Genomic DNA, 115,343 nt, shown 5'->3' with positions numbered 1-115,343 from the left:
TACAGCAGTTTTCCAGCACCGATAAATGGGGGAACAGGTTGAAGTGCTGGAACACCATGCCGACGCTGCGGCGAATCTGTTCAATACGCTTAACGTCTTGAGTCAGTGCGACACCGCCGACGGTGATATCCCCTTTCTGGTGCTCTTCAAGGTGGTTGATACAGCGAATGAGCGTCGATTTACCCGAGCCCGAGGGGCCGCACACTACGATACGCTCGCCCCGTTTAACTTCCAGGTAAATGTCCCGCAGCACGTGAAAATCGCCGAACCATTTATTGACATTATGCATCTCGACCATCAGGTCGGAATCGTTGGTGGCTGCTTGTGTCATGTTGATATCCTACTCAAAATCATAAAGAAAGCGGCATGAAGCGTTGTCGACGACCTACTGCTTATGACCGGTATTTAGCCTGCGTTCCAGGTACTGGCTGTAGCGCGACATGCTGAAACAGAAAATCCAGAACACGAACGCGGCAAACACATAGCCTTCTAGCGAGAAACCCAGCCAACGCGAGTCGGAAAGTGCCGCTTGCACAATACCCAACAGATCAAACAGCCCAATGATCATCACCAGGGTGGTGTCCTTGAACAGCGAGATAAAGGTGTTGACGATACCGGGAATCATCATCTTCAGCGCCTGGGGCATGATGATCAGCCCCATGCGTTTCCAGTAGGTCATCCCCAGCGCTGCCGCTGCTTCATCCTGGCCTTTGGGGATCGCCTGCAGCCCCCCGCGAATCACCTCCGCCATATAGGCACTCTGGAACAAGGTCAAGCCGATCAGCGCGCGGATAAGGCGGTCAACACTCAACTCTGTGGGCAAAAACAAGGGCAGCATGACTGACGCCATGAACAGGATGGTGATGAGCGGAACGCCGCGCCAGAACTCGATGAAAATGACACAGAACGTTCTGACAATCGGCATTTGGGAACGCCGCCCAAGGGCGAGCACAATGCCGATAGGCAGCGCGCCAATCATCCCCACACTGGCCAGTAGCAGTGTCAGCATCAAGCCACCCCAGCGGTGGGTGGAAACGCGCGGCATATCGAAATAGCCGCCGTGCAGCAGCACATAGGCGATGACCGGGAAGGCCAGCAAGGCAAACACGGCCACCCAGCGCTTGAGCGGCAGGCGGGGGATCACCAGCCAGGCGATAATGCCGGCGAACATGGCAAACACGATATTGGCGCGCCAGTACTCCTCGCTGGGATAGAGCCCATAAATAAACTGGGAAAAGCGTGCGTTGACGAATACCCAGCAAGCGCCGGCCCGTGTGCAGTCTTCGCGGCTATCGCCCACCCAGTTGGCATCGATAAACGCCCACTGGATCGTGGGCACCACGAGCAGGTACAGGACATACAGGCCCAACAGCGTGAACAGGCTATTAATGGGGCCGTTGAACAGGTTGCCGCGTAGCCAGGCAATGGGGCCGATGGTGCCTTTCGGAGCAGGCTGCTCGGGTATCATGTCTTTGTTGTGAATCATAAAGGTCGTCTCCGGCCTAGCGTTCGACCAGCGCAACGCGAGCGTTGAACCAGTTCATGAACATGGACACCAGCAAGCTGATGATCAGATAAACCGCCATGGTCATGGCAATCACCTCGATGGCCTGACCGGTCTGGTTGAGCGTGGTGCCAGCAAACACCGAGACCAGATCGGGATAACCGATGGCGGTGGCCAGGGAAGAGTTCTTTATCAGGTTGAGGTATTGGCTGGTGAGCGGCGGAATAATGACCCGCATGGCTTGTGGAATGATCACCAGACGCAGGACGAGTTTGCGCGGCAAGCTGAGTGCCTGGGCGGCTTCCGTTTGCCCATGAGGGATCGCCTGAATACCCGAACGCACAATTTCGGCAATGAACGACGCGGTGTAGATGGACAGCGCCAGCCACAGGGCTAGAAACTCGGGAATGATGGTGATGCCACCGCCAAAGTTGAAGCCGCGCAGTACCGGCATTTCCCAGGTCACCGGTACACCCGTGACGACGAGCACCAGTAGTGGAAGACCAAAAATAATCACCAGGGACATCCAGAAAACCGGCAGGCGTTTGCCGGTGGCTTCATGGCGACGTTTATTCCAGACAATCAGCGCGATACTGGCAACGATCGCCACCACAAAGGTGGCAGGAATCAGTCCGAAGCCTGACTCGAACAGCGGTTGGGGCAGATATAGCCCACGCACATTGAGAAAGATGGCTTCGCCAAACGCCATGCTCTCCCGGGCGCTGGGTAGAGCCCGCAGTACCGCGAAGTACCAGAAGAAAATCTGCAACAGCAGCGGAATATTACGGAAGGTTTCGATGTAGGCGTTGGCTAACCTAGCGATCAGCCAATTGGGCGAAAGCCGCGCAATACCGACAATAAAACCGATAATCGAGGCGGCCAACACACCCAATCCACCGACCAGCAGCGTGTTAAGCAGGCCGATCACGAAAGTACGGCCGTAGCTACTCTGGGAGGAGTACTCGATCAAGGTCTGGCCAATACCGAAGCCGGCGGTGTTGCTTAAAAAGCCAAAGCCAGTGGTGATGCCTCGAGCCTCAAGGTTGGCTTGGGTGTTGCCGATTATATAGATAAGAAAAGCCACCACAGCGGTGACTAAGAGGATTTGGAAAATAAGCGCGCGCTTCGCGCGGTCTCGCCAGAACGGCGGCTTTTGGCCGACGGGGCGAGCATTGGGTCGTACAGACATGGGTGGCGTCTCCGCGATACGGAAAGTCAATCAGATGGCCCGCCTATACCCTGGCAACAGGGCATGGCGGGCCAGGGGTCAAGCGAGACGCTTAGCGAATCGGCGGAGCATACTGGAAGCCACCGTCAGTCCACAGGGCGTTGACACCGCGTTCAATTTCAAGCGGTGAGCCCATGCCCACGTTGCGGTCGAAGCTTTCAGCGTAGTTGCCGACTTGGCTGATGATGTTGTAGGCCCAGTCAGCCTCCAGTCCCATGCCTTCGCCGTAGTTGCCATCCTGGCCGAGCAGTCGTGCAACATTGGGGTCTTCAGACGATGTCATCTCGTCGACATTTTCGCTGGTAACACCGTATTCTTCAGCGTTGATCATGGCGAACAGCGACCATTTCACGATGTTGAACCAGGTATCATCGCCCTGGCGTACCACGGGGCCCAGCGGTTCTTTGGAGATCACGTCCGAAAGAATCATTGAGCCTTCAGGGTTATCTAGCTGGATACGCAGGGCGGCCAACTGAGAAGTGTCGGATGTCAGTACGTCACAGCGTCCTGCCTGGTAGCCGCCCACGGTTTGTTCGGAGGTATCAAATACGATGGGGTTGAATTCCATGTCATTAGCACGGAAGTAGTCGGCGAGGTTTAGCTCGGTGGTGGTACCTGACTGAATGCAGATGGACGCACCGTTTAACTCATCTGCGCCCGTAATCCCCAGATCCCGTGACACCATGAAGCCTTGGCCGTCATAGAACGTTACGCCGGTGAAATTGAGACCCAACGTGGTGTCGCGCGTCGTGGTCCAGGTGGTGTTGCGTGACAGTACATCCACTTCGCCAGACTGCAGGGCCGTGAAGCGCTCTACGGCATTGAGGGAAATGTAGTCAACCGCGTCGGCATCACCGAGTACGGCGGCGGCGACGGCGCGGCAGACGTCAACGTCAAGCCCTTGCCAATTGCCATCGTCATCCGGTGCCGAGAAGCCGGGTAAGCCATCGCTGACGCCGCAACGAACGGCGCCGTTATCCCGGGTATCTTCCAGCGTGTCGGCCTGAGCGGTGGTCATACCCGCAAGGGTAATCGAACCAGCAGATACCAGCAGCGCCAAGTGTTTTTTATTCAACATGTAGGTTCCCTCGAATTGTTTGAAATCGTTATCCATGCCGTAGCATGTGACTAAACCTAGCAAGGAAGATGCCAAAAGGGGTACAGGCGCTGATTCAGCGCTTTTCAACGATAAATCGAACGTTTGATACGAACGTCTAGGTGCAAAAAATAAAAATGCCCACCCTCCCTGCACCTTTGTGGGGCGGGGAGGCAGTGGGCAATGATGAAAAGCGGTCTTCTGGCGGGATTATTTGGCGGCGATGGCCCTGCGCATGAACGGTGGTAACGCCAGTGCGCCGCGATGGGCTTCCAGCGTGTAGTACTCAAGCGGCAGGTCGTGGTTGGCAACTGCTTGCTCGCGAAAGGTGTTCACGTCGGTGTTTTTGCCTGCCAGTGTCACGCTCCACCAGCCGGACGGATACACTGGCTGCGGGAAGGGCAGCGTGGCGACGCTGTCAAACCCGGCTTCCTGCATGTCGTTGCGCAGTTCACGAATGATGGTGCCGCTATGGTAAAGCGGCGATTCGCTCTGCTGTACCATGACGCCGCCGTCTTTAAGGATGCGATGGCAGCGCCTTAAGAAATCGGTTTTAAACAGGCCCTCGGCTGGGCCAACCGGGTCGGTGGAGTCGATAATCAGTACATCGATGCTCTCGTCGGGGGTATCGTCCACCCACTTGACGCCATCGGCGAACAGCAGCTCGGCGCGGGGATCATTGTTCGATTCCACCAGCGCTGGAAAGAAGCGCTCGGAGGCTTTGGTGACTTCCTCGTCGATATCTATCTGGGTGACGTGTTCAACGCCAGGGTGACGCAATACTTCTTTGAGTGTCCCGCAGTCGCCGCCGCCAATGATCACCACCCGCTTGGGGGCCTGATGGGTGAACAACGCCGGATGGGCAATCATCTCGTGGTAGAGAAAGTTATCGCGGTCGGTGAGCATCACGCAGCCGTCCAGCACCAGCAGGTTGCCATAGGTCTCGGTGGCATAGACTTCCAGGTGCTGATAGGCGCTTTGCACATCCAGCAGTTTATCAGTGACTTTCAGCGAGAAAGCACTGCCGTGGCTATCGAAGACTTCGGTAAACCACTGGTCGTCACGTAATTTGCTCATGGCTGGGCTCCCGGATGTGCATCGTTCGATTGGGTCGCGATGCTCTGATGATATTGCGGGCTAAGGTCGTGCAGCGCTTCCATGAAGGCGGTGACATGATCCGGGTTGGTGAACTGGCTGATGCCGTGGCCCAGGTTAAAGATATGCCCGGGACCATGGCCGTAGCTTTCCAGCACGCGGGCAACTTCGGCGCGGATCGCGGAAGGCCGCGCGAACAGCACGTTGGGGTCCAGGTTGCCCTGTAGCGCGACCTTGTGGCCGACCCGGGCGCGGGCATCGGAAAGCTCTGTGGACCAGTCGATGCCCACGGCATCGGACCCGGCACAAGCGATGTGTTCCAGCCACTGGCCGCCATTCTTGGTGAACAGAATCACTGGCACCCGGCGCCCGTCATGCTCGCGGATCAGCCCGGCGACAATCTGCTCCATATAGCGCAGCGAAAACTCGAGGTACGCCGGGGTGGTCAGCGCGCCGCCCCAGGTATCGAAAATCTGTACCGCCTGGGCGCCCGCACGAATCTGCGCGTTAAGGTAGTCGGTCACCGCGTGGGCCAGGGTGTCCAGCAACTGGTGCATGGTATCCGGCGTGTCATAGAGCATGGTTTTCAGGTGGCGAAAATCTTTGCTCGAGCTGCCCTCGACCATATAGGTAGCCAGTGTCCAGGGGCTGCCGGAGAAGCCAATCAACGGCATGCGGCCGTTCAGCTCACGGCGAATCGTGGACACCGCACGCATCACGTAATCCAGGTCGCGCTCGGCATCGGGAACGCGGAGCGCGGCGACCTCATCAGCGGTACGCACGGTCTTTTTGAACTTGGGGCCCTCACCGGTTTCGAAATACAGCCCCAAGCCCATGGCGTCGGGAATCGTCAGGATATCCGAAAACAGGATGGCGGCATCCAGCGGGAAACGCTCAAGAGGCTGCAGCGTTACCTCGCAAGCCAGGTCATGGTTTTGGCAAAGGTCCATGAAACTACCTGCATCGGCGCGTTTAGCGCGGTATTCCGGAAGATAGCGCCCTGCCTGGCGCATCATCCACACGGGCGTGCGGTCAACGGGCTCGCGCGCCAAGGCGCGAAGAAAACGATCGTTTTGCAAAGGTGTGGGGTTCATAGACACTTGCTCTTGAGAAGTTTGCCCGCATTGTAGGGAGCTATTGTACTGGAAGATAGACCGCAAGGCGGCGCGACCCATGGCAAAAATTGTCGCACCACGCCGATTTTTCTCGACGTTTTTCCGTCACGCTAATCGTGAGCCGACCGCCGCTTCCTGCTAAACTACACGACCATTTTGCCAACACTGGTGTGGTTAACTGGTTTGGTTAATCAGCGAGGTAACCTGTGACCATTCGCTTCATCGCCGCTTCACACCTGCCCACGCCCTGGGCCACGTTTACCATGCATGGTTTCGAAGACGAAGCCACAGGCAAGGATCATATCGCCTTGACGCTGGGTGATGTGACCGGCGATGAACCGGTGTTGGGGCGTGTCCACTCGGAGTGCCTGACCGGTGACGCCCTGTTTTCGATGCGCTGTGACTGCGGCTATCAGCTACAGGAAGCGCTCAAGCGGATTGCCGAGGAAGGCCGTGGCGTGCTGCTATACTTGCGTCAGGAAGGCCGTGGTATCGGCCTTTTGAACAAAATTCGTGCCTATCACCTGCAAGACCAGGGGGCCGATACCGTCGAGGCGAACGAGCAATTGGGCTTTGGCGCCGATATGCGCCGTTATGACCTGTGCGTGCCGATGCTCGACCACCTGGATATTACGTCGTTGCGGTTAATGACCAACAACCCGCGTAAGGTCGATGCCCTGACCCGTGATGGTGTTAATGTGGTCGAGCGCTTATCCATTACCACGGGATTGAACCCGCACAACGAACAGTACCTCACTACCAAGGCGGGCAAGCTGGGGCACATGATGGCGCTGGATGATTTTACCCAGGCAAGCGACGTGGATATTGAGCGCAAGGGGTGATGGGTCGCTCAGGAGCATCCAGAATGGCAACCTTTGGTAACGAACAGCATGAAAAACCGTTGGCTGGTCAGGATAAATTCAGCGTTATCGAAGAGCGCCTGAATAGCATCTCCCACGGGCTGGGAGCGGTACTCAGTCTGGTCGGTATGGTCGTGTTGTTGGTGTTGGCGAGCTTGGCGGCCCATGTTGACCCTTGGAAGATCGTCAGCCTGAGTCTATATGGTACGACGCTGATTCTGCTGTATACCGCCTCTACCCTTTACCACGGCATCCCCCATCGGCGGTGGAAGCAGCGCTTTCAGCTGCTTGATCACTGTGCGATTTACCTGCTGATTGCCGGTACGTATACGCCCTTTCTGCTGGTTAACATGCGCGGCCCTACGGGCTGGGGACTGTTTACCGCCGTATGGTCGCTGGCACTGGTGGGAATTGTCTGCAAACTTCTTTGGCCCAATCGCCTGGCGGTGCTTCGCGTGGTGATTTACCTGCTCATGGGGTGGATGATCGTACTGGCTTCAGAGGAAATGGCGGCGAACCTGTCGTCGACTGGCATTGTGCTGCTGGCCAGTGGAGGCGTCGTTTACACCCTGGGCGTTATCTTCTACGCCGTGAACACCATCCCCTTCAACCATGCCATTTGGCATCTGTTTGTCATCGCGGGCAGTGCCTGCCACTACGCGGCTATCTTCAGCACCGTTCTGCCTCACGCTACCAACGCTTAACTTTCAGCCGCCGCCTTTTCACGGGCAATGGCACGTGCCATTTGCGGGCGCTTGGCATGGCGTCCGTGGTAGGCAATCAACGGATCAGGCAGGCGATGCTTCATACTGGCGGCCCAGCTTAGCGTGTGGGTGAGAAACAGGTCTGCCAGTGTAAAGGTGTCCCCCACCAATGTTTCCTGGCCCTGATAACGCCGTTCCAGCGCTTTCAAGGCGCGCTGAAACTCCCAGGCACAGGTGGGTAATATGGCGGGGATACGTTTATCCGCGGGCAAGGCAAACTGATGCTTGGCCTGATTCCACAGGGGCTGTTCCAGTTCGGTGACGATAAAGCTCAGCCATTGATCGACCTGCGCCCGTTGTATGGCGCTATCGGGGATCAAATGTCCATTGCCATGCTGTTCGGATAAATAACGGCAAATCGGCAGCGACTCAAACAGAATGACCTCGCCGTTGTCGAGCACCGGTACTTTACCATCGGGGTGACGCGCCAGATGCTCTGGCGTCTGGCCCTCGCCTTTATCCAGCGCGACATGCTGGCAACGGTACTCGAGGCCCAGCTCCTCGAGCGTCCAGGTGGCTCTCAGCGAGCGAGAATTAGGAAAGCTGTAGAGGGTAATCATGGGGCATCGCTGATCGTGCCGTAACCGGCCACTTCATCGTTTTTGATCCACTCAATATTGCCTTCACTGTTGCGGCGGACACCATAGCAGTCAATTTCATCACCGCCGTAATCGAAACACATGGTGTCATCAACAATGGTAGCCTCTCCAGAATAGCCGTCGCCCACAATTTCGCCATCGGGAAGGTAGACTTCGCTGTAGGCTTCACCACCAGCCATCTCGCCTTGTACCTGATTTCCCCATACCAGCTCACGAATTTCTTGGCCGGAAAGTCGTTCGCCATTGGTATCGGCCTCTGCGAAAGCGCTTACCGATAGTGTGCTGAGTGCTGCTGCCAGGCAGATCCCGGTAATGCTAGAGACTTGTACATGCATGATATAGGGCCTTTATTCTAGAATAGTGTGTACAAGATTAGCCGAGATAAGCGGCAATTGCGAATAGGCAACGCTACTGGTCCCTTGCCTCGCGGATACGTTCATAGGCGTTGCTGATCTCGCTGGTGCGCGCCTGGGCGACGTCGCGCATGCTTTCGGGCAGCCCTTTACCGGCCAGTTTGTCCGGGTGGTTCTGGCTCATCAGGCGGCGGTAGGCCTTCTTGACCTCGGCGTCGCTGGCATCCTCTGACACGCCCAGCACCCGGTAAGCGTCTTTGAGGGCTTCTTCGCTGGCGCCCTGAGAATTGGCAGCGGCGCCGTGCAACATGGCTTCGATCTGCTGGACTTCGGTCTCGCTGCAGCCCACGCCGCGGGCGACGCGCAGAATCATCTCGTGTTCGGCGTCATGCAGAACGCCGTCGGCAGCGATGGCCGACAGCTGAACCTGGAGAAACACCTGACGCATGACGGGCTGATGACGGGTGAGACGGTTGACGCTGGCAAGCTCGGCGTCCAGATCGAAGTCGTCGCTGCGGCCGCGCTCAAAGGCGGCGCGTGCCCGGGTGCGTTGTTCACCCTGCAGGCGCATCTGGTCGAAGAGTTTCTCGGCGACGTCCAGTTCGCCGTCGGTGACCTTACCGTCGGCTTGGCACAGGCAACCCATGACCGAAAAGATCGAGTCCAGAAAGCCTTCCTGGATGCGCATCCGCGCCTCATTCAGACGCCGCTTGATACGTCGCCCCAGCCACCAGCCCAGGCCGCCACCCACCAGCAGACCAACGGGGCCGCCGAAAGCGAGGCCGATAAGCGCAAAAATAACAATCAGAAATAACATGGCAGTCTCTAACGTTGATAAATAAAAAGATTACGGCAGTCGGGCACGAATCGCGCGTTCGATGCCGTCGGCATCCAGGCCGCAGTCATGCAGCAGCTCGGCAGGCGTGCCGTGTTCCACAAAGGCGTCCGGCAAGCCGAGGTTGAGCACTTCTACTTGAACGCCTTCGGCATGCAGGAGCTCATTGACGGCGCTTCCGGCACCACCAGCGATGACGTTTTCTTCCAGCGTGACCAGCAATTCATGTTCGTCGGCCGCGTGGAGCACGGCTTCGCGGTCCAACGGTTTGATAGAGCGCATATTGATGAGCGTGGCATCGAGGCTTTCAGCCACCTCGGCGGCGGCAGTGTTAACGCTGCCAAAGGCGAGTAACGCAATGCTGGCGCCACTGCCTGAAGACTTGCGGCGCACCTCGGCGCGGCCAATGGGTAGCGCTTCCAGGTGCTCGGGAATCGCTACGCCCGGGCCGGTGCCGCGCGGATAGCGCACGGCGGCAGGGCCCGGATGATGGTAGGCCGCACTAAGCATGGCGCGACACTCGGCTTCATCCGCGGGCGCCAGAATCACCATGCCGGGCACACAGCGCAGAAAGGACAAGTCCATGCTGCCATGGTGGGTGGGCCCGTCTTCGCCGACCAGACCCGCGCGATCAATGGCAAAGGTGACGTCGAGGGATTGCACTGCCACGTCATGAATCAGTTGGTCGTAGCCGCGCTGCAGAAACGTAGAGTAAATGGCCACCACCGGTTTCATGCCTTCGCAGGCCATGCCCGCCGCGAGCGTGACGGCGTGTTGTTCAGCAATCGCCACATCAAAGTAGCGCTCGGGGTATTCCTTGGAGAAACGAATCAGGTCCGAGCCTTCGCGCATTGCCGGGGTAATCCCCATCAGGCGATCATCCGCGGCGGCCATGTCGCACAGCCAGTCGCCGAATACGTTGCAGTATTTTTTCTTGGCAGGTTTTTTGGGCGCCACAGGCGCGGCGGTTGGCGTTTGATGAGCGGGCTCGCTGGGCTTTTCCAGTTTGGTAATCGCATGGTAGCCAATCTGGTCGGCTTCGGCGGGTAAGAAGCCTTTACCCTTGACGGTCTTGATATGCAAAAACTGCGGGCCGTCCAGGTCGCGCAAAGTGTCCAGCGTCTCGGTGAGTGTTTCGAGGTCATGACCATCGATGGGGCCGACATAGTTGAAGCCCATTTCTTCAAACAGCGTGGCGGGGCTGACCATGCCTTTCATGTGCTCTTCGGTGCGGCGGGCAAGCTCCAACGCGCCGGGAAGGTGGGAAAGCACCTTTTTACCTTCTTCACGCATCTTAAGATACGGCTTGCTGGAAAGCACGCGGGCCAGGTAAGTCGCCATGCCGCCGACGTTTTCGGAGATCGACATCTCATTATCATTGAGAATAACCAACATGTTGGCATCCACGTGCCCCGCATGGGTGAGGGCTTCAAACGCCATGCCGGCACTCAGCGCGCCGTCGCCGATAATCGCGCAGACGCGGCGTGGCTTGTTCTGGGCCTGGGTGGCCAATGCCATGCCAAGCGCGGCAGAAATTGAGGTGCTGGAGTGGCCGACGCCAAAGGTATCGTAGCCGGACTCGGCGCGGCGCGGAAACGCCGCGAGGCCACCGTGCTGGCGAATGCTGAGCATGGCGTCACGCCGCCCTGTGAGTATCTTGTGCGGGTAGGCCTGATGACCCACGTCCCATACCAGTCGGTCGTCGGGTGTGTTGAACGCGTGGTGTAGCGCCACGCTCAGCTCCACCACCCCGAGACCCGCGCCAAAGTGGCCGCCGGACACGCCAACGCTGTAAAGCAGATAGGCACGCAGTTCGTCTGCCAACTGGGCAAGCTGCCTGGCGTTCATGGCCCGCAGGGCGGCGGGGTGGTCAAAGGAGTCGAGCAACGGCGTTGCCGGGCGCTCGCGGGGTATTTCGTCGAACAGCTTCATGGGCATTGTCTAGTGGTCGCGCTCGATCATGTAGTGGGCAAGGTCGGCCAATGGCTGTGCGTTCTTGCCCAGTGGGGCAAGCGCGGCAATGGCCTCGTCAATGAGTGTCTGGGCTTTGTGCTGTGCGCCTTCAAGCCCCAGTAAACCGGGGTACGTCGGCTTGGCGCGGGCAGCATCGGCGCCGGATGTTTTACCCAGTGTGGCGGTGTCACCCGTCACGTCCAGCACATCGTCGTGAATCTGGAAGGCTAGTCCAATGGCACGCGCGTAGCGAATCAGCGCCTGTAGACGGGAGTCGTGTTCGTCAACGGCGATCAGCCCGCCCAGACGAACCGCGGCGACGATCAGTGCGCCGGTCTTGTGGGCGTGCATATGCTCCAAAGCCTCGACATTGGGGTGGCCACCAACGGCAGCGAGGTCCAGTGCCTGGCCAGCGACCATACCATCACGGCCAGCGGCGCTGGCAAGGGTGGTCACCAGGCTGCCAAGCCGTGGGTGCCCTGTGCGGGCCAGCACTTCAAAAGCCAGTGCCTGAAGGGCATCGCCTGCCAGGATAGCGGTGGCTTCATCAAAGGCCTTGTGGACCGTTGGCTGTCCGCGGCGCAGGTCGTCGTCGTCCATGGCGGGCAGGTCGTCGTGGATCAGCGAATAAGCATGGATCAGTTCGATGGCGGCGGCAGCTGCGTCAAGCTCGTCGTCGCGGGCCCCCAGCGCCCGGCCGGCCAGATACACCAGTAACGGGCGTAGCCGCTTGCCACCCACCAGCAAGCCATGGCGCATGGCGGCTTCCAGGCGCGGCTCGGTGGCCCGTTGCGTATCAAATAGCGCGGCCAGGGTGGCGTCAACGCGATTATTGCTTGTGTCACGCAACATAGTCAGCCCAGCGGCGGCGGGCGCTACCATGGTGGCGTCTCCTTGTTGCTGTCATCCGTGCCATCAGAATCTTCCGTGGGCGCGTCGGGGCCATCAAAGGGTGTAACGTTCAAGCGGCCTTCACTGTCTTCACTGAGCGCGCGCACCTTTAATTCCGCGCTATCCAGGCGTTGCTGTGCGTCACGGGTGAGGCGAACGCCTTGCTCAAAGGCGGTCAGCGCATCCTCCAATGAGAGTTCGCCAGACTCCAGGCGTTCCACGAGCGTCTCTAGTTGCTCAACCGTGGCGGCAAAATCTTGTGGGGGTGTGGTGTCACTCATTGGGCCATGCCTACCGTTTTCCTGACGCCCTGACGTGGGCGGCGCGTGTGTCTGCAGAGAACAAGGCCAACAGTATACACCGAGGGCGGGGGGTGGCGTCTGCCCTCAAGGCCCTGCCGAAGGTGCGACTTGTGTCGCGTTCATCTTGACAACGCACACTTTTCATCACGCGAGCCCAGCGAGAGCGTGGGCGAATGTGCTACCATACGGGCCTTCCGCGAACCGTTAAGCGGCGCATGCCGCCGATCATAGAGGTTGATTCAGCCATGGCCAAAACGTCCCTGGACAAGAGCAAGATCAAGATCCTGCTGCTCGAGGGCGTCCACCAAAGCGCGGTGGACAATTTTCAAAACGCAGGTTACGAAAATATCGAGCATCTGCCTACATCGCTGGATGAAGAGGCGCTGATCGAGAAGATTCGTGACGTTCACTTCATCGGTATTCGTTCCCGTACTCAACTGAATGAGCGCGTGTTCGCGGCGGCGGAAAAGCTGGTGGGCGTTGGCTGTTTCTGCATCGGCACCAATCAGGTCGACCTTGACGCAGCGCTCAAGCGCGGGATTGCGGTATTCAACGCACCGTATTCCAACACCCGCTCAGTCGCTGAGTTGGTACTCGCCGAAGCCATCATGCTGCTGCGCGGTATTCCGGAGAAAAATGCCCGGGCTCATCAGGGCGGCTGGCTGAAATCGGCGAAAAACTCCCACGAAGCCCGCGGAAAAACGCTGGGTATCGTAGGTTATGGCAGCATTGGCGCGCAGCTTTCCGTGCTCGCCGAGTCGCTGGGCTTTAACGTCATTTATTACGATGTGATCACCAAGCTGGGCATGGGTAACGCCAACCAGGTGGCGAGCCTTGAAGAGTTGTTGGGGCGCGCCGATGTGGTCAGCCTGCACGTGCCTGACCTGGCGTCCACCCGCTGGATGGTAGGCGAAAAAGAAATTGCTGCCATGAAGCCCGGTGCCATCTTGATCAACGCCTCGCGGGGCAGCGTGGTGGAAATTGAACCGCTGGCTCAGGCGATCAAGGCGGGCAGGCTGAACGGGGCGGCGATTGATGTCTTCCCCGTCGAGCCGAAGGGCAATGCCGAGGAGTTTGAAAGCCCGCTACGCGGCCTGGAAAACGTTATCCTCACGCCGCATATCGGCGGCTCGACCCTGGAAGCCCAGGAAAATATCGGCATCGAGGTGTCGGAAAAACTGATCACCTATTCCGATAACGGCACCACGGTGACCTCGGTCAACTTCCCCGAAGTGGCGCTGCCCGCGCACCCGGACAAGCATCGCTTGCTACATATTCACGACAACGTGCCCGGTGTGCTGTCGCAGATCAACCGTGTGCTATCTGAGAACGGCATCAATATCTCGGGCCAGTACCTGCAAACCAACGACAAGGTTGGCTACGTGGTCATCGATGTGGACAAAGCCTACGGCCCCCAGGCGCTGGAAGCGTTGAAGCAGGTCGACCATACGCTGAAGATTCGCGTGCTCTACTCGGCGCAGAATAGTTAAGCAACCTTACCGTTGTACTAAACGGTTGCACTAACGCCAAAACGGCCCCGATCGGGGCCGTTTTGAGTTCAAACCTCTGGCTCAAGCCAAATCAAACAGCAACACTTCCCCCGCCTTCTTGCCGGTCAGCGTAAATGTTTCGTCCGGTTGAAACGACGCGGCGTCGCCCGCGCTTAGCGTTTCGCCGTTGACCTCCATTTCGCCGTTCACCACGTGCAGCCACGCATAACGGGTACTCGGTGTATCTGCCTGTTCGCCTTCATTAAACAAGGCGCTATACAGATTAACGTCCTGATTAACGCTCACCGAGCCATCCTGGCCGTCAGGTGATACCACCAGCCGCCACTGGCCCTGCCGCTCAGCGTGCGGAAAGGCTTTCTGTTCGTAGCTGGGCGCAATGCCGCGTTTGGCGGTCTCGATCCAGATTTGCAGGAAGTGCAGGCCGTTTTCCTTGGAATGGTTGAACTCGCTGTGCAGCACGCCGGTGCCTGCTGACATACGCTGCACGTCCCCCGGGCGCATCACTTCACCATTGCCCATGTTGTCCTGATGGGCCATTTCGCCATCGAGCACATAGGAGATGATCTCCATATCCCGATGGGGGTGAGCGCCGAAGCCGTGTCCAGGGGACACGCGATCTTCATTGATCACCCGCAGCGCACGGAAGCCCATGTGGTCAGAATCCATGTAATTGGCAAACGAGAACGTATGGTAGGAACGCAGCCAGCCGTGGTCGGCGTAGCCTCGCTCGTTTGAACGGCGGATCTTCATCATCAACTCCAGAGTGTTGGGAGAATGACAATTAATATACGCCTGCTGACTGAGGGCGTGGGGTGAAGGTTTCTCAATGATCAGATCGAATAAATCGACGTATCGGGTTGGGCGCTTTACGTCAGACTTTTTGCTAAAATGCGCTCGTTAATTCACCTGGTCCGCCTTTTACGGGGGCGACTACCTGGAGTTCGTCATGTCAGTACCTATGTCATCAACTACGTCATCACCGCGTATTGTGGTCGCGGCGTTATATAAGTTTGTCACCCTGAACGACTTTGAAGCGCTGCGTGAACCGCTGCGCCAGACCATGCTGGATAACGGCGTGAAGGGCACGCTGCTGCTTGCCAAAGAGGGCATCAACGGCACGGTTGCCGGTACCCGCGAGGGCATCGATGCGCTGCTCGCCTGGTTGACCGCCGACCCACGGCTAAGTGATATCGACCATAAAGAATCGTTTTGTGACGAGCCGCCGTTCTATCGTACCAAGGTGAAACTGAAAAAAGAGATCGTCACCCTGGGTGTTCCGGACGTCGACCCTAACGACACCGTAGGCACTTACGTCGAGCCGGAGCAATGGAACGACATTATTGCCGATCCGGAAGTGCTGGTTATCGATACCCGCAACGACTATGAAGTGGAGATCGGCAGCTTTGAAGGCGCCGTCGATCCAAAGACCACGACCTTCCGTGAATTCCCTGAATACGTGCGCGAACACTATGACCCCGAGAAGCATAAAAAAGTCGCCATGTTCTGTACCGGCGGTATCCGCTGCGAAAAAGCTTCCAGCTTCATGCTCAAGGAAGGTTTTGACGAGGTCTATCACCTCAAGGGTGGCGTGCTGAATTACCTGGAAAAAGTCCCCGAAGAGCAGTCTCTGTGGCGCGGTGAGTGCTTCGTTTTTGATAACCGGGTGACCGTTCGCCATGACTTGAGCGAAGGCGAGTTTGAACAGTGCCATGCCTGTCGTCGGCCGATCTCCGCAGAAGATATGCAGTCGTCCGCTTATGAGCCTGGTATCAGCTGCCCCCACTGCATCGACTCGCTACCCGAGAAGACCCGTGCGGCGGCGCGCGAGCGTCAGCGCCAGATTGACCTCGCCAAAGCCCGTGGTGAGCCGCATCCATTGGGCCGTGATATGCGTAAAGCGTCGTCTATTTAGTTGCTTACCGGCAGTCAGGTGGTGGTGGAATTCGTTTCCGTAAGCGCGACAGCGGCCGCACAGGCACGTTATCCTTACGCTCTTTGCGCCTACCTATAAGTAGAGGTGCCTTCAGGAGAGCTTTTCAGGAGAGAGCCAGGTGAGTGACGTAAAGCGCAGGACCGTTGGCCGCCCGGCCAATTCGGCCAAAGCAGGCGGTGGGCACAGCCAGTCGTTGGTGCGTGGGTTAAATCTGTTGGAGTACCTGGCCAGCAGTCCCGAGGGTTTGGCGCTTTCCGCCCTGGCGGAAATGGCCGATCTCGCGCCTTCGACAACCCACCGATTGCTTCAGGCGCTGCAGAGTCAGGGCTTCGTCACTCAGGAGAATGAACAGGGCCTGTGGCGTATTGATGTCAAGACGTTCCGCATCGGCAACAGCTTTCTCGAAGCGCGGGACGTGGTCGCCACCAGTCGTCCGTTTTTACGTCGCCTGACAGCCGAGACCGGCGAAACCGCCAACCTGGGCATCCGCGATGCTGATACGGCGGTGTTTCTTGCCCAGCACGAGTCGCCGCAGATGATGCGCATGATTACCCGGCTAGGCTCGCGGGCGCCCTTGCACGCCTCCGGTGTCGGCAAGGCCCTGCTTGCCTGGATGCCCGACGACGAACGCGCCCAACTGCTCGCTAAAGGTGAACTGCCCCGGGTGACCGAAAACACCCTTTACCAGCCCGACACCCTGCTCGACGAGATGCATTGCATTCGTGACCAGGGTTTTGCCTGTGACCGTGAAGAGCATGCGATTGGCTTGCACTGTGTAGCAGCATGCGTCAATGACGAGCACGGCATGCCGTTGGCGGCCATTTCGGTGTCAGGCCCCGTGGCGCGTATCCCTGAGGCTCGGCTACTGGAGCTGGGCGCGCTGGTGCGCCGCGTGGCGGATGAGATTACGCTGCAGTTGGGTGGTCAACTTCCCGCGTCCTGATGCTGAGCCTTTTTTGGATAGCGCTGCTCAGCGCTACGTTATTGCCTGGCGGGTCGGAAGTCTGGCTCGCGCGACAATGGTGTCAGGGCCAGCCGGTCCTGGCATTATGGTGCGTCGCCACCGCTGGCAATACGCTGGGCAGCCTGGTCAATGTAGCCTTGGGCCGTTACGCACGGCGCTTTCAGGACCGTCGTTGGTTTCCGGCTTCCCCCGCGCAGCTGGCCCGTGCCGAACGTTGGTACCAGCGTGTTGGTGAAGCGAGCCTGCTGTTGTCTTGGCTGCCGATCATTGGTGATCCGTTGACCGTCGTGGCCGGCATATTACGCTTGCCCTGGTGGCGCGCGCTGGCATGGATACTGGTCGCAAAAGGTGCCCGCTATGCACTGATACTCGGTTTGGCAGCGTCCTGGCTCGAGCCTTTGTGCAGGTAATCATGTTAAGCTCAATATCCTATACAATGCTTATATGTTCCTTGGCATGTATGATTAGTCGAAACAATTAGCTCAGCCGTCAGGTTGATGCAACGACTCACCATCAAAGGGAGGTTACGGTGTGACGCCACTACGTTTATTACCCTGTCTCAGCGTCTGGCTGCTAGCGCTGATGACGCTGTTTGCTGCGCCCGTGTTTGCGCAAAGCAGTACACCAAGTGAAGGTGGCAGCGACGGGGCAGAGACCACTGAACCACAGTCCTATGAATCCCTGGCGAACTTACTCGAAGACGAGCAGGCTCGCCAGGAACTCATCGACTTGCTACGCAGCCAGGCGTCCGAGGTGGCCGAGTCATCGGAGCTACCCGGGGGCGCTGCCCAGGGCAGTGATATCGCCCCCGAGGATGTGTCGCTGCCGCGCCAACTGGCTCAACTGACCAGCAATGTTGTCGGCGAAGTCGGCGGCCAGTTCGAACAACTAGTGCTGCTGGTGCGTGGCCTCTTTGTCGGTGGTGGCGAGAGCGTCTTCGACATGGCGGTATTCATGTCCGCGGCGATCAATCTTGGTATCGTGATTGCCGCCACCTTCGCCATGTTTATGGTGTTTCGACGCGTGGCGAAGCCGTTGTTCACTAAAATCAGTGGCTGGTCCCAGCAGGGCGCCGGGCTGACGCCCGTCCTGCGTTTGATTGTTTGCGTGGCGATTGCCGCCGTGATTGATGTGCTGCTGGTGGCGCTTGCCTATGTCGGCGGTAATCTTGTTGCCACCTTTGCGGTCGGTGAAGTTGGCGACCTCTCCACTCGGGCATCCCTGTTTCTCAACGCCTTTTTAATCATTGAGCTCTTGAAAGCCGCGGTGCGGATGCTGTTTTCCTCGCGCTACGAAGGGTTGCGACTGTTGCCGATTTCAGCGCAGGAAGCCTCCTACTGGAACCGTTGGTTAGCCCGCCTGATTGGCATGGTGGGATACGGCCTGATGGTCGTGGTCCCGCTGGTCAATTTCTATGTGTCGGCAGCCATTGGTCAGGCGGTCGGTACCTTGATCATGCTGCTGGCGTTCATTTATGCCGTGGCGGTGGTGCTGAAAAACCGCGTGCGCCTGCGCGACAACCTGAATACCGTCGGTGCACGCTCGACACTAGCCGCCAGCCGTGTGTCTCTTCAGCTGTTCGCCCGCACTTGGCACCTGTTCGCGCTGCTCTACTTCCTGATGGTGTTGGTGCTGACGCTGGTTCGTCCAGGCGATGCCTTGCCGTTTGTGCTGTTTGCGACACTGAAAACGCTGGCAGCGGTCGTCGCGGGCCTCTTGGTGTCGTCGTTCCTGACGCAAACCATTGGCCGCCGCATTCAGCTCTCGCCTGACATGCGCCGCAAGCTGCCGCTGTTGGAAAAGCGTCTTAATCGCTACGTGCCCAATGCGCTGCGTATTCTGCGCACGGTGATTGTGGTAACGGTCATCATGGTGGTGCTGGATGCCTGGGGCGCGTTCGATCTGGCCGCCTGGTATGCCTCTGAAGCCGGAGCTGGCCTGGTTAGCAAGTTAATCAGCGTGGCCATTATACTTATCGTTGCGATCGGCGCGTGGCTGGGGCTTGCCAGTCTGATCGAACACAAGCTCAATCCGGATACCGGAGTAGGCGAGCCCACCGCACGGGCAAAAACGCTGCTCAGCCTGTTCCGCAACGCACTGGCCATTGCCATGGTGACCATCACCGGCATGATCGTGCTGTCGGAGATCGGCATCAATATCGGCCCGCTGATTGCGGGTGCCGGTGTGCTTGGCCTGGCAATTGGTTTCGGTGCGCAAAAACTGGTTCAGGATGTCATCACCGGCGTCTTCATCCAAGTGGAAAACGCCATGAATACCGGCGATGTGGTCACCGTTGGCGGCATTACCGGCACGGCGGAAAAACTCAGTATCCGCTCGGTGGGTATCCGTGATCTTAGCGGCACCTTCCATATCGTGCCGTTCTCCAGCGTCGATACGGTCTCCAACTACATGCGCGAGTTCGGTAACCACGTCGGCGAGTACGGCATTGCCTATCGCGAAAGTATTGACGATGCGATCGAGCAACTAAAAGTCGCGTTCGAGGACCTCAAGGCCAGCGAAGAGCATGGCCACAAGCTGCTCGAAGACATGACCGTTGCCGGGGTCATCGCGCTGGCGGATAGCTCGGTCAATATCCGTGTGGTGATCAAGACCACGCCGGGCGACCAGTGGGCGGTTGGGCGTGCGTATAACCGTTTCGTCAAGCTGCGCTTTGATGAAGCCGGTATCGAAATACCCTTCCCGCATACCACGCTGTACTTCGGCGAAAACAAGGACGGTAGCGCACCGCCCGCGAACGTCCGGGTTATCGACTCCACCGCCGAGGAAACAGACGGCAAGCAGGCTCCCCGTCAGGACGCTGGAGAACAACAACCGGCCTCTCATCAGGATGTGCAGCAAGCGTCGGACTCGGATCACATCAAGCCCGACCACGACGACGTTGATACGCCTGACGGGCGCTAAACGCCGCATCGTAATACGCAAAGGGGCTGCCATCGGGCAGCCCCTTTGCTTTGCGGGTTACCCCGGATAGTTTTCCGAGTGACGCCCTTCCACATTGATGGATTCGCCGCCGTCGACAAATAGAATCTGCCCGGCGACAAAGTCGTTGTTGAGCAGGTAATGCAACGCCTGCACGAGATGGTCGGGTTCGCCTTGTTGCTTGACGGGGATCCCGTCGATGCGCCAGTCGATGTAGTCGCTGGTACGCTGGGAGGCGGGTAGCACGACGCCCGGCGCGATGCCGTTCACCCGGATGCGGGGGGCAAACTCCAGCGCCGCCATGCGTGTCATCTCCGCCAGACTCTTTTTGGACAGCAAATAGGCGGCGTAGGGGTACTGGTGGTAGGCCACCTTGTTGTCGATGATATTGATCACCTGGCCCGTGTCGACAGCGCTTGCAAAGTGCCGGGTTAACAATAGTGGGGTAAACAGATTCACCCGGAACTGGGTTTCCAGCATCTCAAGGTCGGTCTCGGCAAGGGGCGCGGGCGTGTAGGCGGATGCGCTGTTGAGCAGGACGCTCAGCTTTGGGAATCGCTGTGTTACCTGCTCGATCAGTCGGCCCACATCGTCGTGCAAGAAATCGCAGCTGAATAGCTCGCAATCCCGACCTTTTGCGCGGATGCCTTCGGCGACTTCCTCTGCCTCATCGCGGGAGCGGTTTACGTGCAGCGCGATGTCATAGCCCGCGTCAGCCAGTGATTCGGCAAAATGACGTCCCAGGCGCGTTGCCCCGCCGGTAACCAATGCGGCCGGTGTACTCATTGAACAATCCTCGTCGTGATAGGGTGCTTGATCGGTGTAGGATGACATGACTGTCTGCGTGAGGGCAGCGTTTGTCAATAAATTGTACAGTACTTGCACAAACGGTGCAGAACGTTAGGCTTGGGTTTTATCGGCGCTTCGCTCAAGGATGGATAACATGTCTCAATCACGTTTATATGCCCAACCCGATACCTCGCTTCACGAATGCGTCATTTCGCTGGGCTCCAATATAGAGCCCGAGCGGCACGCGGCCGAGGCACTGGATATCCTTTGCCAAGAGTGTGAAATGGTCGGCCGCTCCCGTGAAATCGTTACCACGCCGGTCGGCTACCAGCAGCAGCCCAACTTTCTCAACGCGGCCTTACTGGTGCGCACGCGCTTATCGATGAGTGACTTTCGTGCCTACCTGAAAGGTGTGGAAGATCGCCTCGGCCGGGTTCGTGGCCCGATCAAGTCGGGGCCGAGGACCATGGATCTGGACATTGTTGCCTGGGATGGCGAGCTGGTGGATGAGGGCTATCTTGAGCACGATTATGTGCGGGTCCCCGTTGATGAGTTGCTGTCGGCAGTGGAGCGCAAATAAATCCTTCCTTGGGGCTAACGCCGGGTACTAAACGGCCGATAAGTAATATTCCTGGCTGTTTCCTTTAAGCGCTGTGCCGCTTGGGAGAAATCGGTGGTAAGCCTCAAAACCAATATCAGTTCCTTGCTTACTCTTCAGCACCTGCGGAGTAGCCAGCAGTCGATGCAAACCGCCATGCAGCGGCTTTCGTCCGGCCTGCGCATCAATAGTGCCAAGGATGATCCTGCTGGCCAGGCGATTGCCAACCGCATGACAGCACAAATCAAGGGCATGACCCAGGCGATTCGCAACACCAACGATGGCATATCAATGGTGCAGACAGCGGAAGGCTCGCTAAATCAGGTTAACGACAACCTGCAACGCATCCGTGAGCTGAGCGTGCAAGCAGCGAACGGCACCAACTCTTCCGACGACCTGGTTTCTATCCAAGACGAAATCGATCAGCGTTTAGAAGAGATTGATCGCATTGCCGGGCAGAGTAATTTCAACGGCATAGGGCTGATTGACGAGCCAAAGTCGTTAAACATCCAGGTGGGTGCTAACGATGGCAGTAGCATCGCAGTACGTTTTGAAGGGATGGGGTTGCAGGCCCTGGGCCTGGAAGGCTTTAGTATTCTTGATGACGGTAGTGCCACCGAAGAGCCGCTAGCGACCCTGGATGACGCTATCAAGCGCGTAGACCGTCAGCGCAGCTATATGGGGGCCGTGCAGAATCGCTTTGAAAGCGTGATCGACGGGCTTAATACCAATATTATCAACACGTCCGCCGCCCGGTCGCGCATTCAGGATGCTGATTACGCCAAGGAAGTTTCAAATCTGGTGCGCGCTCAGATCCTTCAGCAGGTAGGCATCGCTATTTTGGCCCAGGCCAACCAGCAGCCGCAGATGATTCTGCGACTGCTGGAAGGACTCTAGTGGCTACTTAATAATGCCCTGCTCACGCGCCATGGCATACGCAGCCTTGGGGCCGTGCCATAAAGTGGGCAACAGGATCAGCGACACGGGAATGGCGGTGATCACGATAAACTGCTGTAGCGCACTGATTTGCCCGGCGCCCATGTTCAGCAATATCGCCGCCATCAGGGCCATGGCGATCCCCCAGAAGGCGCGGATGTAAGGGTTGGGGTCATCGTGACCAGCGCCCACGACGGCGATGGCGTAGCTCATCGAGTCACCGGTGGTCGCCACGAAAATGGTCGTTAACAGCAAGATCGCCAACGCCATCCAGGTGCCGCCGGGCAGTGCTTGCGCGACGGTCAGCGTGGCCACGTCAAACTGGAAGTTGTTCAGCGCTTTGGTCAGCTCGATGGCACCGCTGAGCTGATAGTAGATGCCCGAGCCGCCAAGCAGGGTAAACCACACGCTGGTGGCAATCGGCGCGATAACAGCGACGGCGACAATCATCTGGCGAATGGTGCGGCCACGGGAAATGCGCGCCACGAAAATGGCCATCAGCGGTGCATAGCCGATGAACCAGGCAAAGAAGAACACCGTCCACCACTGCATCCACCAGTCGGGCGCGGTGTCCGCCGTCGTGGTTGCCATGGTGAAGAACTCGCTCACATAGGTGCCCAGCCCTGCCACATAGCTGTTGGTCAGGAACAGGGTCGGGCCGAAGATAAAGATGACCGCACCAATCGTGAGCGCCAGCAGCACGTTGAACCGACTGAGTAGCTGAATGCCTTTATGGACACCGCTCATTGAGGACAGCACATAAATGCTGCCCAGCGCCGCAAGAATGATCAACTGGCCGGTATAGCCTTCCGGCAGACCAAATAGCTCGTGCAAACCAAAACTGACCTGGGTCGCCAGGAAACCGATCGGCCCCACGGTGCCTGCCACCAGGGCAATCACGCAGCAGGCATCGATAATGCCGCCGAGCGGCCCACGTAGCAGGCGCTCGCCAAATACCGGATACAGTAGGGTGCGCGGTTGAAGCGGTTGGCCTTTCACATAGTGGGCATGCGCCAGCACCACCGCCGAAAGCGACCCGAGGACTGCCCACGCCAGGAAGCCCCAGTGGTTAAATGACTGGGCGAGGGCGTTCGCCACGGCTTCTGGTGTGCCCGCCTCGCTGTCAAAGGCGGGAGGGGTGACCACAAAGTGGTAGATCGGCTCGCCTGCCGCGAAAAATACCCCACCCCCGGCCAGCAAGGTGCACAGAATGATCGATAGCCACTTGAAAGTACTCATTTCCGGCGCATCGAGGTTGCCGATTTTGGCGTTGGCGGCGGGGGTAAAGGCCAGGCCAATGGCAATCAAGAAGGTGGCGATCAGCAGCAGTTGAAAGTAGGTTCCAAATACCCGCGCTGTCCAGGCGAAGCCGGTACTGATGCTGTTGGCAACGAGGTCGACATCGTAAAGTGATAGACCAATAAAGGCCACGATAAAGCCGATGCTGAGCAGCAGCACCAGAGGATCACCGAGGGCGCGTAGACCACTTCGTGGCATCGCGTCTTGAGTTGATTGTGTCGTCATGAGAGTCCGTTTGGGAATTGGGCAAGATGGTCGTCAAACTTAACAGCTTGCCGCGTTGAAAAGTGGGAAAAAAAAAGCGCCATTCATGGAATGGCGCTAGGACAGGAAACTGAGCACATTGTAACGTCTTTATAGACCAACGTCTAACACGGCTTGCTGCATTATGGTGCGCTACCAGTGGAAAAGCAGCGACGCGCTGGTGGTGGTGTCGCTGCGTTTGTCGGCATCGTCAGGGGGCTCTGAATTGTGTTTGATCTCGTAGGAGAGGCGGAGCGAAAGCTTTGAGTTCAGCCGTGTCGTCAGGGCGGTGAGCGAGCGCGAGGTGACATTCTGGCGCGTGTATTCCAGCGACGCTTCCTGACGGATATCGGCGTAGTCGGCAAATTCCCAGCGATAATCGATGGCCGAATAGGCAACGCCCAGGCGCTCATTACCGTGCTCGCGGAGCCGGTCGTGGCGGTAGCCCGGGCCGGCTTCCAGCGACAGCGTATGACGCTCGTTGTCGAGGATCTGCCGCCCGTAGCCGCCAATCGCGCTGAGCTGCTGATCGTAACCGGCAAAGCGATCTTTTTCCCAACGGGCAAAGCCAAACAGGTAATGGGGCCCGTTGAAGTCGTAGCGTTCGCGGGCCGCCAGCAGGTACTGTTCGGCGGCAGTGTCGTCTTCCTTGCTGACGTGGCGCACTTCGCCGCGCAGCGAGTGGGTCAAATCGCCCGTCAACCATTGCAAGCGGGTTTTGCCGATGAGCGTTTCACTGTTGGTATTGCCCGTGAGGCGGTTGTAGCCCAATTCAGAGTCGCCGCTGAAAACGGGGGTATCGTCGGACGGAGGGTCAGGGGCGTAAAAGGGGCTTGCAATGGCTGACGCGCTCCAGAGAACACCCAGTAAAATGGCCACTCCCTTTCCCCAATCCTTCGCTAGCATACCGCTCTCCCTGATCTGGCAGTGCAAGGCCTGTTACCTGTCCAGTTGACCAAAGCAGCGAAGTTTAACGCCCTCTGCATGCGCATGCCATAATGAGGCCGTTACCGCTTGTGAGTGCCGTCATGCCATCCTCCCGCCCGAACAAAACATTAGCTGAGTTGCAACGCTGGCGTCGAACGCGCTCCAGGCGGCGCTGGTACAAACGCAGCTTTCGCCTTCAGGTCATGCTGCTTGTCGGTCTTTTGCTGGCGGGCATGCTGTTGGCACAAGGCACCTATCTGAATCACCGTAAAGCCGAGATCATCAGCACGCAAATGGGGGAGCGGGCCTTGGCGGTAGCCAAGACGGTGGCCTCAATGCCCGCACTTATCGATGCCTTTGACGATGACAATCCCGCAAGCGTGATACAGCCGCTGGCCGAACGCGTGCGTCGTGAAACCGGCGCGCGGTACGTGGTGGTCGGTAATAACCAAAGCGTGCGCTATTCGCATCCGGTGCCCGAGCGTATCGGCTTGACCATGGTAGGCGGCGATAACGCGCGGGCGCTTGAAGGAGGCGAGTCCTATGTATCGGAAGCGACCGGTACATTGGGGTCCGCCATGCGCGGTAAAACGCCGGTGCGCGATGAAGCGGGGAATATCATCGGCATTGTCTCGGTCGGCTTCATGCTTGATCGCGTCGCAATGGATATCGCTCGCTATAACAGCCTGGGCTGGTCATTGGTGGCGCTGATGATCGTGCTGGGGTTTGCCGGTGCCTATTGGCTCTCCCAGCATCTAAAGCGTGTCATTCTGGGGTTGGAGCCCTACGAAATTGCCCGTCTGGCGATGGAGAAAGAGGCCATCCTGCAATCGATACACGAGGGTATCCTGGCGGTGAACCGCGAAGGCCAGATTACGCTGGTGAACCAACAGGCTCGGTGGTTCCTGGGGTTGGCCGACGAGCATATTCTCCTCGGCCAGCCGATCCGCGAGGTGGTTCCCAATTCGCGGCTCCAGGAAGTGCTTAAGTACGGTCAGCAGGAGTTCGACCAGCAAATGTGGCTGGGGGATCATCCGGTGGTGGTTAACCGCGTGCCGATTGTCCACGAGGGCGAGATCGAGGGAGCGGTGGCGACATTTCGCAGCCGTCGGGAGATTGTCGATCTATCCCAGGCGCTGACCCAGGCTAGCCGCGATGTCGACATGCTGCGCGCCCAGGCGCACGAGTTTTCCAATAAGCTCTACACCATTTCCGGCTTGCTGCAGCTCGAGCGCATTGATGAGGCGCTGACGTTGATCCACCAGGAAACCAAGCGCGCTCAGGCGCAGATGAGCTTCTTGATGCGTAACGTCGTCGATACCGTTTTGAGCGGTACCCTGATGGGCAAACTGACCCGTGCCAGGGAACTGGGCGTAACGCTGGATATTGATGAACAAAGCTCACTTAGCCGCCCGCTAACGCCGACCGGGCAGGAAGTGATGATGAGTGTGGTGGGTAACCTGCTGGATAACGCCTGCTACGCAGCCTTGCATGGGCCGAATGACCCGCCACGGGTACGCTTGTTTTTCACCGACCTGGGCGAGCAATTGCTCATTGAAGTGGAGGATAACGGGCCTGGTGTTGTCCCTGAGCATGTCGAGTCGATTTTTAGCGAAGGCTTCTCGACCAAAACCGGTCAGCATCAGGGACTAGGCCTGGCGCTGGTGGCGCGACTGTGCCGCCAGCATGGTGGCACGGTCACCCTGGAGGACAGCGAACTCGGCGGTGCCTGCTTTATCGCGGTGCTGGACCGCTCACTATGTGCCGACGGTGACGCGTCATCGTCCGTGATAAGCTAACCGGCGCAGATTCTTACAATGACAACTAATGGCCTGTAATTCGGTTAAAGGAAGCCTTATGTCGGCGCACGAGTACGGTATTTTGGTGGTAGAAGATGACTTTCGCATTGCCGATATCCACCGCGCTTTTATCGAGCAAAGCGAGGGTTTTCATGTTGTCGGCATGGCCCGCAACGCCGCTGAAACCAATGCCCTGATGGCCGAGCAAGGGCAGCACGTGCAGTTGATCTTGCTGGATGCTTATCTGCCCGATGTGGAAGGGCTGGAGCTGCTATGGGCGCTGCGTCGTGATTACGTACAGGTGGATATTGTCATGGTCACCGCCGCCCGTGAGGTGGATACCATCAGCGAGGCGCTGCGCGGCGGTGTTTTTGATTACCTTATCAAACCCATTGAAGCCGGTCGTATGCAGCAGATGCTGGCGCGCTTTCGCCGAGAGCGCGAGGCATTGGCCAGCCGCGCGGAGATGAATCAAGCCGAGCTTGACCAGGTGCTGGCCCGCGCAACGCCTGTTGAACCCAACGTCCCCAGTGGGCGAAGCCTGCCAAAAGGTATCGACCGCCTGACGTTACGTTCGGTGGTTGAGGCGCTCAGGCAAGCGCATCAGCCGTTGGCTGCTACCCAGGTGGCACGGGGGATGGGAGCAAGCCGTTCCACGGCACGCCGCTACTTAGAGTTTTTGGTCTCAGTGCAAGTGGTAGACGCCGAATTGGGCTATGGTGATGTAGGTAGACCCGAACGCCGTTACCGTTTGCGGGCCGGTGCCAATGGTTGGCTTGAGGGCCTTTAATCAGGAACAAAAACGAAGCGGTTTAAACGTCCTGACAGCACCGTGAGCAAAATGAACACAATGCGCAGAATGCTTTTTTTGTGCTTAATGTTCACAAGCTTGTCGCCCGGGTCTGCTTTCTTCTAACGTTCACAGCGTGAAGTGCTATGCATCACGACAACACGCTCACTACAACAACAGTTTGAAACGTGGAGAACGCTATGACTCTCAAGTCTTCCTTGAAGTACGTAACGCTGCTGGCTCTGCCGCTGGCCGCAATGACGACTTTTTCCAGCACTGCCGCTGCCTTCGAACCGGAAGGTAAAGTCGAGTGTATCGCCCCCTCTGACCCGGGCGGCGGTTGGGACTTTACCTGCCGTAGTGTCGGCAACGTGCTCCAGGAGCTCGACCTGGTGTCGGGTAACGTTCAGACCATCAATATGGCCGGTGCCGGTGGCGGTGTGGCTTACGGTCATACCATCAGCAAGCGGGCTGGCGATGAGGAGCTTCTCGTCGCGGCGTCTACGGCCACTACGACTCGCCTTGCCCAGGGTCAGTTCCCTGACATGACCGCGGACATGGTCAACTGGATTGGGGCGCTGGGCGCTGACTACGGCATCATCGCCGTCTCCGCCGATTCCGAATACGATGATCTCAATGAGCTGATGGATGCCCTTAAAGAGGATCCACGCAGCGTGAAGTTTGCTGGCGGGAGCGCCAAGGGCGGCTGGGATCACCTCAAGGTATTGATCGCGGCTCAGGCGGCCGAGGTCGAGAACCTGCCACGCATCGCTTACCTGTCTTACAACAATGGCGGCGAAGCACTGACCCAGGTGATCGGCGGCCACGTTGAAGCGTTCACCGGCGATATCACCGAGGCTCAAGGCTTCATGGAATCGGGTGATCTCAAGGTGTTAGCGGTACTGTCTGAAGAGCGCCTACCCGGTGACCTGTCTGATATTCCCACCGCACGCGAACAGGGCATTGATGCGCTGGGCCCCAACTGGCGCGGCTTCTATATGCCAGCGGATATCTCTGACGAAGCCAAGCAGTACTGGGTCGATGCCATGGATACCATTTATGCGAGCGATGAATGGAAGAACGTCATGCAGCAAAATGGCCTGATGCCTTTCCACATGAGCGCCGGTGAGTTCGAGACCTTCGTTAAAGACCAGATCAAAGATATCGAACAGCTGTCCACGGATATCGGGCTGATTCAGTGATGGTTTTCAATGATCGTATCTTTGGAATACTGATGATCGTCCTGGCCGTCGCGTACGGCTGGGGCGCCACTCAGTTTCCCGAACCGTTTGGCGGGTCCGAGGCGGTCGGCCCCGAGACATTTCCTCTGTTATTAGCCGTCGTACTGGGGCTGTCCAGCCTGTACATGGTCGTACGGCCGGATCCGGATAATGCCTGGCCATGGAGCCGTACCGGTATCGAACTGATCGTTGCGGTCGTGGTGCTGGTTCTGTATGCCATGCTGCTGCAACCGCTAGGCTTCATCATCAGCACCGCACTGGCTGTGGGGACTCTCTGCTGGCGCATGGGTTCACGCCCGGTCAAGGCTTATATCACTGGAGCGGTTTCCGGTGTGGTGGTGTACCTGGTATTCAGTTTTGCCCTCGATCTGGCGCTACCGCTAGGCATATTGTCGTTCTTGGAGGTGGGCTAATGGAAACGCTTGGCTTCTTGATGGACGGGTTTGGCGTCGCGCTGCAGCCCCATAACCTGATGTTTGCGCTGATCGGTGCCTTTTTGGGCACTTTGATCGGTGCCTTGCCAGGCCTTGGCCCGGCCAACGGGGTGGCGATCCTGATCCCGCTGGCCTTTACCCTCGGTCTGGCACCGGAAACCGCCCTCATCATGCTGACGTCGGTGTATGCCGGGGCGATGTATGGCGGGCGCATTTCCTCGATACTGCTCAATATTCCCGGTGACGAACCGGCGATGATGACCTGTCTTGATGGCTACCCGATGGCACAACAGGGCAAGGCGTCCGAGGCGTTGGCGATCTCTGCCGTTGCGTCCTTTATCGGTAGCCTGGTGGCCACCATAGGGCTGATTATATTGGCACCTCTGTTGGCAAAGTTCGCCTTGACCTTCGGGCCTGCCGAGTATTTCGCGCTCTTCCTGCTGGCGTTCGCAACCTTGGGCGGTATCACTGGCAAGAATCCAATGAAGACCGTTGTAGCAGCCGCCATCGGTTTGATGATCGCCACGGTGGGTATCGATTCCACCGGGGTGCAGCGCTTTACGTTTGGAACGCTGGAACTCTACGAGGGCGTTGATTTCATCATTGCGATTGTGGGGCTGTTCGCCATTTCCGAGCTGTTGTTCTTCATCGAAGAGAAGGCCGGTGGTGGCAAGGAAAAAATGGCAGTCAACAAGCTCTCGCTCAAGTGGAAGGATATCCGAGAGATCCTGCCTTCCAGCTTTCGTGGTGGGGTGCTGGGCTTCATCGCTGGCGTGCTGCCAGGTGCCGGTGCGTCGCTGGGTAGCTTTATTGGTTATACCCTGGAAAAAAAGGTCGTGGGCAAGAAAGGCTACTTCGGCAAGGGGGATCCACGCGGTGTCGCAGGTCCCGAGGCCGGTAACAACGGTGCTTCAAGCGGCGCGCTGGTGCCCATGCTGACATTGGGTGTGCCGGGTAGCGGCACGACGGCGGTGCTGCTGGCGCTGCTGATTTCGCTGAACATCACGCCGGGCCCGCTGATGTTTACCCAGAATGCCGACATTGTCTGGGGCGTGATTGCCGCTCTCCTGGTGGGTAACTTCCTGCTGCTGATCCTGAACATTCCGATGGTGGGGATCTTCGTCAAGCTGCTGTCGGTACCGCCCATGTACCTGCTGCCGATCGTTACCATGATTGCCTTTGTCGGCATCTACTCGATCAGCAATACCGTCTTCGATCTCTACTTCATGGTGATCTTTGGCGTTGCCGGCTATCTGCTGCGTAAGCTTGAGATTCCCCTGGTGCCGATCATTCTCGGTCTGTTATTGGGGCCGGAGATGGAAAAGAACCTGCGCCACGCCATGGATATATCCGACGGTGACTGGACCATACTATGGAACAGCGGCCTGGCCATTGGCCTTTGGGTATTTGCCGGTCTGGGCTTGATCCTGCCCTATATTATTGGGCCCATCCTGCGCCGCCGGATGCGCAATCCCATCGAAGAGGGAGCGTCTGGCAGCGATTAATCCTGGAACGGATTCATCAACCCTGAAAAACGGGGCGTCGACGAGAGTCGGCGCCCCGTTTTTGCACGGTCACAGTGCATTGAGCGTTACTGGTGCATGATCAGCGTGCGCTCGCCGACAGCTGCTGCGCTATCTTGGTGCTCCTAGTCGTATTCTGGTTTTTTAGACTTATCTTAAGTTGCTGATTGTGCGTCCATAAGTTGCTTATGTGCCAATCTGGCGCAGCCCTTGCAAATTGTTTGTTGCTAGTGGACGTATACCAAGCTTTGTTGCTTGGCATACGACGCCAATAAACGAGCCCCCAGCATAAGGGGTGCAAGGAGATTCAAGTGACCACTTTCCTACGCAAGACACACCCGAAGACGTCTAGAGTGTTCTCAACTGCACTGCTGACCGCTGCTGTGATGGGGGCCAGTACCCAGGCCGTCGCACAAGACGACGACCCGATCAAAGTCGGTATCCTGCACTCGCTGTCCGGCACCATGGCCATCAGCGAAACCGTTCTTAAAGACACCGTCGAGATGCTGGTTGAGCAGCAGAATGAAGCCGGCGGCCTGCTCGGCCGTGAAATTGAACCCGTGGTGGTTGACCCTGCTTCCGACTGGCCGCTGTTTGCCGAGCGCGCCCGGGAGCTGCTTGAGCAGGAAGAAGTGGACGTCATTTTTGGTAACTGGACCTCCGTATCGCGTAAATCGGTACTGCCCGTGGTGGAAGAGTTGAACGGGCTACTGTTCTATCCGGTGCAATATGAAGGTGAAGAGTCGTCCGAAAACGTCTTCTACACCGGCGCGGCACCCAACCAGCAGGCGATTCCGGCCGTTAACTACCTGCATGATCAGGTCGGCGTGGAGCGCTGGGTCCTGGCGGGTACCGACTACGTCTATCCGCGCACCACTAACCGTATCCTGGAAGCCTACCTGAAAGAAGAATTTGGCGTGGCCGACGAAGATATCATGGTCAACTACACGCCCTTTGGTCACTCCGATTGGCAGAATATCGTGTCGGAAATTGGCCGCTTCGGCAGCGAAGGCAAGAAAACCGCCGTGGTATCCACCGTTAACGGTGATGCCAATGTGCCGTTCTACCGTGAGCTGGGCAACCAGGGTATCGACGCGGCCGATATTCCCGTCGTCGCCTTCTCGGTGGGCGAGCAGGAACTCACCGGGATCGATACTGGGCCGCTGGTGGGCCACCTGGCAGCCTGGAACTACTTCATGAGCGTGGATGCCGACGCCAACTACGACTTCATCGACGCCTGGCTTGAGCATACCGGCGAAGACGACGCCGTGACCAACGACCCGATGGAAGCCCACTACATCGGCTTCAACATGTGGGTAGAGGCTGTTCAGAAAGCCGGTACCACCGATGTGGACGCGGTTAAAGATGCCATCATCGGCGTGACCGTGCCCAACCTGTCGGGTGGTTCGGCCGCGATGATGCCCAACCACCACATCACCAAGCCGGTCATGATCGGGGAAATTCAGGACAACGGCCAGTTCGCCGTGGTTTGGGAAACGCCGTCTACCGTGGCAGGCGATGCCTGGTCGGACTACCTACCCGGTTCGCGTGATCTGATCAGCGACTGGCGCAAGCCAATGGAATGCGGCAACTACAACGTGGCGGAAAACCGCTGCATGGGTAGCGATGCTGAAGAAGCGCAGGCCGAGTAAGCCTATGTCAGGGGCGGTGTAAGCCGCCCCGTTGTTGGATCCGTTTTCCCCTTATTCATCTACCCAGGCGATGCCTTGCTTATGGCACCGCCTGGGGCACGCCACTCGAAGGACTCACTCATGAGGATCCCTTGCTATTCGTGGACAGCACGTACCATGTCAAGGATCGTCACCTGTTTGCTCATCAGCCTGCTGGCCTGGTTTCCCATGGCGGTTCAGGCACAGGAGGACGATGGTCAAGCGCTCCTTGAAGCGCTGGATACGCGCTCATTCGACGACAAAGCCATGGCCATCAACGCCATTATCGAAAGCGAGCAAGAGCGCGCCGACGTCTGGTTGCAGGCGCTGCTGGATAGCGACTTACAGCGACTGAAAGACGACGGCCGCTTTGTGATCGCGCTACAAACCGCGGGGCTTGACGTCACCGTTGAAGATGCCCTGACCGGGGAGGCCCTGGGCGAGGTCAGCCGCCGCGACCTGGATCGGTTAACCATCAACAACGCGCTACGCACCCAGCTGCGTTCGGCGATTTCGCTGGTCGAGCTGTATAACGGCGATCAAGACGCCCGTTTGGACGCGGCGAAACGGCTGATTGGCGAGGTAGAGGAAGAACAGGTCGAGCCGCTCACCAACCGGCTGGAAAACGAACCGTCGGCAGCGGTACGCGATCGGTTGAATCAAGCGCTGGCGGTCTATCGCCTCAACCAGGGCGATATCGAGGCCGTCGAGGTGCTATCGGGTAGCTTGAACAGTAACGTCCGGGTGGCGTTGGGTCGTGCTACCCAATCGGATGACCCGCAGATGGTCGACGCCGCCACCGCCGCCCTGGCCGATATCGAGCAAAACCTTAAAATCAACCGCGCCGCCGAGACGCTCTACTTCGGCCTTTCCATGGGCTCGGTGCTGGTGCTCGCGGCCATTGGCCTGGCGATCACCTTCGGCGTGATGGGCGTGATCAACATGGCCCACGGCGAGCTGATCATGCTGGGGGCCTATACCACCTGGGCCATGCAGCAACTGCTGCCCGGCCAGCCGGGGCTGGCCCTGATACTGGCGATCCCTGCCGGGTTCATGGTGTCCGCTCTGGCAGGAGTGGCGATTGAGCGTGGCGTGATTCAGTTTCTGAAAGGCCGCCCGCTGGAGACATTGCTGGCCACGTTCGGTGTCAGCCTTATTCTTCAGCAGCTGGTACGCACGGTGATCTCACCGCAAAACCGTACGGTGATTACCCCGGAATGGATGAGCGGTTCGCTGATGGTGAACGATGCGCTGTCGCTAACCCTTAACCGCATGTATGTGCTGGGGTTTGCGCTGGTGGTGTTTGCGGGCCTGATACTGATCATGCGCCACACACGGCTGGGGCTTGAGGTCCGTGCGGTCACCCAGAACCGCAACATGGCCCGCTCAATGGGCATTCGCGCCACACGCGTGGATATCATGACCTTTGCGCTTGGTTCCGGCGTGGCGGGGCTTGCCGGTGTGGCACTCTCCCAGCTCACCAATGTTGGCCCCAACCTCGGCCAGAACTACATCATCGACTCCTTCATGGTGGTGGTGTTCGGTGGTGTCGGCAATCTATGGGGCACGCTGGTGGCCGGCATGTCGCTGGGCATTATCAACCAGGTGCTGGAACCCTGGGCAGGGGCGGTACTGGCCAAGATTATCGTGCTGGTATTCATCATCCTGTTTATTCAAAAGCGCCCCCGCGGACTCTTTCCGCAGAAGGGCCGGGCGGCGGAGGGCTAATCGATTATGTGGCTAACACGACCCTTCAACGAACGCTCGACGCAGATTTTTCTGCTCATACTGGTACTTGCGGTCACCGTGGTGACGGTGCTGCACCTGGCGGTACCCGCCGGGCATCCGCTGTACGTATCGGGCTATACCGTAGGACTATTGGGCAAGTATCTCACCTATGCGCTGTTGGCGGTCGCGGTGGACCTGGTGTGGGGCTATCTGGGGATTTTGAGCCTGGGGCATGGCGCCTTTTTCGCCATTGGCGGCTATGCCATGGGCATGTACCTGATGCGCCAGATCGGTGATCGCGGCACCTACGGCGACCCTATCCTGCCCGACTTCATGGTCTTCCTGAACTGGGACAGCCTGCCGTGGTACTGGTATGGGTTTGATATGGCCTGGTTTGCCTTTGCCATGGTGTTGATAGCACCGGGGCTGCTGGCGCTGGTATTTGGCTGGCTGGCCTTTCGCTCGCGGGTCACCGGGGTGTATCTGTCGATCATCACCCAGGCGATGACTTTCGCGTTGATGCTGGCGTTTTTCCGCAACGAGATGGGCTTTGGCGGCAACAACGGCCTCACCGATTTCCGCGAGCTATTGGGTTTTGATTTGCGCAGTGAAGCCACCCGCCTCGGTTTGTTCATTGCCTCCGGGGTGGCACTGGCGTTGGGCTATTTGGTATGTCGGTCGATTGTCGGTAGCAAACTCGGTCGGGTGTGCGTCGCCACCCGCGATGCGGAAGCGCGCACGCGCTTTCTCGGCTATCGGGTGGAGCGCTTCCAGCTGTTCGTGTTTGTCGTCTCGGCCATGCTGGCGGGGGTGGCCGGGGCGCTCTACGTGCCCCAGGTGGGTATTATCAACCCCAGCGAATTTGATCCGATTTTCTCCATCGAGATAGTCCTGTGGGTGGCGCTGGGTGGCCGCGCCTCGCTTTACGGTGCGGTGATCGGCGCGGTGCTGGTGAACTACGCCAAGACCGTGTTTACCGGGGTCATGCCCGATGCCTGGCTGTTCGCGCTTGGGGGGCTGTTCGTGTTTGTCACGGTGTTCCTGCCCAAGGGCGTCGCCGGGCTCTTGGAGCGTCGTGCGCGACGTCGAGACGATACTGACGTAACGCCGGAAAAGGAGGCCAAGGCATGAGTTTTTTCCAATCGTTGACCGAACGCGACCGGGTGTTCGACTTCATGACGCCCCAGTTATCGAAGGTGGACGTACGCCACGGGCCGATTCTCTACATGGAGGATGTCACCGTCAGCTTTGATGGCTTCAAGGCCATCAACAACCTGAACCTGACCATCGACGATGGCGAATTGCGCTGCATTATCGGCCCCAACGGGGCGGGTAAAACCACCATGATGGACATCATTACCGGCAAGACACGCCCAGATGAAGGCAGCGTTTGGTTCGGCAGCCGTCATAATCTGCTGCACATGAACGAGCCAGAGATTGCCAGCCTGGGCATCGGGCGCAAGTTCCAGAAGCCTACGGTGTTCGAGGCGTTGACGGTATTTGAAAACCTGGAACTGGCGATGGCGGCGGATAAGCGGATCATACCGACCCTCACCGCCCGCCTGACCGGCGAGATCAAGGACCGCATTGACGAAGTACTGGAGACCATCGGCCTGACGACGCTGCGTTATCAACCCGCGGGTATTCTTTCCCACGGCCAGAAGCAGTGGCTGGAAATCGGCATGCTATTGATGCAGCGCCCGCGCCTGCTGTTGGTGGATGAACCGGTTGCCGGTATGACCGAGCAGGAAATGGAGCGCACCGCCGAGTTGCTCACCGGCTTGGCGGGGCAGCAGTCGGTAGTGGTGGTCGAACACGACATGGGCTTTGTGCGTTCGATTGCCCGCCAGGTGACGGTCTTGCACCAGGGCAGCGTGCTGGCGGAAGGTACCATGGACCAAGTCTCCAGCGACCCCAGTGTGGTTGAGGTTTACCTGGGTGCCGATGACGAGGAGGCCGCCTGATGCTAGCCATTGAAAAGCTCAATCAGTTCTACGGCGAAAGCCACACACTGTGGGACCTGGACCTTGAGGTGCCCGTCGGGCAGTGCACCTGCGTGATGGGCCGTAACGGCGTGGGCAAAACCACGCTGCTGAAGGCGGTCATGGGTGAAGTCGCGGTGAAAAGCGGTGCACTACGCTACTCGAACGGCGATACAGGCGAGGTTGAGCTGACCCAAAAAGCCGTTGAAGAACGTTCACGCCTGGGCATCGGCTATGTGCCCCAGGGGCGTCAGATTTTTCCGCTACTGACCGTGGAAGATAATCTGCGAACGGGACTGGGGGCACGCCGAGACGGGGTGAAAAAAATACCCGAGCGGGTGTATGAGCTGTTCCCGGTGCTCAAGGAAATGAAAAACCGTCGCGGCGGCGATCTCTCCGGCGGCCAGCAGCAACAGCTGGCTATCGGTCGCGCTTTGGTCATCGAGCCAAAATTGTTGATCCTGGATGAGCCCGGCGAGGGCATCCAGCCCAATATCGTCTCGCAAATCGGCCAGGTGATTCGCCAGTTGATCAACGAGGACGGCTTGACGGTACTGCTGGTAGAGCAAAAACTACCCTTTGCACGTAAATACGCCGACCGCTTCGTGATCATGGACCGCGGCCGGCCGGTGGCAAATGGCGATATCGGCGAGCTTTCCGATGAACTGATCCAGCAGCATTTGACGGTTTAGGTTATCCACAGCGGGCTGCGCTGTCTAAAAACGCTCCCACTCAATGGCAGACGTTTTGTCCCCCGGGAGTGTGATCGGCGCCTAAGATAATGAAGGCGGTTCCATCGGCGTCTGGCGTGCCCGGCGCCGCTTGATCTGCTGCGTGATAACGCCGTAGCGCGGACCGGCCAGGAAGGCAAGCATCAGGAAGATGCCGGTCATTACCGCCATCATGCCACCGATGGAGACGTTGAGGTGTACGGCGAGGTAGTAGCCACAAACGCTTGAGCCGATCGAGACCAGCGCGCCGATGACAAACATCATCCACAGTCGGTCGGTCATCAGGTACGCTGCCGAGGCCGGCACGATGGCGAAGGCGATAAACAGCACTGCCCCCACGGCGTCAAAGGCGGCCACGGCGGTTGAGCTTGTGAGCATCAGGAGCACGTAGAAGAGAACCGACGGCATGAAACCAAAGGTCTTGGCCAGTGCCGGGTCAAAGGTGGCCAGCTTCAACTCCTTATAGAACAGGAAGATAAAGCCATAATTCAGTACGGTCATCACGCTCATGGAGACCAGCGCCTGGGGGATCGGCAGGCCAAACAGATTGACCGTGTCCAGCCAGACGAAACCGATCTCACCGAGCAGGACGGTGTGGGTGTCGATATGCACGTCATGGGCATAGATGTTGAGCAGCAACACCCCGATGGAGAACAGTGCCGGAAAGACCAGGCCGATGGCGGCGTCCTGCTTGACGCGCTTGGTGCTGGCCAGTGCCTCAGTGAGCAGGACCGTCAACAGGCCGGTCAAGGCCGCTCCCACCAGTTGTACAGTTCCGCTCTGCTGCTTGGTAAGCAGCCAGACGATGACAATGCCAAAAACGATCGAGTGGCTGATGGCGTCAGACAGCATGCTGTTGCCGCGCAGTACCAGAAAGGTGCCCACCGCCGAGGAGGCAATGCCCACCATGGCGCCGACCAACATGATCTGTAGATCCGTGCTACTGAGCAACGCCGCCATCATGATGGTGTTGCCTCAAACGTTGCGACCACTTTCTTAGCCTCCTCGTAGCCACGGGCTGTGAGCTTCCAGCGAGTGATCCGCTGCGATCCCGTCTCGTGATTGGATTGCTGTGTTAGATAGCCCTGGCGCCGTAGTCGATACAGTATCAGGCGGACACCTAAGGTGTTGTAGTAGCGGGGTGTCGCGGAGGGGTGCTTGTAAAAGGCATACAGCAACTGCTGCCTACGCAACGCTCTTTTTCGCTGATAATGCTGCGCCAGGCCCCACAGCAGGCCACGTCCAGGCGCCAGTGCCAGCGAGATCAAAACAATAGTGGTGGCGGTAAGGACGATCAGTGGGCCGGTGGCCAGGCCGCGTGAGAGGGTGCTAACGGTGGCGCCGGAGACACCGCTGACAATACCGATAGCGGCAGCAATCACCAGCATGCCGCCCAGGTGGCGGCTCCACTGACGGGCGGCCGCTGCAGGCGCCACGATCATGGCGGCCATCAGAATCACACCGACCATTTGTAGGCCGACGACCACAGCCAGTGCCACCATGGTGGTGAGCGTTGCCTCAATGGCGGTGGTGGGCATACCAAGGGTGCGTGCGTACTCCGCATCGAACGTGACCAGCTTGGCCTGTTTCCAGAAAACAGCTAACAGCAGCAGGGTAATCAGCGTGATACCGCCCATCACCCATAGATCCGAGCGAAGAGTGGCAGCGGCCTGGCCGAAAAGGAAGGCTTCCAGCCCACCTTGGGAGGCATTATGGGTGTTCTGAATATAGGTCAGTAGCACGATGCCCACGGCAAAGAAGATACTCAAGCAGATACCCAGCCCGGCATCGGTTTTCAGGCGACTCATTCGGGTCAGCATCAACATGGTCAGTGCGGCGAGCGAGCCGGTCGCCAACGAACCGACGATGATTCCACCAATATCGCGGCTGCCGGTGATGATAAAGCTTAAACAGATGCCAGGAAGTGCGGCGTGGGAAATGGCGTCGCCCAGCAGACTCTGACGGCGCAGCACCGCAAAACAGCCCAGCGGGCCGCTGATCAAGCCGAGCAGTGAGGCACCCATTACCACGTTCTGGAAGGTGTAGTCAGACAATAGATCGAACAACGGCATGCGTTATGTCACCTTCGATGCGGCAAACATGAGCGCATCACTATCGTTCAGCAGGGCGATCTGACCACCATAAGCTTGGCGCAGATGCTCGACCTTGAAGACGTCATCAGCTTGGCCACTGGCCACCACCCGGACGTTGAGCAGTAGCAGCCAGTCGAAGTAATGCCGGACCGTCTGCAGGTCGTGGTGAACCACGATCAACGTCTTGCCCGCATCGCGCAGGCGGCGCAGGATGTCGATGATGGCTCGCTCGGTGGTTGCGTCAACTCCCGCCATGGGCTCGTCCAGAAAGTAGACATCGGCCTGTTGAACCAGCGCCCGAGCAAGAAAAACCCGCTGCTGCTGGCCGCCGGATAGCTGGCTGATCTGACGATCGGCAAAGGCTTGCATGCCGACCATTTCCAGCGCTTCCAATGCCTCGTGGCGTTCTTTGCGGCCCGGACGCCTGAACCAACCCAGGCGCCCGTAAAGTCCCATGATGACTACATCCAGCGCCGTAGTGGGAAAGTCCCAGTCAACGCTGGAGCGTTGCGGCACGTAACCGACGCGCTTGCGTTGCGCGGCGTAAGGGCGTCCATGCACCATGACATCGCCGGACAGCGATGGAACAAGTCCGAGCAAGCTCTTGATCAGCGTGCTCTTGCCTGCGCCATTGGGACCGACAATGCCAGCCATCACGCCGGCGGGAATGTCGAGATCAATGTCCCAGAGCACGGGCTGGCTATGGTAGCTGACCGTCAGGTTGCGGATGCTTAGGGCCGGGTCGGTATTGCTAAGTGTGGCCATCAATAGGCTGCCTTATCGGATATGTTGAGCGATTTCCCACTTGCTCGCCCAGTCGTTCAACTCAGCAGGCAAGGGCGCTAGCGACCCCCCCAGCGCTTCGACAATGTGCTGGGTATTGCGATAGATCATACCCATGTAAGTGCCATCCAAGGTGCCCGCATCGCCCATGGCATCGGAGTAGAGTTCACCGCCGATCTCGACATCATGGCCGCGTTGCTCGGCCGCATCCATCACGGCCTGAACCGTACGTGGATTGATGGTGCTTTCGATGAAGACGGCGGGTACGGCCCGCTCCACGACAATATCCGCCATGCTGCGAATATCGGCAATGCCCGTTTCGGTCTCGGTGCTGATGCCTTGCACACCTTCCACTTCAATATCGTAGGCGCGGCCAAAGTAGCTGAATGCGTCGTGAGCGGTGACCAGAATGCGCTGTTCTTCAGGGATGCTGGCGATACTCTCTTTGACCCATTCATGCAGGGCAAGCAATTGAGCCTGATAGCGCTCGGTATTGGCTTCAATGGCGTCGGCGCAGTCAGGGCGCGCTTCACTGAATGTGGTGCGCAGCGTGGGCAGCGTTTGCGCCCAGAGGGAAACGTCCATCCAGAGGTGTGGGTCGATGCCGTAGATATCCTGTGCGGTAATCAAGTCGCCTGGATCGATCGAGGCGGGAGCCACCGCCAGGGTCGGTGTGCGCTCAGAGAAGTTTTCCAGCACCTCACCCAACTGCCCCTCCAGCGAGTAGCCCGAGTAGAGAATCTGTTCGGCGTCACGCAGCGTCGTCACATCATTGGCGCTCGCCTGGTAGAGATGGGGGTCAACGCCTGGACCCATCATGGCGTTCACACTGACACACTCGCCCCCGACCTCTTGAGCAACATCGGCAATCATGCCGATGGTCGCCACCACATTGAGCGGCTCGTTGTTAGCAGAGGCCGTTGCTGCGAACGAAAGCGCTCCCAATAGCGCCACTGGGTATCTTGTTGCCATGCTGAAACTCCCACCGGTGAGTTATACTCGTCTACGTTGCTGCGCGCAACACTGTGTTGCCTCAAGTAATAAGTATAGCCTTGGCTAAGTTTCTTGCGTCAGGGATTTAATGTCAAGTGGGCAGCCGTTTGATATTGGTGGCTTTCAATCATGGAGCTGTGAAGGGCAAATCGCCCGACGCTTAACGCGCCGGGCGCTTGGTTAGACCGCTCGGCTATTCAAACGCCGCTCCTGGAGCGGACGAATAAGCAGCCAGTCAATGGCCAGCATGACGATGAGTGACGCGCCCACAAGCGGAAACAGTAGGCCGCCAACGGCCAGTATGGCGATCAGGCCGCGGAACACCCGTTTGTCCGAGGGCAGGGGTGGAACGCCCATCTTGCCCTCGGGACGGCGCTTCCACCACATCACTCCGGCTGAGACAGCTAGCAGAATAATGGCGATGCATACGGCTAGAAATAGCAGTTGATTGGCAAGCCCGAACTGCTGGCCCATATGCACGTTGATGCCAAACTCCAGCCAGCGTCCCAGCGGGCCGTAATCGGCGTAGCTCATGTCAAGCAGGCGTTCGCCGCTGTATTGGTCAAGGTGCACCACACGCTGCTGACTGAGGTCATTGGGGTAGGCGGAGCCGGTATACACGCCGGTATCGGTGTTGGGAAGGTTCACAGCGTAGCCGCGATGCAGCCCCAGCTCATCGAAGGTGGCAACGGCCTGGTCTATCCCCATTGGTGTCATGGAGGTAGACGATGTGGAGGACTCGGGCAGTTGCGCCTGCTCTAGCGACCAGGTGGTCGAGCTCTGGTCACTCAGACGGGTGTCTGACATGGGGACTTCCACGCGCACGCCCGACGGGTAGCCAAAGTTATTGCCGTTGGCCCACTGGTTGACCTGCGCACCCCAGACGCCCGACCACGGCATGCCAGTGATGGCGAGAAACACAATAAAGGCACCGACAAAAAGGCCGGTAACAGCATGGGTATCGCGCCAGAACGTCCGGCTTTTGGGTTTGCCGCGCACGCTGACGACACCCCCTGCGCCTTTACGGCGTGGCCACCATAGGTAAAGGCCGGTAAGCACCAGCAAGATTGACCAGCCGCCGGCGATTTCAATCAGTTTGCGTGCAGTGGGTCCAAAGTATTTCAAACTGTGCAGGTAACGAACGGTCCACATCACCGTGCCACGGTCATCCAGCATTCCCAGCACATTCGCGGTATACGGGTTGACGTAAACCGCCAAACGCTCGCCTCCCGCCGTTTTGACAGTGATCTCCGCCGAGCTTTCTGGGGTAGCGGGGTCAGTGAATTTGACGGCTTTACCGGGGTGGGCCGTCAGGGCCGCGCTGATCAGCGAAGAGGGCGGTTGCGTCGCCTCTTGAACGGCCACGCGCTTCATATCGGCGTGTATCAGCGCGTCCAACTCGTCTTTAAAAAGGTACAGCCCTCCCGTCATCGCCAGGGTGATCATAAACGGCAGTACCAACAGGCCTGCATAGAAGTGCCAACGCCAAACGGCGCGATAGAGGTCAGAGGCATGACGCTTGCCTGCCTGCTGAGAGGTTGTCGACATACTCAAACTCCTCGCCGCCGAACCATGGGTGCCTGGCGGATAGTTTTGAAAAACGGCCGCTGAACAAGGCGATCGTGAGGAGAACCGTGTTGGCGGTAACTGAGTAATGGGCTATGTGAGGAGCGATACCAGGCGGTATTTGCTGAACGACGTAGCTGCACGGAGGGTTACCTGAAAAGCACAGTGTAAAAGCTGTGGGTAGGACAAAGGTCAGATGGTAGCGGAAAGTGGTTGCATACACAGCCCTGAAAACGCGGTCATTTGTCACATTGTTATCGCAGGCAAGCGGCTTGGGTCGTGTCGCAGCAAGAGGCAGGGCGCATCTTGCACCTTATTCGTGCGCGAAGGGATCCGGTGTTTCTTTTTAGTGCATTTTTATGACGGGATTTCGACCACCACGTTGCGATGGTAGCCACTCGCTGGGCTAGTCAGTCGGTTTTCACCATTTTGGCGCATTCTTTGCATTGGAAAGTCAGTCATGCGCCAACAAGGAAGCGAAAACGCCTCATGCTGCTGAGTGAACCTGCAAGATTGGATGACACCTCCGGACACCGCTTTGATGCACAACGCCACTGGGCGGCATCGCTGGCGCTGCGCTTTGCCCATCGCCAAGGAGTCACCCGGATGGTGCAGTCGCGCCACTCGGGGCCATTACGGGTACAGCGGCCTTTTTATCCGGAAGGCCGGGGTGAGGCCTGTCACGTTTATCTGCTGCACCCGCCGGGTGGGTTGGTGAGCGGTGATGCGTTGACCATCCAGGCACATGTGGAAAACGGCACTCACGCGCTGCTGACGACACCCGCCGCCAACAAGCTCTATAAAGCTGACAGCCAAGGCGTCGCCTGGATCCAGCACACCTGTCTAAGCGTTGACGACGGCGCGACCCTTGAATGGCTGCCCCAGGAAACCATTGCCTTTGACGGCTCCAGAGGCGAGCAGTATACGCAGATTGACCTTCACGGCAGTGCCCGCTGCCTGGGCTGGGAAATGATGGCGCTGGGCCGCCCGGCGAGCGAGCTGCCCTATGTGTCGGGACGCATTGAGCAGCACTTTCGTTTGACCTTGGACGGCAAGCCGCTGTGGCTGGAGCGCCAGCCCCTCGACCCTTTGCACCCGCGCTTTACCGGGCGCTGGGGGCAAGGGGGCGCGACGGTACAGGCGACGCTCTGGGCAGTGGGCATAGCCGATGTGGCGGGGGCTATCGAGGCCCTGCGCGAAGCGCTGCCTGACAACCCCCGCTGGGCCGTTACCGTGCGCCACGGCGTATTGTTGCTGCGCTATCTGGGCAACGCCCGCAATGAAGCCTGGGCGCTGTGCGAGCAGGCCTGGCATCTACTGCGCCCCCTTTGGATCGAGCGTGAAGCGCACACACCGAGAATCTGGCTAACCTAATAACTCGCTAACGGAGACGCCCCATGGAATTAACCCCGAGAGACAAAGACAAGCTATTACTGTTTTCAGCCGCCCAGCTTGCCGAGCGCCGTCGCGCACGCGGCCTGAAACTCAACTACCCCGAAGCGGTCGCGCTGATCAGTTTTGAAATCATGGAAGGCGCCCGTGACGGTCGCAGCGTGGCCGACCTGATGAGTTACGGCCGCGAGATATTAAGCCGCGACGACGTGATGGAAGGGGTGGCCGAGATGGTCGACGAGGTTCAGGTGGAAGCCACCTTCCCCGACGGCACCAAGCTGGTCACTGTTCACACCCCCATTAATTAGGAGGTCGCCATGATTCCCGGCCCAATGATTCCAGGACAGTATCAGTTAAAAGACGGCGATATCGAGCTGTGTGTCGGCCGTGAACGTATCAGCGTCGAGGTGGCCAATACCGGTGACCGGCCGATTCAGGTGGGGTCGCACTATCATTTTGCCGAGGCCAACCCGGCGCTGGTGTTTGACCGTGACAAGTCACGTGGTTATCGCCTGGACGTCGCGGCGGGCACGGCAATTCGCTTCGAGCCCGGCCAGACCCGCGAAGTTACCTTGATCCCGTATGTCGGTAAGCGGGAAATTTATGGCTTCCGCGGCGATGTGATGGGTGCGCTTGATGGAGGTAAGCAATGAAACCGGACAACAAGATCAGTCGGCAGGCCTACGCCGATATGTACGGCCCCACGGTGGGTGACCGTGTGCGGCTGGGCGACACCGCACTGTGGATTGAAGTCGAAAAGGACGCTACCCACTACGGCGACGAAGTGAAATTTGGCGGCGGCAAGGTTATCCGCGACGGCATGGGCCAAAGCCAGCGGGCCGACGACACGGTGATGGATACGGTCATCACCAATGCGCTGATCTTGGACTGGTGGGGCATCGTCAAAGCCGACGTGGGCATTCAAAGCGGCCGTATTGCCGCGATTGGCAAAGCCGGTAACCCGGATACCCAGCCGGATGTCGAGATCGTGATTGGCCCCGGCACCGAAATCATCTCCGGGGAAGGCAAGATTCTCACCGCCGGGGCGCTGGATGCCCATATTCATTTTATTTGTCCGCAGCTGGTGGAAGAAGCGCTGATGAGCGGCATTACCACCATGCTCGGCGGCGGCACAGGGCCGGCCACCGGCACGAATGCCACCACCTGCACCCCTGGCGCCTGGCATATCGGCAAAATGCTCCAGGCGGTGGACGATATGCCCATGAACATTGGCTTACTGGGCAAGGGTAACGCCAGCCTTCCCGAGTCGCTGGAAGCCCAGCTAAACGCAGGCGCCATGGGCCTCAAACTGCACGAGGACTGGGGCACGACACCCGCCTCGATCAATAACTGCCTTAACGTGGCGGATGTTTATGATGTGCAGGTGGCCATCCACACCGACACCCTGAACGAGTCGGGCTTTGTGGAAGACACCCTGGGGGCCTTTAAAGAACGCTGCATTCACACCTACCACACCGAGGGGGCCGGGGGTGGTCACGCGCCGGATATCCTCACCGCCTGCGCCAAGCCCTATGTGCTGCCGTCGTCCACCAACCCGACGCGCCCCTATACGGTCAACACCATCGACGAACACCTCGATATGCTGATGGTGTGCCACCACCTTGACCCCAATATTCCCGAAGACGTGGCTTTCGCCGACTCACGTATTCGCCGGGAAACCATCGCCGCCGAGGATATCCTCCATGACCTGGGCGTGATCTCGATGATCGCCTCGGACTCCCAGGCCATGGGGCGGGTCGGTGAAGTGGTCTGCCGCACCTGGCAAACGGCCCACAAGATGAAAGTGCAGCGCGGCCTGCTGCCGGAAGACGAGGTCCTGGGCGCCGATAATTTCCGCGCCAAGCGCTATATCGCCAAATACACCATTAACCCGGCCATCACCCACGGTATTGCCCACGAAGTCGGCTCCATCGAAGTCGGAAAAATGGCGGATCTGGTGCTTTGGAAACCGGCGTTTTTCGGTACCAAACCGGCGATGATCATCAAGGGTGGCATGATTGCGGCGGCCCCCATGGGCGACCCCAATGCGTCGATTCCCACGCCACAGCCGGTGCATTACCGTTACATGTTTGGTGCCCTGGGCCGAGCGGCCAGCCAGACCCGGCTCAGCTTTGTCAGCCAGGCGGCGCTGGATGCGGGGATTAAACAAACGCTGGGGCTGAATAGCCAACTGGCCGCGTGCAAAAACGTACGCCAGGTACGCAAGCAGGACATGAAGCTCAACGACGCCTGCCCAGAGCTGACCGTCGACCCACAGACCTACGAAGTGCGCTGCGATGGCGAAATTTTAACCTGCGAGCCCGCCACCGAGCTGCCGCTGGCCCAGCGATATCACTTGTTTTGATTGAGCTATTATCCGGGGCGCCGGGGGTAGGCCTACGAGAGGGCGCTGTGAATACGTCCGTGTACGCTACTTTTGCCATCTGCCCTCCATGGATGGAGGAAATGCCGGAAATGTATGGAACATTTTTCGGCCATGGCAAAAGACCCTCTCTACGGCCTACCCCCGGCACAGCCGCACCGAGCGAGAAAGGACGCTAGTCATGCTAAAACTGATAGAAAGATTAGGGCTGATAGAGGAAAGCGCGGCGAGCGACACACTCACGCTGCCCTTTGAGCTACGCATCCGCGGACGCTTGAAAGCCCAAAGCGACAGCGGTCGTGAGCTGGGGCTGTTTCTGGATCGCGGCCCGGTGTTGCGCAGCGGCGAAGGCCTAAAAGCGGAAAGTGGTGAGATAGTACGCGTCTGCGCCGCCGTAGAACCGGTGGTGACCGCGCGAGTAAGTGCTGGCTTACCACTGGCGCGCCTTGCTTACCACCTGGGCAATCGCCACGTACAGCTGGCGCTGGGAGAAGATGAAAAAGGCGGCTGGGTGCGCTTCCCGCCGGATCATGTACTGGAAGAGCTCGCCGAGTTGTTAGGTGCAGAATTAGAGCACCACAACGCCACCTTCGACCCTGAGCCGGGCGCCTATAATCAGGTAGGCGGCGGTGGTCACTCACATGGTCATTCCCACGGGCACGGCCATTCTCATGACCACGACCACCCTCATGACCATTCGCACGACCATGAGCATCACCATGCCCACTGATGTCACCCCGCAAAGCGATGAGCTGGCACTGCTGGGGCTGATGCAACTGGTCAGCCCGTCGCTGCCCATCGGCGCCTTTGCCTTCTCGCAAGGCCTGGAAAGTGCCTTCGAACTTGGCTGGGTAAGTGACGAAGCAAGTCTGGCCGATTGGCTAAGCGGCGTATTGGAAGACGGCTTAACCCGTTGCGAGTTACCCGTGCTGGCGCGGCTGCATCAGGCCATTGGCCAAGGCGATAGCAATACGATTGCCCAGTGGGATACGTGGCTGGCGGCAACGCGCGAAACTGCCGAGCTGGCCGCTGAAGACAGTCGCCTGGGTGCCTCACTCAAGCGTCTGCTGGGTAGCCTGAATTTGATGCCAAGTGAAGACTCACTACCGTCCTTGTTACCGGTTCAATCAGGTTATGTAACCCTGTTTGCGTACACTGCTCATACCCGTGGCGTCTCCGTTCGACACACGCTGCTCGGCTTTGCCTGGGCGTGGCTGGAAAACCAGTTGGCTGTTGCCTGCAAAGCCCTGCCCCTGGGCCACACTGCTGCCCAGCGGGTGATCGAGCAGTTGCGCCCGGCACTTGTCGGTGCCGTTGATCAGGCGCTTTCGCTTGATGACGAAGAGCTCGGCCCCGTGCTACCTGGTTTGGCGCTGGCCAGCGCCTTGCACGAAACCCAATATTCACGACTGTTTAGAAGTTAGGAGATATTCATCATGACGCACTGTTTACGCGTTGGCGTGGGTGGCCCGGTTGGCTCGGGCAAAACCGCACTGTTAAAGCAGCTCTGCCTGGCGCTGCGCGACCACTACGATATCGCCGTGGTGACCAACGATATCTACACCCGCGAAGATGCTGACTTTCTGCTCAAGCACGATGCGCTGCCGGCCGACCGCATTTTAGGTGTGGAAACCGGCGGCTGCCCGCACACCGCCATTCGAGAAGATGCCTCCATGAACCTGGCGGCCATCGATGAGCTGCAGGAACGCCATCCCAAGCTGGAACTGGTGATGGTGGAGTCCGGCGGCGATAACCTGTCGGCGACCTTTAGCCCCGAGCTTTCGGATCTCACGCTTTACGTGATCGACGTGTCCGCTGGCGACAAGATTCCGCGCAAGGGTGGGCCGGGCATCACCAAATCCGACCTGCTGATTATCAACAAGATCGATATCGCCGAGCAGGTGCATGCCTCGCTGGAGGTGATGGAGCGCGACTCGAAAAAGATGCGTGGCGAACGGCCCTTTGTGTTCACCAATCTTTATGACGGAGTAGGGCTTGAAGAGATTATCCGCTTTATTCTCGATAAAGGGATGCTGGACGAGCGGCGGACGGCCATCGCGGGCTAACCTGGGGTGGGCACAATAAAAAAGTCGCCCCGACCAGGCGGTTGAAGGGTCGAGGCGACTGAACAAAGGTGGGTGGCATCAAGCCTTAAAACGGGCCGTCCCTGGCCACCACACCCCTACATTGGACCGGCGCGCTTTCCATCACCTTAACTTATGTTATGAACATTCTAATTTCGCTCTGAATAGGCCAAAAACCATCGAATGGTCCTGAATAATTAAAGTTTAAACAACGTTTGTCGATAAGAAACGAATAATAATTTTAATACTTCATAACCCACAAACGTTGGAATTCGCTCACAATGACTACCTCTGAATCTCCCTCTCGCTGGGCCTTGGGCCTGCAAACCAAGGTGCTGATACTGGTCTTGCTACCCTTGTTCCTGGTCACGGTTGCCCTCGTGGGGTTTAAAGCCTACACCATGACCCAGTACGCCCGTGACACGCTCGCGGAACAGCGTGACCAATTAATTGAAGAGCGCCGCAGAGCGGTCCGCGATATTGTGCAAATGGCGAGGACTGCCATCGAACCGATTTACGAAGATGCCGGTGTTAACGATGAGGAAGCCAAGCAGCGGGTCGCCGAGATTGTGCGTTCCATGCGCTTCGAAGATAACAATTACATCTTTATCTACGACTATGACGGTAACAATATTGTGACGGCCCCCGCGCCTGAGCGCGAAGGGACCAACATGATTGATGCGCAAACGCCCGATGGCACCTACCTGATCCGCGAGATTATCGACGTTGCCCAGAGTGGCGGTGGGTTCTATAGCTATGTATGGGAATATCCAGGTACCGACGAGTTTCAACCCAAGCACTCTTATGTGGACCGCCTTGAAAAATGGGATTGGTTAATCGGTGCGGGTGTCTACGTGACCGATGTTGATGAGGCGATGACCGAACTGGAAGCCACCAAAGCGGCCGAGTTGCGCCAAGGCATCATCTTTGCCGCGCTGCTGGGGCTGGTCGTGTTTATCGTGGTTGCCCTGGTGGCGTATATTTTTGTGCGGCGCACCGTCGGCCCGATCAAGCGCACGGCTGCCGCCATGAGTGATATTGCTCAGGGCCGCGGTGACCTGACCCGGCGCCTCGCGGTGGAAAGCAACGACGAGATCGGCGAGCTGGCCGTGCAGTTCAATGCCTTTGTCGAGCGCATGCAGGACACGCTGCGCGACGTTCGCCACAGTACCTCCAGCGTCTACGATTCCGCCGGGGAGATATCCCGCAGCAGCGAGGAACTGTCGACGCGGACCGAGCAGGCGGCTGCCAACCTACAGGAAACCTCCGCCTCCATGGAGGAAATTACCTCGACGGTCAATCACAGTGCCGACAACGCCCAGCAGGCCAATAAGCTGGTGCAGTCCACAGCAGAAGTCGCTCATCAGGGCGAACAGTCCATGGAGCAGGTCGAGCGCACCATGCAGGATATCAATGAGTCGGCCAGCCGTATCAGCGATATCATTACCATGATCGATTCCATTGCCTTCCAGACCAACATCCTGGCGCTCAACGCTTCGGTGGAAGCGGCTCGAGCGGGCGAACACGGCCGTGGGTTTGCCGTGGTGGCGGAGGAAGTTCGAACCCTGGCGAGCCGTTCCAGCGACGCGTCCAAGGAAATCCGCACGCTGATTGATGCCTCGGTACAGCACACAGATTCCGGCGCCAAGCTGGTGCGCGATGCGGGCGCCACCATGCGCGAGATTGTCGAGAGCGTGGCCAAGGTGACCGATGTCATTGGCGAGATCAGCGCCGGAGCGAAAGAACAGAGCAGCGGTATTGGCCAGATCAACACCGCCGTGGCGGAAATGGATACCATGACCCAGCAAAATGCGGCCATGGTGCAACAGTCGACCACTGCTGCCGCCGATATGCGCCGCCACGCTGAGCACCTGAATCAGCTAATCAACTCTTTTGTCCTTGGCGAAGGCGAGCCACAGCATCAGGCGCTCGCCTCTCCGGCGCCTCAGCAGCGTGACAGCGATAGCGCCATGAAACGTCCCGCGCTGTCATCCCACGCCTCATCACAGCCATCTTCAAAGCCCTCGCCGGCGAAGCATGCCGCAGATGACTGGGAAGAGTTCTAACGCTGACGAACAGTGCGGGCGATATCAGCACTGATGAAAGATGGGGATAAAAACGGGGCTTGCCATCTGGCAAGCCCCATTGCGTTTACGTCAGTGGTGATTATCCGTTATGGCGCTTGGCCAATCTTTCCGCCAGCAAGGTGACGGCGCGCTTTGCCAGTGGTGAAAGCGCAGTATCCTCGCGTTCCAGTGTGGCGACCAGGCGATGCTTCATGGAGCGCGCCCAGAAGGTTTCCAGGTGGCGGCAGGTGGCCGCGGCGGCCGTTTCTTCATCGCGACCGCCGCCCAGGTTAGCGGCGATCTGGTTGGTCATGTGAATCAGCTGCGTATCTTGTTGCAACGACATTGCGTACCTCCTTAGCCATGGGCCATCGCCGTCGACGTGGGGCGATGGTAAATCAGGTGGCGGCCGGGCCGCGCAAAGCCTGCCAGTAGCAGGCCCGATGCCTGGGCCTGCTCCACCGCGAGCGCCGTGGCCGCGGAGACCGCCACCAGGGCACCAATACCGGCACTGGCACATTTGTGCACCATCTCGTAGCTGGCGCGACTGGTGACCAGCGCGAACCCTTCGTCGAGGGGGCTGGCCTCGCGGGCAAGGGCACCAATCAGTTTGTCCAGGGCGTTATGGCGGCCCACATCCTCGCAGAGCCGTTGGATGCGCCCCTGGGCATTGCACCAGGCGGCACCGTGGCTGGCGCCAGTGGCTGCCTGCAGCGGCTGGTGGGCGGCCAGTTCCTGCAGGGCGCGCTGAATGGCGCCATCGCTCACAGGCGGCGCCACCACATGGGGAATCGGGCGGATGGCCTGCTCCAGGGCTTCGGTGCCGCACAGGCCGCAGCCGGTGCGCCCTGTCAGGCTGCGCCGGCGCTGTTTGAGTTCGGCCATCCGCTGGCTGGCAATGGTGAGATGAACGGTGAAACCTTGGGGCGCTTCATGGATATCGAGGTCATAGCACTCGGTGACATCGGCCAGGATACCCTCGGAAAGACTAAAGCCCAGGGCAAACTCTTCTAGATCCGTCGGGCTGGCCATCATCACTGCGTGAGAAATGCCGTTGTAGACCAGTGCCACCGGCCTTTCCAAGGCCAGAAGATCCCCCTGGGCATCGGCGTACCAGCCGTTAGTACCCCGGTGCACTTCCACCTGCTGGCGCATCAGGGCGGACTGCGGCGCTGGTGCCGTGTCGTTCATCGATGCACTCATGGCGCCTCCTGCTGAGCCTTGGCCAGGTAATCACGCTGGGCCAGGTCAAAGGCACTAAAGCGCTGCTGCCAGGCCGACGGTTGGCTGACTTTTTCCACCTGCACCGCCGTGACCTTGTATTCCGGGCAGTTGGTGGCCCAGTCCGAGTTGTCCGTGGTGATGACGTTGGCGCCGCTGCCGGGGTGGTGGAAGGTGGTATACACCACGCCGGGTTGCATACGCTCGCTGAGTCGCGCGCGCAGGACTGTCTGGCCTGAGCGGCTGGTGATGCCCAGCCAGTCGCCGTCGCGCACGCCGCGCAGCTCGGCGTCAGACGGGTGCAGTTCCAGCACGTCCTCATCGTGCCAGCGCTGGTTGTCGGTGCGTCGGGTCTGGGCCCCTACGTTGTACTGGCTAAGGATCCGCCCGGTCGTCAGCAGCAGCGGGAAGCGGCGATTGGCGCGCTCCTCGGTGGCCACGTACTCGGTAATCGCAAAGCGCCCCAGGCCGATGGGGAACTCAACCTCGTGCATGGTCGGCATGCCCAGCGGGTACTCGGCGTTGCAGGGCCACTGCAGGCTGCCGTGCTCTTCGAGCTTGGCGTAGCTGACGCCCGCGAAGCTTGGCGTCAACTGGGCGATCTCGTCCATGATCTCGGACGGATGGGTGTAGTGCATCGGGTAACCCAGCGCATTGGCCAGATCCTGGGTGACTTGCCAGTCTTCCTTGCCGGCCACCGGGGCCGTCACCTTGCGTACCCGGTTGATACGTCGCTCGGCGTTGGTGAAGGTGCCGTTCTTCTCCAGGAAGCTGGAACCCGGCAGCAGCACGTGGGCGAACTTGGCCGTTTCGTTGAGGAAAATATCCTGCACGATCAGGCAGTCCAGCGACGTGAGCGCCGCCTCGACGTGCTGGGTGTTGGGATCGGACTGGGCGATATCTTCGCCCTGTACGTAGAGCGCCTTGAAGGTGCCTTCAATGGCGGCGTCGAACATGTTGGGAATGCGCAGCCCCGGCTCGTCGTCGAGCGTCACGCCCCACACCGACTCAAAGCGGCCCCGGGCGGTGGGGTCGGCCACGTGCTGGTAGCCCGGTAGCTCGTGGGGGAAGGAGCCCATGTCACAGGAACCCTGGACATTGTTCTGGCCGCGCAGCGGGTTCACGCCCACGCCCTCGCGGCCAATGTTGCCGGTGGCCAGGGCCAGGTTGGCAATGCCCATCACCATGGTGGAGCCCTGGCTGTGTTCGGTTACTCCCAGTCCGTAGTAAATCGCGCCGTTGCCCGCCGTAGCGTAGGTACGTGCTGCCTGGCGAACGGCCTCGGCGGGCACGCCGGTGATGGCTTCGGTCGCCTCCGGCGAATGGCGAGCCTCGCCGATAAAGTCGCGCCAGGCGCGGTACGCTTCGGTATCGCAGCGCTTGGCGACGAACTCCGTGTCCTCGAGGCCTTCGGTGACCACCACGTGGCCCAGCGCGTTGACCAGCGCCACGTTGGTGCCCGGGCGCAGCGGCAGGTGCTGGGCCTCGCTCATGTGCGGGGTCTTTAAAAGGTCGATGCGGCGCGGGTCGGCGACGATCAGCTTCGCCCCCTGGCGCAGGCGCTTGCGCATCATCGAGCCGAATACCGGGTGGGCGTCGGTGGGGTTGGCTCCGATCACGATAATGGCGTCCGACTTCATCACCGAGTCGAAGGTCTGGGTGCCCGCCGACTCGCCCAGCGTGGTCTTCAAGCCGTAGCCGGTGGGCGAGTGGCAGACCCGCGCGCAGGTGTCGGTGTTGTTGTTGCCAAACGCCGCGCGGATCAGCTTCTGCACCAGGTAGGTTTCTTCGTTGGTACAGCGCGAGGAGGTAATCCCGCCGATGCTTTCGCGGCCGTGCTCGGCCTGAATGGCTTTCAGGCGGCTGGCGGCAAAGCCGATCGCCTCTTCCCAGCTGACTTCCCGCCAGGGCTGGTCGATGCTGTCGCGGATCATCGGCGTGGTCAGGCGATCCGGGTGGGTGGTGTAGCCGAAGGCAAAGCGCCCCTTCACGCAGGAGTGGCCGTGGTTAGCATCGCCGCCCTTGTAGGGCACCATGCGCACCAGTTGGTCGCCCTTCATCTGGGCTTCAAACGAGCAGCCCACGCCGCAGTAGGCGCAGGTCGTCACCACGCTATGGTCCGGCACGCCTTGGTCGATCACGCTCTTCTCCATCAGCGTGGCCGTGGGGCAGGCCTGCACGCAGGCCCCGCAGGAGACGCAGTCCGAGTCCATGAAGGCGTCGTTCTGGCCTGCTGATACTTTGGATTCGAACCCGCGGCCATCGATGGTTAGCGCGAAGGTGCCCTGGACTTCGTCGCAGGCGCGCACGCAGCGCGAACAGAGGATGCACTTGCTGGGATCGAAGGTGAAGTAGGGGTTGGACTCGTCCTTGACCGCCTCCAGATGATTCTCGCCCGTAAAGCCGTAGCGCACTTCGCGCAGGCCGACGCTGCCCGCCATGTCCTGCAGCTCGCAGTCGCCGTTGGCCGGGCAGGTCAAACAGTCCAGCGGGTGGTCGGAGATGTACAGTTCCATCACGTTGCGGCGCAGCTTGGCCAGCCGGGCGTTCTGGGTGGTCACCCTCATGCCCTCCACCACCGGCGTGGTGCAGGCGGCGGGGAGGCCGCGGCGGCCTTCGACCTCCACCGCGCAGAGACGACAGGAACCGAAGGGCTCCAGGCTGTCGGTGGCGCACAGTTTGGGAATGTTGATATCCGCCAGCGCCGCCGCACGCAGCACCGACGTGCCTTCCGGCACGCTGATCGTCACGCCGTCGATAGCAAGGCTCACCGAGGCAGTGCCGACGGTCTGAGCAGGGAAGGGCGTGCCGAGGTCTTTGCAATGCCCGGCGTTGCCGGCATGCTGGCTGGGGTCGAAGTGCTGAATCATGATCTTTCTCCGTTCGCCGTCCGCTGGAAGTCGTCAGGGAAGTGTTTCAGGGCGCTCTGCACCGGGAAGGGGGCCATGCCGCCCATGGCGCAGAGCGAACCGTCCACCATCGTTTCGCAAAGATCGCTCAGCAGGGCGAGGTTGGCGTCGCGATTGTCATTGGTGCGAATGCGGTCGATCACCTCCACCCCCCGGGTCGAGCCGATCCGGCACGGTGTGCACTTGCCACAGGACTCCACCTTGCAGAACTCCATCGAAAAGCGCGCCTGCTCGGCCATATCGACGCTGTCGTCGAACATCACCACGCCGCCGTGCCCCACGCCTGCGCCCACCTCGGCGAAGGTTTCGTAATCCAGCGGCATGTCCCATTGGCTTTCGGGCAGGTAGGCGCATAGTGGCCCGCCCACCTGCACGGCACGTAGCGGGCGGCCGCTGGCTGTGCCGCCGCCGAAGTCTTCCATCAGCGTGCGCAGCGTAGTGCCAAAGGCGAGCTCTACCAGACCGCCGCGCTTGACGTTGCCCGCCAGCTGCAGTGCCAGGGTGCCCCGCGAGCGGCCCATGCCGTGATTGGCGTAGGCCTCGGCGCCTTCGGCCAGAATGAACGGTACGGCGGCTAGCGAGAGTACGTTGTTGACCACGGTAGGGCGGCCGAACAGGCCCTCAATTGCGGGCAGAGGTGGCTTGAAGCGCACCAGCCCGCGCTTGCCCTCCAGGCTTTCCAGAAGGGATGTTTCTTCACCACAGATATAGGCACCGGCGCCCAGACGCACTTCCAGGTGGAAGGTGCGGCCGCTACCAAGGAGGTCGCCGCCGAGATACCCGGCGCTCTCGGCGCGGCGAATGGCCTCGTCGAGGATCTCTTTCGCCAGCGGATACTCGGAGCGCAGGTAGATATAGCCTTGCGTCGCGCCCACCGCGAGCCCGGCGATGGTCATGCCCTCGATCAGCATGTAGGGGTCGCACTCCATCGCCAGCCGGTCGGCAAAGGTGCCGGAGTCGCCCTCATCGGCATTGCAGACGATGTACTTCTGATCGGCGGGCGTATCAAGCACGGTCTGCCACTTGATGCCGGTGGGGAAGGCCGCCCCGCCGCGCCCGCGCAGGCCGGAGGCTTTGACTTCCTCGACGATGTCCTGAGGCTCGCGTTGCAGGGCTGCGTCCAGGCCGCTAAAACCACTGTGGGCGCGATAGTCGTCAATCGACAGCGGGTCGGTGATGCCAATGCGCGCGAAGGTCAAGCGCTGCTGGCGGGCGAGGTAGTCAATTTCTTCCGTGGGGCCCAGTGCCAGGGGATGGCTGACGCTACCTTCGAGCAAGCCGTTGTCGAGCAGCGCCGCTACATCCCCCGGCGTTACGGGGCCGTAGGCGAAGCGCCCAATGGGGGTTTCCACTTCCACCAGCGGCTCAAGCCAGGCAAGACCGCGGGAGCCATTGCGCACCAGCGTGATGGGTTGGCCGCGTGCGGCGGCCTCCTTCTCCAGTCGGCTGGCGACCGTATCGGCCCCCAGTGAAAGCGCGGTGGTATCTCGGGGGACAAAAACGCGAATGCTCATCCCATCACCTCCAGCGGCCGGGTTTGTAGCTCATCTATCAATTCATCGAAGGCGTCCGGCGTGACGCGGCCGCGTATGCTGTCGTCCACGCGGATCGACGGGCCGCAGGCGCAGTTGCCCAGGCAGTAAACGGCTTCGAGGGTGATTTCGCGATCCGCCGTGGTCTGGTGGTAGTCGACCCCCAAACGCGCCTTGGCGTGGGCTTCGAGCTGGCGCGCCCCGACCGACTGACATGCCTCTGCGCGGCAGATCTGCACGACGTGGCGCCCCGGCGGCGTGGTGCGAAAGTGGTGGTAGAAGCTGATGACGCCGTGCACTTCAGCACGTGTCTGATGGAGGGCATCGGCGATGATGGGCACCGCTGCCTCGGGAATAAAGCCGATGCGATCCTGAAGGGCGTGGAGGATCGGCAGTAGGGCGCCGGGCTTGTGCTTCAGGGCGTCGACCTCGGCCTGAATTGCCTGCGGCGCCCACGCCTGGGAGTGGTTCATGATGCCCACCTCACAACTGCTTATTATGTTTTAAATATGCACGGCTTTTCATATTTAAAAAGACGTGCATCACGGTTGAGACAAAGCTAGCATCAAGTTATCGACTGAAAAATATGAAATAGTGTGCCTATGAAACGGATCAAGGTAACGCCGACCTGGTGCTTTAGCGATGAAGAGGGGCACCGGCTCGACCCCCACCTTTTGCGCCTGCTGGGGGCGGTTCATCGCCACGGCAAGTTGACCCATGCCGCCGAGGAAGCGGGGATTTCCTATCGCCACGCGTGGAATCTACTGCGCCAGGGCGGGGAGTTTTTTGGTGTCACCTTGGTAGAAATGGCGCGGGGGCGAGGGGCGCGGTTATCGCCGCTGGGTGAGAAGCTGCTATGGGCCGAGCAGCGCGCCACCGCTCGGTTAAGCCCGCAGCTTGATAGCCTGAGCTCCGAGCTGAACCTTGCCATTCAGCAGCACCAGGAAGGCGTGCACCCCGTCCTGCGCCTCCACGCCAGCCACGGGTTTGCGATAGAGCTGCTGCCGCAGCATCTGGGTGAGCTGCAGCTTTATCTGCAGTACTGCAGCTCGGTGGAAGCGCTTGCAGCCCTGAACCAAGACCGCTGTGATCTGGCGGGCTGCCACCTGCCCAGGGGGGCTGTGGGGGAAAAGGCACGGCGTAAATACCGCCGCCTGCTCAAACCCCGCTATCATCGGCTGATAGGATTTATCGCCCGCCAGCAGGGGCTAATGGTGGCGCCAGGTAACCCGTTGGGCATTGATGGCGTTGCCGCACTGGCCGACAGGCCGGTGACGTTTATCAACCGGCAGGCGTCGTCCGGAACCCGGGAACTGCTGGACAGCCTGCTGGCCGAGGCCGGTATTTCAGCCGCCAACGTCAATGGTTACGGGGTTGAGGAGTACACCCACTCGGCGGTAGCGGCCTATGTGGCGGCGGGCATGGCGGATGTTGGCTTTGGTGTCGAGGCCGCCGCGCAGCGGTTCGGGCTAGATTTTGTGCCGTTGGCCACTGAAGACTACTTGCTGGCGTGCCATCATCGTTCCCTGAAAGAGTCGCAATTTACCGACTTTTTGCAGGTGTTGCGCAGCGCTTCCTTCCAGGAAGCGGTGCAGTGTCTGCCAGGCTATAGCCCCAGCCAGTGTGGCGGCGTGATCGAGATCGGCAGCTTTTTATAAGGGTTTACTGGTTGATCATGGGCCTGTCACTGGACAAACCCTTTTCGATGGTTATCTGCCGGGCGTTGGTTAGCCGCTGGTCGACGTCGCTTGTTGAGCATTACGCTCACGCAAATGATTTATGACGCCGCCTTGCGCAATCAACGTTTTCTGGCGCTCCGTCAGCCCGTGGTGCAAGGTCATTGTCCCCTTGCCGGGGACCTCGGCGATCAAGTCATCGCCTTTGGCAAGTTGGTTGTAAAGATCCCTGATCACAATCATGTCTCCCTGACCCAAGCGCTCGCTATCTTCGGGGTGGCAAAAGGTGAGCGGTAAGGCGCCAAAACAAATCAGGTTCTGCCAATGAATGCGGGCAAAACTCTTGGCGATCACCACCTGCAAGCCCAGATAGCGGGGCACCAGCGCGGCATTCTCGCGACTTGACCCTTGGCCGTAGTTAACACCGCCGACAATCACATGACCGCCCTGGGTGCGGGTGGTGTCAGCACGGGTCGCGTAGGTATCATCGACGGCTTCAAACGTGAAAGGGGCCGACGCATAGATGCTGCTCCAGTAAGGCAGCACCCGCTGACCGGCAGGCATGATGTCATCGGTTGAAATGTTGTCGCCGACGACCAGTAATACGGGTACTTCCAGCGTATCGGGGAGGGGGCTCAACGCCGGTAATGCCGGTGTGTTGTCCGTTTTTTGCAGGGGCTTGAGGCGGGCTTCTTCAACAGGCAGCGGCGCGTTAAACAGCGCACGGTTAATGACTATCTTGTCTGGCTCGGTAATGCGCGGATACGCCATGGAAAGCGTTCGTGGGTCGGTAATGACCCCGGCCAGCGCCGAGGCAGCCGCCGTTTCCGGGCTGCATAGAAAAACGCTGTCTTCTCGTGTGCCCGAGCGCCCCGGAAAATTACGCGGTACCGTACGCAGGCTGTTGAGCCCCACGGCAGGGGCTTGGCCCATGCCGATACAGCCGTTACAACCTGCTTGATGGAGTCGCGCGCCACTGGCAACAAGATCAGCCAGATAACCCTGTTGAATCAGCGTGGTGAGTACCTGACGAGAAGACGGGTTGATGTCCAGCGAGACACCGTCGGCCACCTGTCGGTCGCGGACGATTTCCGCCACGACCGCAAAATCACGATATCCCGGATTACCTGAAGAGCCGATATAGGCCTGATGGAGTGGCTGGCCTGCCGCTTCGCGAACGGTGACGACATTATCCGGGCTGGAAGGCAGTGCGATCATGGGTTCCAAGGTCGCGAGGTCAAGATGATCGTTGAGTTCGTAGCGACAGCCGGGTTCCGCGGCCAGTGGCTGCCAGTCACTCTCCCGTCCGCGAGCCGCCAGAAAGCGACGGGTTTCTTCGTCGCTGGGGAAGACCGTGGCCGTCGCGCCCATTTCAGTGCCCATGTTCGCCAATACATGGCGGTCCATGGCGGAAAGGTGGGCAAGCCCGGGGCCGTAATATTCGATCATCGTGTTTTTGCCACCGGCAACGCCGTGCCGACGTAACAGCTCGAGAACGATGTCCTTGGCGGACACCCAGTCGGGCAACTGGCCTTCCAGCTTAATGCCCCAGATCTTGGGCATGGTGATATACAGTGGTTCGCCCGCCATGGCCATGGCGACTTCAATACCGCCTGCGCCAATGGCCAGCATCCCCAGCGCCCCTGCCGCCGTGGTGTGGCTGTCGCAGCCGACGATCGACTGACCGGGGACGCCGAAGTTTTCCATATGCACCGGGTGGCTGATGCCATTGCCAGGGCCTGAGTACCACACGCCGAAACGCTCGCAGGCACTTTTCAGAAACAGGTAGGTTTCTGCATTCAGGTTGTCCGCTTGTACCAGACCGTGGTCGATATACTGCACGCTGGGCTGGGTATGGACACGGTCCAGGCCCATGGCTTCGAGTTCCAGCATGACCAGTGTGCCCAGCACGTCCTGAAGCAACGCCTGGTTGATCTCCAGAGCGATTTCGCTACCCGGGATCATCTCGCCGCTGACGAGATGGCGCTGGATTAACTGCTGGGAAAGGTTCAAAGGTTGGGCGGATGTCACGGACTGAGTCATTGTTATTCACCGTCGGTGGAGTTGCGTTACACCTGGGCAGGCAGGGGATAGCGACGATCGGCGCTGCCTGCTTTGCCTACCTGCCCTGGGGTGTCGTGGCCGATCAAATCGGGGAGAGTGGCACAGGCCTCAAGCAGCGCGGGCAGATTGACACCCGTGTTCACTCCCATCTGCTCAAACATGTGTACCAGGTCTTCCGTGCACACATTGCCCGTTGCGCCGGGGGCAAAGGGACAGCCGCCCAGCCCTCCCAGCGAGGCATCGAAGCGGGTAATGCCGACCTGCCAGGCGGCCAGCGCGTTGGCAAGGCCCATGCCCCGGGTATTATGAAAATGTAGCGTAAACGGTACGCCAGGGAAGCGTTTCAGTACCTGAGCACACAGCGCGCTCACCTGAACCGGATTGGCAACACCGGTGGTATCGCAGAGCGTGACACCCTCTACGCCCAGCGCCAGCTGTTGTTCGATGAGGTCGAGTACCCGCGCTTCAGGCACATTGCCTTCAAACGGGCAACCAAAGGCCGTCGACAGCGAGGCGTTGATAAACACGCCGCTGCCCCTGACGGTATTAATGATGTTGGCAAACTGCTGGAGTGACACTTCGGGCGTCATGCGCAGGTTGGCCCGACCGTGGGCATCGCTTGCCGACATCACCAGGTTGATCTCGTCGACACCGCAGGCAAGTGCACGCTCAGCACCTTTCAGGTTAGGTACCAGCACGGTTATGTCGACGCCTTGACGACGTTGAATGGCGCTGACAACCTCGGCGGCATCACTTAGGTTGGGAATCGCCTTGGGCGACACGAAGGAGGTGGCCTCGATGCGCGCAATGCCGGTGGCGGTCAGGGCATCAATCAACGCCACCTTCTGGTCGGTGGGTATAAAACGTGATTCGCTCTGAAAGCCATCCCGAGGAGCGACTTCGTTGATTTGTAGCGTCTCCATCGTGCCCTCTCAAGGTTAGATAATGCCTGCATGGCGCAGTTTTTCACGGGTTTCGGTATCGATGCCCAACTCGTCAAGCACTTCATCGGTATGGGCACCCAGCGGCGGGCCACCTTGCCCAAGCCTGCCGGGCGTGGCGCTCAATTTGGGCAGGACGCCCGGCACCTTGAGCGAACGACCGTCGGCACGCGTCACGGTCTGAATCATTTCGCGGGCCAGGTAGTGCGGGTCGTTGGCAATATCCGCAGCGGTGTAGGGGTAGCCTGCCGGCACGCGCGCCTCCTCCAGGAGGCGCAGTATCTCGTCGCGCTCCCGGGTCTGGGTCCAGGCCTCGATAGCGGCATCGATTGCCTGGGCATGCTGGGAACGGCCATCGTTATGCGCCATGGCAGGGTTCTGCGCGAGGTCGTCGCGGCCAATGACCTGCATCAGGCGCTTGAAAATACTGTCGCCGTTGCCTGCGATAAGCACATAGTCACCCTGCTGCGTACGGTATGCATTCGAGGGCGTGATGCCCGGCAGTGCGCTACCACTGGGTTCGCGGACATGACCGGTCGCATCGTATTCGGGCAGCAGGCTTTCCATCATGGCAAAGACGGACTCGTAGAGCGCGACGTCAATTTCCTGCCCCAGGCCGCTGCGCTGTCGTTCCTGAAGAGCAAGTAACGTGCCTATCACGGCGTATAGCGCGGATAGCGAATCACCGATGCTGACGCCGACCCTTACCGAGGGTTCATCCGGCTGGCCGGTCAGGTAACGCAGCCCGCCCATCGCCTCACCGATGACCCCGAACCCTGGCTTGTTACGGTAAGGGCCGGTCTGGCCGAAGCCGGAAACGCGCACCATGATCAACCCGGGGTTATGCGCGGCCAGTGCTTCATAGCCAAGCCCCCAGCCCTCTAGCGTGCCGGGGCGAAAGTTTTCAACGATGACATCCGCCTCTACCGCCAGGCGGCGCACCATTTCCTGGCCTTCTTCAGTACGCAGGTCGAGCGTTACCGAGCGCTTGGTACGGCTTTGCACATGCCACCAGAGCGAGGTGCCTTCTTCGAGAATCCGCCATTTACGAAGGGGGTCGCCGGTGCCGGGGGGCTCGATCTTGATCACGTCAGCGCCAAATTCGCCGAGAAGTTTGGTGGCAAACGGGCCTGCAATCAGTTGGCCAAGCTCTACGACTTTCAGTCCATCGAGGGGAAGCTGGCGCGTGGTCATAATAAGAGCTCCTGATAACCCTGTTGATGCCGTTATTGTCAGTTTGTTTTCCACCTAGCATCGGCGAGCTGGCGTGTGAGAACAATTAAGCAATCAGGAACTAGGTGTTCGTCATGGACGAAGCCTAAGATGGCGAGGTACGTTCTTTTACCCCAATAGCAGGGCGGTCAGCGCGATGCTGCGATTTGATTTTGTTACCTTGAAACTGTTTGTTGCCATTGCCGATGAGGGGCGGCTCACCGCCGCCGCTGAGCGTGAACACCTTGCCGTGGCAGCGGTCAGCAAGCGCGTCAGCGACCTGGAGGCGCTGGTGGGCACCGAACTCTTGTATCGCCGCCCCCGGGGAGTTGAACTTACCCCGGCAGGCCGGGCGTTTTTACACCATGCCCAACGCATTCTCGAAGACGTGGCGCGAATGCAGGCCGAGCTGAGCGAATACGGCGAAGGGGTGCGCGGTCATGTGCGCATCCATTCCAACACCTCGGCGATCATCGCCTTTCTTCCCCAGGATTTAAGCGCCTTTGCCCTGACCTACCCGCAGATCAAGATCGACCTGCAGGAACGTACCAGCAGTGAAGCGATTACCGCCGTGCGCGATGGCGTGGCCGATATCGGCATTTTTGCCAGCCATGTGGCGGCGGATGAGCTGGAGGTAAAGCCCTACCGGCGCGATCAGCTGGTCCTGGTGACGCCGCAGGATCATCCGCTGGCTGTTCATCAGCAGCTGCATTTGCATCAGGCCGCTGAATACGACTTTGTAGGCTTGCAACAGGACACGTCGCTACAATCGCTCCTGCATGAGCAGGCCAGCCAGGCGGGAAGAACCCTGCGCATGCGAATTCAGGTACGCAGCTTTGATGCGATTTGCCGCATGATTCATTACGGCATGGGCGTTGGTGTATTGCCTCAGCAAACGCTGTATCGCGATTTGAAAGATTTAAAGTTATGCATGATCCCCTTGGCCGACGAGTGGGCCAAGCGCGAGCTGGTGGTGGGAATGCGTCATTACGCTACTCTGCCGCTGGTGGCCCGCCACCTGGTCGATCACCTGTTAGCGCCTCATACCCCCGAACAGCCTCTGTAGCTTTAAAAACTACCATGTTAAACGCATCGGCAAAGCGATAACGTGCATGAACATCACAACCCAGGAGAAGGGCATGACCGAGAGCATTGCAAGCGAGGTGAGAGCCCTCACCTTTGATGTCTTTGGCACGGTGGTGGACTGGCGCAGTAGTGTCATTCGGGAAGGCCAGCAGTTGGGTGACGCCAAGGGCCTCAACATCGACTGGGCACGCTTTGCTGACGAGTGGCGCGGAGGCTATGCACCGGCGATGGATCGCGTGCGCCAGGGTGAACTGCCATGGACTCGGCTGGACGAGTTGCATCGGATGACGCTGGACCGGTTGCTCGATGACCATGGCCTGGCCGACTGTCTGGATGAAACCGAAAAAGACCATTTGAACCGGGTCTGGCACCGCTTGACGCCCTGGTCTGACAGCGTTGAGGGGCTTTCAAAGCTAAAACAGCGCTATGTGTTGGCCACGCTATCCAACGGCAATGTCTCACTGCTGGTGAACATGGCGCGCCATGCTGGCCTGCCCTGGGACTGCGTGCTGTCATCGGAGCTCGCCGGGCACTACAAGCGTGACCCGGAGGTGTATCAGATGGCAATGCGACTGCTCGACCTCAAACCATCGCAGGTGATGATGGTGGCGGCGCATCAGGATGACCTCCAGGCCGCCTATCGGCAGGGCATGCGCACCGCCTTTATCAAGCGTCCCCTGGAGCACGGGCCAGACGCCACACCTGATTTATCCATTGATCCCCGCTTCGATTTCGTCGCCGAGGACATCACCGACCTGGCGCGACAGCTGCTATGAAACTCGACCCGACATCACTCAGACTGTTTGTGCGCGTGGCTGAAACGGGCACCATCAGCGGCGCGGCCGATGCGTCGTTCATGGCGACTTCGGCCGTCAGCAAGCGGCTTAGCGAGCTGGAAGCCTACTTCAACACGCCACTGCTCAAGCGCAACAATCGAGGTATCGTGCTGACGCCCGCCGGGAGTGCTCTGCTGAATCTATCCCGTGGCGTACTGCATAATCTGGAAGACCTCGGTCTGCAAATGCGCGACTATTCCAGTGGTCAACGCGGCATGGTGCGGGTGTTCGCCAATATGTCAGCGATCACGCAATACCTGCCCAACGAAATGCGCGTTTTTTTCGAGCAGCACCCGGATATTGGCGTGCAGTTGGAAGAGAAAGTAAGCCCCATCATTACCCGCGAGGTCATGAACAACAACGCGGATATCGGGGTGTGCGCCCAACTGCTGCATGGCTACGACCTCATCGAGTTTCCCTACCACGTTGATGACCTTGTGCTGGTGGTCCCCAAGCAGCATCCGCTTGCCGAGCGGGAGCAGATCGATTTTCGCGAGTGCCTGGACTATCCCCATGTGGGGTTGCATACCGCGAGTGCCATCAATCTGGAGATTATGCGCGCCGCCAGCATGGTCAATAAGACACTGCGTATCCGTATTCAGGTGACCAGCTACGACGCGCTATGCCTGATGGTCCAGGAAGGCCTGGGGATCGGCGTGTTGCCCCGCGGCGCCATTCGTCAGTATGTCGATGGCCTCAACGTCAAGGTGTTGGCGATTCGCGACAGCTGGGCACGGCGTCGGCTGAGTATCTATGTGAAAGATTTAGACAAGCTCTCCATGGCCGCCCGGGTGTTGGTCGACCATTTGGTGAATGCCGCGGCGGTGCGTTGATTGGCGGGCTCTCCAAGTCAGCTGTTGTGCACTTTCCTCGTCCAGCTTTCGCGTTTGGAGAAGGCAGGTTCATCAATCACCAATATACAGCTACCCACCTTTAGCGCTATCACTCTAGCAACCATCAAGCGATGTTCCCCTGCTTGGTGAGTTTTCGGGAGGGGCGCGACCTTGGCCTCCCACAGCAAACAACAGCACAACATGCTTCCCGACGCTGAGAGGAAATAACAATGACTGCAATAAAACTACGCCACCTACTGCCCGCTTCCCTGTTGGTCGCTGGTGCGCTTACGACCGGCACTGTTCAGGCACAGACCGCGCTTAACATGGGCGCCGTGCCCACCGGTACTGGCTGGTTTTTCGGTATCTCGGAAGGCGCGCGCGTGATAAGCGCCAATTCAGATTACGAAATTACCGTACGTGAAACGGGCGGCACTCGTGAAAACGCCATACGACTGAATAACGGCGAGCTTGACCTGGCGTTCACCGAAGCCCTGGTGGGGTATGAGCTCTATAACGGCGTCGGCCGTTTCGAGGATACACCCAACCCGGATGTGCGGCTCGTTTACTGGATTGCGCCGTCCACCATGCACTGGGCGGTTCGCCAGGATAGCGATATCGAAACCTTTGAAGACCTGAACGGCGAACGCTTCAACCCCAGCAGCATTGGTGGGGGCGGCGAGTACATTACCGAGCAGGTGTTTGGCATCCTCAATATCGAGCCGGACTTCCAGCGCATGCGGGTGAACGATGCGGCGGAAGGCGTGACCGATGGTCGCCTGGTGGGCTTTAGCTACAACGGTGTGCCGCCGATCCCGCTGTTTACCGAGGTGCATTCCTCACGCCCGCTACAGCTGCTGTCGCTGACGGACGAACAGGTGGACACGGTGATTGAAGAGTTGCCCTTCCTGTCGCCTGCCATTGTACCGGCGGATACCTATACCGGGATGAGCGAAGCCCAGTCGCTGGGGATCTACATGGGCGTGGCGGCAAGCACCGAGCTTGACGCCGATACGGTGTACGAACTGACCAAGGCGTACTGGGAAAACCACGACGAAGTGGCGGCTTCTTTCAAGCCAGCGGCAAGCGTTGAGCCACAGACCGTGGTAGATACCGCCACCTTCCCGCTGCATGCCGGGGCGCTGCGCTACTACCAGGAGTTGGGTCTGGACATTCCGGAAGACATCATTCCGCCTGAAGCTCAGTAAGTACACTCTTGAGCCCCCGCCGGTATCCCGGTGGGGGCGTTAGCTATCAGCCTGACGCGTTGCTCGACCGCCTTGGGGCGGGCGGCGCGGGAGTTCCCCCATGGATACCGCTAAGAATCCCAATGTTGTTGAAAAGTATCAGGAGGATTCGGGCAAGCGACAGCTCTCGGGCTTCTGGTTTGTGGTGGTGCGCACAGCCGCCGTTGCGATGGCGATTTTCCACCTCTATACGGCCGTTACCGGGCCGGTGAATACGCAAAACGCCGTTCACCTGCTGTTTGCAATGCCGCTGATTTTTCTGGCTTACCATTGCCGGGTACGGGATGCCCAGAAAATCCCCTGGTTTGATATTGTCCCGATTGTCATGAGCGTCGTGATCAGCGGCTACTACGTTTATCACTTCGACCGCATCATCTATCAGCTGGGCTATCTAACGCCTACCGCGCTGGATCTGGTGCTGGGCGTGAGTGCGATCTTGCTGCTTCTGGAAGCCTGTCGCCGCGCTATCGGTCTGGCTTTCCCGATCCTGGTGCTGATCGCCCTGGCGTATGCGGCCTTTGGGCAACACTTGCCCGGCGTGTGGGGCCACGGCGGCTTTCGCTGGGACGATCTGGTGGCGACCTTCTACCTCGGCCCCACTGGCATCTTTGGCAGCCTGATGCGCACCTCCTCCACGGTGATTGTCATCTTCATCATGTTTGGAGCGCTGCTGGTCACGACCGGCGGCGGCGATACGTTCATGCGGCTTTCCACCGCCGCGACCGGCGGAATGGCAGGCGGGCCCGCCAAAGCGGCTACCTTGTGTAGTGCCATGTTTGGCAGCATCAGCGGTAGCACGGCGGCCAACGTGGCCACCACCGGGGTGTTCACCATTCCGCTGATGAAGAAAAGCGGCTATAGCCCGCGTTTTGCCGCGGCGACTGAAGCGTCGGCATCGACCGGCGGACAGATTCTGCCACCCATCATGGGCGCGGCTGCGTTCGTCATGGCCGATGTAATATCGACCAGCTACCTGGACATTATCAGTGCTGCCCTGATACCGGCGCTGCTTTTTTACCTGGCTATCTGGATGAGCGTGCATTTTGAAGCCAAGCGCCTAGGGCTGGACCCGATTCCCAAAGACCAGCGGCCAAGCTTGCGCGAAGGGTTTTTCAACGTAGAAACCTTACTGCTGCCGCTGATCGTGCTGATTACCATGCTGATACTGCGCTATACACCGACAACCGCCGCGGTGGCAGCGTACTTCACGGCGATGGTGCTGTATCTGGTATCGCCACGCAGTCAGGGAACGCTATGGGAGCGGGTAAAATCCCTGCCGGCGGCCCTCGAAGCCGGGGCGATGACGGCGGCCATGATTGCCGTCATTATCGGCAGTGTCGCGCTGATTGCCGCGGTGATCAGCCTGACGGGGCTGGGGCTCAAGGTGTCCTCGCTGATCGTCATGGTGAGCGGTGGTGATGTGCTGATCACGCTTTTGCTGGCGATGGTGGTGGCCATTATTCTGGGGATGGGCCTGCCCACGGTCGCCGCTTATATGCTGGCGGCATCGGTGGTCGCGGCGGCCTTTATCGAAGCGGGGCTGCCAAGTCTTTCGGCACACCTGTTTATCCTTTATTTCGCGATTCTGTCAGGCGTCACGCCGCCTGTCGCGCTGGCGGCTTATATCGGTGGCGCGATTGCCGGTTCGCACTGGTTCCGTACGGCACTGACGGCCACCAAGATTTCGCTGGGCGGCTTCCTGATTCCCTTCATGTTCATTTACCACCCGCCGCTTCTGGGCCAAGGCACGAAGCTGGAAATTGGCATGGCAGTGGCATCCGGGGTGCTGGGTATTATTGCCCTGGCGGCATCGACCATCGGCTATTTTGCGCGCCCATGTTCCTGGCTAGAACGTGGACTGCTGCTGTTCGCCGCCCTGATGCTGATCAATGGGCAAGCCATCACCGATGTCGCCGGGATTGCCGTTATAGCAGGTATCTTCGCGTGGCAGCGTTTTGCGACCCATACGCCTAAAGGCGCTACCCCGCTAGCTTCTGAACCTTCCAAGGAAACGCACTCATGAAGGTAGTGATCCCCGACGATTATCAGGATTGCGTACGCACGCTGGATGCCTTTGCCAAGCTGGCAGGCCACCAGGTCACCGTCTATAACGACACGGTGACCGATGAAGACCAACTGGTGGCGCGCTTTCAAGACGCCGAGGCCCTGGTGCTGATTCGCGAGCGCACACCGATAACCGCGTCGTTGCTGGCGCGGCTACCCAAGCTCAAGGTGATCAGCCAGACTGGTGGTGGGGCGGCTCATGTAGATATGGCGGCCTGCCGCCAGCACGGCGTGACCGTACTGGCGGGCACCGGCTCGCCCTATGCGGCCGCCGAGCTTACCTGGGGGCTGGTGCTGGCGGCGATGCGGCATATCCCCGACGAGGTGAATAATCTCAAGGCCGGGCGCTGGCAGCACACGCTGGGTACCGGCTTGAAAGGCCGTACGCTGGGTATTTTTGGCTACGGCAAGATTGGCCAGTTGGTGGCGCGTTACGGCCAGGCGTTTGAAATGGACGTGCTGGTGTGGGGGCGGGAGACGACCCGCGAGCGAGCCGCGGCCGCAGGGCTTGAGGTGGCGGATTCCCAGGCGGATTTCTTCGAACGCAGCGATGTGCTCAGCCTGCACCTGCGGCTAAACCCGGAAACCCGCGGCATCGTCACCGCCGAAAACCTCGCCGCCATGAAGCCCACGGCGCTACTGGTGAACACCAGTCGCGCTCCGCTGGTGGAAGACGGGGCGCTTGAAGCTGCGCTCAACGCCGGGCGGCCGGGTATGGCCGCCGTGGATGTGTTCGATGACGAACCGGTGCGGGCGCACCCGTTGCTGGAACTGGCTAACGTCGTGGCGACGCCGCACCTGGGCTATGTCGAAAAAGACAGCTATGAGCTCTATTTTGGCGATGCGTTCGACAACGTCGTGGCTTTTGACACAGGCCAGCCGGTGCGTGATCTGGCCGCAGGGGAATAACGATTCCCCTGCATTTATCAACTCAGCCCGACCAGCCAAGCCACATCGGCACGTAAACCACCAATAGCAGTACGCCGATCAACCCCAGTAGATATGGCACGATAGCCTGGGTGATGCGCTCCAGCGGCAGTTGCGTCACCGAGGAGGCCACATAGAGGTTGATGGCCACCGGCGGGGTAATCATGCCGATGGACAGCCCCACCACGATAATCAGGCCAAAGTGGATCGGGTCGATGCCCAACTGCAGCGCAAGCGGCAGCAGCACGGGGGTCAGAATGATCAACGCGCTGGCGGTCTCGATAAACACCCCGGTGAGCAGAATGACCGCGACGATCAACAGCATGATCACGTACGGGTCGGTGGACAGCGACAGCACCGACTGGGCAATAGCCCCAGGTACCTGCCAACTGGACAGCGTCCAGCTGAGCACCGCCGACATGGCAATCACCAGCATGATCACCGAGGTGGTCATCGCCGAGCGAATCAGCAGTTGGTACACATTGGGGATCGTTAAATCGCGATACACAAACAACGACACCATAATGGCGTAGTTGACCGCTACCACCGCCGCCTCAGACGGCGTGAAGATGCCCGAGAAGATGCCGCCAAGGATAATCACCGGCGTCATCAGTCCCCAACTGGCGTCTTTGAAGGTGCGCAGAATCACAGGCAAAGACAGCGGTGTGCCCTTGGGGTACTGCCGCCGATAAGCCTGGGTAATGGCGATTGCCATCAGCCCCAGGCCCATCGCCAGGCCCGGCAAAAAGCCGTTCAAGAACAGCTTGGAGACCGACTGCTGGGCGATGACCGCGTAGATGATCATCGGCACCGACGGTGGAATCACCACGCCGATGGTGCCGCTGGCGGCGATCAAGCTGGCGGCGGAGGCGGGGTCGTAACCCTTGCGCTTGAGCTCCGGCACCAGGCTCGAACCCACGGCGGCGGTGGTGGCTGCTCCCGAGCCGGAAATGGCGGCAAAGAACATCCCTGCCATGATCGAGACGAGCGACAGCCCGCCGCGCATAAAGCCCACCAATGAATCGGCAAAGCTCACCAGCTTTTCGCTTACCTTACCCTGGGCCATTAAATCCCCGGCCAGAATAAACATCGGGATCGCCACCAGGGCGAAGGAGTTAATCCCCTGGAACATCTGCTGGGGCACCACCATCAGCGGCACGCCCGCCTGATAAAGCGCAAACAGCGTGCTGGCGCCAATCGCAAAGGCGATGGGCACGTTGAGCAGCATCAAGGCAAAAAACAGCCCGAACAGGAGCATCGTCATGACGGTGTCTCCCTTGGCTCGTGGGTATCGCCGGTGACGACCAGTTCAACGGCATCCACCAGGGCGTACCAGGCCATCACGGCGGCGCAGAAGGGCACCACGGCGTAGACATAAGACATCGACACGCGCAGCGCCGCCGACTTCTGGAAGCTCTGTACCTGCATGTATTCCACGCTAATCACCGCCAGGGCAATCAGAAACGCCACGACCACCAATGTGGCCAGCAACCGCGCCAATTGGCGCAGCCGAGCGGGCAGGGCATCGACGGCAAAGGTGACCGCGATATGTCGGCCGCGCTGGAACGCCAGGGTGCCGGCAAGAAACGTCAGCCAGACCAGCAGAAAACGGGCGACTTCTTCGGTCCACTCCACGGCGGTGAACAGCACGCGGGAAATGATTTGTAGTGTGATAACGCCAATCAGGGCCGCCATGGCCATAAACACCACGGGCTGGATGATGGCATCCAGCCCGTGCTCAACACGGCGCAGCCCCGCGATCAGCGCGCGGGCGCGTTGGGTCACTTATTCCAATGCCTCCCGAATGCGCGGTAAATAGTCACCAAACTGCTCGGCGTATTCGTCGTAAACCGGCTGCACAGCCTTTTGGAAGGCCTCGATATCCGGCGAGTCATTGATTTCCATGCCTGCCTCGCGCAGCTCGGCGAGCTGTTCGGCTTCCATCTCGGCATTGACCTGGCGTTCATGCTCGGCCGCTTCCTGAGCGGCTTCCTCCAGGATCACCTGCGCGTCTTCGGGGAGCTGGCTCCACACGGAAGACCCCATGACAAAAATCGCCGGGGCGTAGGTGTGCCGGGATAGGGTCATGTAGTTCTGGGTTTCGTCCAGGTTAAACGAGTGGATCACGTTGACCGGGTTTTCCTGACCGTCGATGGTGCCCTGCTGCATGGCCGTCAGGGCTTCGGTCCAGGCCATGGGAATGGCGTTGGCCCCAAGGGCGCGGAACGTATCGGTGTACACCGGGTTTTCCATCACGCGAATGCGCAGACCATCGATATCTTCCGGCGCGTTGACCGGGCGTTCGCTATTGGTCAGGTTACGGAAACCACGTTCGGCGTAGGCCAGGCCTTTCAGGTTGACTTCGGAGAGCTTGTCCAGCAGCTCCTGACCGATGGGGCCATCGAGGACTTCGTAGGCGGCTTCGGGTGAGGGAAACAGGAACGGCAGCTCAAACACCGCCATTTCCTCGACAAAGTTGGCCACCGGCCCGTTGGTGATCACGCCCATATCCACGGTGCCGATCTGCATGCCTTCCAGCAGCGTACGCTCATCGCCCAGCGAGGCGTTGGGGTAGATCTCGATATCCACCTTGCCGTCGGTGCGTTCTTCAACAAGCTCTTCAAACTTGGTGGCGGCGATATGGAAGCCATCCTGCTCGTTCACCACATGCGCCAAGCGCAGGGTAACGGGGTCCATATCGTCAACGGAGGCATTAGCGGCTCCCACCAGCGCCAGTGAGATGCCCAGTGCCAGCGTGCTACGTACAAATGTTTTCATTTTATTGTGTTCCCGGTTCTTGAGGTTCAGAGATGCCCGTTAAGGATGCACCAAGGAACTGAAAAGGGTCAATTGACTTAAGCCGCTAAGCGCTCCCGCGGCTGGACACAGCCCGCCCGCACGGGTAGGATACGCCCCCTAAGCGCCCGTAGCTCAGTTGGATAGAGTATCGGCCTCCGAAGCCGAAGGTCGTAGGTTCAATTCCTACCGGGCGCGCCAAACATATCAAGGGCTTACGTTAACGCGTAGGCCCTTTTGTTTTGTGTGTGACCATCCTGTGACCACATCGTGGCCACAATTTTAAAACTACCTTCTCATCTGGCTTGCTTCTCGATGACCGTTGGCTGCTATGAGTCACATGCTGGTCACATGTCAAAGTGTTAAACTCCCTCCGCTTCTATTCCATGCTGGGCGAGCCACGCCTTGCGTTGCTCATAGTCCGGCATGGCCCGTTCCAGACGGCGCCAGAAGGCGGGGGTGTGGTGGGGCTCGTGCAGGTGAACGAGCTCATGGACGACCACGTACTCGGCGATGTGGCGGGGCAGCAGGATGGTCTTCCAGTGGAAGTAGATCCGGTTGCCCTTGCCGCAGGAGCCCCAGCGGTAGCCTAGGTCCTGAACTTTCACGCCGGCGGGCTCGACGTCCATTCGCCGGGCGTGCTGCTTCACTCTTGCGGTGAGCCAGTCGCTGGCGCGAGCGCTGTACCAGCGAACGAAGTGCTCCCGGGCGTCTTCCAGGGCGTCCTCACGCAGCTGGAAGCGCCCGGCGACGAGCTTGAGCGGGGCGTCCTGCTCCTCCTGGGTCACGCGCTTGAGCCGGTAGCTGCGCCCCAGGTAGAGGAAGCCCTCGCCGTTGACGTACTCCTTGCGCGGCAGCCGGCGGCGGCGCTCGGCCTTCTCGGCCAGCTTCTGGTAGATCCACAGCCGCTTCTCGAGCACGAAGTCGCGCAGGAGCCGCTCGTCGGTGCCGCGAGGCGCGGCGATGACCAGCTCGCCGTCGCGGTCCACGGTGATCTCAAGCGTCTTGCGGCGCGAGCTCTCGCGCACCTCCAGGGTCAGGTCATCAACGGCAAGTTGGGTCATGCGTTCACCAGCTTGTCGTGATTGCTGCGGGCGAGATCGAGCAGCCGCTGAGCCACCTCGCTGGCCTGGTCGAAGGGCACGAGCCGCTTGATCATCAGCCTGGAAAAGATATGTTGGCGCAGCGCCTCCTGATCCGGGATGTGGGAGGGCTTCCAGAAGTCGGGGATGGCGATTTCCTGCTGTATCAATCCGACCAGCTCCTCGGTGGCCTCTAGCAGCTTCTGGGCGCTGGCCTCGTCCAGCTCCTCCACGGAAAGGCCGCTGCTGGCCACCAGCTCCCGCCAGAAGGGTTCGGCGTGGGCCGGCATCTCGGGGATCTCCTCGCCCCCCACACGGGCGCCATCACGAAGCTGCTGAATCAGCGTCTTGAGCGCCTTCACCTGCGCGGCCCACTGACCATCTAGCTGCTCCAGCAGCTCCTCCAGGCGCTCGCTGAGCCGGCCATACTTCACCGGGTCCTCGTCCAGGTGCTTGCGGACGTGGGAGCGTACCGCGTGCTCCATCTCTGAGGCCTTGGCCCGGTCGCCCACTTGGCGGCCGAGGTGCTCGTCGAACTCGGCGTCGGTGAGCTGCACCGGCGGGATGCGCGGGTCGATGCCCAGCGAGATCACGTAGTCGTCGATCAGCTTGCGCACCTTGTTGCCGATATCGCGGCCGAGCTCCGGGGTGTCCTTGTAGCGGTTGCGGGCCAGGGCATGGATGTAGGCCAGCCGCTTGGCATCGTTGACGAACTCCAGCCCCTCAGGGCGCGGCAGCACGTCGTCCAGGCCGCGGTTGAACTCCTTGAGCTTGACCACGAACTCGGCGCGCACCCGTTCGTCGGCGAGCGCCTGCACCGCCTCCTCGGTGTCGTTGAGGTCATCCACCCCCTGGCCGCGCAGCACATCGACCACCCGCAGGTGGCGGTCGCGCAGCAGCGGGATCTCGTCCTTGAGGCTCTGCAGGGCGCCCTCGATGTCCTCCTCGCTGTAGGCGGCCAGCGCCTCCTTGAGGTGGTTAGCCACGCCAAAGTAGTCCACCACAATGCCGTGGCGCTTGCCGTGGCCGGTGCGGTTGACCCGGGCGATGGCCTGCAGCAGCTCCGCCTCGCGTAGGGAGCGGTCCAGGTACATCACCCCCTCGATGGGGGCATCGAAGCCGGTGAGCAGCATGCTTTTGACGATCAGGAAGGCCAGCGGGTCGTGCTTGGCGGGGTCCTTGGAAGGCGTACCATCCAGCGGCGGCAGAGGCTTCTTGAAGCGCTTGATGTGGCTCTCCACCGCGCCACGGTCGCTCCACTTGGCCCAGCTGGGATCGTCATTGTTGCCACTGCTGAACACCACGGCGAACTCCAGCTCGCCCAGCACCTTGCGATAGCGCCAGGCCTGGACTGCCGCCTTGACCCGGGGCGGGCGGGTCAGCAGCTGAGTGTCGTCCAGGGCCTTGTCCTCGGGGGAGAGCGCCAGCGCCTCCTCGAGCAGCTCGATGCGGGTCGCCTCCAGAGCCTCGAAGTAGCGCAGGGCCGCGCGGCGGCTGTAGGCCACCAGCTGGGCCTTGTAGCCGTTGGGGAGGATGTGGGTGACGTAGTGGCGCAGGATGTCTTGGGCCTTCTCCTGGATCAGCTGCGGCGCCTCGAAGATCTGCCCCTTGGTGGCGTACTTCTTCTTGATCGCCTCCAGCTCCTCCTTGCTGTGGTCGCGGAACAGGTCCTCGAACAGGCCGTCGAGGCTGGCACCGTCCTTGATCGCCCCCTTGGCGGTGCGCCCCTCGTAGAGGATCGGCACCGTGGCGCCGTCCTGCTCCGCCTCCTTGATGGTGTAGCGGTCGATGTACTCGCCAAAGATGTCGTGGGTGCGCTTCTTGTCGCCCATGATGATCGGCGTGCCGGTGAAGCCGATGCGGGCGGCGTTGGGCAGGGCGCGCATCATGTTGGCGTGGAGGTCACCGGCCTGGGTGCGGTGGGCCTCGTCCACCAGGATCAGGATCTCCTCACTGGTGTTGAGCACCTCGAAGGGCTCGCTCAGTGTCGGCTTCTTGGGCGTTCCGTTGGCATAGGGAGTTGGCTCGGCGGCATCGCGGCGGCCGCTGTCCAACCCGCCGCTGGCGCCAGCCTCCTCGTCGCCCTGCCCCTCTTCCGCCTCGGCGTCCGGGTCGCGGTATTTCTGGATGGTGCCGAACACCAGGCCGGGGTCGTCGCGGCTCAGCAGCTTCTTAAGCTGGGCGGTGTTGCCAGCCTTCTCGACGCTCTCGCCGGTGAGCTCGGCGGTGGTGGAAAGCTGGGCCTGGAGGTCCTTTCGGTCGGTGATCACCACCACCTTGAAGCGGCGCAGCGTCGGGTCGGTGCGCAGCTTACGCACCAAGAAGACCATGGAGAGGCTCTTGCCGCTGCCCTGAGTGTGCCAGACGATGCCGCCACGGCGGTCGGCCTCGCCGTCCTGACGGCGGGTCTTGCCGCTCTTCAGGCGCTCCACGGCACGGGTGACGCCGCGGAACTGCTGGTAGCGGCACACCAGCTTGATGGTCTGGCCGCCGACGTTCATGAACAGGGTGTAGTGGCGCACGATGTCGAGCAGGTTGGCCCGGGTGAGCATGCCGGCGATCAAGCGCTGCTGGGCGGAGAGGTCCGCCACGCCGAGATCGATGGCCACCTCCGCCTCGCGCATCGGCGCCACCGTCTTCCAGCTCAGGTAGTGAGCGAAGCGGGCGCCGATGGTGCCGACGCGGGCCTCATCGAAGTTGCTGGCCACCAGGAGCTGGCTAGTGGCGAACAGCGCAGGTGCCCCCTCGTGCTCGCCGGCCTCGCCCTCCAGGAAGCGCTGGTCGTGGTAGCGGCGCAGCTGGTCTACCGCCTGGCTGATCCCCTCCGGCAAGCTGCGGCTCTTGCACTCCACCACCACCAGCGGGATGCCGTTGACGAACAGCACCAGGTCCGGGATCACGTGGCCCTTGGCGCCATCGTGGCCGGGCGGGCACTTCACCTTGAACTGGTTGACCACCGTGAAGACGTTGTTGGTGGGCTTCTCCCAGTCGATGTAGCGCAGCACCTGCCCGCGGCCGCCGTCCCAGCCCTCGACCCCCTCGACGGGCAGGCCATTCACCAGCAGCTCGGTGGCCTGCTGGTTGGCCTCGAGCACCCTGCTGGCCGGCAGCCGGGTGATGGCCGCCACCGCCTGGTCCAGGCGTGCTTCATCCAGCCATGGCTTGCCGTCGCGCAGGTTAATATCGCGCAGTCGCTGGCGCAGCAGAGGCTCCATCACCACCTGGGCAAAGCTCTCGCGGTGGGTTACGGTGGGATTGTCCACCGACCCGGCCAGGAACTCCCAGCCCTGACTGACAAGCTGGTCGATAAAGGGTTTCTCGACCTCTGCGTACTCAGGTCCCGCCATATCACGGCATCCTTACTTTTTATTGAGCTAGCAGGCCTGTGACAGGCCAAAGGCTTATATTCACATAGCGTGAACGATCCTGTCCGCATGATACGGAGTGGGTGTGCCCACTTCATTAGTAGATAGGTTTTTTAAAGGAGGTGTAGCTGGTGATTTTCTCGATATCCGCGAAAAGGGCTTCAACACCGTGATTCAGCGGGTTGCCTTCTACCAAGCGACTCTCAGCCCAAGTTAGCCATTCCGCCAAAGTCATATCACCAACGCTTGTATCCCTATTTATCTCGAGCCGTGTCAGGGCTGCCAGAAAATGGCGAGCCTGTTCGTGTTGCTGCCATGCGTCTGCCAGCTCGAGGAAACGCTGCCATCGATTGTTGTCAACTGTTCTCTGGGGGCGCATCAGGTAGAGGTGGCTGAGATACTTTTTTAGCAGCAGCGATACGCTGCCAATGACCCGGTGCGGGAGTGGGTATTCCTGCCTTGTCGCACACCTCCTTCAGTTTCTGGCTCGGAAGGCCATACTCCTTCGCCAAGTGGCTCATGGGACGCGACCATACCAGTTCATAAAGGCGTGCACGTTCGATACGTGTGGGCAACATTTGCTATCTCCAGTCATGCGCAAAGCCGGGTCTTGAGCAGAGACAACGGAAAGAAGGCCTCTGCTTATAGAGCGGTGGATATTGCTTGCGTTGTCGGTGACCCTTCTCTCAGCCGCTCCAATGCCAGCGCAATGAGGCGATCCGAGAACAGCCGCAGCTTGCGCTGACCGGCAATGTCATCGGGCCAATATCGCAGGCCCTCCTTGATGGCTTCGACGGTCGGTTCGACATACTCCTGGCTGATGAGCCAGTCCAGCGTCGCCAACACCTCCATTCCCAGCGGTGACTGGAAGCCGTCGATCAGTGCATCGACTTCTTCAACTACACCGACGTAGGGGCGTGCTTCGGCGCTGCGCAGGTAGACATGCAACCGATCCCGTCGCGATTCATCGAACCACACGACTTCCTCAGGAGTGGCATCGTTAATGCGTCTCTCGCTATGCAGGTAGCTGCCGTCCAGGCCATTGAGCAGATGGCGCAGCCTGTCGGAGTAGGGACCGTATCGATGAGGCTGAAATTCGAGCTTGAGTGGGTTCTCAAGGCCGTGAGCAATGATGCGCTGCTCCATCAGCCAGGCTAGTTTCTGGACCTCCAGCAGTGAGCACTCGATGCCTAACACCCAATAGCGGCGCACCAGTTCGGCAATCATGGCGCGTGCGGGGGTAAGCCTCTCCACGCCGCTACGCTTGGCGACGTTTTGATACTCGACGGTGGGCTCGAAAACCAGCACCCGGACGTTATCCAGCTCGGCTAAGGCGGCCTCGATTCGCGGGCGCACCATGGCCCAATCGAGCCCCCCGTTGCCGCAGCCCAGCGGTGGCAAAGCGATGGAGCGAATGCCCTTTTCGCGGATTACCTGCTTGAGATCTTCCAGACCGGACTCGATCCATTCCACTCGCGTCTTGGCGCGCCAATGCTGCTTGGTCGGGAAGTTGATGATCCAGCGCGGCCCCAACAGGGCATCCCGCTCGGTGACGAACATGCGGCCGGTCACCACCTGCTGATGCTTGCAGGCGGCTTCGTAGGCGGCGAAGTTCTCGGGGAACGCCTCCTTGAACATCAGGGCAATGCCCTTGCCCATCACGCCGACGGTGTTGACGGTGTTGACTAGTGCCTCGACATCGGCCTCGAGGAGATTGCCACGGGTATACTCAATCATTGGAAGAACCAGTTGGGTCGTGTAACCACCTTCAGCGAAAGCTGGTGTGCCGCTACCTGTGCTCTGACGGCGACTCGCACCTCGTCAGTATACGTGCCAATGCCAAGCAGTGCAGAGGCCGGCAGATGATGATGAGCCAGAGCCTCGGCCTGATAACGCTCGGTCTTCTCCGGGTCCTCCCTGTCCCGACTGAAGTCCTGGGCCTGCAGCAGCGGCCATGGCACAAACTCTTCCAGATTCACCAGCTGGCTGCTAAAGCGGGCCATGGGCAGGTAGGCGTGGCGGTCGGTGAAGACAAAGGCCGAACCTATCTCCTGCAAGCGTGGCAGTGAGCAGACCAGCACCAGGATGTCTTCCTTGCGCTGAATGGGCACGCCGCGGCCGGTCACGATGTTGAGCAACATGGGCGAAGCTGGCGTGAAGTAGAAGGGGATATAGTCGCTGAGAGTGCCACCCGGAGGGGTCGGGACGTCTCGTGTTGCCCGGCGCCCTATCAGGTCGCGATTCCCAATGGTGACAAAGCCAGGGTCTTGCTCCGCTGCTGAACGGCAATAGAGGCCATGCGCCAGTAGCCACGGCAGGTTGTCACGATGCGTGATCCTGAAGATCAGCGCCTTCCGAGAGTTCAGGCTGCGAGAGAGGTCGGTCGCCACTGGTCCGGCTCCTTGGTCACACTGTCCGGGTCGATGCCCTCCACCGGGCGGGTCTCGAAGCGCACCTCACCGCCGGTCTCCATCAGCATTACCGCGCCCACCGGGAAGGAGCGGGCGATGCTGACCAGCAGGCTCTGCACGTGGTCGTCGTCCCACACCCAGCCGCGCTGGAAGTCGGGGAGCTGGATCTTGCCGGTGGTGATGTCCTTGAGCAGCTCGGGCAGCGAGCGTTTGGTGCTGTCGAAGGTGGTCATGGCGGTTCCCTGTGCGATGTGATCCTGATGCTGTGGTGTTGTTGTAAGAGCCCCGGTCTATGCCGGGGTGGTGGCCTGGGCCTGGTCGAGCAGCGGGGTGACGCGGACTCGGCCAGTAAGGAGGTCGTCCATCAGGCCAATTTTTTCAAAGACAAGCTTGCTCAATGCCTCCCTTTCTTTATCAGCTTTTCTCTCAATGCCTTGGAATATATTCTCCATGCGCACTTGCTCTTGAATGGTGGGCAAGGCGAATGTATATCCGGAAAGCTCATCTCGGTTTATTTTCGGAATCCCAGTCCTCATGGAGGCAGCGTTAGCATAGGTGGAGAAGCTTTCACTCATCACAATCCTGAGCAGTATCGCTGACGTCAAAAGCTTCGGCCTTAGAGGATACATGTCAGCACTGCATATCGAGTCAATATCGGCAAGCCATGCTTTTCTTAAATAGGGGCGTATCTTGCTATATACGACATCACCTGGACGAACGATATACTTCCCGCTGATCGCGCCTTGATCACGAGCCGTTTCTACCCTAATCAGCCTAGAGACGCCTGCTTCAATATGGTCAGGGGCTATTAGCGGCAGACTAGCATAAGGCTCTATTAGCGGGCTGATTTGGCCCGATGGAAGTTCAACAGCGTCTAGAAATCCCACCACCTCCCACTCTCGCGGAATCAACCCCAGCGGCGACTCCTTGTAGAGCTCCGGCGCCTGCTCGGGGCTGGGGCGGAGCCGACCGCTCTCATCGATGCCGCGGGTCAGAAGGTCGTGGAGCAGGCCCTCCTTGACCTTCTCCAGCTTGGCGATCAGCGCCTCGGTCTTCTGGATCTGGGTGTCGAGGGTGTTGAGAACCCTGCCGATTTTTTCCTGTTCCTTTCTGCTGTTCGGAAAAAGAAGCTCATAGCGCTTCAGCTCACTTCTTTTGATGTGCTTCATGGTGCTTCCATGAGCACTTTTGTCCATCTCCGCAACAGCATGAGAAAGAACATGATATAGGAGTCGGTGGCTTACCCCTTCTGACGGCTTGACCTTGAAAAGGTGCTGGTTAAGCCAGGCTGGGCCTCCATTCCACTGCACCACGCAAAGGGTGCCACTCCAGGAAAAAATGATGTCGCCGTTGTCGATTTTGAAATCTTCGCTCAGGCGACCCTGATAATAGTCGCAGTCGGCACTTGAGCCAGTAATCTGTGCAATTCGAACAATGGGGAGCCCATGCTCAGACCAGTCCTCGGGCTTGAAAGCGTAGCCATTGATGTATGCGGCCAGGTCGGTGAGATTGACACGGCTCCAGCCTGGCAGAGCGTGATCAGACATATCCCAGCCCCTCCAGGTACTGCTGCAGCTCCCTGGCGGCGGCATCCCGCTCGGCCTCGATATCGGCCAGCGTTACCCGGTACTTGTCCCACCAGGTCTCGAAGGCGGCGATCACCTGCTGGCGCTGCTGGCGGATATAGCGCTCGAGGATGCCCTTCAGGTCGTTATGCAGGATGGTGCCGACCAGCTCGGCGGCGGCGGGCTCGTCGAGAGCGTCCACGGCGGCGTTGAGGTGCTCCTCGAAGCTATTTACCTTGGTCTTGTGCTGCTTGCGTACCTGGGTGCGCTGGCTCTTCCAGGCCTTGATCTGCTCCGGCGTCGGGGCGTCATCATCCTCGCCGTCGCTGGCTTCCGATTCGTCGCCGTCGTCGCTCTCGGGCTTGGCCTCGGCGGCCTTGATCTGGGCGTCCAGCTCCGCCTTGCGGGCGGCGAGTTCCTCGAGCTCGGCCACGTACTCCTCCAGCAGGAAGTGGACCAGGCGGTGGTCGAGGGGATTGGCCTTGCTCTGCTCATCCTCCAGGAGGCTCACGATGCTGGTGCGCCAGGCGTCCACCACGCCCAGGCAGCCGCGGGCCTGCAGGGTACGGAACTCGTTCTTGTTGTCGAACCAGAAGCCCGCGATGATGCCGCGCACCGCGAAGCGGTCGAGCATGGCCGTGGGCTCCAGCACCGCAGTGAAGCTGCCCAGCAGCTCGTCGCGCAGTTGGGTGAGGCGGCTGCCGTTGCCGGTCAGGCCGGTGATGCTGGCGCCATGCTCGGCCCACCAGGCCTCGAAGGCGGCCATCACGCTGGCCTCCTTGGTGGTGAGGCCTGCGTCGGCCTCGATGGTGGGCTTGAGGTCGCGCTTCTCGGTCAGGGGCTCGGCGAAGTCCACATAGTCGGGGTCATTCGCCCTGTGGATAAAGAGCGCCATGGGGTCGAGGCCCTGGGCCTCGAAGAGTGGGCGTTTGGCGTCGATCTCGGCCACCGGCACGCCGCCCTTGAGGTGGGCGCGCACGTCCTGGGGCTCCGGCGGCGGGGTGTTGTCGGCGTAGCGGCGGATGTTGAGGTTGTAGTCGTTGTCGCGCAGCTCCATAAGCGGCACCACCCGGGAGAAACCGGGCTCGTTGGCGAAGGCCTCATAGGTGCTGGCGATCTTCTCGAGATGTTCCGGCAGCAGGTAGTTCTGGGCGCGGCCCTCGTGGTATTCGCGGTCGGCGTTGATGAACAGCACCTTGCCCTTGCGTTCATCGGGCTTGGCGCCCTTGGCGCGCAGCACCAGGATGCTCGCCGGGATGCCGGTGCCGTAGAAGAGGTTGGGGGCCAGACCGATCACGGCCTCCACCAGGTCGTCCTCGAGCATGCCGGCGCGGATGCGCTTCTCGTCGCCGCCGCGGAACAGCACGCCGTGGGGCATGACGGTGGCCAGGCGGCCGTCGGACTTGAGGCAGGCGACCATATGCTGCAGGAACATCAGGTCGGCCTTCTTGGCCCCCTCCGGCACGCTGCCGTAGTGGAAGCGCTCGGTGAAGTTCTGGCTCGGCGTGTAGCCGATGGAGAAGGGCGGGTTGGTGAGGATGCGATCGAAGCGCACCAGCTCGCCGCCCTCGACGTGCTGCGGGTCGGTGAGGGTGTCGTCGTTGCGCAGGTCGGCGGAGCTGACGCCGTGCAGCAGCATGTTCATCTTGGCGATGGCCCACACCGAGCCGGAGGTTTCCTGGCCGAAGAGGTTGAGCCGGCGCGGATCGCCGCCCTGTTCCTCCAGGTACTCCTTGGAGAGGATCAGCATACCCCCCGACCCCATACAGGGGTCGTAGACGCTGTGGTCCTCCTGAGGGTCCATCAGCCGCACCATCATGCGGACCACCGGGCGGGGCGTATAGAACTCGCCACCTTTCTTGCCTGCGGAGTCAGCGAAATCGCGAATCAGGTATTCGTAGGCGGCGCCAAGCAGGTCGGGGAACTCGAAGTCCTCGTTGCGCAGCCGGTACTCGCTGAAGTGGACGATTAGATCCCGGAGCTTCTTGTCCGGCAGGGTGGTGGAGCCCACCTTGCGGGTGAAGTCGATATGCTCCAGCACCCCGGCCAGGCTGGGGTTGTGCTCCTCCAGGCCGGCCAGCGCCTTGTTGAGCGCGCTGCCGACGCCCTGGTGGGCCTCCTTCAGCAGGTGCGACCAGCGCGACTGCGGCGGCACGTAGAAGGTGGCGCGATACCAGTCGGGGAACTCGACCTGATGGACGATATCGATCTCGCCCGCTCCGGCCTCCTTGAGCTGGGCGCGGACCTCCTCCTGGCGCTGCTCGAAGACGTCCGAACAGCGCTTCAGGAAGAGCATGCCGAAGATGTATTCCTTGAACTCCGAGGCGTCCATGCGCCCGCGCAGGATGTCAGCGGCCTTGAAGAGGTGCCGTTCCAGTTGGTTGAGGGTGAGGATCATACAGCTTCCTTGGATATGTTAATCAGAAGAATCAGGCTTAGCTGATGTAGGGACATGCTCGATGACATCCTCAACTTGGCATCCAAAATATTCACATAGCCGGTCAACGTTTTCTGTTCCGGTGTTGTAACCGCGTTGATTGGCAATTTTGGATAGTGTCGTGCGGTGGATGCCTGTGGCCTGTGACACTTCATCAAGCGTAACTCGCCGATTCTCCTGAAAACCTTTCTCAGCAAGTAGCTCTTTTAAGCGAAATCGAATCATGGAAATGGCCTTTTTCAATTGGCTGCATCCTATCAAGTATTATGTTTTTTCGCATCTTATGTTGAGCAGACGCTACAAAATGAGCTTGACAGCATCATTTTGGCGCTTATTATGTAGCGTGTAAGCTACATATGGCCACTAGGGAGTACGTAAGATGCCTATTCACTACTTAACAACAGGCGAGCTTGCAGAGCGCATTAAGTACGACGCGCGCACTATCCGTGAGCGCTTAAAAGATGACGTGCTGCTGGAGGGCATTCATTACATTCGCCCGTTTGGCGGCCGCAAGATTTTGTACCTGTGGGAACCGATTGAGCGCGATATGCAGCTGCACTCAAAAGAGGAGAGCATGGGTGTGCCAATGGCGCGTGGAGGTGTATGCCATGGGTAAAGTTGCAGCGCGTAAAGAAACAGGCAAACTGTATTTTGACTTTCGCTATTTGGGAAAACGTTGCCGTGAGCAAACAACGCTGGATAACACAGCAGCTAACCGTAAGAAATTAGAGCGGATTCTGGAGAAGATCGAGGCGGAGATTACGCTGGGGTCGTTTGATTATGGCCGCTACTTTCCAGATAGCCCTCGCGCCAAGGAGTTAAGCAAGCGTGCATTAACGGCGGTTGGGGGTTATCACGCCACGCCGTTGCTACGCCAGTTCGCCGAAACGTGGTTTGCAGAGAAAGAGATCGAATGGCGTGAATCACAAATTGTCACCGTGCAGGGTTGTTTAGATCGCCATATCTTGCCCGCGTTAGGGCATAAGGAAGTCGGCAGCATCACTCGTGCAGAAATTCTTGAGTTCCGGGCCTCACTCGCCAAAGTTAATACCCGGAGCGGCAAGAAGCTTTCCGCCAGTCGCATTAACCACATCATGACGCCATTGCGCATGATGTTGAATGAAGCCGCCGACCGCTATGAGTTTAGCTCACCGTACCGCGGGATTAAATCGCTCAATGTGCCACGCACTGATGTGGAGCCGTTTACGCTTGAGGAAGTGCAGCAGATCATACAGCGCGTGCGCGAAGACTTTCGTCAGTACTACACCGTGCGTTTCTTCACCGGTATGCGTACTGGCGAGATCGACGGCTTGGTTTGGGAGAACGTGGATTTTGGCCGTCGCCAGATTTTAGTCCACCAAGCACTGGTGCGTGGCCAGATAGTGCCGACGAAAACCGATGGCTCCTTCCGCTCTATCGACATGTCACAACCCGTCTTTGATGCGCTGAAGGCGCAGTTTGAGGTAACGGGTAAAACAGGACTGGTATTTACCACTCGTAAGGGCACTGCTGTATCTCACGTTAATGTAACGAAACGGGTGTGGTATCCCTTGTTGGAGGAGCTAGGGCTGCGTAAGCGCCGTCCTTATCAAACTCGCCACACTGCCGCCACGCTCTGGCTGGCGGCAGGCGAGAGTCCTGAATGGATTGCCCGTCAGATGGGCCATACCACCACGGAAATGCTGTTCCGTGTGTACTCACGCTTTGTGCCTAATTTAACGCGTCAAGACGGCTCTGCGTTTGAGCGCATGCTGAACCAGAAACGTGCCTAGGAGAAAACGATGAAACCGATCGATACGCCAACGAAGCGCCGTGACAACATCGAAGATACCCTGCACGTGATGGCAGCACTGCAATCTCAACAACGCCTTGAACGCCGCTTGGCAGAAGCGCTTGCTGCCGCCACCAGCTTAGCGCCTGGCTGTGCTTTGGTGGTGTGGCTGGGGGATGGGCAAGAGCGCACTAACCTAGATGCGTTAGCAACTTGGGTAGGCCGCACGCTTAAACAGCTAGGGCTTGATGCCAATCGCCAAGCCATTCCACGTTTGCTTGCAGAGCTAGAGCGCACCTTATGGGCCTGGGAGGATCAAGCATGGCAGTAACATCGCAAACGGTCACTCAAAAGGCAGACCGTCAGTTTGAAGGGGAGTTATATGTCGCCGGCGTCGAAGGGCCGGAGCGGTTGATGCAGCATGAAGTCTGGTCGCTGTACTTTATCGGCACTAAAGGAAATTTAAGCGCCTTTCTAACCGACCGTCATGTAACAAAAGAAGGGGCTCCTAAAATGGGCCAGCGGCTCAAGGTGACAGTGCGTTGGGCTAACTTCGCCAGTCAAAAACTGTGCTTCATCACTCGTTATGTGGTGTTGGTCGATTAAAAGTAGAGTAGTCCACATTTCCCACCCGTCAGTTTACCCCCACCCCTTTTAACAAGGGCGGTGGGGGTAATGGGTTATATGCTGCGGTGTTTATATCATGTTGGCTTTCTATAAATGATGAGCAGCAAACTGCTTCTCAAGGCAAATGTAAAGATTAGACGTATATTCGACAAAGGATACTATGCTGTTCAAAGTGCGTAGCATTAAAGGCCGGTGTTTTGCAATATAACTTAGGTACGCTTAACATTATGATAATTTTAAAGTATAGTTTGCTGGTTTTAGGGTTTTGACGTGCACATATCAATATTTCAACATAACTGATATTTGCTGTTGTGCTTTTTGCTAAACCGACTTTTCAGACAGAACTTAGCATGGGCCAGCAGCTTCAAGTAACAGTGCGTTGGGCTAACTTCGCCAGTCAAAAACTGTGTTTTATTACTGGTTGTGCTCCCCCCTTAGTGGCTAGTTCTTGTGCTATATCATAAAACTTCTCCCACCCTATTTTACCTAGTTAGTGGAGGTGTTGCTGCCTTACAGGTCGTTAGAACCAACATTAAAGCCATATACTAACATCGTCATAAATACGGCAAACCGAAATGCCTCCCATAGAGGCTGTTGATTATCTGAGTAATGACCTCGCGTGATTTTTAGATGGGCATTTCCGTACCAGTACCTTGTGCGGCCAGAGGGGGAGGAAGTGGGTACAAGGTCAATGCGTTTGTGAGGAATGCCAGTAGCGTCAGACCAATATTTTTTTATTGATTTTTTTTTGCTTCCTTCTTTGATTTCAACAAGGAGGTAAGTGTGCTTCATACAGCGCAATGGCCGAAGAAGTCCCAGTACTGCATTTATAGCTTCCGCATGCGGAAGAGTGATATGCCCCGTGCTTCGCTGCATAGAGTAAAAAAAATATTGTGTACCTGCTTCAGCAGCTACTACGTGCTGTGGACACCACTCCGTTAGTATGTGAAAAAACTTTCCTGCTTCTCGTAAGACGTTCGGCTTTAAGGGTGGAGCCATGCAGCTATTCAGCTCAGGCATATAGATACTCCGAGATGCGTTGTGATCTCTTTGTTCAATGTCTTTATAGCGGCTAAATACTGGATTGTTTCGAAAAGTTTTTGTTGACATTAGGTACTTGCCACATTTTTGCCAGCGGCTAAGATCTTCAGGATTGAGAAAGAAACGTTTTGCAGATTGTGCAATGGCTTCTTCCAAGGTCATACCGTGATGCTCTAGCTGTTCGATTAGCCGCAAGCATTGATATATCACCGTGACTGCAGGGAAATTGCTGCTTTTTTTAAGTATGGTGTCCAGTGGGTTCTGGATAGGAGCATGGTAAGGCTTATACGGTGCCTTGATAAGAGGGGAGATATTAAACTCACACCATTGATTTTGTAGGTGCTTCAATAAGTCACTGGCGCGGGTAGGGTTTTGAAGCCCGCGCCGATTTCGCCAACTGGTAAGCGCTGTTTTAGAGGGTATTTTAAGTAATACAAGTTGTTGATGTGTCGTTAGAGGCACATCAAATCGTTGGCTAAGTAGTTTTCCAAGGGCCCAGTCTAGCAAGTGGCTATATGAACTCAGTGTTTCATCCGGACTGGCATGTCCTGCCCACAGTGCAAGCAGCCATAAGCGCTTACGAGAGGGACGGTGTTGGGGAGGGAGTCCTGCTAACTTAGACAGATCGACATCCTCATTGGGCATAGCTATATGGCCGTTATCATCCGTTGACCACGTGCTTTCCAATAGTGCATTTGGCTTGCTCTCTAGTAGACGTAGCAACGTGAAACTGATGAAACTGTGGCGTAGATGGTGATAACGAAGGCTCTTATCACCGCTAACGGTTTTGAGGGCAATTTGAATCGGTCGAAAAAGCATGCTGTCTTCTAACAATGAGGAGCCTTCTCCATCCCGGCAAAACAATAGCTGCTTGTCGGCGGTACGCGTCATGGCTTGGTTGCGGCGCTCTTGTACCCAATCAATCAAGAATTCCCGTTCTTCTGGCATCAATAGCCATAGTGGTAGACGTCGTGTAGCTGAATAGCTTTTGCCACTGTGAAATGAGTTCGCACGTACGATGACTTCCCCTGATATGCCAGTTTGATCAGTTAGATAAGCAATGTCGTGTATTAGCAGTGAAGCGCATTCACTTCGGCGAAGCCCTAACCGATAACCGAGTATTAGTGCCAGTATCTGCATAATTTTGAATGGTCGATCCTGCTCTGATGAAATAATCATCTCGATCGCTCGGCAATATTCTGCAGGCGTAATAATGTTCACGTCAACGCGATGCTGTTGTTGCTGATCTGCTTCAAGTTCAATGGGCGGTATAGCATAGGCGCTGGTGAGGTAATGATGAAAATCACGCAAACGATTTTGCGTTCTAATGCGGCTGGCTGACGATTTAGAAGCATTTAGCACAGTTTCATAAAGCTTTTCCCATTCACCGACACTGGTAACTTCTAATTCACCCATCATGTGTTCGTGAATGATGAGTGGTTTTGCGATATTCGAAAGATAAGTGGAGATTGTACTGATGGTTAGTCTGGATTTGACACGCCCACCTTTGCGGATCAACGCTATACACCAGTTTGCTAACAGTGTAATCATGACGCCGTTTTGCTCGGTTTTGGCCAGTAATGAGCCAATGTTAGCGATTACTTTCGCTTTTCCTGTTTTTTTTGCTAGTGAAACGGATAAACATGCCTGTAGCTTTCTCAGTTGCTTCAACTGGTCTGGATATGCCCCGTCACGGTCAGGAAATACGTTAAAGGTATGCAGGGTTTCATCCTCTTCAGCAGTTTTAATAGGTTTGAAAGACACTACTTGTCGATTGGTAAAACGGTGCCATACGCTTGGTGGAAGCGACAATGATGAGTCTTCTTGGCTTGAGTAGTAGTTAAATAAGGGTAGTAATTCTAGTGATGCTGACGTCTTGGCAATGGTAAGAAGCGCCGGTAGCTTCACTTTAGCTAGCTCTCTGGATAGGCGTTGGGTATAATAGAGTAAGCATTCTATGGCGCTGTCAGGCACGGGCCAATTGCGGCCGCATTGCTGGTGATAATTTAGTAATAATAACTGGCTTATAGGGCTCAAGAATAGACGCCTGTATTGGTGTTGCTGTTCGTATTCCAAGCTATTATCAGGTAAGTCATTAAATGCGACTGAAGCCTGTGTGATTTTATTTCTACTATTGTTCTTAACGGCATGATGTTCTTTTTTCAGTGTTAAATAGGCAGTGTCCTTCTCAAATGCTATGCCATCAACCATAGCTATAGGAACCTGCTTTAACCACTCTTTATTGAGCAACGCGCCTTCACGAACCAGCTGAAATAAAAAACGCCCCGCCAGCCATGTTTTTAATTCATCCTGATGAAGGCTGATGGGGGGCAATAATTGATCGTGACTGTTTACAGCGGTATCCCAGCTGTGTAGTTGACTAAAAGAGTCAGTCGTTACTTGCGGCGATTTGCGTGGTAGCGTGACCATAGGGCTTGGAATACTTACTTTCCAATCCAGTTCTCGCGCTCCACGCTCCAATCCTTTCACTAAAAAATTATGCTGTTGGCGTAGCTTTTGTGGGCTTGTGATCGTGTGAAGCGACTCAAACGCATCGCTGATAGCTCGTTCAGGAAAGTCCAATCCAAGTTGCCCTGTAGCGGCACCCGGTATACGTGACTCTATCTGATCCAGCGCGGAAGATAGCTCTTTGAATTTGTCGCGTGCTCGTTGATAGCGCCGCGACGCTTCTCCATCAGCACCCGCTTGTATCGGTGGCGATAATTTCCAGCCAGCCCAAATCGATTGTTCACTCATAGCACGGCCCCCTCGATCGCTCTCCACCCCTGGCGCTGCATCATTAATTCAATGGCTGAGCTAATGTGCTCACGATATTCATGTGGACAAAATGTTGAGTATTTTGCCCATGGCTCCTGTCCCGCATCCCAGTGGCCCATGTATGCATCGACTAATTCAGCGGAGCAGCCGACTTCTTTAAGATGGGTATGTAAGTAATGACGGTTGATATTCAGCGGAGGTGAACCAGGCCAGTCCAAATGTTCCTGAAGTCGCTTAGGTGTGACCTGTTTTGGATGGCCGTATGTATCCAAAAATAGAAAAGGGCTGTCCCATTGCTGCTGCAGATATAGCTTTAGACGACCCACGATTGCTTCACGATGACGAAGGTAATGTTGGAGCTGATCCATCATTATCGTTGGTAGCGGCAAGAAGCGAGCGTGGCTCTGTGCATCATCGGTTTTATCAGCGATGACCATCATGCGGCGTGACAACGACAGTTGATCCCATTTAGGTAAGGGATCGCGAATGCTGCGATAACCAGTGCAGAACATCAGCATTGCCACGGTATGGGCTGTATAGCGGTTATGAACGTTTACCGTGCGCTGAAACAGTGAGCCGCTTTGATCGGCTGACGTTATTTGCTGTTGCATGTGCACTACTAGTTTTTCAACATACGATGCTTTGGGGACTAGCTGAGAGCCTACGTAGTGAGCTGTTTGTTGTTGTAAATCTGAAGCCACTGCTGTGTGCTCTGAGTCAGCGGTTGTTTGCCCCTTTTCGGTTTTAGGTTTTGGCCACTGCTGCTGGATGATCCGCATGGCATCCAGGTAACGCTTTTTCAGGTAGTGATTGTTGGGGGCGAAATAATACAATGATGCCTGCTGGCCAAAAGAGGGTACCCGGGCGGTGATCAAGCAGGCCGCCGTTAGATCTGCATCACCGCTGTTCAGCGTATTAAAGAGATGCATGCCCAGGCGGTGTACCGTCAGCCGGGAGCCTGTTTGCTTATTAGTGTTGGCAAGCAGTTTTTTAAGCTCGATCGTGGATTCCTGTCTTTCCTTATCGGTAAATAAGGCAACTGAGCGTTTTTTTATCCGAAGCGCTTTGTGCCTTATAGCTGGCCTAAGTAGGGAGCGCAAAAAATGTGGAATTGGTAAAACGATACGCGTCTGGGTGGGACGCATATCGTGACGCCAGTGACTACTTAATTGGCGGCTATCCGGAGGCCTAATGACGCCGGTGACCCAGCTGCTTGTTTCTAATAAGAGGTAGATTGACTGTTCATGCAGTGCTGATTTAGGCACCTGTTCAACGCTATTGGCAATATGCACATCGAGTACATTTTCTAAACTCCGGCCGGTCATCAGCATTAAACCAAGGATGCATGTTAAGAAGGTGCGGTTTCGTTCTGTGCGATTTAGCTGAACCTGTAGATGATTTAAATCGTATGCAGAGAGCTGCTCCCATCGACCAGGTAAAAGCTGTGCTGATTTATCAAGATGCAGTTGCTGGGATCGTGCACGAAAAACAGATTGAAGCGACGAATCACCCTTTGCTAACGTTAATGGCTTGTCGCTCTGTATCAGTTCAATCGATGAGCGCTCTTCAATCGCGGAGAGGCCCGCTTGACGTACGGAGCTATAGTCGGCTGTTTGAGACGGGGAAGTGATTACTGAACTCGATAGGGCTAACCATGGCTCATCAGTGTCTACGTCAATAGGTCGAGTACGCTGGGGAAATAAATAATTATCGTTATCCGCTTGCTTAGAGTGGTTTCTTTTTCGTGGCTGCCTGTCATTGAGAGCGTAGGCAAAAAAACGTTCTAGCTGCTGTATATAAGTTTCACTGCCTTCTACCTTTTTTCCAGCAATCGATTGGCAAAATTTTAATAATGTATGGGTGGATTGATCCCATGGAGCAAGCTGTGCCAACCCATCGGTATCCATACGTCGAGCAACTTTACATGCTGCTTCAAGGTTTTTTTGATAGGTGGCTATGTTGAGGCGTTTTATATCATGATCTGATAGCGATTGATGTTCGGATAACGCCTCTATCTCTTTTCGCCATTGAAAAGCCACGTTGATAATATGACCGAGAAGCTTCAACCGATCTTCAGTGTCGATATGCTTAGATATTTTATAGAGCGCGCCATGGATCGGGTTAGTGCCGTAAATGCCTTTTTCGCCCTTACCTGACTTTATTTGAAACTCAATTTTTTGATTCTCAATGCCTGTGATCAAATTTTTGATCGCTGATACATCCCAGCAGTCATCTCCAACGATAATAAGGTGCTGAAGTGTGACAATCAGTGCGGGGTAGAGCTGTGAAAACGAAAAATAGTCAGCGCGTGGCTGTATCGCCTCTTCAAGAAGCAATGTTAGAGATACGCTTCGTGTCACCTTAAATACCCTTATTTAGATCAGTGTTTTCTTCGGTTGAGGCCAATTGCTTCTAAAAAAGATTTTTTAAATCGACATTTAGGTGAGATTAACGCCAACGTTTCTGGATAGTCGTTTATTGCATGAACTCGTAGCTCTGAAAAATATGCGCCTGCTTTGCCTGGGTCTAAAGCTAAAGCTAAGTCACTACTCATGTTTAACATGAGAACAACTCTATTTAATTCACTTAGTAGCGGTGGCTCAATCAGATTGACTCTGATTTTTAAAGAAGCAGGAAAACGCCTGGCAAGTTCGAGTGATCGAAAATTCCCCACGCATACATATATTTTACTTCTACTGCCATTTTTCTTTTCATAGATAATAGGTGGTGAGAGAAGAATGGCTGCTTTAATGGCTTCCTCCGTCAGATCTCGCGCGTCTTTTAATAAAGGGGGGCGTAGCATAAGTGTTTTTAAAATATCGTGAGTGATATGCTCAGAGATTTCTATCTGAGACGCGGGAACAAGTTTTGAGCCTAGAAGATTTATCATCAAATTTTAAGGTATTTTGGCTTCATTTCTTATTAAACCTAACTGTGTTTTTGGTAAAAATCAAGGCTATTTTTACATGCAAAATGTACCGAATAAATTTGGATTTTAAAAGAATCAGTATGATTTTTATACATGCAGAAGTTGGGCAGGTTAATGAGCAGGTGTAATATCCGTATTACTGATATTACACTTAAAATAAGTGCTTAAGCCGGTTGTTAGGGAAACGCTGCATAAATACGGCCGCCGCTGTCTTAGTACCCTCGGCAGGGTATAATTTGGTTAGCTATTGTTCGACAGAGTTTTCGATGAAGTAGGTCTCGTTTGCTCAGGCTGAGCATCAGAACAAGAAGAAGGCCACTCGCCGGGAGCGGCTCCTGGCACAGATGGATACCCTAATATCATTGCAGCGTCTGATCGAGGCGTTGTCGCCGTCTTACTTTCCTAAATCGGTGGGCAAGCGCGGTCGGCCACCAATCGGTCTAGAGCGAATGGTGCGGGCCTATTTCCCTGCAGCAATGGTACGGACTGGCCGACGAAGCGCTCGAAGATGCCATCTATGACAGCCAGGCCATGCGTGACTTCATCGGTATCGACCTTGCCATCGAAAGTGTTCCCGACGTGACCACATTGCTTCGCTTTCGCCATCCGCTGGAGAAGCAGTAGCCACCCCGCGCAGATTGTCTGATCAGAAAGTACGATCACCGCGGCCAAACCGATAAAGCACCCATGCGTCTGGAAGGTATCGAAGTTGTGGGGAATATAAGAATTATTAACTGGTAGACCCCCCCCAGAGGTGCCGCCAAGTCAGCGGCTTCAAGCTCGCAAATGGTCTCACGCATAATGCGCGCCAGGTAAATGTTATGAAATACTCAATTAACAAGCAGGCATATTAGGCGAACACCTCTCGCGACTGACGTATTAACTAAATAGCTATAAATTATTTCATTTATCCTTAAAACGCTTAATATTATTATACACTGCATAACCGCCAGCAATTAATGTAGCGATCATGATAAATAAAATCGGCGATATACCTATCCAGAACTGAGACGCATCATTCATGTCTTCACCTCTAATAATGTCGTTCATATAGATATTAGCAGAAAATTCACGAGTGGGAGACATATGCCAAATGAGTATCTCTTCAAGAATCCGCACAATCACGACCCGCTTATCCCAATATGCAGCCTCTCGAGCTTCTCCTGTTTGCACCGACAATGTCTGCAACAGTAGCTCATTCTTCTCGACCGACTTTTTAAGATTCTACCGGGCAATATTATCAACAGTCTCAGGCGCTGAAGGATCACACTGATGAAGCAGCTCTTTGAGCGTATACCTGGGTGAATCACCTGAGAGGACGCTGATCAATTCATCCCCGGGCAACTGCAGCGAACAATGTTCGCCTGAGTGTTGTCCCCGCGATCACTATTGAGCCACTGTCGGTGGCATTTTTTCCGGGCAGCCGTGTTTTCCGGCTGCCTGGCCAGATTCAAGACACACTACCCCCATGAACGTGTTTCTGGCATCGTCCGGCCAACACCAGGTTGGCCAACGCAAATAGGCTGAACAGCTGAGCTTGGTTCTTCTTAGTCAGCCCCTTATAGCAAACCTTGCGATAGCCAAACAGGTTCTTAATGACATGAAACGGATGCTCGACCTTGGCATAGATATTGGTTTTGGTCTTTTCGAAGGCCAGCATCAACGTTTTCTTCCAGCTGTCTTCCATTTTCTTAATTGCGCTGCGTCTGACAGGGGCAAAGCACCGCGTCTCCGAACTCTGCTTTTCTTCAACTAGATATTTCCCCATGCCGAAACACCCTGTGTCGCCATCTATCCGTTTACCATCCTCTCTGACCAGATGCCTCACCATGGTGACATCGGCGACGATGGTGCCCTCGCGCATGAACAATCCTTTTTCGGCCAGGTGAGCATTGATCTCCTCGAAGATCCGCTGGGTCAGGGCATGCTTTTCCAGCAGATGGCGGAAGCGCAGCAGTGTGGTCGCATCCGGCACGCTCTCGATGGCCAAATCGATTCCCACGAAGTCACGCATCGCCTGGCTGTCATAGATGGCATCCTCCAGCGCCTCGTCAGCAAGCGCATACCACTGTTGCAGGAAGTAGATCCGCAGCATGCGCTCCAGGCCAATGGGCGGTCGGCCCCGCTTGCCCGCCGCGTTCGGGAAGTAGGATGGCGACAGCGCGTCGATCAGCCGTTGCCAAGGCACCAAAGCCTCCATCTGGGCCAGGAACCGCTCTCGACGGGTGACCTTCTTCTTGTTCTGGTGCTCTGCCTGGGCGAACGAGATCTGCTTCATCGGATGGCTCTGTCAGACGGTGGCGGGATGGTCAGATTCTACCCTGCCGGCCGCTGCGAGGCAGCTCCGGCGGATTTGTGCAGCGTTTCCTTAATAAACTAGACGATAGTCTAGTTTTTGCCGATATGCGTGTCATGTTCTGCCCTCGGTAACCACTTATCCAACATGATGAAGGCTACTGGGTGTTCTTTCTATCTATCTGAATTAAAATCTTAAATTCTCAATCTCAGGCAGGTTCTTATGCGGCATCGCCGCTCACTAGGACCGCATGAGGATATCCCTTATACGACTTTAGCAGGTTTGACTCCCGCGTCGGAGAAGCTATCTTAGATCTGTAAGTTAGATATCTAATAAAATACGTCGCCACCCAATGGTGACCTGGGACCCCCCCCCAAGATGAAGGAGACCGTGAGCTATGTTGACCCCGGAAGAAAATGAACTGCTGTGCCGTGTCGAAGGCGAGGCCCCAATGGGGGAAATCATGCGTCGTCACTGGCTTCCTGCCTGCCTGTCGGAAGAAATCGAGGAACCGGATGGGGATCCGGTGCGGGTGAGGCTGCTGGGAGAAGACCTGGTGGCTTTCCGCGATACCGACGGCCGCGTGGGCGTACTGGACGAAATGTGTCCCCACCGCCGGGCGTCGCTGGTGTTGGGTCGTAATGAGGAGTGTGGGCTGCGTTGCCTCTATCACGGCTGGAAGATGGACGTCGACGGCAATGTGCTCGAGATGTCATCCGAACCGCCGGAGTCGAAGATGACCGAGAAGGTCAAGCACAAGGCCTATCCCACCCATGAGGCGGCGGGTTTTGTCTGGGTCTACATGGGCCCTCCCGACGAGCAGCCGGAATTCACGGCCCCGGTGTTTCAGCCGACACCCGATACCAAGGTGTCCATCTCCAAGGTCATCATCGACTGCAATTGGGCCCAGATTCTCGAAGGGGCCATCGACTCGGCGCACTCGTCCAGCCTGCACTCCACCGACATGGTGCCCGCGCGGACCACCGGCGCCGAAGCCACGGATACGCTGTGGCTGCGTCCCTCCACGGACAAGGCGCCACGCCTGCAGGTCCAGAAGACGCGCTTCGGCTTCCGCTACGCGGCGATTCGTCGGCCGATCAAGGATGCCAAGACGCACGACTACGTGCGTACCACGCTATTCATTGCCCCCTATACCGTGCAGATTCCACCGAACAACCAGTACGACATCGCCATTCTGCACGTGCCGATCGACGACACCCACACCGCCTTTCACTTCATCGCCTGGGGCGACGCTGCCACCACACCGGATACGGAGTCCTGGCGCAAGTTCCTGGGCACGCAGATCGGTATCGATGTCGATAAGAGTTTCCGTAAGTTCCGCACCCGCGAGAACAACTACTGGCAGGATCGGCGGATCATGCAGCTGGGCACGAGTTTTACCGGCATCAAGGGGATCCCCAACCAGGACATCGCCATGTGGGAAACCATGGGACCGATCGCCGATCGCACCCATGACCGGCTGGGCGCGAGCGACCTGGCGATCGTCGAGTTCCGTCGCCAGATGCTCCAGGCGGCCAAGACCATGCAGCAGGGTGGGACAGCCATCGGTGCCGAAGAGCCACGCATTCCGCATTACAAGCTCAAATCCTTCCAGGGCATTGTGACTAAGGAAACCGACTGGCGTGAGCTGGGGACGGCCCCGGAAGAGGCAGAGTATTACGTAGAAGAATGAGTTCATGACACCCGCTCAGCGGTACGGTCATAGCTTCGCGTGGGAGGCGTGCTCGCCTCCCAGCATGGCGATTCTCTGATCACAACACAGGAACCCTGATGAACAAGCTCGAACTATCCATTGCGGTGGGTAATTATGACCGCATGCGCCCCTTGATCGACGGTGAGGTACAGATCGATGGCGTGGACCCGGTGTTCATGCTGCATGATCCGGAAGAGATCTTCTTTCGTGCTTTCCGACATGCCGACTTCGACATCACCGAGTTGTCGCTGAGCAGTTACACGGTGAAGACGGCGGCAGGGAGTTGCCCCTATATCGGCGTGCCGGTTTTCCCCTCGCGCGCCTTCCGCCATACCTCGATCTATGTGCGCACCGATCGCGGTATCGAAACCCCCGCCGATCTGCGTGGCAAGCGCATCGGTGTGCCCGAGTACCAATTGACCGCCAACGTGTGGGCGCGGTTGTTTCTCGAGGAGGATCATGGGCTCGAACCGCGTGATGTAACCTGGATGCGTGGTGGCTACGAGGAGCCTGGCCGGGTCGAGAAGATCAACCTCGATCTGCCCGATGGGGTACGCGTGGAGAACATTCCCGAAGGGGAAACCCTCTCCGGCATGCTGGCCGCAGGTGAGCTGGATGCGGTGATGGGGCCGCGCGCGCCCTCCTGTTTCGAGCAAGGGCATCCTCACGTGGGCTATCTGTATGCCAACCCGCAGCAAGCGGCATCGGATTGGTACCGCCGCACGGGTATCTTTCCCATCATGCACCTGCTGGGTATCCGTAAGACGCTCGTCGAGCGTCACCCCTGGCTGCCGTTCTCCGTCTATAAGGCCTTCGAACAGTCCAAAGCCAGAGCCCTGGCCAAACTCAGCGACACTTCGGCCACCAAGGTGACCCTGCCGTTCGTCGAAGATCAACTACGGGCCGCGCGCCAACTCATGGGGGATGACTTCTGGTCCTATGGTTTTGCTCCCAACCGCCAGACCCTGGAGCGATTCCTCCGGCAGCATCACACAGAAGGGTTGTCACGACGGCTGTTGGAGCCCGAAGAGCTTTTTCATCCCGCTACCCTGGAGAGCTTCAAGATCTGATCACCCTTGGCATGGCTGAGCCGATGTAGAGTGACGCTAACTAACAGCCTTATAACAATCCATAACGACTGTAGACTACAAGGTACAATAATGAAAATATCACTCAAGAAAACCCTGATGACCGCGGCTCTTGTCGTTCCCAGTCTGGCGATGAACATCGCTGCTGCGCAGAGCTACAATATGACCGTTGCCGGTGCCTCCCCCGGTGGACTCTGGTCGTTGCTCGGTGCTGGCCTGGATAGCGCCATGAAGGCCGAGTTCCCCGGCTCGACCGTCACCTACCAGACCTCCGGTGGTGGCCTCGCCAACGTGGCCGTCCTCCAGCGCGATGACGCCAGCCTCGCGATCATCGAGGATGCCGTTCTGCAGCGGGCTCGAGAGGGCGAGGCGCCATTCCGCGAGCCGACCGACGATATCCGGGTCCTTGCCTACCTGTACACCTGGGCGCCGATGCAGGCCGTGATGCGCGAAGACTTTGCCGAGGAGTATGACATCACCAGCTTCGAAGACATCGCTGAGATCCAGCCGCCGATCACCATTGCCATTAACAAACGCGGCAATATTGCCGCGAGCGTGGCCGAAAGCATGCTCGAAACCATCGGGGCGAGTCCCGACGAGGTCAAGCGGTGGGGCGGTAACATCATCTACGCGGCCTCCGGTGAGCAGTCGGGACTGATCCAGGACCGCCGCATCGACATGTTCCTCAACAGCCTGTTCGTCGGTCAGAGCTCGATCATGCAGGCAGGGGCAAGCGTCGACCTGACCCTGTTGCCGCTGTCCGAGGACACCGTGCAGGCCGTTACGACGAGCACGGGCACCACGCCCTTCGTCATCCCTGGCGGTGCCTATGATTGGGCCCTCAGTGACGTCCCCACCGTCTCGATCAGCGCCGCTTTGGCGGTGCGCAGCGATATGGACGAACAGCAGGCCTATGACCTGACCAAGGCCATCTACAAAAACTACGAGAAAGTGGCCGGTGTCCATCCAGCCATGCAGAGCCTGACTCCGGAGATCATGGCTTCCGTGGAAGTCGTTCCCTATCACGACGGGGCCGCACGCTACTTGAAAGAAACGGGCCTTCGTTAAGTGGGTGAGCCGGCATCAATGCCGAGGAGATATCGATGAATCAGATTCTTTCGGTCTTTACGGGGACCGGCGCCAAGCGACAGTTAACGGGTAAGCTGGGGATGGCAGTGCATGGATGCGCTGCTCTGGTGGCACTGGCGGTCATCTATACCACGACGATCGTGTATGTCGATCTCTACGTCATGATGGTGGTGTTCCTGTCCGCCATGCTGGCCCTGCTGTTCATCAATATTAGTCCAGGCCCCCTTGGGCGCAAGGACCGGCCAGGCCTGATCGACTGGTGCCTGGTGCTGGCCAGCATCGCCGTCGGCGTGTATTTCTTGCTGGAAAGTCAGCGGATCGCTGAACGCATCACGCTGCTGTTTCCACTGGAAACGCCGGACCTGCTCGCGGCCAGCGTGTTGCTTGCGCTTACCATCGAGGCGACGCGGCGCACCGTGGGCTTCGGCCTGACCAGCGTGGTCATGGTGTTCGTGGTCTATAACCTGTGGGGACATGGCCTGCCGGGAGCGCTCGGGTTTCGGGAAGTCAGCTATAATCACTTCCTGGATATCATGATGTTCACCTCGGATGGCCTGTTCGGCGTGCCGCTGCGTGTCGCCGCGACCTATGCGTTCCTGTTCGTGATGTTCGGGACCTTCCTGTCCAAGGCGGGTGGTGCTGAGTTCTTCTACAATTTATCGTCGGCGCTCGCCGGGCGTCGTACCGGGGGACCGGCGAAGATCGCCGTGATCTCTTCCGGCCTGTACGGCACCATGTCGGGTAGTCCGACCTCCGATGTGGTCACGACGGGCTCCGTCACTATCCCTATCATGCAGCGTCTGGGCTACAGCAAGCCCTTGTCCGGCAGCGTCGAGGTGGCGGCCTCCACTGGGGGCAGCCTCTTGCCGCCGGTGATGGGCTCGGCGGCGTTTATCATGGCGGAATACACCGGCATCGAATACCGTGAGATCGCCATCGCCGGCATCGTCCCTGCTCTGTTGTACTACCTCTGCGTCTACGCCCAGGTGCACCTGCGTTCCCAGAAATTGGGCCTGCGTGGCCTGTCCAAGGAAGAAACCCCCCCGTTGAAGGGGACCCTCAAGAACGGCGGCCTGTTCATCGTGCCCCTGGTGGCGCTGTCGGGCGCGCTGCTGATGGGCTATTCACCGACCTTCGTGGCGGCCATCGCCACGGCGGTGGTGCTGATGGTCGCGATGGTACACCCTTCGACCCGTATGGGCCCCCGGGCGATCTGGAATGCCCTGGCCGTCACTACCCTACGCATGGTGTCGGTGGTGGCCGCCTGCGCGGCGGCCGGTCTGGTAATCGGCGGCATCTCCATGACCGGCCTGGGCGGTAAGTTTGCCGACCTCGTCTACTTGATGGCCGGGGACAGTGCCTTCCTAGCGTTGGTCATTTCCGCCGTGCTGGCGATCATCCTGGGGATGGGCATGCCGACGCCGTCGGCCTTCATCCTGGGCGCCGTGCTGGTGGGGCCCACGCTGCTGTCGATGGACTTCAGCGTCCTGCAGACCAACATGTTCATCCTCTACTTCGCGGTGCTCTCGGCGATGACCCCGCCGGTGGCGGTGGCGGCGTTCGCGGCCTCGGCCATCGCCGATGCCAGCCCGCTGAAGATCGCCGTCGGCGCCGTCAGGCTGGCCATCACGGCGTTCATCGTGCCGTTCGCGTTCGTCTACGGCGAGGGGCTGCTGATGGTCGGCAGTTGGCAGGCGATCGCGGTCTCGTGTGTGACGGCTATATTGGGAGTGCTGCTGTTGAGTATCGCCGTGGAGGGCTACTGGCGTCAGCCCCTGGCCATACTCCAGAGGCTTGGCTTCGGCTTGGCAGGGCTGCTTTTCATCACCCCCAGTTGGTGGGCCGTGGTGGCGGCCGTGCTGGTAGGTGTCGTGGCGATCATTGCCTCCCCACATCTGCGGCTGCATGGGCACAAGACCCCTGTATGACGGTGTCGTGCGCTGGCCGCTAACCCACAGATCGCGTCATCCCTGCCGATGAGCAGGACGGGATGGCCCCGGCAGCGTTTCCAGCGGTGCCGGGGCCACTGCCGCTGGTGATGTTACCCAAATCATGACGACCAAAGGAGCGTACATGTATCGAATCGATAGCCAAGCACTCGGCGAGGCGATTACCCGTAATGTCACCGAGGCGCTGGAGGAAGACATCGGCAATGGTGATATTACGGCGCAACTGGTCGCGCCGGACGATCAGGGAGAAGCCCGCATCACGGCCAAGGAAGACGCGACCCTGTGTGGCGTCGCTTGGGTCGGTGAGGTCTTCCGTCAGCTCGATCCGGCGGTACGCATCGAGTGGCACGTGGCCGATGGTGACCGAGTCGAACCCGGCCAGACGCTCTGCCGTCTGACGGGCAATGTCCGCTCGCTGCTCAGTGGAGAACGCAGCGCGCTCAACTTCCTCCAGATGCTCTCCGGCACCGCCACCCGCAGTCGCCACTATGCCGACCTGGTTGAGGGCACCGCGGTGAAGTTGCTGGATACGCGCAAGACCCTACCGGGACTGCGTCTGGCACAGAAGTATGCGGTCGCCTGCGGGGGCTGCCACAGCCACCGGATGGGACTGTATGACGCCTACCTGATCAAGGAGAATCACATTGCTGCCTGCGGCGGCATCGCCCCGGCGATCGAGGCGGCGCGACGCCTGGCCCCCGGCAAGCCCATCGAAGTGGAAGTGGAAACCCTCGACGAACTCCGGCAGACGCTCGAGGGGCTCCCCGACATGATCATGCTGGATAATTTCAGCCTCGAGGACATGCGTGAGGCCGTGTCGCGGACCGCTGGTCGGGCCAAGCTCGAGGCCTCGGGAGGCGTCACGGAAGCCACCCTGAGCGATATCGCTGCCACCGGGGTCGATTTCATTTCATTGGGGACCTTGACCAAGGACGTGGCGGCGATCGATCTCTCGATGCGCCTTTCGCTGAGGCAATAGTGCCAGGCCGACCCTGGGAGACGGTTGAAGCATGGGGGAGGTAAGAGGGCGGCCGGCGTCAGCGTCGGCGCGACCAGCTCGAGGAGCGTGAAATCGAGTAGGAAGGAGGGCTTTCCCTCGTCCTCTTACACTCCGTCTGTACCATTCGGTATATAAGTGCCTATTCAAAATTAATCGCGTGATCAGTTCCGTAACCACCGAGTAAGCGGTGTACCTCTTCACATAGACGTTCAAACGAGAGATAGGCACTCAAAGGCAGCCAGGTGTACTTCATCTGCCGCCACAGAATCTCTATCAGATTCAGCCCTGGTGAGTAGGCAGACAGATAAGTGCCCAATCTAAAGTTTTCGTGTAATATCCATGCCAGGATTTCTGGCACGGACAGAGCCATGGAAAAACGCTTCATTGCCCCTCTCACTGAACCTGAACAACAGACGCTGACCTCCGCCTATCACCATGGCGAGAAGCGCGCTCTCCGTCGTCGGGCGCATGCCATTCTACTGAGTGACCAAGGCCATACGATTAACTAAATCAGTGAGATACTTCAGGTTCGCCGCGATGCCGTATCACGATGGTTCAAGCAATGGGAAGTGTCCGGTTTGGATGGTCTCATTCACTCAAGACCCAGCGTGACGAAACGGACTTTCGCAAAACGCAAGGCCTGATGAACGCGCTTCACGAGCGAGAGAACCAAGGCGAGCACGAGCTCTATTACTTTGATGAATCAGGTTTTCGTCGTCGGTGCCGTATGCGTGGAGCCCTATCGGCAAGCCTTGGGAAGTCACTGCCTACTCCCGCAGCCGAAGGCTAAACGTGTTGGGATTCTTCGCCGTTGTGGTGCTCGACAATGCCAGCATGCATCGCTCCAAGGCCTTTAGACGCAAGAGGGTGGAGTGGATGTCGCAACGTGCGCACCTGATCTATCTGTCTGCCTACTCACCAGAGCTGAATCTGATAGAGATTCTGTGGCGGCAGATGAAGTACACCTGACTGTCTTTGAGTGCCTATCTCTCGTTTGAACGTCTATGTGAAGAGGTACACCGCTTACTCGGTGGTTACGGAACTGATCGCGCGATTAATTTTGAATAGGCACTTAACATGCATTATAGGATCATATCAAGAAGTTAATAACGACCCAAGATTTACCAGATACTCGAAGCCATAAAGCAAATTCCACTTCTCCTTCAGGGGGCGAAAGAAGCGCTCAACAGGGTCATTTTGTAGGGCGGCGGCCATGCAGTCGCCTGCGTACCTCCAGTTCATCAATTCAGATTATTCTATTTTTATCAGTGCTCTTTCATCGGTACAGTTTCAAGTCCGTGTGATAGCGCGTGAAGTTGACCCGGTTTGGTGGACACCCGACCCTTTGAGAAGGGGGAGTCCACTATGCCCAAGTTCCGAGCCCCTTATCCTGCTGAATTCCGGCAGCAGATCGTCGAACTGGTCCGAGTCGGCCGAACCCCGGAAGAGCTAGCCAAGGAGTTCGAACCCACCGCTCAGACCATCCATAACTGGGTGAAGCAGGCCGACCGTGATGCGGGACATCGTCACGATGGGCCGACCAGCACCGAACAGGAAGAACTGCGACGCCTGCGTCGCGAGGTCAAGCAGCTCCAGCCAGGGCCTGCTCTCGGGTTGAGACATCTTGCTGCTGCTGGGCCTTGGTCCGCCACTGGTAGAGCTGGCTGGCCTGAAGGCCCAACTCTCACCACACAGTAACTCCGAGACACCACCCTCGGCAACAGCGTTAGTCTGGCGCAATCGGGTAGGAGGCGGGGTTACCCCCGCCGTCCTCCCACACCACCGGGCATACGGTTCCGTACCACGGCGGTTCATGAAGGCTATCTGAGTCGTTGTATCGTACCGAGTATCGAGACCAGCCCCTGATCCATGAACCAGCTCACGGGGAGAGCATGATTCAAATGGGACGCTCCCGCGTTCCACCATGGCCCCTGCCGTTGGTGGCCGAGCGCCACGCCCGTTCCTTCGGGAGCCCTAGCTTCATCAGCCGCCGTACCCTCGGATACACCCGTTTCCATTGCCGCCACAACAGGCAACGTAGGCGGCGACGTATCCAACCATCCAGCGTTTCCAGAGGCCTCTTCACATCCACCCGTCGGTAGTAGCTGGCCCAGCCTCGAAGTACCGGGGCCAGTTCCTTGAGGACTCGCTGAAAGCTGCCTCCTCGTCCGCGCCGGAAGACCGCCTGAACACGTTGTATCAGTCGGCGCAGACTGGTCGGCGCCAACGTCAGACGAGGTTGACGATGAAACGTCAACTGATAGCCCAGAAAGCTTCGACGCCACGGGCGATCCACCGCGCTCTTGCGGCGATTGATCTCCAGCCTGAGTGAGTTCTCGAGATAATCACTCAGGCTGTCCATGACCCGCTGCCCCGCTCGGCGGCTGCCCACATACACCTGCAGATCATCCGCGTAGCGGCAGAAGCGGTGCCCTCGTCGTTCCAGTTCCCGGTCCACATCGTCCAGCAGGATATTGGCCAACAGGGGGCTCAGGGGCCCACCTTGTGGTGTCCCCTGCTGCCTCTTCACGACCCGGACATGCTCGACCACTCCCGCTTCCAGGAAGCGGCGTATCAGGCGCAGAACCCGACGGTCACGCACACGACGTGCCACACGAGCCATCAACAGATCGTGGTTCACCCGGTCGAAGAAGGCCGTCATGTCGAGGTCAGCCACCCAACGGTGACCTGCCTCGACGTGGCTCTTCATCGCCGACACGGCCTGCTGGGCGTTGCGTTTCGGGCGATAGCCGTAACTCGACTCAGAGAACTCCGGGTCGAATATCGGCATCAGCACCTGCAACAGGGCCTGCTGGATCAACCGATCCACTACCGTGGGAATACCGAGTTGCCGCATTCCACCCTGGGGTTTGGGGATCTCGACGGCCCGGATCGGGCCGGGGTGGTATTCGCCTGCCAGCAGCCGCTCGCGCAGCACTGGCCAATGACGCTTCAGATGATCCGCCAGTTGAACCACCGTCATGCCATCGGCACCCGGCGCCCCCTTGTTGCGCATCACCCGCTGGTACGCTCGCTGCATGTTGCCGGTGGCAACCACCTGCTCCATGAGCCAGCTCGACTCCGCGTTCGTCCACGATGATGACGCCGGACAGCTCTCGGCTCCCACCGGCCGGGACTCGGGGTTCTTCCCCTGCCCCTCTGGGTAGGCCGTCCTGTTCGGATCGGTATCAGCCTTGTCGAGTCTATCGCGAGACATCATCGCCTACTTGCGGTCCTTCATGTTCGGCCCTTGGTGCCGTGGTGAGCCGGCACTTACTATGGCCTCTGCTGACTTCTGGGCAGCCATCCCGTCGCCTCTCGACGCCGGTAGCCCCTTCGGGCAGCTATCCCAGACCTCCCAGGGTAAGACGCGTGACCTTCCCGCTTATGCCTGTCGGATTTACGTCATGGCGTTCCGTGCAAGTATCGGGCTTTGATGATAGTGGCCATCTCACCCCGCCATGCCGCCTCGTATCCGCTTCCTGTTCGTCAGGCCAGCGTTTTGCCTTCGACTTCCTTCAGATTCCACCTCGCGGTGGACACCCTTGCCGTTCGGCTAGCACTTCCCCTTGCCGGGTGTGCAGGGGACTTTCACCCCCAAGTCATCCCGAAGCACCACCCTCGGGAACAGCGCCGTCACGGCGCTATGCGCCATGCCTGGCGCACCAAAGAAACGACCGGTGCCACGGGCACCGGTCGCCATCTCAGCTTGTGCTTGTGGCGCGCGCCTGACGTGCACGCTGTTTCCATAACTGCCAGGGCCTCTCCACCTGGCCTTCGGTGGTCTCCATCGCTGACCTAGCCTCGCCGGCGGTGAGGTATTCGACGGGGCCGAGGCGCAGGGCATCGGCCTGCAGACGCGCATTCACTTCGACATAGATGGCCCGATAGACTGCTTGCTTGAGCGTGGCCGCGGTCACGGTGGCACCGTGACCGCGCATGAGCACGACGTTGTTCTCCCCCAGGGAGTCGGCCAGGGAGGCACCGAGGGCGCGATCACGGATCAGCAGGTCTGTGGCCGTACCGGCCACATCGCGGATCTCGAAGATTGGTGCTCCGTCTCCCAGGAAGCCGCTCATGTGGCACATCGGGCGCAACGGGGTCGACTTGACGGCACTGAAGGGCACCACCGAAGGGGAGTGGCTGTGTACCACTGCCATTACATCGGGACGGAGCCGATAGATCTCGCCATGAATGAAGCGCTCGAGGTACACCTTCCGCCCATCGGCATCGACGGGCGTACCATCGAGCTCGAAGGTCAGTATGTCGTCGCGGGTAACCAGGCCCGGCGCCATGTTGCGGGCCAGAAGAAAGCGTTCTGGATCGTCCGGGTCGCGGATGCTGATATGTCCGAAGGCGTCGAGCACGCCCTCATCGAAAAGGATATGGTTGGCATCTACCAGGTCGTCAAGGAGTGCCTGCTTGTCTTGTGCCGTTGGTGTCGAGTCGTAGGGAGTCATCGCCTGTTCTGTCCTGTCTTGGGGTCGTTATCAGGCAACCAGCCCGCCCGGTCATTCGTTGGCGTCGGCCAGGTTGCGGATGATCGTGAGCAAGGTGCGCCGGGTTGCCCGTAGGTCGTCGTCATCCACACCTTGTACTGCGATGTCGTTGACCTCTTCCGCCAGGGGCACCAGGATCTCCTTCAAGTCGCGTCCCTTCTGCGTCAAGTAGATGTGGATGTTCTTGCGGTTGCCGTTCAAATGCCGCCGTTCGATCAGGCCGTTGGCCTCCATGGCTTTCAGGGCGGTGAAGGTGGTCGGCTCCATCAGCCCGGCCTGTTCGCTGAGTTCTCGCTGCGTCAGTCCTTCGCTGACCCACAGGATGCGCAGGAACGACCAGTGGCCGAAGCTGACCGAGTGCTCGGCCAGTCGTGTCTGGAGGCTCTTGGTCAGGACGCGCCCGGCGTCCCGCACCAGGTGGGCCAGGCGGTCGTCCGGCACATCTTCCCGCCAATGACGCAGGATCGTGTGAGTTTCCTGAGTGCTGCTGCGTGTCATGGAGATATTCTCTCATTTGCCCTGAACGAGGCTCCAAATTATAACCGACCGCTCGAGGGCAGGCCTACCTGATGGGACAGCGCAACATCCTTCTCCGTGGTGGCGGAGTCGAGCATGGCTAGGCACACCTCCATGGTAGCCATGCCCCAGGCACCGGAGTGAATAGGTGGGCGGTCGTGACGGACGGCGGCGATCAGTTCGTCGAGGACCTCTCGTCGCGGTATCGTCGGCGCGGAGAGGGGTTCAAGATAATGTCGATCGTTGGCATAGACCTCCACGCCCTGAGGCGTGGGACGCAGGTCGGCACCGTCACAGGAGACCACCACGAAGCCGAAGTGATTATGGGTGATACCTGCCAGGCTGCTGGTGGCCAGCGACAGGCCGGCACCGTAGGTGCGGGCGTTCTTGAGCTGAGCTTCCTCTTCGACACCGCGAAGCCCCGCCAGGGCGGCGCGGGCCTGGCCGTAGCATTGCGGATCGCGGGGCTGTCCCAGCTCTCCCGTCCAACCACAGAGTTCGTCGCTATCGAAATGGGCGTATCCGCTATAGGTCATGTTGGCGAAGGCGCCATCGTCGAAGTTCAGTAAGGCACTATAGGCCCCTTCGGTGGGGCGGGTCGCGTCCCAACGACCGGTGGCGGCGCGCACGCTCGCGACGCGACCACCGCCGAGCAGGCGCACGATATCTACCTGGTGGGCGGCCTGGCTGAACACCACGCCGCCGCCTTGCGCCGTGTCCAGCTCCTCGGGGCGACGCGGGCGATAGAGGAAGTCGGTGAAGTTCAGGGCACTGATCATGCGCACCGCGCCGAACGCCTGGCTGTCGATCAGTTTCCGGGTGTGCAGATAGGGCGCATCGAAGCTATGGCTGTGGCCAACGATCAGCCAGCGTCCGGCATAGGACATGGCATTGATCATCGCCTGGCAGTCCGCGAGGGAAAGTGCCATGGGCTTTTCGACCAGCACATGCTTGCCGTGTCGGGCGGCCAGTTCGACGTGCTCACGGTGATACTGGTGGGGTGTGGCGATATACACCGCCTCCACCTCGGGATCGGCACATAGCTCGGCCACCTCGGCATAGGCGTTAGCGGAGAAATCGGCGGTGAATTGCTGGCGCGCTTCTTCGCGCGGGTCGGCTGCCGCCACTAAACGTATGCCGGGATGGGCCGCGAGGGTGGGTAGCAACAGCATGAAGCCGCGTCCCAGCCCCGCGATGCCGAGTCTCAAGGGGGATTCTGACATGGTGCGTCCTCCGGGAGCAGAGCCGGCTCACTCCGGCAGGTCGATCACCAGTTCCTTCGAACAGGCACGCGAGACGCAGACCATGATGTGATCGACACGCTCGGCCTCGGACAGCACGAGATCGCGATGGTCCGCTTCGCCCTCGATCAGCGTCGAACGACAGGAGCCGCAGGTGCCGCTTTCGCAGGAGTAGGGTACATGGTGGCCGTTGACCCGCAATGCCTCGAGGATCGAGACCCCCGCGGGCACCGGAATCGCTTCGCCGGTCTTGTGCAGGCGCACGGTGAACGGCGTGTCGTTTTCTGCCGAGGCGTGTTTCTGGGCGCCGAAGTCCTCGAAGTTCACGCTGGAGGGCGTCCAGTGGCCGGTCATGTCACGCACCGCCTCCATGAGGCCTCGCGGGCCGCAGCAGTAGATGTGGGCGCCTTTGGGATGTTCCAGCACCGGCCAGAGGTCGAAGGAGTCGTCCGGATTTCCGTGGTCATGGTGGATCACCACCTTGCCGCGGTATTCGGGACCGCTGAGCTCCTCGAGGAAGGCGGTCTGTTCCGGCTCGCGGGTCAGATAGTAGAGCTTGAACGGCTTACCGCCGGTGGTGCGTAGGTGGTGGATCATCGAAAGGATCGGGGTGATGCCGATGCCGCCGGCGATGAACACGTAGCGTGCCGGATTGCCTTTCAGTTCGAAGTCGTTGACGGGTGCCGACACCTGCAGGCGATCCCCCACGCGGGTGTCATCCACCAGGCTCTTCGAGCCCCCGGTGCCCGCCTCCTCACGCTTGACCGCGATCACGTAGCGGTCCCGCTCTTCGGGATCGTTGCACAGAGAGTAGCGTCGTACCTGGCCATTCGGCACCTCGACATGGAGGTGGGCGCCCGGCGTGAACTCGGGCAGCTCGTCGCCCTCCGGGTGAGCGAATTCCAGACGGTAGATGCCTTCGGCGATGGCATCCAGCGTGGTGACCTCAAGCTCGGTCATGGGTATTGCATTGTCTGTGGTCGCCATGGGGGATCCCTTTGTTGTTGTGGTGGTACAAATATTCTTTTATATCTAAGTATTTTTGCAGCAAGAATGCAAGGCATGAGGCTGCGACTTTAGTCGAGAGGCAGTGAATCGGTTCCAGAAGGGCGATAATGCATCGACAAGCGCTGCATAAGGCTTCTTCAGTGCAGCATCCCAATCGGATCACCCACATGGTGCTGGGGCGCGTTTCGCGCCCAAGAGGTTGATGTATTTAGGGTAATGCAATTGACTATAATAGAAATATATTCTTGCTTTCCGCAGGTCGTTGTGAAAGGGGTGATATGCCCATCGGTCAGACAGGAAAGAGAAATGACGTTAAATCTAGATAAGCTGATATTCGCCAAAACGCCAGCTTAAGGCCGCCGCGTGGCATGGAAGCTCCCCCCTGGTTTCCTGTTTTGGAAAGGCTTCATAACCTTCCTGAACCGGATCCCCAGCGCCTCTAGCCTGAAGTGGCTGTGGATTGCCCCAGGGCTCGTAGTCTGTTCCAGGTCTTCAGGCGCAGCATGGCCGCGACATCCCCAGGGTTCTGCATCGCTTTCACTCGTACCTGAGTGTGAAGAACCTTGTATTCGGGTTGCTGCATGGGGGCACACTCCTGGTGAGATCACGGAGGTGGTCAATTCTCCGTGTCGTCTGGGGAGCTGTTTACCATGTCGCCTGACAGCGGAGGGAGGAACTACGCTCCAAGACCGGTTAGCGACGATATCCTTGGCCGCTATGGCTTGCAATCCAGTGTGGTATCCTCAAATCAAAGGTAGTGTTGTGGCAAGGAACTAGAGTAAGATGATTCTCCAGTTTTATTAATCCGGTGTCAATTTACGTCTGATATAATACCTGCATGAATACAGACGCACGCAAGCTCAGCACGGAGCAACAAGAACTTCTCAGGCAGAAGGCGATTCGACTCCGCGAGAAGGGCAAAACCTTCCGCCAGATCGGTCAGCTTCTTGACGTTCACCCTGACACCGTCGGGCGCTGGTATAAGCGCTATCAAGCGGGTGGTGCCGAGGCTATCGCTGTCCAGAAACGCGGCCCCAAAAACAAGCCTCGACGGTTGACCGAACAGCAGGAACAACGTGTCATCGAGGCGATTCGTGACCAGATGCCCGACCAGCACAAGCTTGGCTTTGCGCTGTGGACGCGGCGCGCGATTACTCAGTTGATCAAGCAGTTCTGGGGCATTGATATCTCGGTCCGCACGATGGGCGATTACCTCAAGCGCTGGGGCTTCACGCCTCAGAAGCCATTGAAGAAAGCGTGGGAGCAGAACCCGACCCGCGTTGACGCTTGGCTGAAGGAGGAATACTCGCAGATTCAGGCCCGTGCCAAAGCAGAGAACGCCCAGATTTTCTGGGGTGACGAGACGGGTATCAAAAACAATACCCAGCACGGTCGGAGCTATGCACCAAAGGGACAAACACCGGTGCAACCTTTGCCGGCCAAGCGTGTATCGCTCAACATGATCTCGGTGATCACCAACCAGGGCACTGTACGATTCATGCTCTATGAGTCGACCATGACCGCCAAGGTCCTGAAGAAATTTCTGCGCGCGCTGATCGAATCGACGCCCGGTAAGGTCTTTCTGATCCTGGATAACTTGAGGGTACACCACGCCAAGGTCGTGAAACGCTGGCTGGAGCGCAAGACAGTCAAACGCTATCTGGAAGTATTCTTCCTGCCAGCCTACTCCCCGGAGTTGAACCCGGATGAGTACCTCACTGAAAGCCATGGTGCATAGTGGGCCTGCTGCTCGCTCTGTCGACGATCTGAAGAAACGCACGCGATCATGCATGCTGACGCTTCAACGCCGTCCTGAACGAGTGAAAAAATACTTTGATGCTGGGCATATCGCTTATGCCGCATAACAGACCTAAATTTCCGCCGGGTTAATAAATGAAAAGCTCTATTTTAGTCGAGCTCTACCATAAATCTTGAAAAGAAGTGGTCGAGTTCATCGAAGCCGTCAAGCGGTAGCACAAGCGAGACGTACTGGTCCGGGCGCACCACCACCAGCGCGCCGGCGCCGCGGTCGATGCCGCGCAGGTCGAAGATGTCCCGGTCGGTGCCCGGCACCGGCGCATGGGCCTTCTGGTAGTCCTGCAAGCCGAGGGGGCCCTTGTGGGGCTTGAGCAGCGCGTGCATGTCGGCCCAGTCCACCTCGAGGTGGGATTGCTGGATGATGCCGTGGACGTCGAAGATGGCATCCGGGTCGGCCCCTTGCGGGGTGAAGCGGCGGATCGGCGAGGCGTCGCTGGCCAGGTAGTCCATCAGGGCGTTGAAGCGTGAGCCGGGGCTGCGCGGGTCGACCATGTCGGCGAAGGCGTAGAGCCGCCAGCGGCCGTCGGCGCGATGCACGTGGCCCAGGTGGACCTGCTTCGCATCGCCGAGGCGAACCACCTCGGCGGAGTGGAAGCGGCGCCCGGGTGGGAAGCCGGTGGCCAGGTGCAGGTGGCGATCGTCGCCGGTGAGCAGGGCCGGGGTGTAGTGGGTGGCGAAGCCGGCGGTGAACTCGCTGTTGGTGACGAACTGGCGCTGCACCTCGGCCAGCCCCTTCATCGCGGCCTCGGGATCGTCGGAGCCCTGGGCGGCGCCAATCGCCCGCGACCAGCGGGTATCCATCTCGATCAGGTTCTCGGCGATGACGTGGCGCTCGGCGTTGTAGGTGTGCAGCAGGCTCGCCGGGCTGCGCCCCTCGAGCACCGAGATCAGCTTCCAGCCCAGGTTGAAGGTGTCCTGCATCGACACGTTCATGCCCTGCCCGGCCTTGGCGGTGTGGGTGTGGCAGGCATCACCAGCGATGAAGACCCGCGGCGTGCGGTTCTCCACTTGGTCGTCGTCGACGTCGTCGAACTTGTCGGTGACCCGGTGGCCAACGCGGTAGACGGAGAACCAGGCGGTCTCTTTCACCTCGAAGGTGTAGGGCGCCAGCACTGCCTGGGCCTTGGCCAGCACCTCTTCCTTGGTCAGCCAGGCATCCAGGGCGATGTTGCCCATGTCGACGTAGAGCCGGACCATGTAGCCACCCTCGCGGGGGATCAGCAGGATGTTGCCCGCCTCGGCGGACTGGATGGTGCACTTGAAGCGGATGTCCGGGAAGTCGGTCACCGCCAGCACGTCCATCACGCCCCACGCCTTGTCCTCGCCGTGGCCCTGAGGCACGCGGCCGATCGACTCGCGCACCACGCTGTGAGCGCCGTCGCAGCCGACCACGTACTTCGCGCGTACTGTCTTCTCGCCCTCTGCGGTCCTGAGCCGCACCGTGACCCGCTCGTCGGGCGCCTCGGGAACCTTCACCGCGAGGGTCTCGTGGCCGTAGTCGACCCCCAGTCGGCTGGGGGAGTTGTGCATGTACTCGAGCAGGAAATCGAGCAGACGTGCCTGGTTGACGATCACGTGGGGGAACTCGGAGAGGCCGTCGCGCACGTCCTGGACCCGGCCGAGGCGGGCGATGCGCGACTTGTCCTCGGGGGCCGGCCCCCAGAAGTGGGTCTCGTTGATCCAGTAGGCCTCGGTGGTCAGCTTCTCGGCCAGGCCGAAGGCCTCGAACATCTCCACGGTGCGGCAGGCGATGCCGTCGGCGCGCCCCACTTCCAGCGGCCCGTCGGCCTTCTCCACCACACGGGTGACAATATCCGGAAAGGTCGACAGCTGGGCCGCCAGCAGCAGGCCGGCGGGACCGGTGCCGACGATCAGCACGTCCACCTCCTCCGGCAGCGGGCCCTGCACCTCGCTGCGACCTTCGGCCACGGGCTGGATACGCGGGTCGCCACTGCGATAACCATTGAGGAAGTACTGCATCTGTTCGCTCCATCCCGCTTGTCGCGGGTCGTTGTTGGGGTCGTCGGGGGGCGGATGTGTCTGCTGCAGCAATTCGACACAATAGTGATTATCAGTATTGTGATTGTAATCGTGACGAACAATACGACTTTCCGCTAAGAACTTGCCCGCAAGGTCCGGCCAGACCGTCGTGCTATCGACCTTCGGATGATTGATCATCACTGTGATGATCACAATACTGACGCAGATCAAAGAATGACCACTTCCCTATCCACCGCCCCGACCAACGACAAGCGAGCCGACAATGACAACCACCGCACGCCACGCCATCCGCTACCCCCTGGCCCTGACACTGATCTCCGCCTCCCTGCTCGCCGCCAGCGCTCCTGCCCTGGCGAAGGAGCTCAGGCTCGGCATGATCACACCACCCCAACATATCTGGACCCAGACCGCGGAGAAGTTCGCCAAGAACGTTGCAGGGCAGAGCGATGGGGAGCTGACCGTCGCACTGTTTCCAGCCGGCCAGCTCGGCGACGAATCCGCCATGTTCTCGCAGATGGAGTCCGGCCTGCTCGACATGGGCATCATGACGGCGGCCCTGACCAGCCAGCGCGAGCCCTCCATGGTCGGCTGGTTCACTCCCTTCCTGTTCGACAGTGTCGAGCAGGCCGCCCAGGCCACCGAAACCGAGGCCGCCCAGCTCATGCTGGACAACCTGGAAAGCAAGGGCCTGCACGCCTTCGGCTACACCTTCGCCGGCATGCGCCACATCCTGATGCGCGACCAGCACGTCACGACCATCGAGGACGTCGCCGGCAAGAACATGCGCATTATCCCCTTCACCGCGATGAACACCTGGTGGCGCGCCATGGATGCCCGACCCACCCCCATCAGCCTGCCGGACGTCTACCAGGGCCTGCAGAACGGCATGCTAGACGGCGTCGACATCGACCTTGATGCCTTGGTCGGCTCCGGCTTCTACGAAGTCGCCGAGCACCTGACCCTGACCAGCCATATGGCCTTCCCCGCCGTCTCGGTGATGAGCCAGGCGACGCGGGCCTCCCTCTCCGATGAGGAGCGCGAGATCATCGACAGCGCCATGCAGGAGGCCCTGGTCTGGGGTATCGAGGCGCAGATCGAGGCCGAGCAACGCAACCTCACTACCCTCGAGGAGAGCATCGACGTCTACACCCTCGAGGAGGCCGAGGGTGTCTTCGCCGAGGCCAACCAGGCCTTTGCCGAGCGCTTCGGCGATCACCCCCTGATCCAGGCCTTCCAGCAGCAGGCCGCCGATCGCCTCACGACCGAATAATGCCACCGGGGCGCCACGGCGCCCCGGCGTGCACCGAAGGAGTCCCCATGCCGTCTCGATCCCTGACCTGGCTGAGCCGGGCGAGCCGTCGACTGAGCACGCTCGAGCAAGCACTGTGCAGCCTGCTGATCGTGGCCTTCGGCGCCCTGCTGATCGCCAACGTCTTCGCCCGCTACGTACTCAACAGCCCGCTCTACTTCGCCAATGAGCTGGCGGTCTACATCCTGATCTGGATGGCCTTCCTGGCCGTCTCCATCGCCATCCACCATGACCAGCACGTTCGCCTGACCATGCTGGTGGGCCTGCTACCGGCCCCTACTCAGCGCGCCTGCTACTGGCTGACCGAGCTGCTCTGCATAGCGATGCTGGCAGTGATGCTGTGGTACGCCATCGGCTGGCTGCGCTCGCCGTCGGTGAACTACGACATCGCCATCACCCTCGACTGGCCCAAGTGGCACTTCTACCTGATCGTGCCGATCTTCTGCGCCACCTCCCTCTTCCACCTTATCGCGCGCCTGCCCGATCGTTCCCGCACGGTCTTCAGCCTGCCCAGCGACGAGGAGTGACCCATGACGCTCGCCGCCTTCCTGCTGTTCATGCTGCTCGGCATGCCCATCGCCTTCGTGCTGCTGGGCGCCACCTTCACCTTCATCATCGCCTCGGGCAACTTCCGCTTGCTGGAGAACTTGCCCCAGGTGATCTTCGGCTCGCTGGAGGTCTTCGACCTGCTGGCGATCCCGCTCTTCATCCTGCTCGGCGAGATCATGAACGAGGGGGGCATCACCCGGCGCATCATCACCGCCGCGCGCGCCTGGTTCGCCTGGGTACCGCACAGCATCGCCTACGTCTCGCTGACCTCGAACCTGATGCTCGCCTCGATCATGGGCTCCGCCACCGCGCAGATCGCTATCATGAGCCGGGTGATGACCCCGGAGATGGAGCGCGACGGCTACGACAAGGGCTTCGCCGCCGCCCTCACCGCAGGGGCCGGCCTGCTCGGCCCGATCATCCCGCCGTCGATGGTGTTCATCATCTACGGCGTCATCGCCCAGGTCTCGATCGGCGCCATGTTCATGGGCGGCATCATCCCCGGCCTGGTGCTGTTCCTGCTGATCAGCGGCCTGATCGCCCTGGTGGCCAGGCGCGCCCACAAGAGCGGCGGCGCCGAGAAGTCACGCATCCCGTTGTGGGGCGCGACGCGCGGCGCCCTGCTCACCCTGAGCATTCCGCTGGTGATCGTCGGCGGCATCGCCTTCGGGGTGGTGACCCCGACCGAGTCCGCCGCCGTGGCGACGCTGATGGCGCTGGTCCTCGGTGGCCTGTTCTTCCGCGAGCTGCGCTGGGGCCAGTTTCCCGGCGTGCTGGCCAGGACGGCGCGTAACACCGCCATCGTGCTGTTCCTGATCGCCGCCGCAAAGGCCTTCGGCTGGGTGCTGGTCTACAACCAGATCCCGCAGCAGGTGGCCGGGCTGATGCAGGGCACTACCGAGAGCCCGGTGGTCTTCATGCTGCTGGTCTTCGTCATGCTGATCCTGGTGGGCATGGTGCTCGACGGCATCGCCGCGCTGATCATCCTGGTGCCCATCCTGCTGCCGGTGGCCCAGCAGAGCTACGGCATCGACCCGATCCACTTCGGCATCGTCACCTGCATGACCCTGAGCCTGGGGCTGCTGACCCCGCCGGTGGGGGCCGGTCTCTACGTCGCCTCCGCTATCAGCAACGTTAGCTTGCCCCGCATTACGAAGTGGATCTTTCCGTTCATCCTAGCAGCCTGCCTCGTTATCTTGGCGGTCATCTTTAACCCGTGGCTCATTAGCGTTTTCCGTTAAGCCTAGCCACTTACCTCCCGCTTACTTTTCATCGATGTGAGTCACTGGCGACTAGTGGGTTAGCCAGTGATCTCATTCAGTGCCTATTACAGAAACTTCTGCTATGGTCACAGCTTATTTTGCCCTTTATAAGACACTATATGACTCGAACACCGCTCTCTGAAGCTTTTGACCTGCCCGGTAATCTGTTAAGGCGCTGCCACCAAATTAGCGTGGCTATTTTTCTGCGCAAGTGCGAGGCATTCAACCTTACTCAACTGCAATATATTATCCTTTCTGCACTTGAAGAGATGGGTACCAGCGACCAAGTTACCCTAGGTGGCTATACAGCGCTGGATCGCAACACTGTCGCGGTCGTGGTTCGGAAGCTGGAGGAGCGTGGCCTCATTACTCGGCACCGCAACCCTGAAGATCGTCGTTCCATGGTAGTAAAGCTAACCAAGGAAGGAGAGGCGCTACGAGAAGCTGTAGAGCCTGCTGTTGAAGAGGTGCAAAGTGATATTCTGGCGCCACTGAACGCCGAAGAACAACAGATACTGCTTTGTCTTCTTCAAAAAATTGCCAACGATAATAATCACTTAAGCCGAGTTCCAGTACGCTTAAACGACATTTAGCGCTTTAACTTTCAGCAAAACCTAAGCTTCCAAGATATTCCCCTTTATTTCTTTGGATAGATGTAGTG

At 58.7% G+C, this 115,343-nt stretch carries 100 protein-coding genes, 1 tRNA gene and 5 pseudogenes (1 of these 106 running past the window's edge); 53 read left to right on the top strand and 53 right to left on the bottom strand.

Features of this window, described 5'->3' with window-relative positions:
• From IT895_RS17830 to hemE, 6 genes are all read right to left on the bottom strand, one after another.
• Nucleotides 1–331 carry the 5' end (the start) of an amino acid ABC transporter ATP-binding protein gene (locus tag IT895_RS17830; protein ID WP_303393819.1) on the bottom strand. Its footprint begins 431 nt before the window's first position, so only the first 331 of its 762 coding nucleotides appear in the window; its start codon is at nt 329–331; its stop codon lies off the left edge, out of view.
• A 54-nt stretch (nt 332–385) separates the two neighbouring features.
• Nucleotides 386–1,486: an amino acid ABC transporter permease gene (locus IT895_RS17825; protein ID WP_085919448.1), complete on the bottom strand. Its 1,101-nt coding sequence runs from the start codon at nt 1,484–1,486 to the stop codon at nt 386–388.
• 16 nt (nt 1,487–1,502) lie between these two features.
• Nucleotides 1,503–2,693: an amino acid ABC transporter permease gene (locus IT895_RS17820; RefSeq protein WP_085919447.1), complete on the bottom strand. Its 1,191-nt coding sequence runs from the start codon at nt 2,691–2,693 to the stop codon at nt 1,503–1,505.
• A gap of 91 nt (nt 2,694–2,784) precedes the next feature.
• Entirely contained in the window at nt 2,785–3,810 is a 1,026-nt protein-coding gene (locus IT895_RS17815) for an amino acid ABC transporter substrate-binding protein (protein WP_085919504.1), read from the bottom strand.
• 228 nt (nt 3,811–4,038) lie between these two features.
• A complete protein-coding gene (gene speE, locus IT895_RS17810; protein ID WP_085919446.1) occupies nt 4,039–4,905 on the bottom strand; it encodes a polyamine aminopropyltransferase in 867 nt (288 codons plus the stop codon).
• The gene (hemE, locus tag IT895_RS17805; RefSeq protein WP_199284227.1) at nt 4,902–6,017 is read right to left on the bottom strand and encodes a uroporphyrinogen decarboxylase; all 1,116 of its coding nucleotides are present in this window, start codon (nt 6,015–6,017) and stop codon (nt 4,902–4,904) included. The genes speE and hemE overlap by 4 nt, the downstream gene beginning before the upstream one ends.
• A gap of 227 nt (nt 6,018–6,244) precedes the next feature.
• Here hemE and ribA point away from each other — a divergent pair, with 227 nt between their 5' ends.
• Nucleotides 6,245–6,880, top strand: a complete 636-nt coding sequence (gene ribA, locus IT895_RS17800) for a GTP cyclohydrolase II (protein ID WP_085919444.1) — start codon at nt 6,245–6,247, stop codon at nt 6,878–6,880.
• 23 nt (nt 6,881–6,903) lie between these two features.
• Nucleotides 6,904–7,602 carry a PAQR family membrane homeostasis protein TrhA gene (trhA, locus tag IT895_RS17795; protein WP_085919443.1) on the top strand — a complete coding sequence of 233 codons (699 nt, stop codon included), beginning with the start codon at nt 6,904–6,906 and terminating at the stop codon, nt 7,600–7,602.
• Here trhA and IT895_RS17790 read toward each other — a convergent pair.
• From IT895_RS17790 to IT895_RS17765, 6 genes are all read right to left on the bottom strand, one after another.
• Nucleotides 7,599–8,222, bottom strand: coding sequence for a glutathione S-transferase family protein (locus tag IT895_RS17790; RefSeq protein ID WP_199284226.1), 624 nt, complete (start codon nt 8,220–8,222; stop codon nt 7,599–7,601). The genes trhA and IT895_RS17790 overlap by 4 nt on opposite strands.
• A complete protein-coding gene (locus IT895_RS17785; RefSeq protein WP_199284225.1) occupies nt 8,219–8,596 on the bottom strand; it encodes a hypothetical protein in 378 nt (125 codons plus the stop codon). Before IT895_RS17785 ends, IT895_RS17790 begins: the two co-directional genes overlap by 4 nt.
• Nucleotides 8,597–8,669: 73 nt before the next feature.
• The gene (djlA, locus tag IT895_RS17780; protein ID WP_085919440.1) at nt 8,670–9,431 is read right to left on the bottom strand and encodes a co-chaperone DjlA; all 762 of its coding nucleotides are present in this window, start codon (nt 9,429–9,431) and stop codon (nt 8,670–8,672) included.
• 30 nt (nt 9,432–9,461) lie between these two features.
• Nucleotides 9,462–11,387 (bottom strand): 1-deoxy-D-xylulose-5-phosphate synthase, encoded by a 1,926-nt coding sequence (dxs, locus tag IT895_RS17775; protein WP_085919439.1) that lies wholly within the window; start codon nt 11,385–11,387, stop codon nt 9,462–9,464.
• A gap of 3 nt (nt 11,388–11,390) precedes the next feature.
• Nucleotides 11,391–12,284, bottom strand: a complete 894-nt coding sequence (locus IT895_RS17770; protein ID WP_085919438.1) for a farnesyl diphosphate synthase — start codon at nt 12,282–12,284, stop codon at nt 11,391–11,393.
• Nucleotides 12,278–12,574 (bottom strand): exodeoxyribonuclease VII small subunit, encoded by a 297-nt coding sequence (locus IT895_RS17765; protein WP_199284224.1) that lies wholly within the window; start codon nt 12,572–12,574, stop codon nt 12,278–12,280. Before IT895_RS17765 ends, IT895_RS17770 begins: the two co-directional genes overlap by 7 nt.
• Before the next feature lie 266 nt (nt 12,575–12,840).
• On the opposite strand from IT895_RS17765, the gene serA reads away from it, so the two are divergent.
• Nucleotides 12,841–14,085, top strand: a complete 1,245-nt coding sequence (gene serA, locus IT895_RS17760; RefSeq protein ID WP_066320841.1) for a phosphoglycerate dehydrogenase — start codon at nt 12,841–12,843, stop codon at nt 14,083–14,085.
• 81 nt (nt 14,086–14,166) lie between these two features.
• On the opposite strand, the gene IT895_RS17755 is transcribed toward serA, so the two are convergent.
• The gene (locus tag IT895_RS17755) at nt 14,167–14,856 is read right to left on the bottom strand and encodes a pirin family protein (protein WP_199284223.1); all 690 of its coding nucleotides are present in this window, start codon (nt 14,854–14,856) and stop codon (nt 14,167–14,169) included.
• 208 nt (nt 14,857–15,064) lie between these two features.
• Between IT895_RS17755 and trhO the strand changes: the two genes are divergently transcribed.
• The 4 genes from trhO to ybiO all read left to right on the top strand — a co-directional run bounded on the left by trhO (nt 15,065) and on the right by ybiO (nt 19,925).
• Nucleotides 15,065–16,018 carry an oxygen-dependent tRNA uridine(34) hydroxylase TrhO gene (trhO, locus tag IT895_RS17750; RefSeq protein ID WP_199285520.1) on the top strand — a complete coding sequence of 318 codons (954 nt, stop codon included), beginning with the start codon at nt 15,065–15,067 and terminating at the stop codon, nt 16,016–16,018.
• 139 nt (nt 16,019–16,157) lie between these two features.
• The gene (locus IT895_RS17745) at nt 16,158–16,982 is read left to right on the top strand and encodes an IclR family transcriptional regulator domain-containing protein (protein ID WP_085919435.1); all 825 of its coding nucleotides are present in this window, start codon (nt 16,158–16,160) and stop codon (nt 16,980–16,982) included.
• Entirely contained in the window at nt 16,982–17,413 is a 432-nt protein-coding gene (locus IT895_RS17740; protein ID WP_085919434.1) for a YqaA family protein, read from the top strand. Before IT895_RS17745 ends, IT895_RS17740 begins: the two co-directional genes overlap by 1 nt.
• A gap of 121 nt (nt 17,414–17,534) precedes the next feature.
• Nucleotides 17,535–19,925 (top strand): mechanosensitive channel protein, encoded by a 2,391-nt coding sequence (gene ybiO, locus IT895_RS17735; RefSeq protein ID WP_085919433.1) that lies wholly within the window; start codon nt 17,535–17,537, stop codon nt 19,923–19,925.
• 57 nt (nt 19,926–19,982) lie between these two features.
• Here the strand turns inward: ybiO and IT895_RS17730 are convergent, their stop codons facing one another.
• Nucleotides 19,983–20,729, bottom strand: coding sequence for an SDR family oxidoreductase (locus tag IT895_RS17730; RefSeq protein WP_199284222.1), 747 nt, complete (start codon nt 20,727–20,729; stop codon nt 19,983–19,985).
• A 157-nt stretch (nt 20,730–20,886) separates the two neighbouring features.
• Here IT895_RS17730 and folK point away from each other — a divergent pair, with 157 nt between their 5' ends.
• Together folK and IT895_RS17720 are read left to right on the top strand one after the other, a co-directional pair.
• A complete protein-coding gene (gene folK, locus IT895_RS17725; RefSeq protein WP_085919431.1) occupies nt 20,887–21,312 on the top strand; it encodes a 2-amino-4-hydroxy-6-hydroxymethyldihydropteridine diphosphokinase in 426 nt (141 codons plus the stop codon).
• Between the two features lie 93 nt (nt 21,313–21,405).
• On the top strand, nt 21,406–22,227 hold the full coding sequence (locus IT895_RS17720; protein WP_085919430.1) for a flagellin N-terminal helical domain-containing protein: 822 nt from the start codon (nt 21,406–21,408) through the stop codon (nt 22,225–22,227).
• A gap of 3 nt (nt 22,228–22,230) precedes the next feature.
• Here the strand turns inward: IT895_RS17720 and IT895_RS17715 are convergent, their stop codons facing one another.
• Together IT895_RS17715 and IT895_RS17710 are read right to left on the bottom strand one after the other, a co-directional pair.
• On the bottom strand, nt 22,231–23,790 hold the full coding sequence (locus tag IT895_RS17715) for a BCCT family transporter (protein WP_233337299.1): 1,560 nt from the start codon (nt 23,788–23,790) through the stop codon (nt 22,231–22,233).
• Between the two features lie 171 nt (nt 23,791–23,961).
• Nucleotides 23,962–24,714 (bottom strand): DUF481 domain-containing protein, encoded by a 753-nt coding sequence (locus tag IT895_RS17710; protein WP_085919428.1) that lies wholly within the window; start codon nt 24,712–24,714, stop codon nt 23,962–23,964.
• A gap of 122 nt (nt 24,715–24,836) precedes the next feature.
• Between IT895_RS17710 and IT895_RS17705 the strand changes: the two genes are divergently transcribed.
• The 10 genes from IT895_RS17705 (at nt 24,837) to urtE (ending at nt 36,594) form a co-directional block, all read left to right on the top strand.
• A complete protein-coding gene (locus IT895_RS17705) occupies nt 24,837–26,534 on the top strand; it encodes an ATP-binding protein (RefSeq protein ID WP_085919427.1) in 1,698 nt (565 codons plus the stop codon).
• Between the two features lie 58 nt (nt 26,535–26,592).
• A complete protein-coding gene (locus IT895_RS17700) occupies nt 26,593–27,324 on the top strand; it encodes a response regulator (protein WP_199284221.1) in 732 nt (243 codons plus the stop codon).
• Between the two features lie 200 nt (nt 27,325–27,524).
• On the top strand, nt 27,525–28,526 hold the full coding sequence (locus IT895_RS17695) for a Bug family tripartite tricarboxylate transporter substrate binding protein (protein ID WP_176243689.1): 1,002 nt from the start codon (nt 27,525–27,527) through the stop codon (nt 28,524–28,526).
• Nucleotides 28,526–28,978, top strand: coding sequence for a tripartite tricarboxylate transporter TctB family protein (locus tag IT895_RS17690; RefSeq protein ID WP_176243693.1), 453 nt, complete (start codon nt 28,526–28,528; stop codon nt 28,976–28,978). The genes IT895_RS17695 and IT895_RS17690 overlap by 1 nt, the downstream gene beginning before the upstream one ends.
• A complete protein-coding gene (locus IT895_RS17685; protein WP_085919424.1) occupies nt 28,978–30,504 on the top strand; it encodes a tripartite tricarboxylate transporter permease in 1,527 nt (508 codons plus the stop codon). The genes IT895_RS17690 and IT895_RS17685 overlap by 1 nt, the downstream gene beginning before the upstream one ends.
• Nucleotides 30,505–30,833: 329 nt before the next feature.
• Complete coding sequence (urtA, locus tag IT895_RS17680; RefSeq protein ID WP_199284220.1) at nt 30,834–32,174, top strand: urea ABC transporter substrate-binding protein; 1,341 nt, start codon at nt 30,834–30,836, stop codon at nt 32,172–32,174.
• Between the two features lie 156 nt (nt 32,175–32,330).
• Nucleotides 32,331–33,920, top strand: a complete 1,590-nt coding sequence (gene urtB / locus IT895_RS17675) for an urea ABC transporter permease subunit UrtB (protein ID WP_199284219.1) — start codon at nt 32,331–32,333, stop codon at nt 33,918–33,920.
• A 6-nt stretch (nt 33,921–33,926) separates the two neighbouring features.
• The gene (gene urtC / locus IT895_RS17670; RefSeq protein WP_199284218.1) at nt 33,927–35,051 is read left to right on the top strand and encodes an urea ABC transporter permease subunit UrtC; all 1,125 of its coding nucleotides are present in this window, start codon (nt 33,927–33,929) and stop codon (nt 35,049–35,051) included.
• Nucleotides 35,048–35,884, top strand: coding sequence for an urea ABC transporter ATP-binding protein UrtD (urtD, locus tag IT895_RS17665; RefSeq protein WP_085919420.1), 837 nt, complete (start codon nt 35,048–35,050; stop codon nt 35,882–35,884). The genes urtC and urtD overlap by 4 nt, the downstream gene beginning before the upstream one ends.
• Nucleotides 35,884–36,594, top strand: coding sequence for an urea ABC transporter ATP-binding subunit UrtE (gene urtE / locus IT895_RS17660; RefSeq protein WP_199284217.1), 711 nt, complete (start codon nt 35,884–35,886; stop codon nt 36,592–36,594). Before urtD ends, urtE begins: the two co-directional genes overlap by 1 nt.
• Nucleotides 36,595–36,675: 81 nt before the next feature.
• On the opposite strand, the gene IT895_RS17655 is transcribed toward urtE, so the two are convergent.
• The 5 genes from IT895_RS17655 to IT895_RS17635 form a co-directional block, all read right to left on the bottom strand.
• The gene (locus IT895_RS17655; protein WP_085919418.1) at nt 36,676–37,596 is read right to left on the bottom strand and encodes a metal ABC transporter permease; all 921 of its coding nucleotides are present in this window, start codon (nt 37,594–37,596) and stop codon (nt 36,676–36,678) included.
• Nucleotides 37,593–38,705 carry a metal ABC transporter permease gene (locus IT895_RS17650; RefSeq protein ID WP_199284216.1) on the bottom strand — a complete coding sequence of 371 codons (1,113 nt, stop codon included), beginning with the start codon at nt 38,703–38,705 and terminating at the stop codon, nt 37,593–37,595. Before IT895_RS17650 ends, IT895_RS17655 begins: the two co-directional genes overlap by 4 nt.
• A gap of 3 nt (nt 38,706–38,708) precedes the next feature.
• On the bottom strand, nt 38,709–39,491 hold the full coding sequence (locus IT895_RS17645) for a metal ABC transporter ATP-binding protein (protein ID WP_085919416.1): 783 nt from the start codon (nt 39,489–39,491) through the stop codon (nt 38,709–38,711).
• Between the two features lie 12 nt (nt 39,492–39,503).
• Entirely contained in the window at nt 39,504–40,481 is a 978-nt protein-coding gene (locus IT895_RS17640; RefSeq protein ID WP_199284215.1) for a metal ABC transporter solute-binding protein, Zn/Mn family, read from the bottom strand.
• 201 nt (nt 40,482–40,682) lie between these two features.
• Nucleotides 40,683–42,050: a PepSY-associated TM helix domain-containing protein gene (locus IT895_RS17635; RefSeq protein ID WP_199284214.1), complete on the bottom strand. Its 1,368-nt coding sequence runs from the start codon at nt 42,048–42,050 to the stop codon at nt 40,683–40,685.
• Between the two features lie 507 nt (nt 42,051–42,557).
• On the opposite strand from IT895_RS17635, the gene IT895_RS17630 reads away from it, so the two are divergent.
• The 8 genes from IT895_RS17630 to IT895_RS17595 all read left to right on the top strand — a co-directional run bounded on the left by IT895_RS17630 (nt 42,558) and on the right by IT895_RS17595 (nt 49,993).
• The gene (locus tag IT895_RS17630; protein ID WP_199284213.1) at nt 42,558–43,442 is read left to right on the top strand and encodes an urease accessory protein UreD; all 885 of its coding nucleotides are present in this window, start codon (nt 42,558–42,560) and stop codon (nt 43,440–43,442) included.
• Between the two features lie 23 nt (nt 43,443–43,465).
• Complete coding sequence (locus tag IT895_RS17625) at nt 43,466–43,768, top strand: urease subunit gamma (RefSeq protein ID WP_085919412.1); 303 nt, start codon at nt 43,466–43,468, stop codon at nt 43,766–43,768.
• A 24-nt stretch (nt 43,769–43,792) separates the two neighbouring features.
• Nucleotides 43,793–44,113, top strand: a complete 321-nt coding sequence (locus tag IT895_RS17620; RefSeq protein ID WP_085919501.1) for an urease subunit beta — start codon at nt 43,793–43,795, stop codon at nt 44,111–44,113.
• Nucleotides 44,110–45,825, top strand: coding sequence for an urease subunit alpha (gene ureC / locus IT895_RS17615; protein WP_199284212.1), 1,716 nt, complete (start codon nt 44,110–44,112; stop codon nt 45,823–45,825). Before IT895_RS17620 ends, ureC begins: the two co-directional genes overlap by 4 nt.
• A gap of 199 nt (nt 45,826–46,024) precedes the next feature.
• A complete protein-coding gene (ureE, locus tag IT895_RS17610) occupies nt 46,025–46,573 on the top strand; it encodes an urease accessory protein UreE (protein WP_199284211.1) in 549 nt (182 codons plus the stop codon).
• The gene (locus IT895_RS17605) at nt 46,563–47,267 is read left to right on the top strand and encodes an urease accessory protein UreF (protein ID WP_199285518.1); all 705 of its coding nucleotides are present in this window, start codon (nt 46,563–46,565) and stop codon (nt 47,265–47,267) included. Before ureE ends, IT895_RS17605 begins: the two co-directional genes overlap by 11 nt.
• A 12-nt stretch (nt 47,268–47,279) precedes the next feature.
• On the top strand, nt 47,280–47,909 hold the full coding sequence (gene ureG, locus IT895_RS17600; RefSeq protein ID WP_066320893.1) for an urease accessory protein UreG: 630 nt from the start codon (nt 47,280–47,282) through the stop codon (nt 47,907–47,909).
• Nucleotides 47,910–48,208: 299 nt separating this feature from the next.
• Nucleotides 48,209–49,993 (top strand): methyl-accepting chemotaxis protein, encoded by a 1,785-nt coding sequence (locus tag IT895_RS17595; protein ID WP_199284210.1) that lies wholly within the window; start codon nt 48,209–48,211, stop codon nt 49,991–49,993.
• 100 nt (nt 49,994–50,093) lie between these two features.
• Here IT895_RS17595 and IT895_RS17590 read toward each other — a convergent pair whose 3' ends face one another.
• Genes IT895_RS17590 through IT895_RS17570 form a run of 5 tightly spaced genes read right to left on the bottom strand, consistent with a single transcriptional unit; the run spans nt 50,094 to nt 56,128 of the window.
• A complete protein-coding gene (locus IT895_RS17590; RefSeq protein ID WP_199284209.1) occupies nt 50,094–50,339 on the bottom strand; it encodes a formate dehydrogenase subunit delta in 246 nt (81 codons plus the stop codon).
• Between the two features lie 11 nt (nt 50,340–50,350).
• Nucleotides 50,351–51,196, bottom strand: a complete 846-nt coding sequence (fdhD, locus tag IT895_RS17585) for a formate dehydrogenase accessory sulfurtransferase FdhD (RefSeq protein WP_199284208.1) — start codon at nt 51,194–51,196, stop codon at nt 50,351–50,353.
• Nucleotides 51,193–54,084 carry a formate dehydrogenase subunit alpha gene (gene fdhF / locus IT895_RS17580; protein ID WP_199284207.1) on the bottom strand — a complete coding sequence of 964 codons (2,892 nt, stop codon included), beginning with the start codon at nt 54,082–54,084 and terminating at the stop codon, nt 51,193–51,195. Before fdhF ends, fdhD begins: the two co-directional genes overlap by 4 nt.
• On the bottom strand, nt 54,081–55,637 hold the full coding sequence (locus tag IT895_RS17575) for a formate dehydrogenase beta subunit (RefSeq protein ID WP_199284206.1): 1,557 nt from the start codon (nt 55,635–55,637) through the stop codon (nt 54,081–54,083). The genes fdhF and IT895_RS17575 overlap by 4 nt, the downstream gene beginning before the upstream one ends.
• Nucleotides 55,634–56,128: a formate dehydrogenase subunit gamma gene (locus IT895_RS17570; RefSeq protein WP_085919403.1), complete on the bottom strand. Its 495-nt coding sequence runs from the start codon at nt 56,126–56,128 to the stop codon at nt 55,634–55,636. Before IT895_RS17570 ends, IT895_RS17575 begins: the two co-directional genes overlap by 4 nt.
• Before the next feature lie 129 nt (nt 56,129–56,257).
• On the opposite strand from IT895_RS17570, the gene IT895_RS17565 reads away from it, so the two are divergent.
• On the top strand, nt 56,258–57,313 hold the full coding sequence (locus tag IT895_RS17565; RefSeq protein WP_199284205.1) for a substrate-binding domain-containing protein: 1,056 nt from the start codon (nt 56,258–56,260) through the stop codon (nt 57,311–57,313).
• Between the two features lie 69 nt (nt 57,314–57,382).
• On the opposite strand, the gene IT895_RS17560 is transcribed toward IT895_RS17565, so the two are convergent.
• From IT895_RS17560 to IT895_RS17550, 3 genes are read right to left on the bottom strand one after another with little or no spacing between them, the layout of a single operon-like run.
• Nucleotides 57,383–59,374: an aconitate hydratase gene (locus IT895_RS17560; protein ID WP_199284204.1), complete on the bottom strand. Its 1,992-nt coding sequence runs from the start codon at nt 59,372–59,374 to the stop codon at nt 57,383–57,385.
• Nucleotides 59,375–59,400: 26 nt separating this feature from the next.
• A complete protein-coding gene (locus tag IT895_RS17555) occupies nt 59,401–60,318 on the bottom strand; it encodes a hydroxymethylglutaryl-CoA lyase (RefSeq protein WP_199284203.1) in 918 nt (305 codons plus the stop codon).
• Between the two features lie 15 nt (nt 60,319–60,333).
• Nucleotides 60,334–61,530, bottom strand: coding sequence for a CaiB/BaiF CoA transferase family protein (locus IT895_RS17550; protein ID WP_199284202.1), 1,197 nt, complete (start codon nt 61,528–61,530; stop codon nt 60,334–60,336).
• 175 nt (nt 61,531–61,705) lie between these two features.
• On the opposite strand from IT895_RS17550, the gene IT895_RS17545 reads away from it, so the two are divergent.
• The 6 genes from IT895_RS17545 (at nt 61,706) to IT895_RS17520 (ending at nt 68,523) form a co-directional block, all read left to right on the top strand.
• The gene (locus IT895_RS17545; RefSeq protein WP_199284201.1) at nt 61,706–62,614 is read left to right on the top strand and encodes a LysR family transcriptional regulator; all 909 of its coding nucleotides are present in this window, start codon (nt 61,706–61,708) and stop codon (nt 62,612–62,614) included.
• 73 nt (nt 62,615–62,687) lie between these two features.
• Nucleotides 62,688–63,410, top strand: coding sequence for a haloacid dehalogenase type II (locus IT895_RS17540; protein WP_199284200.1), 723 nt, complete (start codon nt 62,688–62,690; stop codon nt 63,408–63,410).
• A complete protein-coding gene (locus IT895_RS17535; protein WP_199284199.1) occupies nt 63,407–64,303 on the top strand; it encodes a LysR family transcriptional regulator in 897 nt (298 codons plus the stop codon). The genes IT895_RS17540 and IT895_RS17535 overlap by 4 nt, the downstream gene beginning before the upstream one ends.
• A gap of 230 nt (nt 64,304–64,533) precedes the next feature.
• Complete coding sequence (locus IT895_RS17530) at nt 64,534–65,511, top strand: TAXI family TRAP transporter solute-binding subunit (RefSeq protein WP_199284198.1); 978 nt, start codon at nt 64,534–64,536, stop codon at nt 65,509–65,511.
• A gap of 100 nt (nt 65,512–65,611) precedes the next feature.
• Nucleotides 65,612–67,573: a TRAP transporter permease gene (locus IT895_RS17525; RefSeq protein ID WP_199284197.1), complete on the top strand. Its 1,962-nt coding sequence runs from the start codon at nt 65,612–65,614 to the stop codon at nt 67,571–67,573.
• Nucleotides 67,570–68,523 (top strand): D-2-hydroxyacid dehydrogenase family protein, encoded by a 954-nt coding sequence (locus tag IT895_RS17520; protein ID WP_199284196.1) that lies wholly within the window; start codon nt 67,570–67,572, stop codon nt 68,521–68,523. The genes IT895_RS17525 and IT895_RS17520 overlap by 4 nt, the downstream gene beginning before the upstream one ends.
• Before the next feature lie 22 nt (nt 68,524–68,545).
• On the opposite strand, the gene IT895_RS17515 is transcribed toward IT895_RS17520, so the two are convergent.
• Genes IT895_RS17515 through IT895_RS17505 form a run of 3 tightly spaced genes read right to left on the bottom strand, consistent with a single transcriptional unit; the run spans nt 68,546 to nt 71,319 of the window.
• The gene (locus IT895_RS17515) at nt 68,546–69,805 is read right to left on the bottom strand and encodes a TRAP transporter large permease (protein WP_199284195.1); all 1,260 of its coding nucleotides are present in this window, start codon (nt 69,803–69,805) and stop codon (nt 68,546–68,548) included.
• Nucleotides 69,802–70,326, bottom strand: a complete 525-nt coding sequence (locus IT895_RS17510) for a TRAP transporter small permease (RefSeq protein ID WP_066320917.1) — start codon at nt 70,324–70,326, stop codon at nt 69,802–69,804. Before IT895_RS17510 ends, IT895_RS17515 begins: the two co-directional genes overlap by 4 nt.
• Nucleotides 70,327–71,319, bottom strand: coding sequence for a TRAP transporter substrate-binding protein (locus IT895_RS17505; RefSeq protein ID WP_199284194.1), 993 nt, complete (start codon nt 71,317–71,319; stop codon nt 70,327–70,329).
• A 142-nt stretch (nt 71,320–71,461) separates the two neighbouring features.
• Here IT895_RS17505 and IT895_RS17500 point away from each other — a divergent pair.
• Nucleotides 71,462–71,538: transfer RNA gene (locus tag IT895_RS17500), tRNA-Arg, on the top strand.
• A gap of 161 nt (nt 71,539–71,699) precedes the next feature.
• Here IT895_RS17500 and IT895_RS17495 read toward each other — a convergent pair.
• From IT895_RS17495 to IT895_RS17460, 8 genes are all read right to left on the bottom strand, one after another.
• Nucleotides 71,700–72,401 (bottom strand): M48 family metallopeptidase, encoded by a 702-nt coding sequence (locus IT895_RS17495; RefSeq protein ID WP_199284193.1) that lies wholly within the window; start codon nt 72,399–72,401, stop codon nt 71,700–71,702.
• Nucleotides 72,398–75,766 (bottom strand): type I restriction endonuclease subunit R, encoded by a 3,369-nt coding sequence (locus tag IT895_RS17490; RefSeq protein WP_199284192.1) that lies wholly within the window; start codon nt 75,764–75,766, stop codon nt 72,398–72,400. Before IT895_RS17490 ends, IT895_RS17495 begins: the two co-directional genes overlap by 4 nt.
• Nucleotides 75,767–76,426: 660 nt before the next feature.
• Complete coding sequence (gene darG, locus IT895_RS17485) at nt 76,427–77,521, bottom strand: type II toxin-antitoxin system antitoxin DNA ADP-ribosyl glycohydrolase DarG (RefSeq protein WP_199284191.1); 1,095 nt, start codon at nt 77,519–77,521, stop codon at nt 76,427–76,429.
• On the bottom strand, nt 77,518–78,174 hold the full coding sequence (darT, locus tag IT895_RS17480) for a type II toxin-antitoxin system toxin DNA ADP-ribosyl transferase DarT (protein WP_199284190.1): 657 nt from the start codon (nt 78,172–78,174) through the stop codon (nt 77,518–77,520). Before darT ends, darG begins: the two co-directional genes overlap by 4 nt.
• Nucleotides 78,147–78,428 (bottom strand): GmrSD restriction endonuclease domain-containing protein, encoded by a 282-nt coding sequence (locus tag IT895_RS17475; RefSeq protein WP_233337298.1) that lies wholly within the window; start codon nt 78,426–78,428, stop codon nt 78,147–78,149. Before IT895_RS17475 ends, darT begins: the two co-directional genes overlap by 28 nt.
• Before the next feature lie 57 nt (nt 78,429–78,485).
• Nucleotides 78,486–79,742 carry a restriction endonuclease subunit S gene (locus IT895_RS17470; protein ID WP_199284189.1) on the bottom strand — a complete coding sequence of 419 codons (1,257 nt, stop codon included), beginning with the start codon at nt 79,740–79,742 and terminating at the stop codon, nt 78,486–78,488.
• Nucleotides 79,735–82,158: a type I restriction-modification system subunit M gene (locus IT895_RS17465; RefSeq protein ID WP_199284188.1), complete on the bottom strand. Its 2,424-nt coding sequence runs from the start codon at nt 82,156–82,158 to the stop codon at nt 79,735–79,737. The genes IT895_RS17470 and IT895_RS17465 overlap by 8 nt, the downstream gene beginning before the upstream one ends.
• An 18-nt stretch (nt 82,159–82,176) precedes the next feature.
• The gene (locus IT895_RS17460) at nt 82,177–82,440 is read right to left on the bottom strand and encodes a helix-turn-helix domain-containing protein (RefSeq protein ID WP_233337297.1); all 264 of its coding nucleotides are present in this window, start codon (nt 82,438–82,440) and stop codon (nt 82,177–82,179) included.
• 136 nt (nt 82,441–82,576) lie between these two features.
• On the opposite strand from IT895_RS17460, the gene IT895_RS19455 reads away from it, so the two are divergent.
• Genes IT895_RS19455 through IT895_RS17445 form a run of 4 tightly spaced genes read left to right on the top strand, consistent with a single transcriptional unit; the run spans nt 82,577 to nt 84,574 of the window.
• On the top strand, nt 82,577–82,813 hold the full coding sequence (locus IT895_RS19455; RefSeq protein ID WP_233337296.1) for a hypothetical protein: 237 nt from the start codon (nt 82,577–82,579) through the stop codon (nt 82,811–82,813).
• Nucleotides 82,806–83,969 (top strand): tyrosine-type recombinase/integrase, encoded by a 1,164-nt coding sequence (locus IT895_RS17455; protein WP_233337295.1) that lies wholly within the window; start codon nt 82,806–82,808, stop codon nt 83,967–83,969. Before IT895_RS19455 ends, IT895_RS17455 begins: the two co-directional genes overlap by 8 nt.
• Nucleotides 83,970–83,978: 9 nt before the next feature.
• Nucleotides 83,979–84,299: a hypothetical protein gene (locus tag IT895_RS17450; RefSeq protein WP_199284186.1), complete on the top strand. Its 321-nt coding sequence runs from the start codon at nt 83,979–83,981 to the stop codon at nt 84,297–84,299.
• A complete protein-coding gene (locus tag IT895_RS17445; RefSeq protein ID WP_199284185.1) occupies nt 84,290–84,574 on the top strand; it encodes a hypothetical protein in 285 nt (94 codons plus the stop codon). The genes IT895_RS17450 and IT895_RS17445 overlap by 10 nt, the downstream gene beginning before the upstream one ends.
• A 531-nt stretch (nt 84,575–85,105) precedes the next feature.
• Here IT895_RS17445 and IT895_RS17440 read toward each other — a convergent pair.
• Genes IT895_RS17440 through IT895_RS17430 form a run of 3 tightly spaced genes read right to left on the bottom strand, consistent with a single transcriptional unit; the run spans nt 85,106 to nt 91,304 of the window.
• Entirely contained in the window at nt 85,106–88,393 is a 3,288-nt protein-coding gene (locus IT895_RS17440) for a site-specific integrase (RefSeq protein ID WP_233337294.1), read from the bottom strand.
• Complete coding sequence (locus IT895_RS17435; RefSeq protein ID WP_199284183.1) at nt 88,390–90,774, bottom strand: hypothetical protein; 2,385 nt, start codon at nt 90,772–90,774, stop codon at nt 88,390–88,392. The genes IT895_RS17440 and IT895_RS17435 overlap by 4 nt, the downstream gene beginning before the upstream one ends.
• A 20-nt stretch (nt 90,775–90,794) precedes the next feature.
• Nucleotides 90,795–91,304 (bottom strand): hypothetical protein, encoded by a 510-nt coding sequence (locus IT895_RS17430; RefSeq protein ID WP_199284182.1) that lies wholly within the window; start codon nt 91,302–91,304, stop codon nt 90,795–90,797.
• Nucleotides 91,305–91,618: 314 nt separating this feature from the next.
• Between IT895_RS17430 and IT895_RS17425 the strand changes: the two are divergent.
• A pseudogene (locus tag IT895_RS17425) lies at nt 91,619–91,958 on the top strand (transposase); the annotation flags it as partial.
• 288 nt (nt 91,959–92,246) lie between these two features.
• On the opposite strand, the gene IT895_RS17420 reads toward IT895_RS17425, so the two are convergent.
• Together IT895_RS17420 and IT895_RS17415 are read right to left on the bottom strand one after the other, a co-directional pair.
• Nucleotides 92,247–92,531: a hypothetical protein gene (locus IT895_RS17420; protein WP_159343426.1), complete on the bottom strand. Its 285-nt coding sequence runs from the start codon at nt 92,529–92,531 to the stop codon at nt 92,247–92,249.
• A gap of 262 nt (nt 92,532–92,793) precedes the next feature.
• Nucleotides 92,794–93,621 carry a transposase gene (locus IT895_RS17415; protein ID WP_159343425.1) on the bottom strand — a complete coding sequence of 276 codons (828 nt, stop codon included), beginning with the start codon at nt 93,619–93,621 and terminating at the stop codon, nt 92,794–92,796.
• 415 nt (nt 93,622–94,036) lie between these two features.
• Between IT895_RS17415 and IT895_RS17410 the strand changes: the two genes are divergently transcribed.
• The 5 genes from IT895_RS17410 (at nt 94,037) to nadC (ending at nt 100,458) form a co-directional block, all read left to right on the top strand.
• Nucleotides 94,037–95,332, top strand: a complete 1,296-nt coding sequence (locus IT895_RS17410; RefSeq protein WP_159343424.1) for a Rieske 2Fe-2S domain-containing protein — start codon at nt 94,037–94,039, stop codon at nt 95,330–95,332.
• 98 nt (nt 95,333–95,430) lie between these two features.
• Nucleotides 95,431–96,423 carry an ABC transporter substrate-binding protein gene (locus tag IT895_RS17405; RefSeq protein WP_159343423.1) on the top strand — a complete coding sequence of 331 codons (993 nt, stop codon included), beginning with the start codon at nt 95,431–95,433 and terminating at the stop codon, nt 96,421–96,423.
• Nucleotides 96,424–96,513: 90 nt separating this feature from the next.
• Nucleotides 96,514–97,509: a TAXI family TRAP transporter solute-binding subunit gene (locus IT895_RS17400; RefSeq protein WP_159343422.1), complete on the top strand. Its 996-nt coding sequence runs from the start codon at nt 96,514–96,516 to the stop codon at nt 97,507–97,509.
• A 35-nt stretch (nt 97,510–97,544) separates the two neighbouring features.
• Nucleotides 97,545–99,458, top strand: coding sequence for a TRAP transporter permease (locus tag IT895_RS17395; RefSeq protein WP_159343421.1), 1,914 nt, complete (start codon nt 97,545–97,547; stop codon nt 99,456–99,458).
• A gap of 145 nt (nt 99,459–99,603) precedes the next feature.
• The gene (gene nadC / locus IT895_RS17390) at nt 99,604–100,458 is read left to right on the top strand and encodes a carboxylating nicotinate-nucleotide diphosphorylase (RefSeq protein WP_159343420.1); all 855 of its coding nucleotides are present in this window, start codon (nt 99,604–99,606) and stop codon (nt 100,456–100,458) included.
• Nucleotides 100,459–100,618: 160 nt separating this feature from the next.
• Here nadC and IT895_RS17385 read toward each other — a convergent pair.
• A pseudogene (locus IT895_RS17385) lies at nt 100,619–100,786 on the bottom strand (IS630-like element ISHsp2 family transposase); the annotation flags it as partial.
• 61 nt (nt 100,787–100,847) lie between these two features.
• Here IT895_RS17385 and IT895_RS17380 point away from each other — a divergent pair.
• Nucleotides 100,848–101,547: pseudogene (locus tag IT895_RS17380) on the top strand (transposase).
• 297 nt (nt 101,548–101,844) lie between these two features.
• Nucleotides 101,845–102,075: pseudogene (locus IT895_RS17375) on the top strand (transposase); the annotation flags it as partial.
• Between the two features lie 301 nt (nt 102,076–102,376).
• Here the strand turns inward: IT895_RS17375 and ltrA are convergent.
• On the bottom strand, nt 102,377–103,699 hold the full coding sequence (gene ltrA, locus IT895_RS17370) for a group II intron reverse transcriptase/maturase (protein WP_233337293.1): 1,323 nt from the start codon (nt 103,697–103,699) through the stop codon (nt 102,377–102,379).
• 58 nt (nt 103,700–103,757) lie between these two features.
• Between ltrA and IT895_RS17365 the strand changes: the two genes are divergently transcribed.
• A complete protein-coding gene (locus IT895_RS17365; RefSeq protein ID WP_199284180.1) occupies nt 103,758–103,916 on the top strand; it encodes a hypothetical protein in 159 nt (52 codons plus the stop codon).
• A 119-nt stretch (nt 103,917–104,035) separates the two neighbouring features.
• On the opposite strand, the gene IT895_RS17360 is transcribed toward IT895_RS17365, so the two are convergent.
• From IT895_RS17360 to IT895_RS17340, 5 genes are read right to left on the bottom strand one after another with little or no spacing between them, the layout of a single operon-like run.
• Nucleotides 104,036–104,182, bottom strand: coding sequence for a hypothetical protein (locus IT895_RS17360; RefSeq protein WP_199284179.1), 147 nt, complete (start codon nt 104,180–104,182; stop codon nt 104,036–104,038).
• A 1-nt stretch (nt 104,183) separates the two neighbouring features.
• On the bottom strand, nt 104,184–104,939 hold the full coding sequence (locus tag IT895_RS17355) for a class II aldolase/adducin family protein (RefSeq protein WP_159343418.1): 756 nt from the start codon (nt 104,937–104,939) through the stop codon (nt 104,184–104,186).
• A 51-nt stretch (nt 104,940–104,990) separates the two neighbouring features.
• Nucleotides 104,991–105,476, bottom strand: coding sequence for a MarR family winged helix-turn-helix transcriptional regulator (locus IT895_RS17350; protein WP_159343417.1), 486 nt, complete (start codon nt 105,474–105,476; stop codon nt 104,991–104,993).
• 38 nt (nt 105,477–105,514) lie between these two features.
• Nucleotides 105,515–106,717 carry a Gfo/Idh/MocA family protein gene (locus IT895_RS17345; RefSeq protein WP_159343416.1) on the bottom strand — a complete coding sequence of 401 codons (1,203 nt, stop codon included), beginning with the start codon at nt 106,715–106,717 and terminating at the stop codon, nt 105,515–105,517.
• A 27-nt stretch (nt 106,718–106,744) separates the two neighbouring features.
• Nucleotides 106,745–107,722 carry a PDR/VanB family oxidoreductase gene (locus tag IT895_RS17340; RefSeq protein WP_159343415.1) on the bottom strand — a complete coding sequence of 326 codons (978 nt, stop codon included), beginning with the start codon at nt 107,720–107,722 and terminating at the stop codon, nt 106,745–106,747.
• Between the two features lie 859 nt (nt 107,723–108,581).
• Here IT895_RS17340 and IT895_RS17335 point away from each other — a divergent pair.
• Nucleotides 108,582–109,608 (top strand): annotated as a pseudogene (locus IT895_RS17335) (IS630 family transposase).
• A 43-nt stretch (nt 109,609–109,651) separates the two neighbouring features.
• Here IT895_RS17335 and IT895_RS17330 read toward each other — a convergent pair.
• Entirely contained in the window at nt 109,652–111,541 is a 1,890-nt protein-coding gene (locus IT895_RS17330; protein ID WP_159343414.1) for an FAD-dependent monooxygenase, read from the bottom strand.
• A gap of 283 nt (nt 111,542–111,824) precedes the next feature.
• On the opposite strand from IT895_RS17330, the gene IT895_RS17325 reads away from it, so the two are divergent.
• The 4 genes from IT895_RS17325 to IT895_RS17310 all read left to right on the top strand — a co-directional run bounded on the left by IT895_RS17325 (nt 111,825) and on the right by IT895_RS17310 (nt 115,275).
• Nucleotides 111,825–112,832, top strand: a complete 1,008-nt coding sequence (locus tag IT895_RS17325; protein ID WP_159343413.1) for a TRAP transporter substrate-binding protein — start codon at nt 111,825–111,827, stop codon at nt 112,830–112,832.
• A gap of 47 nt (nt 112,833–112,879) precedes the next feature.
• Complete coding sequence (locus tag IT895_RS17320; protein WP_159343412.1) at nt 112,880–113,398, top strand: TRAP transporter small permease; 519 nt, start codon at nt 112,880–112,882, stop codon at nt 113,396–113,398.
• A 3-nt stretch (nt 113,399–113,401) separates the two neighbouring features.
• Nucleotides 113,402–114,661 carry a TRAP transporter large permease gene (locus IT895_RS17315; protein ID WP_159343411.1) on the top strand — a complete coding sequence of 420 codons (1,260 nt, stop codon included), beginning with the start codon at nt 113,402–113,404 and terminating at the stop codon, nt 114,659–114,661.
• A gap of 140 nt (nt 114,662–114,801) precedes the next feature.
• Complete coding sequence (locus tag IT895_RS17310; protein ID WP_167520886.1) at nt 114,802–115,275, top strand: MarR family winged helix-turn-helix transcriptional regulator; 474 nt, start codon at nt 114,802–114,804, stop codon at nt 115,273–115,275.
• Nucleotides 115,276–115,343 lie beyond the last annotated feature (68 nt).

The organism is Halomonas sp. A40-4 (assembly GCF_015767635.1).
Lineage (GTDB): Bacteria > Pseudomonadota > Gammaproteobacteria > Pseudomonadales > Halomonadaceae > Vreelandella > Vreelandella janggokensis.
Note: the sequence above shows the minus strand (reverse complement) of the source record. Positions and strands in the feature narration are given on the sequence as shown.

Excerpts from the sequence above, each read along its gene's own strand:
- IT895_RS17825 (WP_085919448.1), bottom strand. The coding sequence starts at position 1,486 with ATGATTCACAACAAAGACATGATACCCGAGCAGCCTGCTCCGAAAGGC.
- IT895_RS17820 (WP_085919447.1), bottom strand. The coding sequence starts at position 2,693 with ATGTCTGTACGACCCAATGCTCGCCCCGTCGGCCAAAAGCCGCCGTTC.
- IT895_RS17815 (WP_085919504.1), bottom strand. The coding sequence starts at position 3,810 with ATGTTGAATAAAAAACACTTGGCGCTGCTGGTATCTGCTGGTTCGATT.
- speE (WP_085919446.1), bottom strand. The coding sequence starts at position 4,905 with ATGAGCAAATTACGTGACGACCAGTGGTTTACCGAAGTCTTCGATAGC.
- hemE (WP_199284227.1), bottom strand. The coding sequence starts at position 6,017 with ATGAACCCCACACCTTTGCAAAACGATCGTTTTCTTCGCGCCTTGGCG.
- trhA (WP_085919443.1), top strand. The coding sequence starts at position 6,904 with ATGGCAACCTTTGGTAACGAACAGCATGAAAAACCGTTGGCTGGTCAG.
- IT895_RS17790 (WP_199284226.1), bottom strand. The coding sequence starts at position 8,222 with ATGATTACCCTCTACAGCTTTCCTAATTCTCGCTCGCTGAGAGCCACC.
- IT895_RS17785 (WP_199284225.1), bottom strand. The coding sequence starts at position 8,596 with ATGCATGTACAAGTCTCTAGCATTACCGGGATCTGCCTGGCAGCAGCA.
- djlA (WP_085919440.1), bottom strand. The coding sequence starts at position 9,431 with ATGTTATTTCTGATTGTTATTTTTGCGCTTATCGGCCTCGCTTTCGGC.
- dxs (WP_085919439.1), bottom strand. The coding sequence starts at position 11,387 with ATGCCCATGAAGCTGTTCGACGAAATACCCCGCGAGCGCCCGGCAACG.
- IT895_RS17770 (WP_085919438.1), bottom strand. The coding sequence starts at position 12,284 with ATGGTAGCGCCCGCCGCCGCTGGGCTGACTATGTTGCGTGACACAAGC.
- IT895_RS17765 (WP_199284224.1), bottom strand. The coding sequence starts at position 12,574 with ATGAGTGACACCACACCCCCACAAGATTTTGCCGCCACGGTTGAGCAA.
- serA (WP_066320841.1), top strand. The coding sequence starts at position 12,841 with ATGGCCAAAACGTCCCTGGACAAGAGCAAGATCAAGATCCTGCTGCTC.
- IT895_RS17755 (WP_199284223.1), bottom strand. The coding sequence starts at position 14,856 with ATGAAGATCCGCCGTTCAAACGAGCGAGGCTACGCCGACCACGGCTGG.
- trhO (WP_199285520.1), top strand. The coding sequence starts at position 15,065 with ATGTCATCAACTACGTCATCACCGCGTATTGTGGTCGCGGCGTTATAT.
- IT895_RS17740 (WP_085919434.1), top strand. The coding sequence starts at position 16,982 with ATGCTGAGCCTTTTTTGGATAGCGCTGCTCAGCGCTACGTTATTGCCT.
- IT895_RS17730 (WP_199284222.1), bottom strand. The coding sequence starts at position 20,729 with ATGAGTACACCGGCCGCATTGGTTACCGGCGGGGCAACGCGCCTGGGA.
- folK (WP_085919431.1), top strand. The coding sequence starts at position 20,887 with ATGTCTCAATCACGTTTATATGCCCAACCCGATACCTCGCTTCACGAA.
- IT895_RS17715 (WP_233337299.1), bottom strand. The coding sequence starts at position 23,790 with ATGACGACACAATCAACTCAAGACGCGATGCCACGAAGTGGTCTACGC.
- IT895_RS17710 (WP_085919428.1), bottom strand. The coding sequence starts at position 24,714 with ATGCTAGCGAAGGATTGGGGAAAGGGAGTGGCCATTTTACTGGGTGTT.
- IT895_RS17705 (WP_085919427.1), top strand. The coding sequence starts at position 24,837 with ATGCCATCCTCCCGCCCGAACAAAACATTAGCTGAGTTGCAACGCTGG.
- IT895_RS17700 (WP_199284221.1), top strand. The coding sequence starts at position 26,593 with ATGTCGGCGCACGAGTACGGTATTTTGGTGGTAGAAGATGACTTTCGC.
- IT895_RS17695 (WP_176243689.1), top strand. The coding sequence starts at position 27,525 with ATGACTCTCAAGTCTTCCTTGAAGTACGTAACGCTGCTGGCTCTGCCG.
- IT895_RS17690 (WP_176243693.1), top strand. The coding sequence starts at position 28,526 with ATGGTTTTCAATGATCGTATCTTTGGAATACTGATGATCGTCCTGGCC.
- IT895_RS17685 (WP_085919424.1), top strand. The coding sequence starts at position 28,978 with ATGGAAACGCTTGGCTTCTTGATGGACGGGTTTGGCGTCGCGCTGCAG.
- urtB (WP_199284219.1), top strand. The coding sequence starts at position 32,331 with ATGTCAAGGATCGTCACCTGTTTGCTCATCAGCCTGCTGGCCTGGTTT.
- urtC (WP_199284218.1), top strand. The coding sequence starts at position 33,927 with ATGTGGCTAACACGACCCTTCAACGAACGCTCGACGCAGATTTTTCTG.
- urtD (WP_085919420.1), top strand. The coding sequence starts at position 35,048 with ATGAGTTTTTTCCAATCGTTGACCGAACGCGACCGGGTGTTCGACTTC.
- urtE (WP_199284217.1), top strand. The coding sequence starts at position 35,884 with ATGCTAGCCATTGAAAAGCTCAATCAGTTCTACGGCGAAAGCCACACA.
- IT895_RS17655 (WP_085919418.1), bottom strand. The coding sequence starts at position 37,596 with ATGATGGCGGCGTTGCTCAGTAGCACGGATCTACAGATCATGTTGGTC.
- IT895_RS17650 (WP_199284216.1), bottom strand. The coding sequence starts at position 38,705 with ATGCCGTTGTTCGATCTATTGTCTGACTACACCTTCCAGAACGTGGTA.
- IT895_RS17645 (WP_085919416.1), bottom strand. The coding sequence starts at position 39,491 with ATGGCCACACTTAGCAATACCGACCCGGCCCTAAGCATCCGCAACCTG.
- IT895_RS17640 (WP_199284215.1), bottom strand. The coding sequence starts at position 40,481 with ATGGCAACAAGATACCCAGTGGCGCTATTGGGAGCGCTTTCGTTCGCA.
- IT895_RS17635 (WP_199284214.1), bottom strand. The coding sequence starts at position 42,050 with ATGTCGACAACCTCTCAGCAGGCAGGCAAGCGTCATGCCTCTGACCTC.
- IT895_RS17630 (WP_199284213.1), top strand. The coding sequence starts at position 42,558 with ATGCTGCTGAGTGAACCTGCAAGATTGGATGACACCTCCGGACACCGC.
- IT895_RS17625 (WP_085919412.1), top strand. The coding sequence starts at position 43,466 with ATGGAATTAACCCCGAGAGACAAAGACAAGCTATTACTGTTTTCAGCC.
- IT895_RS17620 (WP_085919501.1), top strand. The coding sequence starts at position 43,793 with ATGATTCCAGGACAGTATCAGTTAAAAGACGGCGATATCGAGCTGTGT.
- ureC (WP_199284212.1), top strand. The coding sequence starts at position 44,110 with ATGAAACCGGACAACAAGATCAGTCGGCAGGCCTACGCCGATATGTAC.
- ureE (WP_199284211.1), top strand. The coding sequence starts at position 46,025 with ATGCTAAAACTGATAGAAAGATTAGGGCTGATAGAGGAAAGCGCGGCG.
- IT895_RS17605 (WP_199285518.1), top strand. The coding sequence starts at position 46,563 with ATGCCCACTGATGTCACCCCGCAAAGCGATGAGCTGGCACTGCTGGGG.
- ureG (WP_066320893.1), top strand. The coding sequence starts at position 47,280 with ATGACGCACTGTTTACGCGTTGGCGTGGGTGGCCCGGTTGGCTCGGGC.
- IT895_RS17595 (WP_199284210.1), top strand. The coding sequence starts at position 48,209 with ATGACTACCTCTGAATCTCCCTCTCGCTGGGCCTTGGGCCTGCAAACC.
- IT895_RS17590 (WP_199284209.1), bottom strand. The coding sequence starts at position 50,339 with ATGTCGTTGCAACAAGATACGCAGCTGATTCACATGACCAACCAGATC.
- fdhD (WP_199284208.1), bottom strand. The coding sequence starts at position 51,196 with ATGAGTGCATCGATGAACGACACGGCACCAGCGCCGCAGTCCGCCCTG.
- fdhF (WP_199284207.1), bottom strand. The coding sequence starts at position 54,084 with ATGATTCAGCACTTCGACCCCAGCCAGCATGCCGGCAACGCCGGGCAT.
- IT895_RS17575 (WP_199284206.1), bottom strand. The coding sequence starts at position 55,637 with ATGAGCATTCGCGTTTTTGTCCCCCGAGATACCACCGCGCTTTCACTG.
- IT895_RS17570 (WP_085919403.1), bottom strand. The coding sequence starts at position 56,128 with ATGAACCACTCCCAGGCGTGGGCGCCGCAGGCAATTCAGGCCGAGGTC.
- IT895_RS17565 (WP_199284205.1), top strand. The coding sequence starts at position 56,258 with ATGAAACGGATCAAGGTAACGCCGACCTGGTGCTTTAGCGATGAAGAG.
- IT895_RS17560 (WP_199284204.1), bottom strand. The coding sequence starts at position 59,374 with ATGACTCAGTCCGTGACATCCGCCCAACCTTTGAACCTTTCCCAGCAG.
- IT895_RS17555 (WP_199284203.1), bottom strand. The coding sequence starts at position 60,318 with ATGGAGACGCTACAAATCAACGAAGTCGCTCCTCGGGATGGCTTTCAG.
- IT895_RS17550 (WP_199284202.1), bottom strand. The coding sequence starts at position 61,530 with ATGACCACGCGCCAGCTTCCCCTCGATGGACTGAAAGTCGTAGAGCTT.
- IT895_RS17545 (WP_199284201.1), top strand. The coding sequence starts at position 61,706 with ATGCTGCGATTTGATTTTGTTACCTTGAAACTGTTTGTTGCCATTGCC.
- IT895_RS17540 (WP_199284200.1), top strand. The coding sequence starts at position 62,688 with ATGACCGAGAGCATTGCAAGCGAGGTGAGAGCCCTCACCTTTGATGTC.
- IT895_RS17535 (WP_199284199.1), top strand. The coding sequence starts at position 63,407 with ATGAAACTCGACCCGACATCACTCAGACTGTTTGTGCGCGTGGCTGAA.
- IT895_RS17530 (WP_199284198.1), top strand. The coding sequence starts at position 64,534 with ATGACTGCAATAAAACTACGCCACCTACTGCCCGCTTCCCTGTTGGTC.
- IT895_RS17525 (WP_199284197.1), top strand. The coding sequence starts at position 65,612 with ATGGATACCGCTAAGAATCCCAATGTTGTTGAAAAGTATCAGGAGGAT.
- IT895_RS17520 (WP_199284196.1), top strand. The coding sequence starts at position 67,570 with ATGAAGGTAGTGATCCCCGACGATTATCAGGATTGCGTACGCACGCTG.
- IT895_RS17515 (WP_199284195.1), bottom strand. The coding sequence starts at position 69,805 with ATGACGATGCTCCTGTTCGGGCTGTTTTTTGCCTTGATGCTGCTCAAC.
- IT895_RS17505 (WP_199284194.1), bottom strand. The coding sequence starts at position 71,319 with ATGAAAACATTTGTACGTAGCACGCTGGCACTGGGCATCTCACTGGCG.
- IT895_RS17495 (WP_199284193.1), bottom strand. The coding sequence starts at position 72,401 with ATGACCCAACTTGCCGTTGATGACCTGACCCTGGAGGTGCGCGAGAGC.
- IT895_RS17490 (WP_199284192.1), bottom strand. The coding sequence starts at position 75,766 with ATGGCGGGACCTGAGTACGCAGAGGTCGAGAAACCCTTTATCGACCAG.
- darG (WP_199284191.1), bottom strand. The coding sequence starts at position 77,521 with ATGATTGAGTATACCCGTGGCAATCTCCTCGAGGCCGATGTCGAGGCA.
- IT895_RS17475 (WP_233337298.1), bottom strand. The coding sequence starts at position 78,428 with ATGACCACCTTCGACAGCACCAAACGCTCGCTGCCCGAGCTGCTCAAG.
- IT895_RS17470 (WP_199284189.1), bottom strand. The coding sequence starts at position 79,742 with ATGTCTGATCACGCTCTGCCAGGCTGGAGCCGTGTCAATCTCACCGAC.
- IT895_RS17465 (WP_199284188.1), bottom strand. The coding sequence starts at position 82,158 with ATGATCCTCACCCTCAACCAACTGGAACGGCACCTCTTCAAGGCCGCT.
- IT895_RS19455 (WP_233337296.1), top strand. The coding sequence starts at position 82,577 with ATGCCTATTCACTACTTAACAACAGGCGAGCTTGCAGAGCGCATTAAG.
- IT895_RS17455 (WP_233337295.1), top strand. The coding sequence starts at position 82,806 with ATGGGTAAAGTTGCAGCGCGTAAAGAAACAGGCAAACTGTATTTTGAC.
- IT895_RS17450 (WP_199284186.1), top strand. The coding sequence starts at position 83,979 with ATGAAACCGATCGATACGCCAACGAAGCGCCGTGACAACATCGAAGAT.
- IT895_RS17445 (WP_199284185.1), top strand. The coding sequence starts at position 84,290 with ATGGCAGTAACATCGCAAACGGTCACTCAAAAGGCAGACCGTCAGTTT.
- IT895_RS17440 (WP_233337294.1), bottom strand. The coding sequence starts at position 88,393 with ATGAGTGAACAATCGATTTGGGCTGGCTGGAAATTATCGCCACCGATA.
- IT895_RS17430 (WP_199284182.1), bottom strand. The coding sequence starts at position 91,304 with ATGATAAATCTTCTAGGCTCAAAACTTGTTCCCGCGTCTCAGATAGAA.
- IT895_RS17415 (WP_159343425.1), bottom strand. The coding sequence starts at position 93,621 with ATGAAGCAGATCTCGTTCGCCCAGGCAGAGCACCAGAACAAGAAGAAG.
- IT895_RS17410 (WP_159343424.1), top strand. The coding sequence starts at position 94,037 with ATGTTGACCCCGGAAGAAAATGAACTGCTGTGCCGTGTCGAAGGCGAG.
- IT895_RS17405 (WP_159343423.1), top strand. The coding sequence starts at position 95,431 with ATGAACAAGCTCGAACTATCCATTGCGGTGGGTAATTATGACCGCATG.
- IT895_RS17400 (WP_159343422.1), top strand. The coding sequence starts at position 96,514 with ATGAAAATATCACTCAAGAAAACCCTGATGACCGCGGCTCTTGTCGTT.
- IT895_RS17395 (WP_159343421.1), top strand. The coding sequence starts at position 97,545 with ATGAATCAGATTCTTTCGGTCTTTACGGGGACCGGCGCCAAGCGACAG.
- nadC (WP_159343420.1), top strand. The coding sequence starts at position 99,604 with ATGTATCGAATCGATAGCCAAGCACTCGGCGAGGCGATTACCCGTAAT.
- ltrA (WP_233337293.1), bottom strand. The coding sequence starts at position 103,699 with ATGATGTCTCGCGATAGACTCGACAAGGCTGATACCGATCCGAACAGG.
- IT895_RS17365 (WP_199284180.1), top strand. The coding sequence starts at position 103,758 with ATGGCCTCTGCTGACTTCTGGGCAGCCATCCCGTCGCCTCTCGACGCC.
- IT895_RS17360 (WP_199284179.1), bottom strand. The coding sequence starts at position 104,182 with ATGGCGACCGGTGCCCGTGGCACCGGTCGTTTCTTTGGTGCGCCAGGC.
- IT895_RS17355 (WP_159343418.1), bottom strand. The coding sequence starts at position 104,939 with ATGACTCCCTACGACTCGACACCAACGGCACAAGACAAGCAGGCACTC.
- IT895_RS17350 (WP_159343417.1), bottom strand. The coding sequence starts at position 105,476 with ATGACACGCAGCAGCACTCAGGAAACTCACACGATCCTGCGTCATTGG.
- IT895_RS17345 (WP_159343416.1), bottom strand. The coding sequence starts at position 106,717 with ATGTCAGAATCCCCCTTGAGACTCGGCATCGCGGGGCTGGGACGCGGC.
- IT895_RS17340 (WP_159343415.1), bottom strand. The coding sequence starts at position 107,722 with ATGGCGACCACAGACAATGCAATACCCATGACCGAGCTTGAGGTCACC.
- IT895_RS17330 (WP_159343414.1), bottom strand. The coding sequence starts at position 111,541 with ATGCAGTACTTCCTCAATGGTTATCGCAGTGGCGACCCGCGTATCCAG.
- IT895_RS17325 (WP_159343413.1), top strand. The coding sequence starts at position 111,825 with ATGACAACCACCGCACGCCACGCCATCCGCTACCCCCTGGCCCTGACA.
- IT895_RS17320 (WP_159343412.1), top strand. The coding sequence starts at position 112,880 with ATGCCGTCTCGATCCCTGACCTGGCTGAGCCGGGCGAGCCGTCGACTG.
- IT895_RS17315 (WP_159343411.1), top strand. The coding sequence starts at position 113,402 with ATGACGCTCGCCGCCTTCCTGCTGTTCATGCTGCTCGGCATGCCCATC.
- IT895_RS17310 (WP_167520886.1), top strand. The coding sequence starts at position 114,802 with ATGACTCGAACACCGCTCTCTGAAGCTTTTGACCTGCCCGGTAATCTG.